General features: G+C 40.8%; 126 protein-coding genes, 2 tRNA genes and 1 riboswitch (1 of these 129 running past the window's edge). Of the genes, 51 read left to right on the top strand and 77 right to left on the bottom strand.

Translation table 11 applies throughout. From position 1 onward, the window contains the following. The 4 genes from QQK05_RS13425 to QQK05_RS13410 form a co-directional block, all read left to right on the top strand. Positions 1-226, top strand: the end of a protein-coding gene (locus QQK05_RS13425; protein WP_284299457.1) for a bifunctional 4-hydroxy-2-oxoglutarate aldolase/2-dehydro-3-deoxy-phosphogluconate aldolase. It extends 419 nt beyond the left edge of the window; the window shows 226 of its 645 coding nt (coding positions 420-645); the start codon falls outside the window, past its left edge; its stop codon occupies positions 224-226. Between the two features lie 128 nt (positions 227-354). Beyond that, positions 355-483 carry a hypothetical protein gene (locus tag QQK05_RS13420; protein WP_284299455.1) on the top strand — a complete coding sequence of 43 codons (129 nt, stop codon included), beginning with the start codon at positions 355-357 and terminating at the stop codon, positions 481-483. Positions 484-489: 6 nt separating this feature from the next. Beyond that, on the top strand, positions 490-1,197 hold the full coding sequence (locus tag QQK05_RS13415) for an HDOD domain-containing protein (protein WP_284299793.1): 708 nt from the start codon (positions 490-492) through the stop codon (positions 1,195-1,197). Positions 1,198-1,260: 63 nt separating this feature from the next. After that, the gene (locus QQK05_RS13410) at positions 1,261-1,938 is read left to right on the top strand and encodes an SOS response-associated peptidase family protein (protein ID WP_284299453.1); all 678 of its coding nucleotides are present in this window, start codon (positions 1,261-1,263) and stop codon (positions 1,936-1,938) included. 7 nt (positions 1,939-1,945) lie between these two features. On the opposite strand, the gene QQK05_RS13405 is transcribed toward QQK05_RS13410, so the two are convergent. From QQK05_RS13405 to QQK05_RS13395, 3 genes are all read right to left on the bottom strand, one after another. Beyond that, positions 1,946-2,022, bottom strand: a tRNA-Pro gene (locus QQK05_RS13405). Between the two features lie 77 nt (positions 2,023-2,099). After that, entirely contained in the window at positions 2,100-3,788 is a 1,689-nt protein-coding gene (locus QQK05_RS13400) for a DUF3413 domain-containing protein (protein WP_284299451.1), read from the bottom strand. Between the two features lie 12 nt (positions 3,789-3,800). Beyond that, complete coding sequence (locus QQK05_RS13395) at positions 3,801-4,016, bottom strand: YejL family protein (RefSeq protein WP_284299449.1); 216 nt, start codon at positions 4,014-4,016, stop codon at positions 3,801-3,803. 74 nt (positions 4,017-4,090) lie between these two features. Between QQK05_RS13395 and yejK the strand changes: the two genes are divergently transcribed. The 5 genes from yejK (at position 4,091) to QQK05_RS13370 (ending at position 9,701) form a co-directional block, all read left to right on the top strand. Continuing rightward, positions 4,091-5,143: a nucleoid-associated protein YejK gene (gene yejK / locus QQK05_RS13390; RefSeq protein WP_284299447.1), complete on the top strand. Its 1,053-nt coding sequence runs from the start codon at positions 4,091-4,093 to the stop codon at positions 5,141-5,143. 67 nt (positions 5,144-5,210) lie between these two features. Then, entirely contained in the window at positions 5,211-6,242 is a 1,032-nt protein-coding gene (pyrC, locus tag QQK05_RS13385) for a dihydroorotase (protein WP_284299444.1), read from the top strand. An 8-nt stretch (positions 6,243-6,250) separates the two neighbouring features. Then, positions 6,251-7,132 (top strand): 6-carboxytetrahydropterin synthase, encoded by an 882-nt coding sequence (locus QQK05_RS13380; RefSeq protein ID WP_284299442.1) that lies wholly within the window; start codon positions 6,251-6,253, stop codon positions 7,130-7,132. Then, positions 7,125-7,958 (top strand): M23 family metallopeptidase, encoded by an 834-nt coding sequence (locus QQK05_RS13375; protein ID WP_284299440.1) that lies wholly within the window; start codon positions 7,125-7,127, stop codon positions 7,956-7,958. The genes QQK05_RS13380 and QQK05_RS13375 overlap by 8 nt, the downstream gene beginning before the upstream one ends. Before the next feature lie 495 nt (positions 7,959-8,453). Beyond that, positions 8,454-9,701, top strand: a complete 1,248-nt coding sequence (locus QQK05_RS13370) for a tyrosine-type recombinase/integrase (RefSeq protein WP_284299438.1) — start codon at positions 8,454-8,456, stop codon at positions 9,699-9,701. A 24-nt stretch (positions 9,702-9,725) separates the two neighbouring features. On the opposite strand, the gene QQK05_RS13365 is transcribed toward QQK05_RS13370, so the two are convergent. From QQK05_RS13365 to QQK05_RS13280, 18 genes are all read right to left on the bottom strand, one after another. Continuing rightward, positions 9,726-12,443 (bottom strand): nitrate reductase, encoded by a 2,718-nt coding sequence (locus QQK05_RS13365; RefSeq protein WP_284299436.1) that lies wholly within the window; start codon positions 12,441-12,443, stop codon positions 9,726-9,728. Between the two features lie 8 nt (positions 12,444-12,451). Continuing rightward, positions 12,452-12,802 carry a nitrite reductase small subunit NirD gene (gene nirD / locus QQK05_RS13360; RefSeq protein ID WP_407704893.1) on the bottom strand — a complete coding sequence of 117 codons (351 nt, stop codon included), beginning with the start codon at positions 12,800-12,802 and terminating at the stop codon, positions 12,452-12,454. A gap of 7 nt (positions 12,803-12,809) precedes the next feature. Next, a complete protein-coding gene (gene nirB / locus QQK05_RS13355; protein WP_284299432.1) occupies positions 12,810-15,356 on the bottom strand; it encodes a nitrite reductase large subunit NirB in 2,547 nt (848 codons plus the stop codon). A 107-nt stretch (positions 15,357-15,463) separates the two neighbouring features. Beyond that, a complete protein-coding gene (locus QQK05_RS13350; protein WP_284299430.1) occupies positions 15,464-16,642 on the bottom strand; it encodes an alginate export family protein in 1,179 nt (392 codons plus the stop codon). Between the two features lie 93 nt (positions 16,643-16,735). After that, entirely contained in the window at positions 16,736-17,581 is an 846-nt protein-coding gene (locus tag QQK05_RS13345; protein ID WP_284299428.1) for an ABC transporter ATP-binding protein, read from the bottom strand. A gap of 16 nt (positions 17,582-17,597) precedes the next feature. Next, positions 17,598-18,515, bottom strand: a complete 918-nt coding sequence (locus QQK05_RS13340) for an ABC transporter permease (protein ID WP_284299791.1) — start codon at positions 18,513-18,515, stop codon at positions 17,598-17,600. Positions 18,516-18,612: 97 nt separating this feature from the next. Beyond that, positions 18,613-19,995 carry a CmpA/NrtA family ABC transporter substrate-binding protein gene (locus tag QQK05_RS13335; RefSeq protein ID WP_284299426.1) on the bottom strand — a complete coding sequence of 461 codons (1,383 nt, stop codon included), beginning with the start codon at positions 19,993-19,995 and terminating at the stop codon, positions 18,613-18,615. 338 nt (positions 19,996-20,333) lie between these two features. Next, positions 20,334-20,939, bottom strand: coding sequence for an ANTAR domain-containing response regulator (locus QQK05_RS13330; protein WP_284299424.1), 606 nt, complete (start codon positions 20,937-20,939; stop codon positions 20,334-20,336). Between the two features lie 158 nt (positions 20,940-21,097). Then, complete coding sequence (locus QQK05_RS13325; RefSeq protein WP_284299422.1) at positions 21,098-22,480, bottom strand: GAF domain-containing sensor histidine kinase; 1,383 nt, start codon at positions 22,478-22,480, stop codon at positions 21,098-21,100. 100 nt (positions 22,481-22,580) lie between these two features. Beyond that, positions 22,581-23,405, bottom strand: coding sequence for a LytR/AlgR family response regulator transcription factor (locus QQK05_RS13320; protein WP_284299420.1), 825 nt, complete (start codon positions 23,403-23,405; stop codon positions 22,581-22,583). 4 nt (positions 23,406-23,409) lie between these two features. Continuing rightward, positions 23,410-24,474 carry a sensor histidine kinase gene (locus QQK05_RS13315; RefSeq protein WP_284299419.1) on the bottom strand — a complete coding sequence of 355 codons (1,065 nt, stop codon included), beginning with the start codon at positions 24,472-24,474 and terminating at the stop codon, positions 23,410-23,412. 96 nt (positions 24,475-24,570) lie between these two features. Beyond that, entirely contained in the window at positions 24,571-25,431 is an 861-nt protein-coding gene (locus tag QQK05_RS13310) for an aminoglycoside phosphotransferase family protein (protein WP_284299417.1), read from the bottom strand. A gap of 21 nt (positions 25,432-25,452) precedes the next feature. Further along, complete coding sequence (gene pnuC, locus QQK05_RS13305; protein WP_284299415.1) at positions 25,453-26,085, bottom strand: nicotinamide riboside transporter PnuC; 633 nt, start codon at positions 26,083-26,085, stop codon at positions 25,453-25,455. A gap of 4 nt (positions 26,086-26,089) precedes the next feature. Then, entirely contained in the window at positions 26,090-26,374 is a 285-nt protein-coding gene (locus QQK05_RS13300) for a hypothetical protein (protein WP_284299413.1), read from the bottom strand. Between the two features lie 11 nt (positions 26,375-26,385). Further along, the gene (locus QQK05_RS13295; RefSeq protein ID WP_284299411.1) at positions 26,386-28,482 is read right to left on the bottom strand and encodes a TonB-dependent receptor; all 2,097 of its coding nucleotides are present in this window, start codon (positions 28,480-28,482) and stop codon (positions 26,386-26,388) included. A gap of 61 nt (positions 28,483-28,543) precedes the next feature. Continuing rightward, a riboswitch (TPP riboswitch) is annotated at positions 28,544-28,661 on the bottom strand. Between the two features lie 106 nt (positions 28,662-28,767). Then, positions 28,768-29,118, bottom strand: a complete 351-nt coding sequence (hinT, locus tag QQK05_RS13290; RefSeq protein ID WP_284299410.1) for a purine nucleoside phosphoramidase — start codon at positions 29,116-29,118, stop codon at positions 28,768-28,770. A gap of 38 nt (positions 29,119-29,156) precedes the next feature. Next, positions 29,157-30,332 carry a cystathionine beta-lyase gene (locus QQK05_RS13285; RefSeq protein WP_284299409.1) on the bottom strand — a complete coding sequence of 392 codons (1,176 nt, stop codon included), beginning with the start codon at positions 30,330-30,332 and terminating at the stop codon, positions 29,157-29,159. Between the two features lie 78 nt (positions 30,333-30,410). Next, positions 30,411-32,789 carry a DNA polymerase II gene (locus QQK05_RS13280; protein WP_284299408.1) on the bottom strand — a complete coding sequence of 793 codons (2,379 nt, stop codon included), beginning with the start codon at positions 32,787-32,789 and terminating at the stop codon, positions 30,411-30,413. A 71-nt stretch (positions 32,790-32,860) separates the two neighbouring features. On the opposite strand from QQK05_RS13280, the gene dinG reads away from it, so the two are divergent. Next, positions 32,861-34,939, top strand: a complete 2,079-nt coding sequence (gene dinG, locus QQK05_RS13275; RefSeq protein WP_284299407.1) for an ATP-dependent DNA helicase DinG — start codon at positions 32,861-32,863, stop codon at positions 34,937-34,939. An 11-nt stretch (positions 34,940-34,950) separates the two neighbouring features. On the opposite strand, the gene queE is transcribed toward dinG, so the two are convergent. Continuing rightward, on the bottom strand, positions 34,951-35,628 hold the full coding sequence (gene queE, locus QQK05_RS13270) for a 7-carboxy-7-deazaguanine synthase QueE (RefSeq protein WP_284299406.1): 678 nt from the start codon (positions 35,626-35,628) through the stop codon (positions 34,951-34,953). A 105-nt stretch (positions 35,629-35,733) separates the two neighbouring features. Here queE and queC point away from each other — a divergent pair, with 105 nt between their 5' ends. Next, complete coding sequence (gene queC, locus QQK05_RS13265; RefSeq protein WP_284299405.1) at positions 35,734-36,390, top strand: 7-cyano-7-deazaguanine synthase QueC; 657 nt, start codon at positions 35,734-35,736, stop codon at positions 36,388-36,390. 75 nt (positions 36,391-36,465) lie between these two features. Here queC and QQK05_RS13260 read toward each other — a convergent pair whose 3' ends face one another. Then, positions 36,466-38,700 (bottom strand): NADP-dependent isocitrate dehydrogenase, encoded by a 2,235-nt coding sequence (locus QQK05_RS13260; RefSeq protein ID WP_284299403.1) that lies wholly within the window; start codon positions 38,698-38,700, stop codon positions 36,466-36,468. A gap of 175 nt (positions 38,701-38,875) precedes the next feature. On the opposite strand from QQK05_RS13260, the gene QQK05_RS13255 reads away from it, so the two are divergent. From QQK05_RS13255 to QQK05_RS13220, 8 genes are all read left to right on the top strand, one after another. Beyond that, positions 38,876-39,517, top strand: a complete 642-nt coding sequence (locus QQK05_RS13255) for a pseudouridine synthase (RefSeq protein ID WP_407704891.1) — start codon at positions 38,876-38,878, stop codon at positions 39,515-39,517. 7 nt (positions 39,518-39,524) lie between these two features. Continuing rightward, entirely contained in the window at positions 39,525-40,001 is a 477-nt protein-coding gene (locus QQK05_RS13250) for an NUDIX hydrolase (protein ID WP_284299401.1), read from the top strand. A gap of 63 nt (positions 40,002-40,064) precedes the next feature. Continuing rightward, positions 40,065-41,204, top strand: a complete 1,140-nt coding sequence (mnmA, locus tag QQK05_RS13245) for a tRNA 2-thiouridine(34) synthase MnmA (RefSeq protein ID WP_284299399.1) — start codon at positions 40,065-40,067, stop codon at positions 41,202-41,204. A gap of 9 nt (positions 41,205-41,213) precedes the next feature. Next, on the top strand, positions 41,214-41,837 hold the full coding sequence (gene hflD, locus QQK05_RS13240) for a high frequency lysogenization protein HflD (protein WP_284299397.1): 624 nt from the start codon (positions 41,214-41,216) through the stop codon (positions 41,835-41,837). Between the two features lie 22 nt (positions 41,838-41,859). Further along, positions 41,860-43,230, top strand: coding sequence for an adenylosuccinate lyase (gene purB, locus QQK05_RS13235; protein ID WP_284299395.1), 1,371 nt, complete (start codon positions 41,860-41,862; stop codon positions 43,228-43,230). Between the two features lie 108 nt (positions 43,231-43,338). Beyond that, complete coding sequence (locus QQK05_RS13230; protein WP_284299393.1) at positions 43,339-44,499, top strand: cupin domain-containing protein; 1,161 nt, start codon at positions 43,339-43,341, stop codon at positions 44,497-44,499. Then, positions 44,489-44,950: a GNAT family N-acetyltransferase gene (locus QQK05_RS13225; RefSeq protein ID WP_284299391.1), complete on the top strand. Its 462-nt coding sequence runs from the start codon at positions 44,489-44,491 to the stop codon at positions 44,948-44,950. Before QQK05_RS13230 ends, QQK05_RS13225 begins: the two co-directional genes overlap by 11 nt. 203 nt (positions 44,951-45,153) lie before the next feature. Beyond that, on the top strand, positions 45,154-46,188 hold the full coding sequence (locus QQK05_RS13220) for a Leu/Phe/Val dehydrogenase (RefSeq protein ID WP_284299390.1): 1,035 nt from the start codon (positions 45,154-45,156) through the stop codon (positions 46,186-46,188). 54 nt (positions 46,189-46,242) lie between these two features. Here the strand turns inward: QQK05_RS13220 and QQK05_RS13215 are convergent, their stop codons facing one another. Continuing rightward, on the bottom strand, positions 46,243-47,082 hold the full coding sequence (locus QQK05_RS13215; protein WP_284299388.1) for a lectin-like domain-containing protein: 840 nt from the start codon (positions 47,080-47,082) through the stop codon (positions 46,243-46,245). Positions 47,083-47,346: 264 nt separating this feature from the next. On the opposite strand from QQK05_RS13215, the gene QQK05_RS13210 reads away from it, so the two are divergent. Continuing rightward, positions 47,347-47,547 (top strand): tautomerase family protein, encoded by a 201-nt coding sequence (locus tag QQK05_RS13210; protein WP_284299386.1) that lies wholly within the window; start codon positions 47,347-47,349, stop codon positions 47,545-47,547. A 2-nt stretch (positions 47,548-47,549) separates the two neighbouring features. On the opposite strand, the gene QQK05_RS13205 is transcribed toward QQK05_RS13210, so the two are convergent. From QQK05_RS13205 to QQK05_RS13000, 42 genes are all read right to left on the bottom strand, one after another. Further along, on the bottom strand, positions 47,550-48,143 hold the full coding sequence (locus tag QQK05_RS13205) for a hypothetical protein (RefSeq protein ID WP_284299385.1): 594 nt from the start codon (positions 48,141-48,143) through the stop codon (positions 47,550-47,552). Between the two features lie 244 nt (positions 48,144-48,387). Beyond that, complete coding sequence (locus QQK05_RS13200; protein WP_284299383.1) at positions 48,388-48,717, bottom strand: hypothetical protein; 330 nt, start codon at positions 48,715-48,717, stop codon at positions 48,388-48,390. 10 nt (positions 48,718-48,727) lie between these two features. Further along, on the bottom strand, positions 48,728-49,093 hold the full coding sequence (locus tag QQK05_RS13195; protein WP_284299382.1) for a hypothetical protein: 366 nt from the start codon (positions 49,091-49,093) through the stop codon (positions 48,728-48,730). Continuing rightward, on the bottom strand, positions 49,090-50,421 hold the full coding sequence (locus tag QQK05_RS13190; protein ID WP_284299381.1) for a hypothetical protein: 1,332 nt from the start codon (positions 50,419-50,421) through the stop codon (positions 49,090-49,092). The genes QQK05_RS13195 and QQK05_RS13190 overlap by 4 nt, the downstream gene beginning before the upstream one ends. After that, a complete protein-coding gene (locus QQK05_RS13185; protein WP_284299379.1) occupies positions 50,421-50,726 on the bottom strand; it encodes a hypothetical protein in 306 nt (101 codons plus the stop codon). The genes QQK05_RS13190 and QQK05_RS13185 overlap by 1 nt, the downstream gene beginning before the upstream one ends. Further along, on the bottom strand, positions 50,719-51,051 hold the full coding sequence (locus QQK05_RS13180; protein ID WP_284299377.1) for a hypothetical protein: 333 nt from the start codon (positions 51,049-51,051) through the stop codon (positions 50,719-50,721). Before QQK05_RS13180 ends, QQK05_RS13185 begins: the two co-directional genes overlap by 8 nt. 10 nt (positions 51,052-51,061) lie before the next feature. Then, complete coding sequence (locus QQK05_RS13175) at positions 51,062-51,454, bottom strand: hypothetical protein (protein ID WP_284299375.1); 393 nt, start codon at positions 51,452-51,454, stop codon at positions 51,062-51,064. Between the two features lie 13 nt (positions 51,455-51,467). Continuing rightward, a complete protein-coding gene (locus tag QQK05_RS13170; RefSeq protein ID WP_284299373.1) occupies positions 51,468-54,983 on the bottom strand; it encodes a phage tail protein in 3,516 nt (1,171 codons plus the stop codon). Then, positions 54,971-55,372, bottom strand: a complete 402-nt coding sequence (locus tag QQK05_RS13165) for a DUF6950 family protein (protein ID WP_284299371.1) — start codon at positions 55,370-55,372, stop codon at positions 54,971-54,973. Before QQK05_RS13165 ends, QQK05_RS13170 begins: the two co-directional genes overlap by 13 nt. Then, the gene (locus QQK05_RS13160) at positions 55,372-56,001 is read right to left on the bottom strand and encodes a hypothetical protein (protein WP_284299370.1); all 630 of its coding nucleotides are present in this window, start codon (positions 55,999-56,001) and stop codon (positions 55,372-55,374) included. The genes QQK05_RS13165 and QQK05_RS13160 overlap by 1 nt, the downstream gene beginning before the upstream one ends. Further along, on the bottom strand, positions 56,001-56,597 hold the full coding sequence (locus QQK05_RS13155; protein WP_284299369.1) for a hypothetical protein: 597 nt from the start codon (positions 56,595-56,597) through the stop codon (positions 56,001-56,003). The genes QQK05_RS13160 and QQK05_RS13155 overlap by 1 nt, the downstream gene beginning before the upstream one ends. Then, on the bottom strand, positions 56,597-59,470 hold the full coding sequence (locus QQK05_RS13150) for a tape measure protein (RefSeq protein WP_284299368.1): 2,874 nt from the start codon (positions 59,468-59,470) through the stop codon (positions 56,597-56,599). Before QQK05_RS13150 ends, QQK05_RS13155 begins: the two co-directional genes overlap by 1 nt. Then, positions 59,470-59,811: a hypothetical protein gene (locus QQK05_RS13145; protein WP_284299367.1), complete on the bottom strand. Its 342-nt coding sequence runs from the start codon at positions 59,809-59,811 to the stop codon at positions 59,470-59,472. The genes QQK05_RS13150 and QQK05_RS13145 overlap by 1 nt, the downstream gene beginning before the upstream one ends. Before the next feature lie 20 nt (positions 59,812-59,831). After that, positions 59,832-60,179, bottom strand: coding sequence for a hypothetical protein (locus tag QQK05_RS13140; RefSeq protein ID WP_284299365.1), 348 nt, complete (start codon positions 60,177-60,179; stop codon positions 59,832-59,834). A gap of 8 nt (positions 60,180-60,187) precedes the next feature. Next, positions 60,188-61,111 (bottom strand): phage tail tube protein, encoded by a 924-nt coding sequence (locus tag QQK05_RS13135; protein WP_284299364.1) that lies wholly within the window; start codon positions 61,109-61,111, stop codon positions 60,188-60,190. Beyond that, entirely contained in the window at positions 61,111-61,305 is a 195-nt protein-coding gene (locus tag QQK05_RS13130) for a hypothetical protein (protein ID WP_284299362.1), read from the bottom strand. Before QQK05_RS13130 ends, QQK05_RS13135 begins: the two co-directional genes overlap by 1 nt. Further along, positions 61,298-61,741, bottom strand: a complete 444-nt coding sequence (locus QQK05_RS13125; RefSeq protein ID WP_284299360.1) for a phage tail terminator protein — start codon at positions 61,739-61,741, stop codon at positions 61,298-61,300. The genes QQK05_RS13130 and QQK05_RS13125 overlap by 8 nt, the downstream gene beginning before the upstream one ends. Before the next feature lie 13 nt (positions 61,742-61,754). Beyond that, complete coding sequence (locus tag QQK05_RS13120; protein WP_284299358.1) at positions 61,755-62,177, bottom strand: gp436 family protein; 423 nt, start codon at positions 62,175-62,177, stop codon at positions 61,755-61,757. Then, complete coding sequence (locus QQK05_RS13115) at positions 62,177-62,638, bottom strand: HI1506-related protein (protein WP_284299356.1); 462 nt, start codon at positions 62,636-62,638, stop codon at positions 62,177-62,179. The genes QQK05_RS13120 and QQK05_RS13115 overlap by 1 nt, the downstream gene beginning before the upstream one ends. 68 nt (positions 62,639-62,706) lie before the next feature. Beyond that, on the bottom strand, positions 62,707-63,600 hold the full coding sequence (locus tag QQK05_RS13110) for a Mu-like prophage major head subunit gpT family protein (RefSeq protein WP_284299353.1): 894 nt from the start codon (positions 63,598-63,600) through the stop codon (positions 62,707-62,709). Between the two features lie 11 nt (positions 63,601-63,611). Next, the gene (locus QQK05_RS13105) at positions 63,612-64,010 is read right to left on the bottom strand and encodes a hypothetical protein (RefSeq protein ID WP_284299351.1); all 399 of its coding nucleotides are present in this window, start codon (positions 64,008-64,010) and stop codon (positions 63,612-63,614) included. Between the two features lie 2 nt (positions 64,011-64,012). Then, positions 64,013-65,188 (bottom strand): phage protease, encoded by a 1,176-nt coding sequence (locus QQK05_RS13100; protein WP_284299349.1) that lies wholly within the window; start codon positions 65,186-65,188, stop codon positions 64,013-64,015. Positions 65,189-65,403: 215 nt separating this feature from the next. Next, complete coding sequence (locus QQK05_RS13095; protein WP_284299347.1) at positions 65,404-65,865, bottom strand: phage virion morphogenesis protein; 462 nt, start codon at positions 65,863-65,865, stop codon at positions 65,404-65,406. Further along, positions 65,865-66,083, bottom strand: a complete 219-nt coding sequence (locus QQK05_RS13090) for a hypothetical protein (RefSeq protein WP_284299346.1) — start codon at positions 66,081-66,083, stop codon at positions 65,865-65,867. The genes QQK05_RS13095 and QQK05_RS13090 overlap by 1 nt, the downstream gene beginning before the upstream one ends. Continuing rightward, positions 66,076-67,500 carry a phage head morphogenesis protein gene (locus QQK05_RS13085; protein WP_284299344.1) on the bottom strand — a complete coding sequence of 475 codons (1,425 nt, stop codon included), beginning with the start codon at positions 67,498-67,500 and terminating at the stop codon, positions 66,076-66,078. The genes QQK05_RS13090 and QQK05_RS13085 overlap by 8 nt, the downstream gene beginning before the upstream one ends. Beyond that, on the bottom strand, positions 67,500-69,089 hold the full coding sequence (locus tag QQK05_RS13080; RefSeq protein ID WP_284299342.1) for a DUF935 domain-containing protein: 1,590 nt from the start codon (positions 69,087-69,089) through the stop codon (positions 67,500-67,502). The genes QQK05_RS13085 and QQK05_RS13080 overlap by 1 nt, the downstream gene beginning before the upstream one ends. After that, entirely contained in the window at positions 69,089-70,732 is a 1,644-nt protein-coding gene (locus QQK05_RS13075; RefSeq protein ID WP_284299340.1) for a hypothetical protein, read from the bottom strand. The genes QQK05_RS13080 and QQK05_RS13075 overlap by 1 nt, the downstream gene beginning before the upstream one ends. After that, positions 70,732-71,307 (bottom strand): DUF3486 family protein, encoded by a 576-nt coding sequence (locus QQK05_RS13070; protein ID WP_284299338.1) that lies wholly within the window; start codon positions 71,305-71,307, stop codon positions 70,732-70,734. The genes QQK05_RS13075 and QQK05_RS13070 overlap by 1 nt, the downstream gene beginning before the upstream one ends. After that, positions 71,300-71,560, bottom strand: coding sequence for a protein-tyrosine phosphatase family protein (locus QQK05_RS13065; protein WP_284299336.1), 261 nt, complete (start codon positions 71,558-71,560; stop codon positions 71,300-71,302). Before QQK05_RS13065 ends, QQK05_RS13070 begins: the two co-directional genes overlap by 8 nt. Positions 71,561-71,562: 2 nt before the next feature. Beyond that, the gene (locus tag QQK05_RS13060) at positions 71,563-71,850 is read right to left on the bottom strand and encodes a VpaChn25_0724 family phage protein (RefSeq protein WP_284299334.1); all 288 of its coding nucleotides are present in this window, start codon (positions 71,848-71,850) and stop codon (positions 71,563-71,565) included. 2 nt (positions 71,851-71,852) lie between these two features. Continuing rightward, positions 71,853-72,209: a DUF2730 family protein gene (locus QQK05_RS13055; protein WP_284299333.1), complete on the bottom strand. Its 357-nt coding sequence runs from the start codon at positions 72,207-72,209 to the stop codon at positions 71,853-71,855. Positions 72,210-72,211: 2 nt separating this feature from the next. Next, a complete protein-coding gene (locus QQK05_RS13050) occupies positions 72,212-72,439 on the bottom strand; it encodes a TraR/DksA C4-type zinc finger protein (protein WP_284299332.1) in 228 nt (75 codons plus the stop codon). Further along, positions 72,440-72,973 carry a hypothetical protein gene (locus QQK05_RS13045; protein WP_284299330.1) on the bottom strand — a complete coding sequence of 178 codons (534 nt, stop codon included), beginning with the start codon at positions 72,971-72,973 and terminating at the stop codon, positions 72,440-72,442. Beyond that, positions 72,970-73,182 carry a hypothetical protein gene (locus tag QQK05_RS13040; RefSeq protein WP_284299328.1) on the bottom strand — a complete coding sequence of 71 codons (213 nt, stop codon included), beginning with the start codon at positions 73,180-73,182 and terminating at the stop codon, positions 72,970-72,972. Before QQK05_RS13040 ends, QQK05_RS13045 begins: the two co-directional genes overlap by 4 nt. Beyond that, complete coding sequence (locus tag QQK05_RS13035) at positions 73,175-73,405, bottom strand: hypothetical protein (RefSeq protein ID WP_284299326.1); 231 nt, start codon at positions 73,403-73,405, stop codon at positions 73,175-73,177. The genes QQK05_RS13040 and QQK05_RS13035 overlap by 8 nt, the downstream gene beginning before the upstream one ends. Then, positions 73,402-73,854 carry a hypothetical protein gene (locus tag QQK05_RS13030; RefSeq protein WP_284299324.1) on the bottom strand — a complete coding sequence of 151 codons (453 nt, stop codon included), beginning with the start codon at positions 73,852-73,854 and terminating at the stop codon, positions 73,402-73,404. The genes QQK05_RS13035 and QQK05_RS13030 overlap by 4 nt, the downstream gene beginning before the upstream one ends. A gap of 78 nt (positions 73,855-73,932) precedes the next feature. Continuing rightward, positions 73,933-74,376, bottom strand: a complete 444-nt coding sequence (locus QQK05_RS13025; RefSeq protein ID WP_284299322.1) for a hypothetical protein — start codon at positions 74,374-74,376, stop codon at positions 73,933-73,935. Continuing rightward, entirely contained in the window at positions 74,373-75,218 is an 846-nt protein-coding gene (locus QQK05_RS13020) for a hypothetical protein (RefSeq protein WP_284299321.1), read from the bottom strand. The genes QQK05_RS13025 and QQK05_RS13020 overlap by 4 nt, the downstream gene beginning before the upstream one ends. 32 nt (positions 75,219-75,250) lie before the next feature. Next, a complete protein-coding gene (locus QQK05_RS13015; protein WP_284299319.1) occupies positions 75,251-75,676 on the bottom strand; it encodes a hypothetical protein in 426 nt (141 codons plus the stop codon). Positions 75,677-75,802: 126 nt separating this feature from the next. Beyond that, on the bottom strand, positions 75,803-76,126 hold the full coding sequence (locus QQK05_RS13010; protein ID WP_284299317.1) for a hypothetical protein: 324 nt from the start codon (positions 76,124-76,126) through the stop codon (positions 75,803-75,805). 27 nt (positions 76,127-76,153) lie between these two features. Then, positions 76,154-77,338: a hypothetical protein gene (locus tag QQK05_RS13005; protein WP_284299315.1), complete on the bottom strand. Its 1,185-nt coding sequence runs from the start codon at positions 77,336-77,338 to the stop codon at positions 76,154-76,156. A gap of 43 nt (positions 77,339-77,381) precedes the next feature. Beyond that, a complete protein-coding gene (locus QQK05_RS13000; protein WP_284299313.1) occupies positions 77,382-77,777 on the bottom strand; it encodes a helix-turn-helix domain-containing protein in 396 nt (131 codons plus the stop codon). Between the two features lie 126 nt (positions 77,778-77,903). Here QQK05_RS13000 and QQK05_RS12995 point away from each other — a divergent pair, with 126 nt between their 5' ends. The 20 genes from QQK05_RS12995 to QQK05_RS12900 all read left to right on the top strand — a co-directional run bounded on the left by QQK05_RS12995 (position 77,904) and on the right by QQK05_RS12900 (position 88,007). Further along, complete coding sequence (locus QQK05_RS12995; RefSeq protein WP_284299311.1) at positions 77,904-78,179, top strand: helix-turn-helix domain-containing protein; 276 nt, start codon at positions 77,904-77,906, stop codon at positions 78,177-78,179. Between the two features lie 49 nt (positions 78,180-78,228). After that, positions 78,229-78,486 (top strand): hypothetical protein, encoded by a 258-nt coding sequence (locus QQK05_RS12990; RefSeq protein ID WP_284299309.1) that lies wholly within the window; start codon positions 78,229-78,231, stop codon positions 78,484-78,486. After that, positions 78,479-78,973, top strand: coding sequence for a hypothetical protein (locus QQK05_RS12985; protein ID WP_284299307.1), 495 nt, complete (start codon positions 78,479-78,481; stop codon positions 78,971-78,973). The genes QQK05_RS12990 and QQK05_RS12985 overlap by 8 nt, the downstream gene beginning before the upstream one ends. A 102-nt stretch (positions 78,974-79,075) precedes the next feature. After that, the gene (locus QQK05_RS12980; protein WP_284299305.1) at positions 79,076-79,384 is read left to right on the top strand and encodes a MarR family transcriptional regulator; all 309 of its coding nucleotides are present in this window, start codon (positions 79,076-79,078) and stop codon (positions 79,382-79,384) included. 5 nt (positions 79,385-79,389) lie between these two features. After that, complete coding sequence (locus QQK05_RS12975; protein ID WP_284299303.1) at positions 79,390-79,593, top strand: hypothetical protein; 204 nt, start codon at positions 79,390-79,392, stop codon at positions 79,591-79,593. Between the two features lie 14 nt (positions 79,594-79,607). Then, on the top strand, positions 79,608-80,519 hold the full coding sequence (locus tag QQK05_RS12970) for a hypothetical protein (protein ID WP_284299301.1): 912 nt from the start codon (positions 79,608-79,610) through the stop codon (positions 80,517-80,519). Positions 80,520-80,541: 22 nt separating this feature from the next. After that, positions 80,542-82,311 carry a hypothetical protein gene (locus QQK05_RS12965; protein WP_284299299.1) on the top strand — a complete coding sequence of 590 codons (1,770 nt, stop codon included), beginning with the start codon at positions 80,542-80,544 and terminating at the stop codon, positions 82,309-82,311. A gap of 7 nt (positions 82,312-82,318) precedes the next feature. Then, the gene (locus QQK05_RS12960; RefSeq protein WP_284299297.1) at positions 82,319-83,803 is read left to right on the top strand and encodes an ExeA family protein; all 1,485 of its coding nucleotides are present in this window, start codon (positions 82,319-82,321) and stop codon (positions 83,801-83,803) included. Beyond that, positions 83,804-84,427 carry a DUF3164 family protein gene (locus tag QQK05_RS12955; protein ID WP_284299295.1) on the top strand — a complete coding sequence of 208 codons (624 nt, stop codon included), beginning with the start codon at positions 83,804-83,806 and terminating at the stop codon, positions 84,425-84,427. 9 nt (positions 84,428-84,436) lie between these two features. Further along, complete coding sequence (locus QQK05_RS12950) at positions 84,437-84,634, top strand: hypothetical protein (RefSeq protein WP_284299294.1); 198 nt, start codon at positions 84,437-84,439, stop codon at positions 84,632-84,634. After that, on the top strand, positions 84,634-85,074 hold the full coding sequence (locus QQK05_RS12945; protein ID WP_284299292.1) for a regulatory protein GemA: 441 nt from the start codon (positions 84,634-84,636) through the stop codon (positions 85,072-85,074). Before QQK05_RS12950 ends, QQK05_RS12945 begins: the two co-directional genes overlap by 1 nt. Positions 85,075-85,076: 2 nt before the next feature. Next, positions 85,077-85,436 carry a Mor transcription activator family protein gene (locus tag QQK05_RS12940; protein ID WP_284299290.1) on the top strand — a complete coding sequence of 120 codons (360 nt, stop codon included), beginning with the start codon at positions 85,077-85,079 and terminating at the stop codon, positions 85,434-85,436. Continuing rightward, positions 85,437-85,619 (top strand): hypothetical protein, encoded by a 183-nt coding sequence (locus QQK05_RS12935; protein WP_284299288.1) that lies wholly within the window; start codon positions 85,437-85,439, stop codon positions 85,617-85,619. Between the two features lie 179 nt (positions 85,620-85,798). After that, positions 85,799-86,182 carry a hypothetical protein gene (locus QQK05_RS12930; protein ID WP_284299286.1) on the top strand — a complete coding sequence of 128 codons (384 nt, stop codon included), beginning with the start codon at positions 85,799-85,801 and terminating at the stop codon, positions 86,180-86,182. 22 nt (positions 86,183-86,204) lie between these two features. Beyond that, entirely contained in the window at positions 86,205-86,408 is a 204-nt protein-coding gene (locus QQK05_RS12925; RefSeq protein WP_284299284.1) for a hypothetical protein, read from the top strand. A 12-nt stretch (positions 86,409-86,420) separates the two neighbouring features. After that, positions 86,421-86,612: a hypothetical protein gene (locus tag QQK05_RS12920; RefSeq protein WP_284299282.1), complete on the top strand. Its 192-nt coding sequence runs from the start codon at positions 86,421-86,423 to the stop codon at positions 86,610-86,612. Positions 86,613-86,626: 14 nt separating this feature from the next. After that, positions 86,627-86,911 (top strand): hypothetical protein, encoded by a 285-nt coding sequence (locus QQK05_RS12915; protein ID WP_284299279.1) that lies wholly within the window; start codon positions 86,627-86,629, stop codon positions 86,909-86,911. Between the two features lie 122 nt (positions 86,912-87,033). Next, positions 87,034-87,225: a hypothetical protein gene (locus QQK05_RS12910; protein WP_284299277.1), complete on the top strand. Its 192-nt coding sequence runs from the start codon at positions 87,034-87,036 to the stop codon at positions 87,223-87,225. 50 nt (positions 87,226-87,275) lie between these two features. Continuing rightward, the gene (locus tag QQK05_RS12905) at positions 87,276-87,485 is read left to right on the top strand and encodes a DUF551 domain-containing protein (protein WP_284299275.1); all 210 of its coding nucleotides are present in this window, start codon (positions 87,276-87,278) and stop codon (positions 87,483-87,485) included. Between the two features lie 27 nt (positions 87,486-87,512). Next, entirely contained in the window at positions 87,513-88,007 is a 495-nt protein-coding gene (locus QQK05_RS12900) for a hypothetical protein (protein ID WP_284299243.1), read from the top strand. A gap of 193 nt (positions 88,008-88,200) precedes the next feature. Here QQK05_RS12900 and ppsA read toward each other — a convergent pair whose 3' ends face one another. Next, on the bottom strand, positions 88,201-90,576 hold the full coding sequence (ppsA, locus tag QQK05_RS12895; protein WP_284299240.1) for a phosphoenolpyruvate synthase: 2,376 nt from the start codon (positions 90,574-90,576) through the stop codon (positions 88,201-88,203). Positions 90,577-90,780: 204 nt separating this feature from the next. Here ppsA and ppsR point away from each other — a divergent pair, with 204 nt between their 5' ends. The 3 genes from ppsR (at position 90,781) to QQK05_RS12880 (ending at position 95,565) form a co-directional block, all read left to right on the top strand. Further along, positions 90,781-91,590 carry a posphoenolpyruvate synthetase regulatory kinase/phosphorylase PpsR gene (gene ppsR, locus QQK05_RS12890; RefSeq protein ID WP_284299238.1) on the top strand — a complete coding sequence of 270 codons (810 nt, stop codon included), beginning with the start codon at positions 90,781-90,783 and terminating at the stop codon, positions 91,588-91,590. Between the two features lie 143 nt (positions 91,591-91,733). Then, positions 91,734-92,774, top strand: coding sequence for a 3-deoxy-7-phosphoheptulonate synthase (locus QQK05_RS12885; RefSeq protein ID WP_284299237.1), 1,041 nt, complete (start codon positions 91,734-91,736; stop codon positions 92,772-92,774). A 256-nt stretch (positions 92,775-93,030) separates the two neighbouring features. Then, on the top strand, positions 93,031-95,565 hold the full coding sequence (locus tag QQK05_RS12880) for an EAL domain-containing protein (protein ID WP_284299235.1): 2,535 nt from the start codon (positions 93,031-93,033) through the stop codon (positions 95,563-95,565). Positions 95,566-95,610: 45 nt separating this feature from the next. Here the strand turns inward: QQK05_RS12880 and aroG are convergent, their stop codons facing one another. After that, positions 95,611-96,666 carry a 3-deoxy-7-phosphoheptulonate synthase AroG gene (aroG, locus tag QQK05_RS12875; protein WP_284299233.1) on the bottom strand — a complete coding sequence of 352 codons (1,056 nt, stop codon included), beginning with the start codon at positions 96,664-96,666 and terminating at the stop codon, positions 95,611-95,613. 171 nt (positions 96,667-96,837) lie between these two features. On the opposite strand from aroG, the gene add reads away from it, so the two are divergent. From add to deoD, 3 genes are all read left to right on the top strand, one after another. Then, the gene (gene add / locus QQK05_RS12870) at positions 96,838-97,854 is read left to right on the top strand and encodes an adenosine deaminase (RefSeq protein WP_284299230.1); all 1,017 of its coding nucleotides are present in this window, start codon (positions 96,838-96,840) and stop codon (positions 97,852-97,854) included. A 21-nt stretch (positions 97,855-97,875) separates the two neighbouring features. Next, positions 97,876-98,046, top strand: a complete 171-nt coding sequence (locus tag QQK05_RS12865; RefSeq protein WP_284299228.1) for a XapX domain-containing protein — start codon at positions 97,876-97,878, stop codon at positions 98,044-98,046. Between the two features lie 111 nt (positions 98,047-98,157). Next, positions 98,158-98,862: a purine-nucleoside phosphorylase gene (gene deoD, locus QQK05_RS12860; RefSeq protein ID WP_284299226.1), complete on the top strand. Its 705-nt coding sequence runs from the start codon at positions 98,158-98,160 to the stop codon at positions 98,860-98,862. A 70-nt stretch (positions 98,863-98,932) separates the two neighbouring features. Here the strand turns inward: deoD and QQK05_RS12855 are convergent, their stop codons facing one another. From QQK05_RS12855 to QQK05_RS12845, 3 genes are all read right to left on the bottom strand, one after another. Further along, the gene (locus QQK05_RS12855; RefSeq protein WP_284299222.1) at positions 98,933-99,523 is read right to left on the bottom strand and encodes an outer membrane beta-barrel protein; all 591 of its coding nucleotides are present in this window, start codon (positions 99,521-99,523) and stop codon (positions 98,933-98,935) included. Positions 99,524-99,667: 144 nt separating this feature from the next. Further along, the gene (locus tag QQK05_RS12850) at positions 99,668-101,950 is read right to left on the bottom strand and encodes a TonB-dependent receptor (RefSeq protein ID WP_284299220.1); all 2,283 of its coding nucleotides are present in this window, start codon (positions 101,948-101,950) and stop codon (positions 99,668-99,670) included. A gap of 152 nt (positions 101,951-102,102) precedes the next feature. After that, positions 102,103-103,308, bottom strand: a complete 1,206-nt coding sequence (locus tag QQK05_RS12845) for a phosphopentomutase (RefSeq protein ID WP_284299218.1) — start codon at positions 103,306-103,308, stop codon at positions 102,103-102,105. A gap of 220 nt (positions 103,309-103,528) precedes the next feature. On the opposite strand from QQK05_RS12845, the gene udk reads away from it, so the two are divergent. The 4 genes from udk (at position 103,529) to QQK05_RS12825 (ending at position 106,957) form a co-directional block, all read left to right on the top strand. Beyond that, the gene (gene udk / locus QQK05_RS12840; RefSeq protein ID WP_284299216.1) at positions 103,529-104,170 is read left to right on the top strand and encodes a uridine kinase; all 642 of its coding nucleotides are present in this window, start codon (positions 103,529-103,531) and stop codon (positions 104,168-104,170) included. Positions 104,171-104,186: 16 nt separating this feature from the next. Beyond that, entirely contained in the window at positions 104,187-105,488 is a 1,302-nt protein-coding gene (locus QQK05_RS12835) for a NupC/NupG family nucleoside CNT transporter (protein WP_284299214.1), read from the top strand. Between the two features lie 9 nt (positions 105,489-105,497). Beyond that, positions 105,498-106,271 (top strand): deoxyribose-phosphate aldolase, encoded by a 774-nt coding sequence (gene deoC, locus QQK05_RS12830; RefSeq protein ID WP_284299211.1) that lies wholly within the window; start codon positions 105,498-105,500, stop codon positions 106,269-106,271. Between the two features lie 98 nt (positions 106,272-106,369). After that, complete coding sequence (locus QQK05_RS12825; protein WP_284299209.1) at positions 106,370-106,957, top strand: thymidine kinase; 588 nt, start codon at positions 106,370-106,372, stop codon at positions 106,955-106,957. Positions 106,958-107,026: 69 nt separating this feature from the next. Here QQK05_RS12825 and deoA read toward each other — a convergent pair whose 3' ends face one another. The 6 genes from deoA to rlmKL all read right to left on the bottom strand — a co-directional run bounded on the left by deoA (position 107,027) and on the right by rlmKL (position 115,030). Further along, the gene (deoA, locus tag QQK05_RS12820) at positions 107,027-108,343 is read right to left on the bottom strand and encodes a thymidine phosphorylase (RefSeq protein WP_284299206.1); all 1,317 of its coding nucleotides are present in this window, start codon (positions 108,341-108,343) and stop codon (positions 107,027-107,029) included. Between the two features lie 9 nt (positions 108,344-108,352). Next, the gene (locus tag QQK05_RS12815; protein ID WP_284299204.1) at positions 108,353-108,748 is read right to left on the bottom strand and encodes a cytidine deaminase; all 396 of its coding nucleotides are present in this window, start codon (positions 108,746-108,748) and stop codon (positions 108,353-108,355) included. Positions 108,749-108,973: 225 nt separating this feature from the next. Next, complete coding sequence (locus tag QQK05_RS12810; protein ID WP_284299202.1) at positions 108,974-110,707, bottom strand: DUF3466 family protein; 1,734 nt, start codon at positions 110,705-110,707, stop codon at positions 108,974-108,976. Between the two features lie 30 nt (positions 110,708-110,737). Further along, complete coding sequence (gene uup / locus QQK05_RS12805) at positions 110,738-112,639, bottom strand: ATP-binding cassette ATPase Uup (protein ID WP_284299200.1); 1,902 nt, start codon at positions 112,637-112,639, stop codon at positions 110,738-110,740. Continuing rightward, positions 112,639-112,899: a glutaredoxin family protein gene (locus QQK05_RS12800; RefSeq protein WP_284299198.1), complete on the bottom strand. Its 261-nt coding sequence runs from the start codon at positions 112,897-112,899 to the stop codon at positions 112,639-112,641. Before QQK05_RS12800 ends, uup begins: the two co-directional genes overlap by 1 nt. A 1-nt stretch (position 112,900) precedes the next feature. Beyond that, positions 112,901-115,030 carry a bifunctional 23S rRNA (guanine(2069)-N(7))-methyltransferase RlmK/23S rRNA (guanine(2445)-N(2))-methyltransferase RlmL gene (gene rlmKL / locus QQK05_RS12795; RefSeq protein WP_284299196.1) on the bottom strand — a complete coding sequence of 710 codons (2,130 nt, stop codon included), beginning with the start codon at positions 115,028-115,030 and terminating at the stop codon, positions 112,901-112,903. A gap of 156 nt (positions 115,031-115,186) precedes the next feature. On the opposite strand from rlmKL, the gene QQK05_RS12790 reads away from it, so the two are divergent. Continuing rightward, positions 115,187-115,263 (top strand) — tRNA-Met (locus QQK05_RS12790). Positions 115,264-115,343: the final 80 nt, after the last annotated feature.

The raw sequence follows: 115,343 nt of genomic DNA, 5'->3' as shown, positions 1-115,343 counted from the left end.
GTCTGGTGGTGTGAAGGCGATTCAAAGTATTGGTGGTCCATTTCCTGATATTAAATTCTGTCCAACAGGCGGTATTAACGTTAATAACGTAAAAAATTATCTTGCATTAAAAAACGTAGCTTGCTGCGGCGGTTCTTGGTTAGTGTCAGATGACATTGTAAAGAACAAAGATTGGGACAAGATTACTCAACTTGCCAAAGAGGCAATTGCGTTAGCACAAAGTTAAAGAGTACACCTACTTAATAAAGCCAGCATCCATGCTGGCTTTTTTGTTTGAAAACATCACCAAATGACAAATCGCTTCTATACTCATATGAGGAACCAAATCAATGGAGTGTTCTTCAGGAGCGAAGTATGATCAATTTAACCGAAGATAAAATCAATGAGATAACCTCAAGCTACCAAGTCCCAGTCAAACCCGATATCCTCACCGAAATTCAATCGCTTGCGGCTGAAGATGAACCAGACATAACGCAGATATAAAATTTAATTGCGAGTGATGTTGGTTTGAGTGCCACTATTCTCAAAATTATTAATTCGCCATTCTATGGAATGAGCCGACGTATTTCGGAAATAAAGCAAGCCGTCATGATGCTGGGGATCAACACGATTAATGCGTTGGTAACGTCGACACTATTAAAACAGTCTTATAAAGGGGCATACTGCATTTCAATGGAGCGATTTTGGGATGATGCACAAGACCTGGCAAATGCAATGACGTTCATTGGCAATAACATTAAAAATGAACTCCCAATTGATATGCTATATACAGTCGGACTGTTCGAAGATTGTGGTATTCCATTACTCGCAGGAAAGTATGACGACTACAAAAATTTGTTGATTAAAGCTAATGAAGAAAACACCAATTCAATAGCCCTTGAAGAGGCTGCTTATCGAACAAACCATGCAATTCTTGGGTATTTTATCGCTACCTCTTGGCACCTTCCTAAGGATATCTGTCAAATAATCCTTCAACATCATGATGTTAATGGTCTATACCATGCGGGCGACCACAAAACACAATTAGCGTTTGCTGCACTTAAGGCCGCGGAAAATATGGTAGAAGTTGCAAAACGGTATAAATTGTCTGCTGACTGGCCTACGTTTGAGGCGCCGGTTCTTGATGTACTGGGTCTGTCCGAAGATGATTACGGCGATATTTTGGATGAATACTCAGAAATGTATTCTTCAATATGAACATTGAATTTCATGCGTTAATATACAGCCATTCATATTTTCTTAGTTTCAAGTGTTAATGCTATGTGCGGTAGGTTAAATACATACGCTAGGTCGGTTTCAAAGGCATCTCAAGAGCTCAATGTGTTAAACCCACATGAGCAAATCTTTAAACGCTTTATCAAAGCAACAGACGACGTATCTATTATTGTTGAAGCAAATCAGCAGCGATATCTGGACAATGCGATATGGTGGTTACTGCTTGATAAGCAAGACCAAAAGATGGTGCCATCTAAATACACTTCTTTTAATACTCGCTACGACAAACTCAATGTGCCGCGCGCTGCGGGATACCAGGCATTTAGAAAAAACAGATGTTTAATCCCAGTAAAAGGGTTTGGTGAAACAGAGTTCGTTAATAAGAAACCAATTCATTATGTCGACTTCACAGTTGAGGAAGGGGAATACATTTGCCTAGGTGGTTTATATAAACAGTGGCAGTACGATGACAAACTCATCACATCTTGCTCAGTTATTACATTACCGCCACATCAAAAGCTGGCACATATTCACAGTAAAGCATCACCGTTGATTGTTCCGAAGCATCGATATAACGATTGGTTAAACCCCTCAAAGCAGGATGTTGATGAATTCTCTGATTTGTTAACACCAAACTTACCTACTAAATTATATGCTCAGAAAGTTGATAAGCCGTCAACATACAAGGCTGTTGGTGATATTGAGGTTATTCAAGCAGATTAAGATGAAGTGGTCGGGATAGCAGGACTTGAACCTGCGACCTCACGTCCCCCAGACGCACGCGCTACCAGACTGCGCTATATCCCGATAAATAAAATGCCAAACCATATTAACGGTTTGGCATTCAAAATCAATACAGATGCTTTATTTTAGGAATCAACTGGTTATTCGTTGTTCGATTGGCCAAATTGTTTGCTTTTGCTGACCGAAAATTGATTAATGTAATGTATGCCATCGATCAATAATGGAAAATCCTTATCATCCATAATCGGTTGACCAAGGCGCTGTGAAAACGTTTGGAAGTTTGAGTTTTGATCGACAAAAACTGATCTGTCTTTGTCAAACACCATAATTCCTTGTTCATTTGTATTAGCCAATACGCGATTGGTTTTTATCGATGGTAATGAATGACCAACGCTGTACTTGCTTTCCTCTAAGTCACACATTAGCCACTCATTCATCAACGTCGGCACAATATCCATATGATTGGTGCGCTGACTAACATCTGCACGTTTTATATTTGGTGTAATCAATAACGCAGGTTTCATTGAAAGACTATCTGACAACGAGTCGTTACCAATACGAGAGACATAAACTATATCATTTTGACGGTTTTGCTTTTGTGCCAGAAGTAGCGCGTCGACAAACACTTGATACTGATAGTTGTCTTCCTGATCGAAATAAATCACGTGAAGACCTTTTTCTACCTGTTTAAAGTGATTGGCAGATATAAATGGCGCTATATCCGAAATACTTTCAACTGAATCCGCAGATTGAACTAGCCAACTTGGTAACTCATTATTACCATCACCAACGTAAGTCAAACTCGTTTTCAGGCCATTGCTGCCAATGACTTGCAAGAGTATTGGTTTTACATTTTGTTCAAGAACATTTTGTTGATAAATCGTTGGCAAACTATAAAACAAATTGAACCATGCATCCTCTGTTTTCGCACTATCTGTATGGCGAAGTAATTTAGTGGTTTGCTGGTGAGTTCGTTGACTAAATTGGTTTATATTTTTCTGAGTTAAGGCATTTTTTGTTAGCAAAATAAATACACGGTCTGTCGTTGCAGGAGCCTCACACACACCAGAAAAATTAGGATATTGCTTGATTTCATTAGACAATTTTAGTGGGTCAGTGCGACGTTCTAAATACGCATTTTTATCAAACATACCATATTTGGTTAGCAATGTTTTAGCGGTTAAAGGGTAGGATAGCGGTAAGACATTATCTTGACGTAAAATATCGTATTCAAGATTCGCATCTGCCCAAATATGGGTGATGTGGCTGAAGAAAAACAACCCAACAAACGAGTGTACAAAATACTTCGCAAATTTAGTTTTTTGTAGCTGTTCTAAATGTTTCCATGCATAGTTGGAAATAACCAATTGAACACTGAGCGCTAAAAGACATAAGACTACAGCCGTAAACCAAAAGGCTCGACTATTTGCCTGAATTTGAGAATTAATAACGGCTAATATTTGGTCACTTGATGAGCTGTTAATGTGATAGCCAAGTTGACTGTATATATAGCCGTCAAGTACCAAGAGCATGATGTAAATTGTAAATACAATTGATGCACTGGCACGAATGAATCGAGTATATGGCAATAATAAGGTGATCGGGAATACAATGAGTACAAACGCTAAAAAGGTAATAAACGCCATATGGCTAAACCAATTAGCGAATAAGTACACTTGACCAAGCAAAGATTCAGGTAATGGCTCGCTTACGATATATATCACAGAGCACATAATTGCTATCGCAATATTAAAAAACGTGAACCAATGGCTCCAACTAATTAACTTTAATAGTTTTTTACTGTAGTCCTTTGATACAATTGTTGCCATAGATACTTCTTATTATGATTTAATTGATTGTTTAAGTGCATTCGCAAAGTTTTGAGTTATTTGAGCTCGTTGGCCTTCAGGCACTTGATTTAAAATAACTTCAGTCACAGCATTACCTAAACACATAAGTGCTAGATCAGCTGTAGCAGACTCGTCTGCCAACACTTTCATTAAATCATCGATAATTTTTTCTACACGTTCGTTAGAATACTTAGATACAATAGGCATAATTTGGTTTTAGATAAAAAGTTTAATAACCGATAGTTTAACAAAACAGATAACGATATAACACCAGACAATTTATGAGTTTACTAATAAAAAATATTGCTTTGCATTTTATTTCAAAGCTAGACGAAAGCTCAGAGGCGAATTTACAATTCGGTCCTGAAAACATCGAAGTTACTGAAAAACTTAACAGTTTTGTAGATGTTTTACACCATTTATATAACGGAAAAGGCTCTAAAGCCTATGCGAAGTTTAATTCGATGCCTGCAGAAGGCGATAAATTAGGCTTTGATGAGTTATTAGGTCGCTACTTAGATGACGAAGAAACCTTCAGCCAGTTTGCCGTAGACGCAGCAGAACGTTTAAAACAAGAACTAGATAAATATGAGTTAGTTGAGTCAGGCTATTTAGTTATCTGTCACTATGAATTTATGGGCGGGCGCTACCTATTCACTGCGATCATCCCTGTCACTGAGCATTATAGTGTCGATGGTGAACTAAATATTTCTGCAGATAAGCATTTAGATACTGCTAAGTTACAATTAGCCGCTCGGATCGATCTCTTTGATTATTTACAAAATGCACAAAATAAATCGTATATCTCTTTCATAAAAGGGCGGGCAGGTAGAAAAGTTGCAGACTTCTTTTTAGAGTACCTTCATTGTGAAGAAGGGGTGGACGCTAAAGAGCAAAGTTTAACACTTGTTCAAGCTGTCGAGGATTACGTTTCAACGAATCAACTCAATGCAGAAGAAAAACAAAATGCGCGTAAAGAGCTGCTAAGCTACTGTAAAGAGCAGAAAGAGTCGGGGCAGGAGGTTTCGATTAAAGCACTTGGTGAAGTGTTACCAAGTGAAAGTGAAGAGACTGACTTTTACAAATTCTGTCAAGACCAAGCTTACCCACTTGAAGAGAACTTTCCACATGATCAAGCCGTTATCAATAAAGTGACAAAGTATTCTGGTTACGGTAACGGAATCAGCGTTAGTTTTGAACGTAGCCACTTTGGTCAAGACGTTGTCTATAATAAAGCAGCAGACACATTAACCATTCATAAAGTGCCACCTAATCTTAAGGCGCAGTTGCTTGCACTTTTAGAGGAAAATACCGGTAGCGAAGATAGTTTTTAGTAACGCGTTACCAAGTAAAGTTTAATTTATTCAATAAGATACCAAGAATTACTTATAGGAAGACCAGATGACAACATTAACAATTACTAGACCTGACGATTGGCATATTCATTTACGCGATGGTGAAGTTTTAGTTGATACGGTGAAAGACGTTAGCCGTTATTTTGGTCGTGCAATTGTAATGCCTAACCTCGTACCACCAGTTGTGAATGCAGAAATGGCAAAAGGTTATTACGACCGTATACAGGCACAAAACCACAGTGAGAATTTTACACCATTAATGGTGCTATACCTTACTGACCAAACAACACCACAAGATATTATCGACGCGAAAGAGTCTGGTATCGTATACGCAGCGAAATTGTACCCAGCAGGTGCAACAACAAACTCGTCTTCAGGCGTAACGGATATCAATAATATTGACGCCGTCGTTGCACAAATGCAGGCTTGTGAAATGCCACTATTGATTCATGGTGAAGTCACAGATAATCATATTGATATCTTTGATCGCGAAAAGGTGTTTATTGATACCATTTTGTCACCACTCGTGGCTAAGTATCCAGAGTTGAAAGTTGTACTAGAGCACATCACAACTAAAGATGCCGTAGAGTTTGTAAAATCAGCGGGTAGCAATGTTGCGGCAACAATCACGGCACATCATCTACTATTCAATAGAAATCACATGTTGGTTGGTGGGATTCGTCCTCATTATTTCTGTTTACCAATATTAAAACGTAATATTCACCAACAAGCGCTTATTGAGGCGGCAACATCTGGAAGTGATAAATTCTTCCTGGGTACAGATTCTGCTCCTCATCCTAAACACGCGAAAGAATCTTCTTGTGGTTGTGCTGGTGCATATACCGCCCACGCGGCCATTGAGCTTTACGCAGAAGTGTTTGATGTTGAAGGGAAGTTAGAAAACCTTGAAGGCTTTGCAAGCCTTAATGGTCCTAAGTTCTACAATTTGCCAGTAAATACCGACACGATAACGTTGGAAAAGGGCGATTGGGATGTTCCAAATACTTTGAGTTTTGGTGGCGATGTTGTTGTACCTATTCGTGCAGGTGAACAAATTCAATGGCAAGTAAAAGCCTAAGGAAAGCTATGCAACTTTTTGTTAAAGACCTAACTGTCATCGATTTTTCATACTTATGTGAACAACGTGGAATTGTTGGCGAAAGCTGGATTGTTGATGTGTTATTAGATGGTGCGCTCAACGAAATGAGTATGGTCTTAGACTTCGGCATCGTTAAAAAGCAAATTAAAGCGATTATCGATGATGCTGTTGATCATAAATTGCTGTTACCGATGCAATCTTCAAAACTCTCAGTGTCTAACTCTACTTATCACCAGGCACATGAGTTTGTTGATTTTGAAAGTGATAATGGCAGTTATTATATTCAATCGCCTGAGCAAGCGTTTGCCAAAATAGACACGGCTACGATTGATATCGAATCTGTTACGTCCCATATAACGTCGATCATCAAACAAAGCTTGCCGGAAAATGTTGAAGGTTTGCATATTACGTTGCGCCCAGAAGATATTAAAGACGAGCTATATCATTATACGCACGGTTTAAAGAAGCATGACGGTAACTGTCAAAGAATTGCTCACGGGCATCGTTCGACGATCGAAATATACGAAAACGATGAACGTAGTACCGAATTAGAACAACTCTGGTGTGAACGCTGGAGAGACATTTACATTGCAAGTGAAGATGATGCTATTTCACATGAAAATGTCGAGTTGTCTGAACACGCTAAGTCTAAACTCAATGAAGAGTTTGATACATTTGCTTACGATGCGCCTCAAGGTCGATTTGATATAGCAGTAGAAAGGCAGCGTATCGATGTTGTAGATTGTGATTCAACTGTAGAGCTTTTAGCTGACTTTATTGCACGTCAATTGAAAAAGTTACGTCCTTATACGGACATCAAAGTTGTTGCGTTTGAAGGTGTTGGTAAAGGAGCTATTGCAAGTGCGTAATATTGCGAAATCTTTTGGAGTTTCATTATGCCTCAGTGCAGTCGCGTTTGTTAGCGTACCTGCATTTGCCCAACTTGAGCTAGTTGGTGAAGTTACTCAAGGTTCCTTAATCGTTGGGAAAACAAAGCCTGGCAGTACCGTCACGATTGATAAGAAAGTTATTCCATTATCAAAAAATGGTGATTTTGCATTTGGTTTTGGCCGAGATGACAAAGAACCCGTTGCCGTAAACGTAACCTATCCAAGCGGTGAAACCGTTAGTAAGACGCTAACACCATCGGTAAGAGAATATAAAATTCAACGGGTTGAAGGTATCGCTAAAAAGATAATGAACCCCAACCCCAAGAATGTTGAACGAGCACGTAAAGATAGTGCGCAAGTCAAGCAGGCAAGGGCAATTAGCTCCGAGTTAACGGCATTCGCAGGTGGTTTTATTGCACCAATTGACGGTATTGTTACTGGCGTGTATGGCAGTCAGCGTTTTTACAATGGCGTTCCCAAAACACCACATTACGGGATAGATTATGCGGGTAATACGGGTGATCCAGTAAAAGCACCTGCTGATGGTACGATAACCATGTGGGTACCAGATATGTTTTATTCTGGAGGAACGATGATTATCGATCATGGCCAAGGAATTTCATCAACATTTTTGCATCTAAGTGGAAGCCATGTAAACGTTGGTGACAAAGTGAAGCAAGGACAAGTTGTTGCAAAAGTTGGGTCAACGGGTCGCTCAACGGGTCCACATTTAGATTGGCGAATAAATTGGCACAATGTACGATTAGATCCTGCGTTGGCTTTAAAACTAACACCGATTAAATAAATATTAGGTCAATATCGAAAAAGGCAGTCATTAAACCATCGACTGCCTTTTTTGTTTCATTAAACAAATCATTGTTGTTTACTTTGAACGCAATTCATCTTCTGCCAATTGGTTATGGGAATTGCCTTTGCAAACACAATCCAAATAGATGGTAAAAAAATTAAGAACTCTGTTGTTTAATTTTATTCATAAGTATTTGAAAGCCTTATTTATAAAGGGATAAAGGTAGATTTTATGTTAAATTTGTCGTGCGCTACGTGAAATCTGAAAAGAATTGTGTGTGATTGGGCACTAGAATTTAAAAAATGAGGGTATTTTTTTGGTTGTTTTTCGAGATTTGGTTAATCAAAGACTATGAGATAAATTAGATGGCTTTAGGGGATATCACATATACCTTTTATTTCCGATATTTGTGAATATCGGAAATATTGAAATAGTCCGTTTTATCAAGTAATATCCTACTAAATCAATAATAATCCAAATTAGCTTGTTTTTATGTCTGCACAGATTCCTGCACCTAAACCGTTTATCGACAACCTTGAATATATTGGAAATCCATTTAAATCCATCGATGTTAAATTAAATGACCCGATCACAAAAATTAAAAATGTAGAAACGGATTTAGAATTCTGTTTGAAGTTTGTGTATAGCTACAATGGTTCTAAAGCAACGTTTAATAGTTATCGCCGTGAAATTGAACGTCTTATTCAATGGGCTTGGCTTGTTGAGCAACGTTCAATTACAACTTTTGTTCGTTCTGATATTGAAGCCTATATTGAGTTTTGCAAATCACCACCAAAACATTGGATCGGTACTAAGAATGTCGCAAGGTTTAAATCTAAAGCTGGCCTGCGCATTGTTAATACAGCTTGGCGCCCGTTTGTTGTTAGCGTCTCCAAGTCTGAGTTTAAAGCCGGTAAAGAAGCTGATGTTTCTGGATATGAACTTTCTCAAGCGGCCGTTAAAGCGATGTTTACCGCCTTGTCGTCGTTCTTTGAATTTCTCGTGCAAGAAGGAATTTGCGAACATAACCCAGTCGCGTTAATTCGCCAAAAAAGTAAGTTTATTCAAAAAGAATCTCGTGCAGAAATTCGTCGAATTAGTAATTTACAGTGGGAATATGTCATTGAAACTGCTGAAATTTTAGCTAATGAAAACCCTGATGAACACGAACGTACATTATTTATTATGAACTGTTTATATGCCATGTATTTGCGAGTTTCCGAGCTTGTTGCTGATGAACGTTCTATGCCTATGATGCAGGATTTCCGTAAAGATCATGATAACAATTGGTGGTTTCATGTATTGGGTAAAGGTAATAAAAACAGAATAATAACGGTCAGTGATGAAATGTTACTCGCCTTAAAGCGTTATCGAGCCTCACGTAAGCTCCCTGCTCTGCCAATTCCGGGTGAATATGAACCCTTGGTAACAAGTTTTAAAGGTAAAGGACCGATAAGATCAACGCGACAAATACGTAATGTCGTACAGTATTGCTTTAATCAAGCTTTTGAGCGAATGAAAAACCATGGATTAGCGGACGATGCTAATGAATTGCAAGCGGCGACTGTTCACTGGTTACGTCATACGGGAATCTCTGAAGACGTAAAACATCGCCCAAGAGAACATGTAAGGGATGATGCCGGCCATGCCTCAATGGCAACCACTGACCGTTACATAGATTCCGATTTACGTGAACGTCACCAATCCGGTAAACGTAAAAAGCTAAAGGATATTAGTTAGTTAATGACTTAGCCGATGCTAAATTTACGTAAGCTCTACAACATCTAGTAATGATTCAATTGGCTGTTCACGACTAGAAAATCTATTCACATATTGTTCTAACTCAGGTTTGCAGGAACCGCACTTGGTTCCGCAGCTGAGTTTTTCGCTTAGCTGATTAACACTGTTACAACCTTTATTAATTGCGTCAACGATCGTTTTTTCTCTCACATTAAAACAACTACAAACCGTTTTACCTTGTAAAAACTCATCACTTGGCTGACCAATAAGTAAAGATTGAATGTCAGAAAAATCAACCTTATCTAATGAGAACATATGATCTAACCACGCCATATTTAATGGTTGTGACTGACTGGTTTTAACGTAATAGCATGTTAATTTGTCATTTAATGTGCACAGGAATATTTCTTTATCATCACTTTTAAAACTATACCAAATGCCAACAATGGCTTGCTTTAAAACGTCAATTTGTCGGTTATCATCTTCAAAACAAGCGGCTTTATAACCAACAAATCCATTTCCTTGTACCTTATGCCAGTAATCGACCGGTGTATTAACTGAGGTTCTAGCATATACCTGCACATACTTTTCGAAGTTCAACTTTTCAATGTTTACCTGGGTTTGTTTTAGTTGAGGCTGACCTGAAACTGGGTCTATTATCGTTGGATATAACGAGGCTATGTTTGCGTTAGAAGCAAACTGTCGATTCCAGTGAATTGGAACAAACAACTCCCCTACTTTCTGATTGACATCGATCTTTACAGGCAAATGAACTTGGCCAAATTTGTTCGTTAGTTCGATTATTTGGTCGTTTTTAAGTCGATTTAGTTTTGCATCGGTAAGACTTACTGACACATACGGTTGGTCTTGGGTGGTAAATAACTTATGTGTTGCGCCTGTTCGTGTCATCGTGTGCCATTGGTCACGAATCCTGCCACTATTAAGCAGATATACGCTCTGATCCTGTTTAGGAAGCTCTGCCAGTTTTGGTGTTATCGGTATAAAATTCGCTTTTCTTGTTGGCGTAGAAAAGCAAAGGTCACTTAAGATGTTCTGGCAACCGTTAGGGTACTTGTCATTAATGGGCCATTGTATTGGCTGTAACGCGTCATATTGCTCTGTAGTAATGTTTGCTAACCCGGAAATATCAAACTTACGTTCACTTTGATTTGCCATACCCGATAACGCAGCAAATTCTGCAAAAATTTCACTTGGGTGTTGGTAATCAAAGCCATCAAACCCCATTTTTTTGGCAACATCACAAATTAATTGCCAGTCATGTTTTGCATCACCGTCTGGCTTTACTATGCCACGCTGACGTGAAATACGCCTTTCAGAGTTGGTCACCGTGCCATTTTTTTCGAGCCAGCCAGTCGCTGGTAGTTTTACGTTTGCATAGCTCAATGTATCAGTGTTTGCAGCACAGTCGGACACAACAACGAGTGGACATTGCGATAATGCCTGTTGAATTTGCTGATGATCAGGCAAACTTACTACTGGATTAGTCGCCATTATCCAAACAGCTTTAATTTTTCCAGTCTTCATTTCCTTGAAAAGGTCAGTGGCATTGAGGCCTGATTTTGTTGCGATCGTAGGAGATTGCCAAAATTCCTGCACTAAGCGTTGGTGCTGGGGATTGTCGATATCCAAATGTGATGCTAATTGGTTAGCTAGTCCTCCTACTTCACGGCCACCCATCGCATTTGGTTGGCCTGTGATTGAAAATGGACCTGCACCAAGTTTACCTATTTTACCAGTCGCTAAATGGCAATTGATGATGCTATTGCACTTGTCGACGCCAGTATTAGATTGATTAATACCCATGGAATAGAACGTAACGACTTTATCTGAAGTGGCAAACAACTGATATACCTGCTCTAATGTCGATTCAGGTACACCACAAAACGTGCTTACTTCTTTTACTGTCCACGGTTTTACGGCTTTTGCAGCTTCAATAAAATGATTCGTATGCTGCTCAATAAATGATTCATCCAAACTATCCGTCTCAACGAGGTACCTCAATAATCCGTTGAAAAAACCACCATCACTAGACGGAGTTATTGGAAGGTGAATATCAGCTAGCTCACTTGTGGCGGTTTTTCTAGGGTCTAAGCATATAACTTTTAGCTCAGGGTTAATTTCTCTCGCTCGTTCAAGTCTTTGGAATAGCACGGGGTGAGTCCAAGCCATGTTGGAGCCGGTAATTATCAACAAATCACAATGTTCAATGTCTTGATAACTACAAGGAACAATATCTTCACCAAAGGCTCTTTTATATGCAGCTACAGCACTACTCATACAGAGCCTTGAGTTTGTATCAATATTGCCGCTACCTATGTAACCTTTCATTAACTTGTTGGCGACGTAATAGTCTTCCGTAAGTAATTGACCAGAAACATAAAATGCAACGGCGTCAGGTCCATGTTCTTTAATAATCTTTTGGAACTGAGTTGCTACGTAATCGGTTGCTTCCTCTGTTGAAACAAGTGTTGAGTCAATCGAAGCTTGAGTTAATTTCTGGTTATTATCTAAGGTGTTGAGTAAGTTACTACCCTTTACGCATAAGCGGCCAAAATTTGCGGGATGCGATTGGCAACCATTAAGTTTATCAACGACTAAACCTTTGGTATTAGGTGTTATACCTATATCAACACCACAGCCCACACCACAGTATGCACAAGTTGTTGATACAGTTTTGGCATTTGGTCGCACTACTTGATTAACAGCAATCTCAACACTCATAACTAACCTTAGGCAAATAACTCAACAAAACCATCTTGCACGCGCACTTGATAAACCGGCACATTAATGGCTTCTTCTTGTAAACATTGACCACTAACCAGCGAAAAATGCTGCTTATATAGTGGAGATGAAACTACCGGTTGATCGCCAATCGAACCAACAATCCCTCTATAAAGTACATTTGCTTTGCCAATCGGGTCAAAGTTACCGATTGCGTAGATGTTTTCCTGCTCTTTTTTAACCTTAAAAATAGCGACTTGTTGTTCGGTATCATTTGCCGTCAATAAGGCACAAACACCTGCATTATCAAAAAGGTCTTGTGTCGCGCAAATACGTTGCCATTGCTGTTGACTCATAATTTTTCACCTAAATTGTTTCTATCGTTTTAACAGGGATTTTTTCTTCGTTACGTGCTGGTCGAATTTGCTCGCGCTCATTAACAAAAACAATGTTGTCGTCAGATTTATCTGAATTAACATAGTGTTTGAATCGTTTGAGTTTTTCCGGGTTCTCTATGGTCGTTTTCCATTCACATTGATACGTGCCAACAACGTGCGCCATTTGAGATTCGAGCTCTTGGTTAATACCTAAATGATCATCAATCACAACTTGTTTAAGATAATCTAAACCTCCTTCAAGGTTTTCTAACCAAACTGATGTGCGTTGTAATCGGTCAGCCGTTGCCACGTAGAACATCAAAATTCGATCAATGTATTTAATTAATGTGACGTCATCCAAGTCTGTTGCAAACAGGTCAGCGTGGCGAGGTTTCATGCCGCCATTACCGCATACATAAAGATTCCATCCTTTATCAGTGGCAATCACACCGATATCTTTACTCTGAGCTTCCGCACATTCGCGAGTACAGCCGGAAACCGCCATTTTAATTTTGTGAGGCGATCGTAACCCTTTGTATCGATTCTCAACCAATAGTGCCATTGACACACTATCTTGGACGCCATAACGACACCAAGTTGAACCAACACAAGATTTTACTGTGCGTAAAGACTTGCCGTAGGCGTGTCCAGTTTCTAATCCTGCATCGATAAGTTCCGCCCATATATCTGGTAATTGCTCTACACGGGCACCAAATAAGTCAATACGTTGGCCACCAGTAATCTTAGTGTAAAGATTATATTTCTTAGCAACTTCACCTATCGTAATTAACTTTTCTGGAGTGATCTCCCCTCCTGGAATTCTTGGAACCACTGAATACGTACCGTCTTTTTGCATATTAGCGAGGAACAAATCATTAGTATCTTGGAGCGGCAAGTGAGAATCTTCTAGAACATAATCATTCCAAACTGACGCTAAAATTGAACCTGCCGTTGGTTTACAAATTTCGCAGCCTAAACCTTTACCATGTCTGGCAAGTAGCTCATCAAACGTCTTAATTTTTTCTGCTTTAATAATGTGATAAAGCTCAGTTCTTGAATAAGCGAAATGCTCACAAAGATCGGTATTTACTTCAACGCCTCGAGCAGCAAGTTCATTGTCCGTTACGGTTTTGACAAGTGCGGCACAGCCGCCACAACCCGTGCTTGCTTTTGTGCATTGTTTGATTTGATTAACATCACAAGCACCTTGCTCTACGGCTGTTACAATGTCGCCTTTAGAAACATTGTGACAAGAACAAATAATAGCGCTATCTGGTAAAGCGTCAGCGCCCAGCGCAGGTTTTTCACCTGCAGAAGGTAGAATCAACGACTCCGGTGCTTCAGGCAGGTCAATGCCATTTAACATATATTGTAAAAGCGTGTCGTACTCTGAGGTATCCCCTACTAATACTGCGCCTAGTAGCTTAGTTTTGTCTTCACTGACAACTATTTTCTTATATACGCCTTCTGGTTGATTTTCAAAGGTGTAAGATTGTGACATCGGTGTTTTACCGTGTGCGTCACCAATCGAGCCTACATCAACTCCCATCAATTTCAACTTAGTGCTCATGTCTGCGCCTGTAAACGCTTCATCGCCACCAAGTAGGTGTGTTGCTGTGACTTTCGCCATTTGATAGCCTGGCGCAACTAACCCAAAGATAAAATTGTTCCACAGAGCACATTCGCCAATAGCATAAATATTTTCATCTGAGGTTAAGCACTGATTATTGATGACAATGCCGCCACGCTCACCCATTTCAAGGTCTGCAACCTTTGCTAGTTCATCATGTGGACGAATACCTGCGGAAAATAGAATAAGGTCTGTATCTAATTCGGTACCGTCACTGAAGTTCAGTTTATAACGAGCTTTATCTGATTTAGTAATTTCTGTGGTTGCTTTCTGGGTGTGGACTTTTACGCCGAGTTCTTCAATTTTATCTTTTAAAACGTTACCACCACCTTGGTCAACTTGAACAGCCATTAACTGTGGTGCGAACTCAACAACATGTGTTTCTAAGCCTAATTGTTTTAAGGCATTCGCTGCTTCTAGACCCAGCAAACCACCACCAATTACGACACCAGTTTTGCTAACGCTTGCGCTCGCTTGAATAGCTTCGAGATCTTCTATAGTTCGGTAAACCAAACAGTGTTCCTGGTCGTTTCCTTTGATAGGTGGAACAAATGGGTAAGAGCCTGTAGCTAAAACTAGTTTGTCATATGCGATAGTTTCACCTGACGCTAGCTCAACCGTTTGTTCAGATTTATTGATATCAACGACTCGAGCATTGGTCATAACATCAACAGACCAATCATCATATTGGGCTTGTGTGGTTAGCGCCAAATCATCTGCTGTTTTGCCTGAGAAATACTCAGATAAATGCACACGGTCATATGCTAAACGAGGTTCTGCAGACAAAACGGTAATTTTATAATCACTTGATTTTTCTGCATTTTCTTGTTGCTGAACAAGTTGTTCGACAAAGTGATGTCCTACCATGCCGTTACCAACGACAAGTATGTGCTTTAAAGAAGACATGTTTTACCCTTTATTTGACGATATTAATAATGCTGATCTGTTTTTAATTATTATTATGGTTTTTATTAAAATGGGCGCACTGGCATGCGCCCATTTAACTTTTTCATTTAGAACTTGGCTTGTAGCCACACCCAAAGTTTATCGGTATCAACTTTACCCGTATCGGCATCACCAGCTGAGTAGTTACCGTACTTGACACCACCAGTTACATATTTAGTAATTTTGCGCGTGTACTGAATATCAACTTCACTACCGTAATCATCTGCTTCTGCATTCGAGTCATCAGCTTGAAAATCATGGTACTGAACCATCCATTTACCACCCCATAATTTACCCGCTAATGTTACGTAAAAGTCTTGTAAACCAACGTCTGGCGTAGATAAAAACTGATCTGTCCAACCGTTAAACTTATGTAATGTTGCGAGTGGCGTTTGGAAACCTTTTTCACCACTATCTGAGCCTAATAATTCAAAGCCCGCTTTTGCAGTGACTTTGTCAAACTTATAACCACCTTCTAACAACATATACTCAGTTGAATATTCGGTAGTGTCATTTTCAAAATCTTGTAATGCAAACTCAGCTTGCATTAACACTTTGTCAAAATTACCAGCCCAGCGAACACCCCATGTATCTAATGCGTTGTTTATGTCGTTATCTTGTTCTAGTAAGTAACCGTAGCCAGTTAGCTTGCCGTATTGAGTTTTATAACTGGCATTAATTAGATGGTCGTTTGAATCAATGTCTTTTTCATCAGCAAAGATTCTGTTGCGTTGGTTGATATACGTGTAATCAAATTTCCACTTGCCTTCGTTTGCTGTAAAGCGAAAAGCATCAAAGGTTTGCTTATCCTGACGCCAACCTACATGGCCTACGAAGCGATGATTATCTAAAACAACCACTTGGCGACCAAGTTTCGCACTAAACCCTTCTTGTTTGTATTGCACGTACAATTGGTCTAATTCAGTTGTTTCAGGATCAGCAACGACTGAATATTGAGTGTTGTTTCCATTGGTGTCATTGTAGTCATCAATCAAAGCACGAGAGTCTTCAATTTCAATCATGCCAGAGAAGCCACTGTAATCCTTCGTTTTGAAGTTTAATAGTGTTCTTAATGTTAATGCGTCAGCATTCTTTTTACTGTTTGCTTGATCTACAGCTTCATAGCGCAGACGAAAATCTGCACCAAATTCGCCGAATTCATTCTCAGCATAAACCGTTGAAGTTGAAGCAATTAAACTACCAACTACGAGGGCTAGCTTGTGTTTTTTGAGAATTTGCTTTTTCATGGATATCCCTTAATTAAATATTATTATCGCGAATTGCACTTTTATTGTGCAATATCACACTTATATCATAGTCTCTATGTCGTTTTTTTGTTGTTACGCAACTTTTTCGCCAGTTTTATGACTCGATTTATTTGCGTCATTCGTGTTTATCGTTTCTACTTTTCTTTGTTTTTCATAAAGGAAACTTAACACTTGTGAACGATAGTCGTTATAGAGTGGATCCTGTGCCAATTCCACTCGATTACGTGGTCGCGGCAAGTCTACAAACAATATCTCTCCGATCGTCGCAGACGGACCGTTGGTCATCATCACGATACGGTCTGATAACAATACTGCTTCATCAACATCATGGGTGATCATAATGACTGTATTATTGAGTTCGTTTTGAATCTCCATTAATGAATCTTGCATATGCGCCCTTGTCAGCGCGTCAAGTGCACCAAATGGTTCATCCATCAGTAATACTTCAGGCTGCATTGCTAGTGCCCTTGCAATACCAACACGTTGTTTCATCCCGCCAGAGATTTCGTCTGGTTTTTTGTGCATCGCGTGACTCATATGCACTAGGTTCAAATTGTGCTCAATCCAATCATGCATCTCTGCTTTATTCATGGTTTTCGAAAAAACTTGCTTCACTGCGAGTTCTACATTTTGATATGCCGTTAACCATGGCAACAATGAATGGTTTTGAAAGACAACCGCACGCTCTGGACCCGGTGTATTTACTTCTTTGTTGTTGAGTAAAACACCACCACTGGTTGCTTGGTGTATGCCGGCAACAATATTTAATACCGTTGACTTGCCACAACCAGAGTGACCAATCAGAGAAATAAATTCACCTTTGGCAATTTGTAAGTCCACTTCCTTCAAAGCTGTGAAATCGCCTTTAGGAGTTGGGAAGACCATATCGATCTTACTGATATCTAAGATAATGCTCATGTGACTTTCCTTATTATTAGCGTTTCGCGCTATCTTTATCCCAAGACACAGCTCGTTGTAGCGATAACATTGAACGGTCAAGTAAAAAACCAATTAAACCAATCACCAGTACGGCAGCCATAATTCGGCTTAACGACTGTGAACTACCATTTTGAAATTCATCCCACACAAACTTACCTAGACCAGGGTTCTGTGCGAGCATTTCAGCGGCGATCAACACCATCCAAGCAATACCAATTGACATGCGCATACCAATAAAGATCGAAGGTACAGCAGCAGGTAACACAATCTTTCTAATATGAACCCATGAAGGTAAGCTCAATACTTTAGATACGTTTACCCAATCCTGGTTAATCGATGAGACACCTACAGATGTATTGATTACCATTGGCCATAAGCAACATAGAGTGACCGTAACCAGTGATACAATGAATGATTTTGCGAACATTGGATCAGCTGTTGTATAAACGGCACTTACAACCATGGTTACAAGCGGTAACCATGCTAATGGCGATACCGGTTTAAATATCTGTATTATCGGGTTTATCGCAGTGTTTAGTGATTTGCTTAACCCTATTGCGATACCAAGTGGTACGGCGACAAGAGCAGCTAGAGCAAAGCCACTTAATACCGTTTTTAAACTCGTCCCTATTTGGTCGATAAACGTTTCTTTACCTGTATAAGGACGAAGTTTTGGCTGATAGTTTGGATCTTTAGCTACACGATTTGCGTTGCGCTTTTCTTGGCGTTGATAAAACGATTCTGCCTTTTCACGCTCGGCAACATGTTCTTGATACAAATTACCAAATTGTTTAAATACATCTGTCGGGCCAGGAAACTGGCCCAGTGACGTGTGTATGTTGTTGGCAGCAATGGCCCACATAATTAAAAAGCACACAATACCGACTAAAGGTAACAACACATTTTTTATCATTTCATTTGGGACAATGAATGACTTCAAAGATACTGCTGTCGTGTTTGACGTTAACTTTTTGCTAATTGTTGTCATCGTTTTATCTTCCAAGTACTAATTAAAGTGTTTCGCCAGACTTCAAACCAATCGAAAACTTATTAATGTATTCGTTAGGCTTTGTGCCGTCGTAAACAATACCGTCAATGAAATGCGTTTGAGGGTTACGGTAGCCATCTTCAGAAAATACCTCAGAGAAATCCGTTTTGCTCATTAGCTTGTCATCAATTAATGACTGTGCAGCTTTTTTGTATATATCAGGGCGGTAAACTTGCTGTGCTACATCTTTGTACCAAGAATCCGGCTTATCTGAAGAGATTTGGCCCCAGCGTCTCATCTGAGTTAGATACCAAATAGCGTCTGAGTAATATGGGTACGTTGCGTTGTAACGGAAGAATACATTGAAATCTGGTACTTCACGTTTATCACCTTTCTCGTATTCAAAAGTCCCCGTCATTGAATTAGCAATTACGTCATAGTCAGCGCCAACATAATTAGATTGGGATAAAATCTTAACGGCTTCTGGGCGGTTAGCATTATTATTTTCATCTAACCACTTCGCCGCTCGAATCAATGCACGAGTTAAGCGAATAGTGGTATTGGGATACTTTTCAGCAAATGCTTTACTAATACCAAACACTTTTTCAGGGTTATCCTTCCAAATTTCGTAATCTGTAACGACAGGGACACCGATACCTTTAAATACCGCTTGCTGGTTCCATGGTTCACCCACACAGTAACCATAAATAGTCCCTGCTTCTAATGTTGCTGGCATTTGCGGTGGAGGCGTTACCGATAACAACACATCTGCGTCTAGTTGACCTGATGTATCACCTTTGTGCGGTGCGTAGTATCCTGGGTGAATTCCACCAGCTGCTAGCCAGTAGCGCAACTCATAGTTATGCGTCGAAACTGGGAATACCATCCCCATGTTGAATGGCTTACCTTGCTCGGCAAATTTATCGACTACAGGTTTTAACGCATCAGCCTTGATCGGATGCACTGGTTTACCGTCAGCACGCTTAGGGATGTTGGCTTTCATTTGTTTCCAAATATCATTTGAAACGGTAATTCCGTTACCATTTAGATCCATTGAAAATGGCGTAATGATTTCAGCAGATGTACCGTAACCAATGCTAGCAGCTATAGGTTGGCCAGCTAACATATGCGCACCATCTAAACGCCCGTCAATGACACCATCGAGCAAAACTTTCCAGTTCGCTTGCGCTTCGATAGTGACATATAGACCTTCATCTTCAAAAAAGCCCTTTTCATAGGCAATGGCAATTGGTGCCATATCGGTTAGCTTAATGAAGCCAAATTTTAATTCTTCTTTTTCTGGGTAGCCTAAAGCATTTGCAGTTAAAGATGTTATCGCACTACAACCGAGTGCAACTGCGCAACACAAAGACCTATTAAACTTTGATAATTTCTTAGTAAGCATTGTCATTCTCCAAATAAAAAAGCCCAACACCTCTCAGAAAAATTCCTGAAGTGATGGGCTACGATGCCAAACTAATTAACACTACGCCTTTGCAGTACCCTTAGTTATTTTATTGTTATGCGTGGGTTGCCCCACTAATGCTAGACGCTTTTGCCTAACTAGATAGATTACTCTATTTTCTTGTATATGATTAAAACAAGTTAAGTGCCAAGCTGTAAATTTCTAATTATAACAATGATTTAAATTAAAACTGTGTTTTACAAAAAGGCTTTGATGCTAAACGATGATGCAGAATTTCCAGTAAATGCTTCATCTTAGTGCAATTCTTTATCAACTTATTAGCCTGGGCCGCTGAGCACACTCTCCAAAGCCAAGATGTTCTTGGCAACGTCTTCTATCTTCTGGCTGTTATCCATTGCGGTTTTCCTAATCAACTGATATGCCTCGTTTTCACTCATTTGTTTAGCACGCATTAAACTTAATTTCGCTTGCTCAACAAGTTTCACTGAAGATAGTTTTTGTTTGGTTTTATCTAAATCTTTTTGGAGCTTGTTAAGCACTAAAAAACGCCCTAATGCACTTTCTAGAATGGAAGGAACTCTATTTACAGGTATTGGCCCTTCGACGTAGCCATTAACACCTATCCCTGCGAGTTCAGCTGGTTTGCAATCGCTTGGTTCGTTTACAAATACAGCAACAGCCAAATGTTTACCTAACGCTATTTGGCTTAGCCTATTCAAATGTTCATCGTTGATGGATTGGACCATGTAAACAAGCACCTTAGCATGATGGAAATTGGTATCTACACCAAATGCTTCAAGTGAGTATCGATATTCAATGTTAAACTGTGACGTGTCCAATGCGCTTTCGATTGCGCTTAGCATTTGTGCTTCCTGATAGACAACACAACAAGATATAGTAGAAGATGATGGTTTGATGTCCATAATGTCCTTTTAACAACCCTTAATTCATTATGCGCTGTTATTAGTAACAAAATCCATGCCATCAAAAAATATGCATATAAAACAATAGATTGAATAAAAAGCTAGAAGAACAATAGGTGCTGTTTGCACCAAAAGGCATCGTTTAAACTTATATCGGGCTAGCGTGGTAACTGAATTTTAAACCTAGTGCCTTTAGGAGCCTCCTCTACCGAGATACTTCCATTTAACTTTGTAACGAGGGCATTTTGTACAAGGCTTAATCCTAAACCAAGCATTTTTAAGTGTCGTTTGTTGGTATAAAATGGCTCAAAAATCCGGTCTGCTTCTTCTTGTCTCAACCCTACTCCGTCATCTTGAAGGTTAATCACAACAAGCTTATCGTCGGCATAAACATGAATATGGATACTGCCATTTTCAATGTTATTAAAACCATGTCCAATCGCGTTATCTAATAATTCATTAAAGACTTGCCACAGCGTTTCTTTTTGAGATTTAATTTTGATGTCTTCACAAGTAATCGTGACTTTATGTTGGCCCAATGATTGGCGTTTAGCTTCGATCACTTCGCTAAGAAAAGGCTTTAACTTAAATTCTACGTTATCGCTGGTCGTATCGTTAAAATTCAATGTTCTAAATTTACTGACTAAGTCATTGACTTTTAATAAGCTTTGATTGGAAATGTTAGTCAATTGCTCAATATGTTGTAGATACGACAATAATTGTTGCTTTGTAATTCGATTACCATCAAAGTCACGTCGAATATCAGCTGTTTTGTCATGAATAGAGTGAATAGAAACTTGAGCATTATTAATCGGGGTACTTATCTCATGTGAAAAGCCGGAAATCAGTCGGTTTGTTGTCTGAGATTTCTCTGATGAGACTTTGATGCTATGTTCTTGCTCTTGCTCGTAAATCAGTCTGTTTAACTCCTGGTTGGCGTTAAACAATTGCTGGGAACGCTCATCCAAGGACTGACTCAGAATCTTGTTTTGCTCTAGTATTTTTTGACGATTAAAGTGGTTGTCGTAGACAATCGTTGCTAGATAAGCATTTAACTCGATAAATTTTAGATCTTCCTCGCTAGGTCTTCGTGGCTCAGCATAGTAAATCGCGTAAGTACCGTAGAGTTTACCTTGCCCTCCGATGATTGGATGAGACCAACAGGATTGGACGCCGGCCATCAATGCCAGTTCTTTATATTGGTTCCAATAGGGATGGGTATTAATATCCTCGACAATCACTAATTCTTTGATAAACGCCGCGGTGCCACAAGAGCCGACGCCTGGGCCTATCTTTACGCCATCTAACGCTTGGCAATAAGCATCAGGTAAGCCAACGGCTGCTTTAGGATGGAGACTATTAGATATTTCATTATATTCTAGGATTGAACAAAGCATGTCAGGATTATAAATCCTCGCTTTTTTACACAACACATCAAGAATTTCATCTATTGGCTCGTTACGAGCCACCAACCGCAATACTTCATTACGACCCGCTTCTAATTGTTGTGCCTTTTTCCAATAATCTAATGAAGAACCCATAGCGCAAAATACTCTAACCTACTCTAATTTAAAGATTAGTCCGTTAGTAACAAATTGCCATTATTCACATAATTAAAAAGGCTGAAATTTGATCGAACAATTAGGATATTACAGCTTTTTTTACTTTGTCTTTGTAACTACGGCTTACTTTTAATTCTTTGTCGTTTTTCATGACCAAATAATACTCTCCGTTTACTTGAGAACAGAATTTAGCGATAAACTGTTTATTGACAATAATTGAACGGTGACAACGGATAAACTGACGAGGGTCGAGGCTCTCTTCTAGTTCCTTCATCGTTTTCCGTAAAATATGTGTTGCTTCCGTGGTGTGTACACACATGTAATCGCCGGCTGCATCAATCCACATAATTGATTTAACAGCAACTCGAGACACTTCACCTGCGTCTTTTATTGGCAATATATCGGAGTAATTCGACAAACTATTGATCTCGTCCTTTTCTAAGCCTTCGATCAGCTGCTCGTAGTTGTTTCCGGTAACATCGCTGACAAAATTCAATAATTGGTCTTTATGGTTTTTATCGATGTCTGATTGGATTGATTGTTGTACTTTTTCGATTGCTTGGTCAATACGACTTTCGTCGGCAGGCTTTAGCAAGTAATCCAGTGCATGTACTTCAAACGCCTTTAATGCATATTGATCAAAGGCCGTTACGAAAACAATGTTAGGTAATGGAATATTTTCTTCAATTAACTTTTCTAACACTTCAAATCCCGTCATACCTGGCATTTGAATATCAAGAAATAATAAATCTGGAGATAATGCTTTGACCGCATTAATTGCTTCGCGACCATTCGAACACTCAGCAACAATATTGATATCTTGACGCTGACTTAGTCGAACTCTTAAGCCTTTTCGGGCAAGTGGTTCATCATCAACTATGATAGTTGTTAACTCAGCTTGCATTTAACTACCTTTCTTGAAATGGGATACGAATATTAACCTTAACACCTGACGGGCTGTTGTTAGCAACGACTAGTGAATACTTATCACCATAGAGCGCATGTAATCGCTCTCTCGTGTTCGCAAGACCTACACCATTCTCTCTGTAAAGATTACCATCTTTAATCTGAGCGCCTGGGCCATTGTCGGCAAGTTCTAACAATAAATCGTCGCCAAACTTGCTTACCGTCACCGCTATAGTACCACCGCTTTCTTGCGTAGCAATAGCGTATTTTATTGAATTTTCAGCAATTGGCTGGAAAATCATGCTAGGTACAAGCGCATTTTGGCAGCTATCTTCAATATCGATGACAACTTTCAAGCGTTCTTCGAATCTGACCTTTTCAATATCTAGATAGAGGTCTAAGACCTTAATTTCACTTGATAAGGTAACCTTCTTCATCGGATCTTTATCTAGTGTGTACCTTAAAAATTCACTTAATTTAGTGACCATTTTGTTAGCGGTTTGATTTTCTTCTACCAAAATAAGTGTAGAAATCGCATTTAATGTATTAAACAAAAAGTGAGGGTTTAATTGGTAACGTAACATTTTCAATTGCGCTTGATGAGCAATTGTATTTGCCCTAAGCACGTTTTGTTTTTCTTTTTGGAGCATTTGATAGTACTTAATACCGAAGTACAAACCACTCCAGCTCAAAATGATATAGAACGACCATAAACTGTTACGCGTGTACATCAACCAAAATTCAGGCTCATATCCATGCTTATATATCGTCCAGTAAGTAAAGTTTTTAATAACCTGCCACAAAACACCAACGACATAAGAGCTGATCACAACAACAAGTGCTATTTTTAATGGCGTGAAGTTCCAGGCTCTACGATAGACATATCGTAGGGGGATTGTAATCATCCAGCCCGCGTAGGCATTTAGAAAAATAATGACAGCAAAAATATCACGAAGATCATGTAATAACGATCCAAGATAATGAACCAAGGCATAGCCCAGCCACCCTGCTGTGTGCAATACCCAGAAAAAACGATTACGATCTTCTATTAATGCTTTCCAATTCACGAAAAATACTCTAATGATGTTACAAGTTAATTATGATTGACCTGTTCATTAACTTCATTACGACTAATCGTAACTTATTCGCTTTTTGTCGCATTTTTAGTAATTATCAATGAGAAACGTCAATTGATCTAAAAAATGATTGGCTTTTTTGCCGAATTCTTGTGACTCAGATTCTTGATATTTGGCTAAGTACCATAAACCATTAATCCCCGTTGCTATCAGAAAGTATTGTTGAGCTTGGCTGTATTCATCTTTTGTTATTGGGTTGTGCTTGTTATTTTCAAAAAATGCCAATGCAATCGCTATATGGTCAACTGAAAATTGGTTGATACTTAGTAACATCATCAAGTCATATAGTCGCGGTGCAACTGTTAACGACTCAAAATCAATGATTTTATATCGTCCACTATCCGAAAAAACATTGAATTGATTAAAGTCACCATGGCACAGTGTGTTAATTGATGGGAGATTGTCTAGTTCGGTTGCTTGCCTTACTAATTGGTCGACAACCCGAGTTTGCTCTGCGTTTAAATGACAGCTGTTTGCTAAAGATCGAATTGTCTCGCTGAAGTCGAGGACTTCTATCCATTGACGTAATTGAACGATTTTTGATTCTCGGTGAAAATCATTAAACGCCAGTAAGAGCTGTTTGAGTAAATCCTCTTCAGTAAACGTTTTACGCCCTAGCATTGGACTATTGATATATTCCATAACAATGCAACAGTCCCTACATCCGATTAACTTCGGTGTAATTGGCAGCCCTATTTCTAAAAAATTACGCTCACGTTCAAAGTTTGGCACTTGAGAAAAGAATTTTGCGACGTAATTTTCATCATTAGTCGAGACTTTGAATACTTGCTGACTATCCCCTTCAGAAATAGCTGTCATTCCTAGGAAATGCTCGTTTAGGTTTTCCTCAAGGATTTGACTTACTAATGTTGCTATTTTTCCACTCAAACGGATGGCCTTTCTTTCTTATTAAGACAAACTTTCTGCTGGGCTGTGTTGTAGCTGTTGTCCTTTATACAATTTAAACCACTGCACAAAACCATAAATAGCGAACAGGGTATAAAATGCGAATAAAAAGGCAGTTGGTGCCAATCCTTTTTCGATGTAGATAAAGATAGACACAATATCGATCACCACCCAATATAGCCAATTCTCGACAACACGTTTAACGACGAGATATGTGGCAAATACGGCAAATACAGTGGTTGCTGCATCAATATATGGAAAATCAGTTGGTGTATAGTTATCCATTAAGAAACCGACAGCCAGGCTGATAATCACAAGTGAAGCAACGGCTACTCCATGAAATCTGATGCTCAAAAACGTAACGGGTAGTCCAAGCGTTTGCTGTTCCTTAGCTTTTTTCCAATTAATCCATCCCCAAATAGCCATACCAAAGTAGTAAACTTGTAATAAGCTATCCATCCACAAATAAACTTCGTAGAAAATTGCCGTATATAGCAATGTTGAAATCAACGCCATTGGCCAGCATAAAATATTTCCTTTAGCTGCCAAAATAACGTAGAGCAAAGCAGTTATAACTGCAATTGTCTCCAAGAATGGTAAATTCATGTAATAATTGATCGACTCGAGTATATCCATAGCACTATTTTTTGGGCTTGTTGCCCTGATGATTTATTAAATGAGAGCGATCACTGGCGATCATCTTTAGGATAAATACTGCACTGCCTACATTTTGGTGCACTGTGCGTATCTCTTTCATGACGTGTTCGGTTGTATAATCATATTCACCGAATACTTGTGTACTCATACCGTTCGTAATAACTTTAAGGCCATCGAGTCGATTTAGGCGTTCAATGAACGCCCAAATCTCATCTTTGTATTCGGCTTCTGCCAACGGATACAAGCTAATGTCAAACGACACTTGCATGTTTATTACTCCTAGAACTGATAATCAAAGGTAGCACCAAAGACCATTGGTTCTCCATATTGATAGTATGGTTTAGCAGTATACCCATCTCTTGGATCATTACCAAAGTAAAACCCACGCGTTTGATAGTCTTCATCTGTTAAGTTACGAGTCCATAATTTAACTAACCAATCTTCTGCTTGGTAGGTAACTGACGCGTTGATCAAGACAACAGAATCTGATTTTTGCTCGTGAGAGTCTGAAAAGTAAAATTCGTCTTTACCTTCAACTGATGCACTAAATGACCAAAATTGTGATAAGTAGTAATCAAAGCCTATGTGAAATTGATAACCAGGTGCATGTGCTTGGTCGCGACCTGATAGGTCTTCACCATTGGCATTTACAAAACCTTCAAACTCAGTTTCAAGTAACCCTAACATTGCGAATACGTGAAAATCTTCAGTAGCCTGCCACTGCGTTTCGACCTCTATCCCGTAGTTAGTACCTTCGGCGGCATTGCCAAGATAATCGACAAATTCTGAACTACCATCATCCCTTGTCACTGTTTGCGAGCTCTTTACTTGAACATCTTTACGATCCATATAAAAAGCGGTAGCCGCGACAAACGCGTCGCCATCTAACAGAGACGCTTTATAACCGATTTCGTAGTTCCACAAATATTCTGGGTCAAATGTGCGTAAATTATCAGGTAATGTACCATCTGTATTTGCGCCACCCGCTTTATAACCACGATGGATGCCACCAAAGACCATTTGGTTCTCATCTAAGTTGTGAGCTAACACAATTTTTCCACCCAATGCATCGTCAGATAAATCTTCATCAAAACCATCTGTATTTGAGTATGATGCATCACGTGTTTCGTAACGAAGACCCGTTGTTAACACTGTTTTACTAGATAATTCGGTATCAAATTGAGCAAACAACGCGATAGAGTCTGCTTCAAATGTTGACATAAAATCACTGCTTAAATACGTGTATTGACGTGTTAAGTCTTCATCGTCTGTTTTAAAGTAGATTCCACCAACCCATTGAGTCGTCCCATCAAATATTTCACTACCTGCTTGTGAACTAAAACGAAACTCAAGTGTGTTTGTCCCTTTGTCTCGATAATAGTAGTCAACCGAAGCATAATCGCCATATGGACAGTCTGTAGTGTCACACAAAGAAGGGTTTGACCAATCTTCGTCATAGCCATAAGCTAAGTCTGAATCGGCAACAGAAACTAACGTTTCAAATAGTACATTTTCAAAACCGCTATAGTTGAAGTTTGCAGATATCGCGCTAGTCTCTTGTTCGTCAGAGCCCGGCATATCCGATAGAGTGTTACGTGTGTTGTCTAAAGAAAACGCATCATATCCGTTATCAAAATCAAAATGCATAACGCTGACATTAATCGCTAAATCATCCGTTGCGTTAATGGCTAATTTACCACGCACACTTAATTCATCGCGATCGTTCGTATCGTCAGTATTCAAGTAATCATTTTCAATAAAGCCATCACTATTATATTGCTCCACAGCGATACGGTAATTGACGGAATCAGTTGCAGGACCAGACAAAGCAACGCCTGCACTGTAACTGCCATAGTTACCTGCCGTTATCTTTACGTTGCCTTCAAATTCATCAGTCGGTGCTTTAGTGACGATGTTAATCATACCTGCTAATGCATTCGCACCAAATCTTGTTCCTTGTGGTCCACGAAAGACTTCTGTTTGTGCTACGTCAAATAACGATGAAACAGACCCTATGCCATTGAACTCGACACCGTCTATAATCATACCTACTGAAGGGTTTATTGCTTCACTAAATTGACTGCGCTCACCAATACCACGGATTTGGTAATAACGAGCACGCTGAGAGCCACTCGAAAAGTTAACATTAGGCGCTAAGGAAATAACTTCTTCAAGATTCTGCGCACCACGTTCTAGTACGGCTTCATTGCCAAGGATTGAAACCGCGCTTGCACTGCGTTTTAGTTCTGATTGGCGAAAATCACCTTGAACAACGATGGTTTCTATATCTGCATTTTTATCATCTGCTAGAGCAATAGATGAAGTTAACGTTGCGGCTAGCGCGAGTGCGATTGGCTTTTTATTAAATTGTGTCATGTTGATCTCATTAAACAATGGGACCAGCAACTAGGAAGGTAGAATAGTTATTTTTAAATATCTGATAACGCTTAACCATCCCTACGCTGGCATAATCCAGTTCAGGTTCAAAGGGTTCTGTAAACAGTCTCAGCCCAATATCAAACGACTTTTGATATCAAGCACCCCTTGGCTTTGACGCGCATATTAACAACATCGTTAGAAAATAAAAGGAATTTTTAATATTTCTTGGATATAGAAAGGGCCAGATAAATATATCTAGCCCTTGTCTAAAAAACGTAGCGATTAAATTGCTAGCATTGGACCTAATGGCTCGCCACCAAGCAAATGCATGTGGATATGATAAACTTCTTGCCCACCATGCTTATTACAATTCATGATTAAACGGTAACCGTCTTCACTTATACCTGCGTCCGCCGCAAGTTTACGAGCAACTGTAAACAATCGGCCTAACGCAAGTTCATCATCTTGAGTTACATCATTAACGGTTGGTATTAATTTATTAGGAATAATTAGAATATGTGTTTTTGCTCTTGGCGAAATGTCCCTAAATGCAGTGACCAACTCATCTTGGTAAAGCAATTCTGTTGGAATTTCTTGACGGATAATCTTTGAAAAAATGGTTTCTTCAGCCATGCTAAATCCTTGGAAAAAAACGTAGTAACAATAATAGGTTAATTCAACGCTTGATGAAAGCGATCAAATGCTTTGTCCAAGTCTTCAATTAAGTCATCTACATCCTCTAATCCAATATGAAGGCGAACAAGCGGAGCATCGTAAGGCCATTTGGTCGCACTACGTAGATTTTGAACATTATTAACGCCAATAACTAAACTTTCAAACCCTCCCCATGAATAGCCCATTTTGAAATGTTCCATACCTTCTAAAAAGGCTTCAAGCGATTTAGCGTTACCAGATTTAAAAACAAATGAGAACAAGCCGTTTGAACCAAGGAAATCTCGCTTAAAATACTGATGGCCAGGACATGATTCAAATGCGGGGTGTAAAACAACGTCTACGTCATTGCGTTGGGCAACATAGTGGGCGACTTTTAAAGCGTTATGTTCATGTTGCTTTAAACGGACACCTAAGGTTCTGATGCCTCGCATCGCTAAATATAAATCATCAGGTGACGTGCACTGCCCCATCAAATAACTATTTTCTCTAAGTTGAGGCCAATGAGCTTTAGTTGCTGTTGCAGTGCCTAACATGACATCTGAATGCCCAACTACATATTTGGTAGCGGCTTGAATGGAAATATCAACGCCATGTTCAAATGGCTGAAAATTAATTGGAGAAGCCCAGGTGTTGTCCAGAATTACAACGCAACCATGTTCATGGGCTATTTTCGCTAACCTTGGTACATCCTGCACTTCCATAGTCAAAGAGCCCGGCGACTCGAGAAACAACACTTTTGTATTGTCTTTAATTAGCTCAGTAATATTATCACCGATTAGCGGATCATAATACGTCGTTTCAATACCTAACTTTGTTAGCACCTTGTCGCAAAAGTCTCGGGTTGGTTCGTAAGCGGTATCTACCATTAATATATGATCGCCAGTCTCTACAAAGGATAAGATCGCGTTAGTAATTGCAGCGGTGCCTGATGGATATAGCGCACAGCCCGCTCCGCCTTCTAACTCGGTCATAGCGTCACTAAAGGCAAACGACGTAGAGGTACCACGACGCCCATAAAACAACACTTGATTGCCTCGATTCGCTGTTGCATGTTTCATCTCTTTGATGGAATCAAACACAACCGTTGAAGCTCTTTCTACAGGAGGGTTCACGACATTACCTGTCCATTTTTTACTGCGACCGGCGTTTACAATTTTTGTTTGCTTCTTCAAGATGACGACCTTTTTGGGAACTTTAGCTATCTAGCCATCTAAAATAATAAACTAACCACTTAACTTCAAGCTGAAATATCAAAATAATGACATTTGATGATCGGTTATCTCATCGAAACTGGTATTTACAAAAGGTAATATTGCATCGGCGACGGATTTGAGCTGACGTTCAACATATAGATGATAATCAAGAGGCGCGGACAAGTGCTCAACGGCTTGGGGGCCTTGAGTAGTCAAATAATAAGCTATTTGACCGCGTCGTTGATATTTCAGTGGTTTTCCTTGAACCCTGTTCAATTCATCTGCAGCACGCGCTGCTTTTATGTGAGGAGGTACATTTTTGACATACTTATCAAGCTTTCGCCTTATTCTCTTGCGATAAACGAGTTTATTATCGAATTCCCCATCTAAGGTCCTTTGTACCATCTCATAGACATATTCTTTTACTGGCAAGTTATTAAATACTCGTTCGTACAGACCTTGCTGAAACTCTTTAGCTAAATCAGTCCAATCGGTTCGTACCGTTTCTAGACCTTTATAGACAATATGTTGAGTAACCGTATTTTCGTCACTTATTGTCTCTACCAAACCAGCGTAACGCTTTTTAGTGCCGACTTCTTGGCCACGAATTGTTGGCATAAAAAATTTAGAAAAGTGGGTTTCAAACTCGAGTTCTAAATAAGACGTAATGCTAAAGTTTGACTCTAGCCACTCACTGAGCTTTTTGTTGGTAAAATCTGCAAGTTCATCACCAATTTTCCTCGACTGAGTTATTGAATGTTGGTCGCCAATGTAGACAAAAATAGAATCGGTATCACCATAAATAACTTTGTAGCCGATCTCTTCAACCCACAGCTTTGTTAATTTTAATAACTCATGGCCACGCTTGGTAATTGAGCCGGATAGTCTCGGATCAAAAAATCGGCAACCAGTAGATCCTAGAACGCCATAAAAAGAGTTCATTATAATCTTGATGGCTTGAGACAAAGCGGCATTGCTTTCCTTTTTCGCAATGTCGCGCTCATCCCAAAGGTCTTTGATAATGTTGGGTAAAAAGTGTTCTGTTCGTGAAAACAACGCGCCATCATAGCCTTGAATAGCAGTGTCAGGACGCTCAATCCCTTTGACCATACCCATTGGGTCAATACAAAAGGTTCGAATAATACTTGGATAAAGGCTTTTGAAATCTAATACTAATACGTTTTTGTAAAGTCCTGGTATTGAATCCATTACATAACCACCAGGAGATATTAGCCCCTGAAGACCATCTCCCATATTAGGCGCAACATAACCAGCTCTGTGCAATTTAGGTAAATACAAGTTAGTAAACGCAGCGACAGAACCACCACTTCTGTCTATTTCGAGCCCAGTAAGTTCTGCCCTTAATTTCGCAAACGCGAGCAAATCTGTCTTTTCAAAGATTTGCCAAACCAATCGACAGTCTTCTAAGTTATATTCAGCAAGTGCAGGTTTATTATGAAGAAATTTTTCGGTGATTTCATATACTCGATTATCGACATCATCTATTTTCTTGCCTGTGCCTAGTAACTCGTGAGAGACATTTTCGAGTGAAAAACTGGCGAAGTTATAAGTTGCAGTTTTAAGTAAATCGATACCATCTAGCACTACTCTACCCGCGATATCAATATATTGTTGTTCACTACTTGGATGCTTGCGCCAATATGGTGCTGAACCGTCACGGCCTATGTGAAAAACAATGTTATGAAACTGACAGCGTTTATCCAGCAAATTTAAGTCAAAATTAACGACATTCCATCCAATGAGGATATCGGGATCTACCCTGCCTAACCATTCAATAAATGCAATGAGTAGCTCACGCTCGTCATTTACCCACTCGATATAGTCAAAAGACGTTTCCTGTGGAGGGCCTATCATAAAGACTTTCGAAACATCGTCACTATATGCACCGATCGAATAGAGCTCTCCCTTCATCGAACATTCAAGATCAATGGACAGCATCGAAAGGTTGATATCAATTTTTGACGGTCGGCATTTAGTATTACGAACAATACTTACACCACGTTGATTGGTTAATTGGCCAGTAAATTCAATACCTGCGGTAATGAATCGTTCATTCAAAAACCGTTCTTCTGGACGAAAATCATCTTCAAAACATACAATGCCCTCTTGCTTAAAAAGCGCACGTGCTCGATAAAATTCACTTAACTTATCAAAGTATACACCTGCAACGCTTGTTGATTTAAACGTCGAAAGGTTGAGTGGTTTAATAACACTGATGGAAATTGAATCACTTTCAAGCAGCACTTTTGCACGGTCTATGTCATTTTGCGCGATAAAGAACAGCGCTTGTTGTTTATCTACAACAAGTTTTAAAGGACCATTTGGTGTCTTAACCCAATAACATGTTTCAATGCCATTTTTGGTATCGCGACAATGACGCGTTAATAAAAACCCAATCTCTTGAATTTGATTCATTAATCTAAATTAAACTGGTATTATATACAGCAGTTTACTAGATGCCGCCTTTATAGGGAATAGCTCAACGAATGTTAAGCGATAAAATTAAAACAATCATTAGAAAGTCATACAAAGCAATTGGCGAAAGCTTAGAGAATTTTACCCCTAGGAAACAACAAACTTTATTAATAGCCGAAATAGCGAAAACACTAGCTGGAGAATACGCGAAAGATCGTAAAATCATTACGATTGAAGCCGGGACAGGAACCGGTAAATCGCTTGCTTATTCCCTCGGAGCGATTCCTTTAGCGCTAGCACGCAAGAAAAAGGTATGTATCTCTACGGCAACTGTCGCCTTGCAAGAGCAATTAGTAGACAAAGACCTGCCCTTTTTATCAAAGCACAGCAAATTAGATTTCCAGTTTACATTAGTCAAAGGTAGACAACGATACGTCTGCAGACAAAAATTAGCGTTAGCCTGTCATGAAGAGTCTGAGGCACAGGTTGGTTTTACTTTTGCCGAAAAGCCAAAAGAAGATGACTTAGCCGAATTAAAGGCGATGCATAAGGCATTGAATGATGGTAGTTGGCAAGGCGATATTGACTCATGGTCTACGCCCATCCCTCATTACATTTGGCAACAAATTCAATCGGATAAACACAGTTGTTTACGACATTTAGATGAACATAAAAATTGCCCTTTTCATGTTGCCAGAGAAGCCATGTTATTGGCCGATGTTCTCGTTATTAATCACAGTTTGCTACTCGCTGACTTAGAGCTTGGTGGTGGTAAAATTTTACCTGAACCAGAGGATTGTTTTTACGTGATTGATGAGGCTCATCACCTGCCAAAAGTAACGCGTGACCATTCTAGTGCTAGTATCGCGGTAAAAGGTTCAATCGATTGGCTCAGTAAAATCAGTGCCTGTGGCGATAATATCGCTAAGCTAGTTGATAAACGAAGTGCAATTGAACCGTCGATCAAGCTAGCCGATTATGTGACAGATATTTTGACGGATATGACGAAGGTTAACGAATTTTTACAAACTAACAGCGCCGTTTATTTTGCTCAAGAATCAGCATATCGTTTCGAACATGGTGTAATACCCAAAACGATGAAGCATTGGGCAGAAGATTTAACAAACGCTAGTCAAAAAGCATTGAGTGCATTGAACAAGTTGTACAATGCGTTAATGGAGTCGGTTAAAGATGGCGATACTAAAGCATACCTTGCAGAAGCGCTTTTGGCAGAATCGGGTTTCTTTATTCAGCGTCTCGAAAATTTCAACAACTTATGGTTTATGTTCCAAAAGACAGACAGCGAAAAGGCAGCGCCACTCGCTCGGTGGGTTGAGCAGTCAAAAGGAAAGAAAGCCGATATCATAGTTAGTGCATCCCCGATTGAAGTGGGTTTTACATTAGAAGACAACTTATGGTCTAAATGTGAAGGTGCCGTACTTTGTTCCGCAACGGTGCGCGCATTGAATAGCTTTGATCATTTTAAACGTCAAGCTGGCCTCGGTACTAATGATGGTAGCCAATATTTACATGTAGATTCACCATTCGATTATCAACAAAACGCGCTGTTACATGTCCCAACGATGAGTTACGAACCCAGTGCAGATAAATTCACAGATGAAATTGCCGAGAAGCTACCGAGCTTATTAAAAGATGAGAAAGCAAGTTTGGTACTGTTTTCTTCATACTGGCAAATGGAACAAGTTGCTAAGACACTTAGAAGAGAGCATAAAATGTCGATAAGTGTCCAAGGAGAACACTCTCGTCAGTTTATTATTGATTTGCACAAAAACCGAATTGAAAAAGGTCTTACAAGCATTATATTCGGTACACAAAGCTTTTCAGAAGGATTAGATTTACCCGGGAAATTACTGACAAACTTAATTATTACAAAGTTGCCTTTCGCTGTTCCAACATCACCAGTAGAAGAAGCTCACGCAGAATACATCACCGCTAAAGGTGGAAATCCATTTATGGCGCTATCTGTCCCAGAAACATCAAAGAAACTGATTCAGTCTTGTGGTCGTTTATTAAGAAATGAAAAAGATAGCGGTAAAATTACGTTGTTAGATAGACGCGTTGTTACAAAACGATATGGCAAAGACTTACTAGACTCTTTGCCACCGTTTAAACGCCAAATAGACTATTAATTCAATAGAGCTTATTCAATCCCCAAATATTTGTGAACTTGAACAGATAATCTCCAGTTATTTTTAATACAGGTATCAATTGCTAGTTTGGTAGCACGTTCTTTTTGACTGATGGGTTGCAAGTAAACTGGCGTTTGCTCGACTTGATGCTTTTTCAACAAGGCTTTTAAATCGTCAACATGTTGCTCTGTTGCAACCGGGTGCTTGATTTCATTCGCTCGTGACATGGCACTTTGTAGGATGGCATAGCCCCCCTTCATGTTTACTTTTGGCGAAACTGTAACCCAGCAGTCAGTAGACACTAAAATCTCAAAGGTCCCTGAAGTTTCTACTTGGCAGGAAAACCCTTCAGCCTCAAATGCTTCACACATTGGATTGAGGTCGACCATACATGGCTCACCACCCGTTATCACAATGTGTTTTGCTTTAAAACCGCGATCTTTGAAAACATGCAACATATCTTGTGGCGTTAAATTAGCCCAACGCTCATCTTCTTGACTCTTAGTCAGCATGTCATTGACAGGAATACGTAAACTATCATCAATTTCCCAGGTATGTTTTGTATCACACCAGCTACAACCAACTGGACAACCTTGTAGACGAATAAAAATCGACGGTTGCCCAGTAAAACTACCTTCACCCTGGATAGTTTCGAATAATTCATTGATTTTATAGTTGTGTTTTGACACTTAGCTTTTGCCTTCTTGAAAAGTTGCAGTAAAATTAGCAACATATTTTAAATCATGCCGAGTGATTAGACTCGACTGGCTAATTATACCCTAAGAGATCGTTAAATGACTGAAAAAGTTGTTGTAATTTATTCAGGTGGTATGGATTCGTTTACCGTACTTAACCGCGCCTTAAGAGATGGCAAAGAAGTTTATGCCCTTACCTTTGATTATGGGCAAAAACATGTAAAAGAAATTGATTATGCTCGTGCTGTTTGCCAAGAGCTCAACATTGAACACAAAGTAATAGATATTACGGCTATTAATCAATTATTAGCTGGTTCATCATTAACAGACGATATTGAAATTCCAGAAGGCCATTACGAAGAAGAAAGTATGAAATCAACGGTTGTGCCAAACCGTAACATGATTTTGTTATCACTCGCTGTTGGCTATGCCGTGTCTAAAGAGGCCAGCCAAGTATACTATGGCGCACATTCTGGTGACCATGCAATTTATCCTGATTGCCGCCCTGAATTTGTTCAGAAAATGAGTGATGTTTGCCAAATCGCTAATTATGAACCAGTTACAATTTACTGCCCTTATCTCGATAATGATAAGATTGAAATTTTAACCGACGGTTTAAAAATGGGCTTGGACTATGGTAAGTCTTGGACCTGTTACAACGGACGAGAGGAAGCATGCGGTAAATGTGGTGCCTGCCAAGAGCGACTTGAAGCGTTTGAAAAAAATAACGTGACAGATCCGCTTCCGTACGAGTAGCTGTAAATTTAAACTAAAATAGACATAAAAAAAGCTAGCCATTAGGCTAGCTTTTTTGTTTCGTGAACTAACGGATTAAAGTAAGTTAGCTAAAATCGTGTTAAATGTTTCACTCGGGCGCATTGCTTTTGATGCTTTATCAACTTCTGGGAAGTAGTAACCACCAATATCCATTGCGACACCTTGTGCATCATTTAATTCTGCAACGATTTTCTCTTCTTGGTTTGTTAAACCTTGAGCAACTGGCGCGAACTGCGCTTGTAGGTCTGCATCGTCAGTTTGTGCAGCTAACGCTTGAGCCCAGTACATTGCTAAATAGAAGTGTGAACCACGGTTATCTAACTCGTTAACTTTACGAGAAGGTGATTTATTTTCTTCTAAGAATTTCGCTGTTGCAGCGTCTAACGTATCTGCTAAAACTTTTGCTTTTGCGTTATCTGCGAATTGGCTAACGTGTTCTAAAGAAGCAGCTAATGCTAAGAACTCACCTAAAGAATCCCAACGTAAGTGGTTTTCTTTTTCGAATTGCTGAACATGCTTAGGCGCACTACCACCAGCACCTGTTTCAAATAAGCCACCACCGTTCATTAATGGAACGATTGATAACATTTTCGCAGAAGTACCTAGTTCTAAAATTGGGAATAAATCAGTGTTGTAGTCACGTAATACGTTACCTGTCACTGAGATAGTATCTTCACCACGACCACAACGCTCTAAAGAGTGTTTACATGCTTCTGTAGGTGCAAGAATACGTAAATCTAAACCTTCAGTATCGTGCTGTGGTAAGTATTCGTTAACTTTCTTGATAATTTGTGCGTCATGTGCACGATTTTCGTCTAACCAGAATACCGCTGGGGTATTTGATAAACGTGAACGCGTTACTGCTAATTTAACCCAGTCTTGAATTGGTGCATCTTTTGTTTGACACATACGGAAGATATCACCTTCAGACACTTCGTGCGACAACATTACGTCACCCGTTGCAGCGTTAACTGAACGAATTACACCTTCACCTGGAGCAGTGAATGTTTTGTCGTGTGAACCGTACTCTTCAGCTTTCTTAGCCATTAAACCAACGTTTGGTACTGTACCCATTGTTGTTGGGTTGAACGCACCATTTTCACGACAGTAATCAACAACTGCTTGGAAAACACCAGCGTAATTACGATCTGGGATAGTAAATTTAGTATCTTTTTGTTTACCGTCTGGGCCCCACATTTGACCAGAAGCACGTAATGCAGCAGGCATTGATGCATCGATAATAATGTCGCTTGGTACGTGTAAGTTTGTGATACCACGGTCTGAATCAACCATCGCCATTGGTGGGCGAGTTTCGTAAACCGCTTGAATGTCTGCTTCAATTTCAGCTTTCTTCTCTGCTGGTAAACGATCGATTTTAGCGTAAACATCGCCAATACCGTTGTTAGCATCAACACCTAATTGTTCAAAAGTTGCTGCGTGCTTAGCAAATACGTCTTTGTAGTACACTTTTACACAGTGACCGAAGATGATCGGGTCAGAAACCTTCATCATTGTCGCTTTCATGTGAAGCGAGAATAATACGTCTTCTTCTTTCGCTTTGTCGATTTCTTGCTCGAAGAATGCAACTAACGCTTTCTTGCTCATTACAGACGCATCGATAACTTCTTTATCTTCTAAAGCAACTTTTTCTTTTAATACAGAAACGTTACCAGCAGCGTCAACAAATTCGATACGCATGTCAGTAGCACCATCAACAGTCATTGATTTTTCACTACCGTAGAAATCACCTTCTGCCATATTTGCAACATGTGATTTAGAATCTTGTGCCCATGCACCCATTGAATGAGGGTTGTTACGTGCATATTGCTTAACTGAACCTGGTGCACGACGGTCAGAGTTACCTTCACGTAATACAGGGTTTACTGCTGAACCTAACACTTTAGCGTAAGTTAACTTGATTGATTGCTCAGCTTCGTTTTGTGGCTCTTCTGGGTAATCTGGCAAGTTGTAACCGCGTGCTTGTAATTCTTTGATTGTCGCTTGTAATTGAGGAATTGAAGCACTAATGTTTGGTAACTTGATGATGTTAGCTTCTGGCGTTTTAGCTAGTTCACCTAAAAGTGCTAATTCATCATTGATACGTTGTTCTTCAGTTAAGTACTTAGGGAAATTAGCAATGATACGGCCTGCTAATGAAATGTCTTTTGTTTCAACATTGATGTCAGCACTTGAAGTGAATGCTTGGATAATTGGTAATAACGATTGAGTCGCTAAAGCTGGTGCTTCATCCGTAATCGTATAAATGATGTTAGATTTATTCGTTGTCATTGATATTCCCGTTGAAAATAACAGCCTTAATTCTTTAAAATAAAGCCACGTTGGTAATTCATCTATTTTATCTTCTAGATGACCAAAATTAATTTTTGTGCGCGCATAGTATAGGAATTCAGCGCATATTAAAATAGCCCGACGAAAGTCGTAATAAATTTTTAGGCAATAATTAGTGACAAAATCGTATAGCAATCGCACAAAACCTAAAGGGTCTGGCCAATTTAAGCGAAAAACAACAGCTAATCATCGTACCAGTAGAGATATTGGTTTTAAGGGTGAACGTAAAATCGTCTTGTTCAACAAACCCTATGATGTATTGAGTCAGTTTACAGATGATGAAAAACGTAAAACATTAAAAGACTTTATCGATGTACCCCATGTTTATGCTGCAGGCCGGTTGGACAAAGACAGCGAAGGACTATTGTTGTTAACAAATGATGGAAAGCTTCAGCACCAATTAGCTAACCCAAAACAAAAAACCGAAAAAACCTACTGGGTCCAAGTTGAAGGCCACCCGCTTGAGTCAGATCTAGAAAAACTACGCAATGGTGTTGAGTTAAAAGATGGTCCAACACTACCAGCCAAAGTCAGCATAATGACTGAACCCTTGGTCTGGCCAAGAACACCGCCGATTAGAGAACGAGCGAACATCCCAACAACATGGCTAGAAATTAAAATTATAGAAGGCCGAAACCGTCAAGTTAGACGTATGACAGCTAATATCGGTTTTCCTACGCTGCGTTTAATTCGCTATGCGATTGGTAAATATAAATTAACCGGTATAGAAAACGGCGAATATCTAACAATTAAATAAGAATTTTATGAACGATCATCTAAACGACCAATTTAAACCCAACACTACAGTTGCTGCTGTCATCCGTTATGACGATAAATATTTACTCGTTGAAGAAATTGATAACGGCGTCACCGTATACAATCAACCCGCGGGACATGTTGAAGCGAATGAAAATCTCATTGATGCTGTCAAAAGAGAAGTTAAGGAGGAAACAGGCCTTGATGTAACCCCTGAATATGCTTCGGGTATCTACTATTTCCATCGACCATTTAACCACAGCAATATCGACCTATATTTTCTACGATTTTGCTTCGTGGTTGAGCTTCAAGAATTTCCCGATACTTGCCCATTAGATGATGATATTGTCGCTTGCCATTGGTTTACCGCTCAAGAAATAAAAGCAAAAGAAAGCCAGCTCAGAAGCCCTATGGTGCTTGAGTGCATTAACGACTACCTTGCTGGTAATAAAATAGAATTAAATACCCTAAAAAGTAATATCTAAGCTATTAAAATTAAAAGGCACTATGCTATAATGCGCGCCTTTTAAAATGCTGTGTGATTATTAATGACCGAATCTTCTTTATATCGTGCACCACAAACCCTAGATCATGAGCCAAGAGAAACTAAAGTTATCGTTGGTATGTCTGGTGGTGTTGACTCATCTGTCTCTGCTTACTTGCTAAAAGAACAAGGCTACCAAGTTGAAGGCCTTTTCATGAAAAACTGGGAAGAAGATGACACAGATGAATATTGTGCTGCTGCTGAAGATTTAAAAGACGCGCAAGAAGTGTGTGAAAAACTCGGTATTAAACTCCACACGATTAATTTTGCTACAGAATACTGGGATAACGTATTTGAATACTTCCTTGAAGAATACAAAGCGGGACGTACTCCTAACCCAGATATTATGTGCAATAAAGAAATTAAGTTTAAAGCATTTCTAGAATTTGCCTGTGAAGACCTTGGCGCAGACTATATTGCGACAGGCCACTATGTCCAACGCGAATTCAGAGATGGGCAGTGGGCGATGATTCGAGGTCTAGATAGCAACAAGGATCAGAGCTACTTTCTTTATACATTAAGTGATAAACAAGTTGGCCAAACATTATTCCCTGTAGGGCATATTGAAAAGCCAGAAGTTCGTGCTATTGCTGAAAAAGCCGATTTGATTACTCACGATAAAAAAGACTCTACTGGTATTTGTTTCATTGGCGAGCGCAAATTTAAAGACTTTTTAGCAAAATACTTACCTGCTCAACCGGGTAAAATTGAATCAGCTGAAGGTGATGTAATTGGTGAGCATGATGGACTTATGTACCATACCCTTGGCCAACGTAAAGGCCTTCGCATTGGTGGCTTAGCAAATGCAGGTGATGAGCCATGGTATGTTGTTGAAAAAGATCTTATCCGCAATGTCTTGGTTGTTGGACAAGGCCACAACCACCCTCGCCTATTTTCAAAAGGTTTAATAGCGAATCAACTTCACTGGGTTGACCGAAAAGACGTTGAAGCGCCATTTAAGTGCACCGTTAAAACACGTTATCGCCAACAAGATGTTGCTTGTACAGTTACTCCATTGTCGGATGGCGAATATGAAATTCTATTCGATGAGCAACAAAGTTCCGTTACGCCAGGTCAATCCGTCGTTTTTTATCGTGACGAAGTTTGTCTTGGTGGCGGTATCATCAATAGCTTAATTCGATAGCGAGGACGTATGGCATCACTTCAAGAACAAACGTTTACTTTTGCTGCCATTTGTCAAATATCAAATGCCGTACAACGCATCGCGCGTTTCGGCGTTATTGACGAGCAGCAGCTTCACATTTTATTGAATACTGTGATGGAAACGTCGCCGGAGAACACACTTGCTGTCTTCGGTGGTGACCTTGCTAATCTGCGTCCTGGATTAAATGTTTTAGTTGATCAGCTTGGTAATCAGAATAAACAAAAAGATGCTGAAGTAACGCGTTATTTAGTCAGCTTACTTGCATTGGAACGAAAGCTTGCGAAATCATCGTTATCTTTAAATCAGTTAGGTCAACATATCGACGATACCAAACGTCAATTACAACATTTTGAGTTAACCAGTGAGACAATTGTTAGTTCATTGGCTGGTACTTATGTCGATGTCATCAGCCCACTTGGTACCAAGATACAAATTGCTGGTGAACCTGAGATTCTAAAAAATCCTGTGAATCAAGCAAAGATACGCGCATTACTACTGGCTGGCATTCGTTGTGCTGTTTTATGGCGTCAAATCGGTGGTAAAAGAAGACACATTTTATTTGCACGTTCTAAGTACTTAGAATGCGCACAAGAATTAATTAACAAAATTTAATCATTTATATTGGGACCACATTATGGAACTTTCAGCATTAAGTGCTATTTCACCAGTAGATGGCCGTTACGGTAGTAAAACTAAAGCGTTACGCCCTATTTTCAGTGAATTTGGTTTAATCAAATACCGCGTTACAGTCGAAGTACGTTGGTTACAAAAATTAGCGACACAAGCTGATATCGCTGAAGTTCCAGCGTTCTCTGACCAAGCAAATGCAGTATTAGACGCAATTGTTGCGAACTTCAGTGAAGAAGATGCAATGCGCGTTAAAACAATTGAAGCGACAACTAACCATGATGTAAAAGCAGTTGAATACTTCTTAAAAGAGAAAATTGCTGACAATGCTGAATTAAACGCGGTTACTGAGTTTATTCACTTTGCCTGTACTTCGGAAGATATCAACAACTTATCTCATGGCTTAATGCTAACAGAAGCTCGTGATCAAGTTGTGCTGCCAATTATTGATGAAATTCTAGCTGACATTAAAAACTTAGCCGTTGAATACCAAACAATTCCTATGATGGCACGTACCCATGGCCAACCAGCATCACCTACTACAATGGGTAAAGAAATGGCGAACGTATATGTACGTTTAAAGCGTCAACGTGACCAAATTGCAGCGGTAGAAATGTTAGGTAAAATTAACGGCGCGGTTGGTAACTACAACGCTCACCTTTCTGCTTATCCAAATGTTGATTGGCACACTTTCTCAAATGAATTCGTTACAAGCCTAGGTTTAACATGGAACGCTTTTACTACTCAAATTGAGCCACACGATTACATTGCAGAGTTATTCGATGCCGTAGCACGTTTCAATACGATCTTAATCGATTTTGACCGTGACGTATGGGGTTATATCGCATTAGGTCACTTCAAGCAAAAAACAATTGCTGGTGAAATTGGCTCTTCAACAATGCCACATAAAGTTAACCCTATTGATTTCGAAAACTCTGAAGGTAACTTAGGTATTGCGAACGCATTATTTGCACATTTAGCACAAAAACTACCAGTTTCTCGCTGGCAGCGTGACTTAACTGACTCTACAGTTTTACGTAACTTAGGTGTTGGTTTTGGTCATTCATTAATTGCTTACGCTGCAACATTAAAAGGTATCAGTAAGTTACAAGTTAACGAGCAATCTTTATTAGATGAATTAGACAGCAACTGGGAATTACTTGCTGAACCAATTCAAACAGTAATGCGTCGTTACGGTATTGAAAAACCATACGAAAAATTAAAAGAATTAACGCGTGGTAAGCGTGTTAATGCTGAGATTATGGCTGAGTTTATCGATAACTTAGAATTACCAGCAGAAGCTAAAACAGAATTAAAAGCGATGACACCAGCATCATACATTGGTCGTGCAATCGCATTTATTGCTGAGCTAGACTAAATAATTCATTAGGTTTATTTTTAAACCTAATACCGCACGAATTTGTGTTAAAAAGGGATCTCAATTAAGAGGATCCCTTTTTTAATGGAAAAGATTAAGGAACACAAAATGAACCAATTAGATTGGGGTGATTTAACACCTGAGCGCTTTCTAAAAGAATACTGGCAGAAAAAACCACTATTAATAAAAGGTGGCTTTAAAAACTTTATCGATCCGGTTTCGCCTGAAGAGTTAGCCGGTTTTGCTATGGAAGAAGAAATTGAATCACGTATCGTTGCTAAAGGCGAAAATCACATGTGGTCAGTTGAACATGGTCCATTTGAAAGTTTTGAAGATTATGGCGACAAAGACTGGACGTTACTTGTTCAAGCTACCAATAATTGGTCTGAAGCAACCCATGCTTTATTAGAGCCATTTCGCTTTATGCCAAACTGGCGATTAGACGATGTTATGGTGTCGTTTTCTACGCCAAATGGTGGTGTCGGCCCTCACCTAGATCAATACGATGTCTTCATCATCCAAGGGTTTGGTAAACGCCACTGGAAAGTTGGTCTACCAGACGAATCATTGGAAACGCTTGTACCACATGAAGATCTAAAACAAGTCAGTGCATTTACCCCTGTTATCGATGTAATTACGGAGGCTGGCGATATTTTATACATTCCGCCTAATCACCCTCATGACGGTGTCGCAACTGAGAATGCACTGAATTATTCTGTTGGTTTCCAAGCACCGAGTTCACAAGAGTTAATTTCGACCTTTGCTGATCTAATGATTGATCGCGAGCTAGGTACCGCACGTTTTGGTGACCCAAAACGCAAGCCAACAAACGCGCCAGAAGAATTGACTCACAGTGATATTGCCAGTTTGCAAACCTTTATGGTGGAAGCAATAAAAGACAGAAAGCTTTTTAATAATTTTATTGGCGGTTATCTCACCCATAACCACCACACGTTAGAAATTATTGAGCCGGAAGAAGAAATATCACATCAAACATTTGAAGAGCTTGTAGCAAGTGGTGATTTAATTATAAAGCCAGTGTTAGGCATAAAAGCTCTATATAACTGTGATAACGCAAGTTTGTTTGTTAATGGCAATAAGTTCGTTTTGGGCGACGATGCAATTGAATTAGCGAAAATGATAGCTCGCGGTGCTCCTTTGACCGCTATGGAATTAGAAAGTTCCATCACTTCTTTGAATAATGTCAACTTATTAACTACGCTTATCAATATGGGTTACTGGTATATTGATCAAAGCGATGAGTTATAGTGTCTGCCGCGTAGATTGGCAACAAGCTAAACCATTATTAAAGAATGTGAGAGAGAAGGTATTCGTCTGTGAATGGCGAATACCTAAGCGCATTGAATTTGATCGCCACGATAAAACCGCCTTCCATATCCTTGTTTGTGACGATAAATCTCAAGAACCAATAGCAACGGGAAGAATTAAATCAACGGGTGAAATTAGCCGCATCGCTGTATTAATTAATTATCGACATTTAGATATCGATGCTGTCGTTATCCAAGGACTTATTCGAGTCGCTCAAGAATTAGAACTGCAAGAAGTTTTTATCAATGCACCATTGGACGATGTAAATAGATATCAAAAACGGAATTTTGTGCCTCAAGGTGGCGTATATATGGAAGCGGGTATGCCCTTTCAAAAAATGGCCTGTAAACTTACTCAGCTGAACGCCGCCGCGCAATTCTTAAGCCATTAGTATATTCTTTCGTCAAGGTTTCACAAATGTACTTATATGTGAACACTTTCAACCAAACTTTATCTTTACTTGCTATAGCACGACAAAATTTTCAGTGATATTGTGCGCACAATTATTACATCAGTTACTTAGTCACTAAGAATAGAGCCTCACATGAGGAATAATAATCAAGTCTAAGTAACACAATAATCGGAGAATATGCCGTGGCATTATTTGATTTAAAAGACTTTGATAACCACGAACAAGTGGTATTTTGTAGCGATGATGAGTCTGGTTTAAAAGCTATAATTGCAGTTCATTCAACTAAGCTTGGCCCAGCAGTTGGTGGTTGTCGTATGTGGGATTACGCTAGTGACGAAGAAGCGATAACAGATGTGTTGCGTTTATCTAAGGGTATGACATATAAAAACGCGATGGCCGGCCTTTCTATGGGTGGTGGTAAATCTGTGATCATTGGTGATGCCAAAAAGATTAAATCAGAGAAACTATTCAAAGCATTTGGTCGTGCATTAAATGGTTTAGCTGGTCGTTATGTAAGTGCTGAAGACGTTAACATCACGACAGGTGATATTGCGATCGTAAATACTGAAACAGATTTTGTTACGGGTACTGAAGGTAAAAGTGGTAATCCTGCACCATTTACCGCACTTGGTACCTTTTTAGGCATTAAAGCTGCGGTTAAACACAAACTGAATACTGATGACTTATCAGGATTGCGTGTTGCGATTCAAGGCTTAGGTAGTGTCGGTTTATATCTTTGTGAACACCTACACAATGCTGGCGCAAAACTAGTTGTTACTGATTTAAACCAAGAAGCTTTAGACAAAGTTGCAACACAATACGGTGCAGAAATCGTAGGTTTGAATGAAATCTATGACCAAGACGTAGACATTTATGCGCCTTGTGCATTAGGTGCAACAATCAATGACAGTACCATTGATCGCATCAAAGCTAAAATCGTTGCAGGTTGTGCGAATAACCAACTTGCTGAACCTCGTCATGATCAAGCACTTGTTGAACGCGGTATACTTTACGCACCAGATTACGTTATTAATGCGGGTGGTATCATCAACGTATCGTTTGAAGAAGATTACTGTGTTGATAAAGCAACACGTAAGGTCGAAGAGATTTATGACACCTTATTAGATGTATTCAGCAAAGCAGATACGTTAAACAAACCAACAGGCGAAGTTGCTGACGACATAGCTCGTCAAATCATTGCTAACGGTGGAAAATAAAGAACGTTTGATTCAAAAAGGCAGCTATTAGGCTGCCTTTTTATTTATATGACACTATGCCATTCGGTTAGGTAACCTACCAAATATAACGAACATCCCTATACTCAAAGCAAACAGAATCCTAGTATCTGGCTCGTCGACAGTTATCACTGTAACGGGGTTATAGTCATCATAGAATTGCAGGTTAACAATATCATGGTCACCTCCTGCAGCTCCTGTTCCTGAGGTAAAACCAACATAGGCGATGGACGTACCTAACGTTTCTTGAAGGTCAATGTTAGCACTTAACTTTGCTTGTTTAGGTCGGACATTGTTCTCCGCGACCCTAACCTCCATTATTTCGTTTAGGCCATCATAATCGACCCAAACTGACCATAACTCACCATTATTCATTCTGTTATCGATATCAGCTAGAACAACAGGCTGCATGTTTCCATCTTTATTGATAGCAACGTGGTTCCCGCTGTTACCATCAAACGCAGGATTTCGCCATGTATCGAGTTCAACGGCGACGCTATTTGTTAACCCTTGATACCCTATTCCCCCACCAAATTGGCCGACGCTATTCGGATTTGCCTGGACGATAAAAGTTATGCCATCAGCACCCTGCCCGTCATTATCATAGATGCCTTGTGGGTCAGTTATTTGAAATTGGAAGGCTGCGCTAAATGATGCGAGGTTATCGAGGGTAAGTGCCTGTGTAAACAACGCACTACTCGATTGCCATAAATCATCTGTTAAGCTAAGTGCACCATCATTATTAGGATTTAAGTCAAGTGCTCTGCCGTTAAGCGTTATGTTAGTAACATCAGAAAAGTCATAAAACTCAAGTTCTTCAGCTATTACATCAGCATTAACCAATAACGATATCAGTGCAACGTATAAGCGTTTCATTACAACACCACCCTTATCACCGTAATTCCTCACAGTAATAGAAGCGATAACTAGGCCAGCTTTATTCAACGTCAATATTAATATCGATAAGCCATTGTTTAGTTTAACTAATTGCCACCTGATAAAGGTCTAAGTTACTTTATTTCGTACATTGATTTGCAATTATCAATGCGAATTGCAATAGCAATGTGCAGATTGCTAGTTTACTTTAGATGATCGGGACTAAATAATAGCGTTAGAATAACGAGGAAAGGAAGATAATGGATGCCATACGTAAACGTACAAATCACTAAAGGAGCAACGCGTGATCAAAAGGCCGAGCTTGTAAAGGACATTACCCAATCACTTAATCGCGTACTTAATAAAAAGCCCGAATATACCCATATTGTCATTCAAGAAATTGACGAAGAGAATTGGGGGTATTCTGGGCTTTTAACTGATGATTGGAAAAAGCTGAATCAGTAAAACTAATTCAGCTTTTTGCGTAATTGATTTGTGATCAACATTAGCAAGATCGCTAAAAAGATTAAGTGAATCGTGTTTGGCTCACTAACAGTCACTGGGTTTGCCGTGTAGCTTAGTGCGTCAAAACCGTATGATGCAGAACTTGAACCTGAACCTACTAGTGAAAACGACGTAATCGCTGTATCACTCAATACGCCGAAAAAGGTGCTTTCATACCAAATATCGGTAACTTTAAGTGCATCAAGTATTTCATTGCCTGCGCTATCTACATAATTGAGGTTTGTTGCATTGAGTTCATTAACATCAAAACCGAAGGCAAACACATCATAATTGAAGTTCAGTGTTAGGGTATTTTTCTCCATGACTTTAATTGAGTAATCGCCCTCACTGATTTGGCTGCTCGACGACGAAAACCCTTTTTTACCAGATACAAAATCGAAATCAGGATTCGTTACGCCTTTTACATTAAAACCTTCAAAACTAAGCTGTTCCGCAACAGCTAATTCAAACGCGTCGCGATCATCGAACAAAATTAAGCCTGCGTGTGCATTGTTCATCGTAACAACAAGCAATATACAAGCTAATAGACCTTTCATATTTAACACTACCCCATACTCCAATCTTAAATAGAAAATATTTACCAATTGCGCGAAGGTTAGCATTCAAATGTGCAAACAAAATGGATCTGTCGTTTGTTATTTGTTCTGCAAACAAAAAAGTGATGCGGGGCGCGAAAACTTTTGAGTAAAACTGCGAAAACTGCGAAAACTGCGTTTTTGATTATTTGAAAGAGCGTTGCGGATAATAAAAAGCCTTTGGTGTTGAGCCAAAGGCTTTTGTTTACTCTGTAGTTAAAAGAGTGAGCTTACTTTTATGCATCATGGGATGTATTATTGTTTGTCCCTTTGGATGGGCAGGATCGAATACTTTTAGTTTAACTGGTAGTTTCTGCTTTACATCCAATCCTGGAACGTCGCCTAGCTTTAATACGACACGGCCGTCGTTGAAGTAGTTTAACCTACTTGTGTCACTGTTAACGATTATGTCGCCAAGGGTTAGTTCCATTCGAGTAGTGCCAGCTGAAATAAAATTGATTTTGTCACCGCCTTTTTGGCTGATGATCAACTCTATTTCATTGTCACTGCCAAGGTAGATGATTTCATTTAGCATGGCTCAATCCTTACGATGGGTCAGAAAACTCTATATCAGTCGCTGGTGCGTCGACGGTGTCGCCAACCGTTAGTGGCTTGCTTGCGCCAGCTTCACCAACATATAGCACTTTAGACGCATCGTCATCCACCACAGCGAAGTGATTAAATGTTCCATCGGCATCAACTGAAATTCCAGAGGAAGCTTGAATCGTGCCTTTGCGGCCAGATGTGTCACCATTGGCTTTGGTGATTGTTGGTATATATGAACCTATGGCATTTGTGGTGATAGTCGTATAGTCATTTGAAAAGGTGTCTATCCAAATAACTCTATCTGCTTCTGCTATGATTTTATCTATTGGAGCATCAAGTACTTCATCATGTATAAATTTTGTCATGCTTTAATTACCTCAAAGTGAGTTGTGTTATTAAGGAGTTGGTAGTGAAACGTGGCACTAAATAAAGTTAAATCATCGTCATCAAAATCAGGCATGGTTTCGTTTACTAAAACCACATTATCGATATTGCTAATAATGGTAGAGTCGATATAACTAAGCGATGTAAACCTAGTAATATCCAAATTTTCAATTTCAGAATTTAGGTTAGTCATCCCATAATCCAATAGGGTTTTTCGGCTGAGTGACTTTCTTTCAATCTTGCTTGCAATTGTCGCCTTTTGATAACTCAAGGTTATATTTGACGAAATGTTTTTATTATCTATTGATGAATGAATAACGCCATCAATGTAGTTAATAGCTGTTTTACGCATCAACTCAACAGTTTCAATTGCTGTTGCTACACGAGTGTTTGTGTATTCAAGTTGGATGTTGTTGGCTGTGCTAAGCACAATATTGTCAATTATCGTTGCACAATCACTATCTTCGTAGTCGAGTGTGGTATAGCGAGATACTTCATACCCTTTTATTAATGTTGATAGTTCAAGTCCTTTATAGGTTACGCTCGTCGTTCGACTCGCATCAACATTTGTTATGACACAGCTAATGTTTGAATTACCGTAGGCTAATATCGCTTTACGCTGCAAACTCAATGACTGAACAAAAGAAGAAATGCTCGCGTTCTTATATGCAATGCTAGTGCTAATATTTAGTGCCATTGATTCGATACTACAGGCGACCGACATATCAGCGTATTCGATTTGTTGGGCGCCACCAATGACAATCCATTGGCTACCATCTGTTGGAAAACCAATGCCTGTCGCATGCTCTCCAGCAATTGTATCGACTAACACCGTTGAACCAGGACCAAATGTTGATGATTTAGCATCCCAGTTTCTTTCTTCACCACTATTATTGGTGATCTTGATGTATTCAATATCGCCATCAAAAAAAGAGTTATAAAAGGCAGCAATAGTCGTGTGCAAAGGTGATGACACGTTTCCGGAAATATTCGCTGTATCTACTCCATCGACATTAAACTTATGACTGGTTGCACCAACATGAAGTTGCAGTATGTGCCACTGCCCATCAGTGATATCTATGCCACCTGGTACGGCAACTGTTGCGCCAGTAACACTACCTCGTGCTCGTAGCGTTGAGCCATTCCAGCGAACATATGCATTAGTAGCCGACTTTCCGGCAGAGATAAACGCGAAAGCTTGGTTGGATAGCATTCTAAATTTAGCTTCAAGAATACAACCTACATTTAATCCAAATTGCTTGGTAACAAGATGGTCGTTACCACCGTCAAGTCTGAGCGCATCAGCCATTATACGTCCTCACTCATGTCGACAAACCATTTTGACGTCGGATCAATTGTTAGAGCTCTAAACTGCGTTTTACTATATTCAATTGCCGTAGCAAGTAGTGTTTGCATTATTGCTTCGGGTTCGGAAGACCATTGCAGCCATGCGAGTAAAACAATACTCGGGTGTGTTAATTCGCCATTTTCGTTATACCCATCGATTAACATTAGAGTACCATCATTGCTAAAGCGGCCTTGCCAAAAGGTTGGCACATTATCTTTGGTGCTTTGTGGAATTAAGGCCATCTCCAAGGCAAGAAAGCTATGCATTGACAAGACCTTGTCGTTGCTCCCATAAATAGGCGCGATAACAGTGGTTTGGACCATCGCCAACAAGTTTGGCTAGAAAGTCGATAACGAGCGCTTGGTAGTAGTATCGTTTTTGCTTGTGCATACGTTCGCCTGTTAAGCCTGAAATTGTCCTTCGTAACGTGCCATGGGCAAGTGTAGCGATAAAAATATCGAGTGCTAACCAGCTGCGCTTGATATGTGTTGACCTGTTAAAGGCAATCAAACTCGGTAACATCAGCAAGCTCATGGGTAACCCAATAAGCACATAACCGAGCAATTGTTGAAACACTTTAAAAATTGGCATAAACCTCTCCTTAGGCTTGTGAAGGTAATTGAGCCCAGGCGTCAATTGCCGCGTGGTGATTCACAACGCGTTCAATGGCCTGGTTGGTTGCTGTGGTTAGTAAATCTGTAATGGTAAAACTCGTTTCTGCAATTAACGCTAAAGGAACGGTATTCGTAAAAGATGGGATCTCATACTTAACGCCGGTACTTGAGACTAAACAAGCGCCGTTATCGTCAATAAATTGCGCTCTGATCACAATTGCAATGTGATCAATTGTGCCGTTTTCGTCCTGGTCTATATCCTGACGTAAAATGCCAATTTTTACTTTTTTCCCAACATAAGTACCATCGATTATATCGAAAACTTTTTCACCTTCGGCCAGTTGGTTGAATGATGTATTTAATTGATAGACTAATGACATGAATAGTAAATCCTTATGGTTGTAATCCGCCGCCAGCACTTCCACCGCCGTTACCATTTGCGCCCGGTGTAAAAATTTTGCCCACATAGCGACGGCCAACATTTTTTGTTAAATCGATTTTGTTTTGTGTTGCAATATAAGAGACCCCACCACCCGCATAACTAGGATCATCACAATAGATATAAACGAGCTTATTTGCGCTTTGCCAAGCCGTTCCTGCGTTATAAGTTATTTCGGCATGGCCGAACCTTACGGTGTGGGCGCTGATGGTGATTTGTGACGCAATACCTTCCCAATCGGTTGTTGCGGTAATTGATAAGCCACTAATTGTAACGAGTGCTCCTGCTGAATTAACCATCGGGATCTGTGTTTGGTCGTAAAGATTGTCTTGATTCGCTAACGCGCCGGTGTTTTTAGTTGCACCACTTTCCGGAGTATCTTGCCAACCGGTAGCTGATTTAATATTCTCATTTGTCAATTCATCACGAATAGTTTCGCTTGACTTATTTTCTACCTTATCAAGACCAACCTGATTCTTATCTAAATGACGATACAATCTAAAGCCAGAATAATAGGCTTGGCCTGTGGTTTGGTAATTGAATAAAAGCCTAACGCGAACAAAGCAAACTTCTTGGCCGTCTGAACCGTTATATGGCGAGTGTGTTAAAGGTAAAGTTGTTGAGCCAGTATACTTCGTCCATGATTGCGCAATGAGCGTATTAGCAAGCCCAACATATACGCATCCCGAATTACTTGATATAGGCTTTTTGTTTCTGTCGTATCGCTCAATTCCCATATACGCGCGAGCAGTAGTGCCAAGTTGTTTAGCCCATATTTCTAAATGGAGTTGTTCACCGCGTCTAACAGGGATAAGGTCACTGGCTGAAGAATAATGGTATAAAGCAACCGATGTAGCAAAGCCTTTGGCAAATGGCGAGCCACTAGGCATAACGTGCGGTGCTAAACCTTCTATAGTATACAGCGTGACATTTTCGCCTTTTGTGTCGGCATACGCTTTCGCATTATTCAATGCGCTATTGGCTTTATCTTGAGCACCTGTAGGTGTTTCGCCACCTGCATTTAAGATATTATCTTGGCTTAATTCACCTCTAATTTGAGCACTCGATTTGTTTTCTACATTGGCCAAGCCTAAGCCTGCTTTGTTCACTAACCCTAGGTTAACCGGGTTGCCATTTTCATCCTCTGAGGCCAGTGTTCCATCAAGGTTCAATACTATACTCGCGTTCAATACTGGCTTTAAATTTGTCAGTTTGCCAAGCGATTTCACTGGTTTTGGAAAATAAGATCGGTTTCCCTTTGGCGCTTTCCATACATAACCTGTCCAACCGCTATCCTCGTGATACCATTTACCTTCGTCATAGTTAGCATCCTCATTTACCAATACGATACGGTCACCATGTATCGGAAGTGCTGTCGGATCTTCTAATGCTTCTCGTAAACCTGCTAAGGCTTCGCTATCTGACCAGGCTGTTAAATTGGTTTCAAAGTAATACATCGCGATCGGCGTTCGCTCTTTGGTAATATCAAAGCCAATTTTTCGCCAAACATAATCATCTGGATCATCACTTTCAATTGGTGATATTTGATGCTCGGCAATACCTTCATAAATCGCACCCGTTGGGTCGTCCGTCATGTATGGTTGCTCAAGACGCACTTTATATTTTCGCCAGGTAAAACGAGCAGGGTTCGTAATCGGCTCATTATTAATGACTAACGCGATGGTGGCCACTTTTTGGCGGCCACTTCTATTTTTGGCCACTAAGCGAATACGATAATTGCCGATTTGTAAGCCGTTGATAGAAATGGATCTATCCTGAGTCGCATATGACTTAACAGTTAAATACTGTGGTTCAAATTGGTATTCAGCATCATACAAGGGTGATTGCGGATTGAATCTGTCATCAGTGTGGGAAATAAAGGTAGGATTCAATACTTGAATTTGTACATCGTAACTCACTCCTTGTAATGGGTAATTCCACGATAAAACACCTTGCTCATTTCTATTTTCGTCGGAGCTAGCCGTATAAAGGATATCTTCAACTTGCCACGAAGGCATTGCAAAGGAATCACTGATAAAGTTATTACCGCTTCGTTTACGCTCATTAGGCTCAAAATCATCAGGGTATAATTCGCTACCATCTTTTTTAAAAATGGTATTAACGATTTTCTTTTTTGGATCCCATTGAACCTTCTCACAGCAAAACTCTACATTGCTTAACCCATCTTCGGGTAAATTAATGAAATAATTCGTGCCTGGTTGCAGTAAAAGGCCAGTTGCATCCAGTGGAAAGTTAATCGTAAAACCCTCTCGATTTTGTTCAAGGAATCCTTTTCCTAAGCGCTGACACATCGTTTCGCTATCCGTACAAAAAAGCCTTAATTCTTGCTCTAAGGTCATGCCATCTTGCGCACGATATGCGTCGTTGCTGGTTGGCGTTGCATCGGTGGCTTGGTAATAACGTTTGGGGTCAACAAATGACGTTCTAACGAGATTAACGCGGTCTTTAATTGGTGTGTGCGGTTGATATGAAATAATACCTGCTGCCATCGATTTATCGATCGTCATCGTCGGCGTGCCTTGGTAAACACCAGCTTTCAAATAGATTTTACCGCTATAGTTGTAGGGTTTACCCCCCATGCTTGACAGTAAACGTTTTAGGTTCTCACTCGGGCTTTGATCTTTGGCTAGCGTGCCATTACAGGTGAATCGCTTTTCTGTTCTGGCGATATTATTTTCATCCGTATAATTGACCAGTTCGTCGCATGCATTAGCTTGTGCTGAGATGTCTGAAATATCAAAACGCGACATAGGTTGCTCTTTATAGCCACCAAAACGAATGTAATCCATTGAGCACAGAATTGGGTTTTCGCTCCATTCCCAGGTCAATTCGTCATTTACACGATGACTACCTGAGCCTCCATTTAAACTATCTTTGCGTGGGTCGTAGACTGATTTCCCTTTGACTTTAAAGCGAATTGAATTAACACCATTAGCAAAGTAATCAGGATCAGCAATAATGTCAGCAGTTACATAGGTGATACCATTACCAATATGGTCTTGCGTCCAACCGTCGCAATAGCGTAAAGCAACGTCACAAGCCGTGGTTTGGTCACCTAGTTTGACGTGCAAGGCGACTTTTGTTTGCAAGATAGGATCTTCAGCCAGGACCTGGCCTTCAATGTCGTATACCGATACCGATTCACACGCATGGGCGGCAATAGGGATCACCATAACATGATGCAGGTTTTCATCATCATCCTCATAACTTCCATAGCCGACTATAGCTCCACCAACAAGCGTTTCGCCATATATATCTCTGCGCGGCTGCATTGTGCCGGTACCTAAATTTTGTGCCTGGTTGAGACTTTCTGATGCGCTACCAAGATCAGGTTTTAACGCTGAAGTTAACGCTACCGCAGCAACGCCTGCGGCGATACCAACAACAACAGAAGCGGCTGCAACACCTGCTGCAACCCCAGCTGCGACTGCTACGACTACTGGTGGCATGATTTAATACTCCATATTTTCAATGCTTGACTTAAGGGCTTTCGTACAAGGCCATTTTCACCAGGCGCATAAACGACACTTCTAAACACAATGCAGGCTTGCTGTTGTCCTCGTTCATTGAGCAACAATGCAATATCACCTGTTTTTGCCTGGTTTATTGGTTTTGGTTCACTTAGATAGCTATCGAGCAGTGTTTCAACGCTGCCACCATGTTTGGCGATTATCTTTAATGCGCCGACTTCACTGTCATAAGTACCACGAAATGCAGCGGCGGGATCTTGTCCGGTCATCGCGCTAACCAAGTCTGCTGCGATCAGACAACAATCGTTCTCCCCCCACTTAAAGGGTTTATGTAATTTTTGTTTGATGACTTGGTCTACTGCTTTCATTAGTGCAACCTTTTACGTCGGCCACCGTTTCCATCGCCGAAGCTACCAGCACCGGCACCACCAACCGATGTGCCTGGTAAACCCGCGTTAATCGGTCGCGAACTCAGCAATTCAACCTGATCAAAAAACTTATCTCCTGGGAATTTTTGCTGTTGAGCGGCATCGGTATATAAGGCGTTTTCGATTGGGCGATTCCAAATTTCTATCCAGTCAACTAATGATAAAGAAACCGTGGCAATTGCCCCTTTTGAAATGGATAAATCTCCGATAGCACCATCGAATAAAACATCCCCATCGATGATTCGTCTGTTGTCATCTAAAACAACAATGTGCATTCTTGCGTCTTTACCAATTGGATCGTCAGATTTAACATCAGAAATCAATGAAGGGTCAGTGAGATTTAAGCTGACCTGCAATCGTTTGGGAGAATAGCTCGCATCTTCCACAACACGTCCAATGTTGCCAAGCTCGCCAACGCCGATGTACTCATTGTCATCATAGCGCCTTGTACCTAAGCCTGTGTGAACTCTTACCCAGCCTCTAGCTCCCCAATCAAGTTCTAGAAAGTACAGAATACGCTGCGCATCTCCGTTAGTAATGGCGTCCTGAATGGTGGATGAATAACGCATTATCGTAGCGCCTCCTTGAGTCGAATGGACACGTTACGAAAGACCCGGGCGCTGCCAGAAAAAGTTGGAATATCGCTCGGATCTTCAATGAAAAACAAGCCGGCAATATTCGTTAACGATAGGATATCGCCATCGGCTTTGGGATTAATAATCTCAGGTGTAAATTTAAGCCAGCATTTGCCCGTGCCGTCAGCTGTGGCATCCTCTGTTAATTCGTGAATGCGTTCACCTAATTGAAATCGGTCACCAAGTCGTCCAAAAGTATGGTTAGCTGTCATGCCTCGAATATATAATGTTGTGCCGTATTGGTTGTTACCATTTACACGTGGAGAGCCACTCCAGGTACCACTATTTTTGTGAGCAAAATCTTTTACTCTTAGTAAATTAACCGAGCCGCGCAATGCATTAAGTGCAGCGCGTATCTGCCGACCTTCATCATGCTTAATGACCCTCCATTCAAGTGTGGCAACCCACCGGTCACCAGGCTCATCCCACACTTGCTCAACTTGGTTATATGGGTTGATATTAACCTGGCTTGCTGGTCGTATATTGAAGCCACATTTACTTGGAATAATATCGGGTAATTCGATAATCATTAGCTTGCTGCTCTCATATGTTGGGTAATAACACCGCCAGAGCTTAAATCTTCAATTAACTCTGCTCGCATGCGCTCTGTTGCCATTTCAACGGTTTGACGAATGCTGTTTTCATTTTCACTCCCGGATAAGTTGAAGTGATTTTCAATTTTCACAACGTTATTTATTCCTTGGCTTGGCTGTTTTTGCTTTGCAAAGTTCACCAAATACTCGAAGTTATCGCGTTGTTTTGGGTTGAGTACCATTTCATCTTTACGCAGTAAAAAAGTTCCTTCGTGGCTGGCCGGTACCCGATTTAATCCGTTGTGTGCTACCCCTTGCAATTGTGTACCTTTAATCGTGCTCAGTACGCTAGAGGTTGCTGAAATCACCTGACCAATTGCTGGTATATTGGTTGGGAATGGCAAGGCAGCTGCATTAGCAATACCTTGTTGAATTTTGATAATACTTTCTGCCACCGCGAATGCTTTACTTGCAGCAAACATCACTTTGAAAATGCCAGATTGCTCACCAGCAAAGCTGTAGGCAAGACCTGCTAACCCATCAAAGAGTTGCGATGCATTACCAAGAAGTGAGGCTTTCTTTTGCGCCTCAATACTTTCAAGTGCTTGCTTATGGCGTTCATGCTCTTGCTCGAGTAATGCATGAATGCGTTGACGTTGCGCCACTTCATCTTCAGGCGTTATTTGCAACGTATTTTCTAATATTGAAACACGGCTATCATGGGTTTGTTGCTCCCGACCTTCAGCCGTCGTTGGCGCAGTAATGGCTTTTGCGGTTTGTTCAAATTGGCGCATTAACTCGGCTTTTCGCTGCTGGGCATCAAGCTCCTTGGCTTGTAGCTCAAGCTTTTTACGCATTTCCTCATTAATGCCTTGTAAACTGCCGTGCTCTAGTTCATAGGCAAGACGCGCAACTTCTGACTTGTCGCCTAACAACACCGTTTGTTTGTGTAAGTTATTTAAGTACGTTTCGGCTTGCTGATTAAGCTTATCTGCAGTATTTGGTGGTGTCAGAGGCACTACCTTATTTGGTGTTTGCGTCGGTGATGGCTTACCGCCATTTTGCAAATGAATAATTTGCTTTTCCAACTTCACTTGCAGTGCAAGTTGCTCGTTAAGCACTTGGGTGGCTTTTTCTTGTTTTGCTTTGGCTTGTATGACTTTTTCTGTACCTTTTTCGGTTGAACCTGGCAACTCAATCCAACGCTTTAATTCTCTGTCATAATAGCCTTGTGATTCGACCTCGAGTACTTCAATACTTTGGCTTAGACGGGTCACTTCAGCGCGTTGATTTTCGATATTCTTACTTAGGTCAATATTTTGCGATTGTAGCTGCAGCAAGCTTAATGAGCGGTAGTTTTCAGACAGCGCCTTAATTTCATTTGAAAGTGCTAACGCTTCCTGCCTTGCTTGGTTACTATTTTGGGCAAATGAGTACATACCAAAAGCAGCAATCGTTAAAATGCCAGGTAATCCACCAAGTAAACTTGATAGCGTGCTTAATCCTCGACGCGCAATACTAAGTTTATTGGTCGCAAGGGTTAAGTTGTTCGTGGTTACTGTTAACGCTCGCTCACTTGCCGCAAGTTGACCATTGGCAATGGCTAAGTTTTTAATTGCAGCGGTGCGAGCGTAGGCTGATTTTGCATTCGCTAATTGACGTTTAGCTGCTGCTTGCTCTTGTACAGCGCGAGCTTGGCTGGCAACCGCAAGTTGTTGCTCAGACTTTGCAAGTTGAGCATTGGCAACTAACTGGCTTTGAGTGGAGGCAACATTGTTTACCTTAGCTGCAGTAAACGAGGTTAACGCACTAATACCATGCCCAAGCGCAATCACTAAACCACCTTGTACTAACGTGGTAATGGTTTGTGTATTATCAGTGAACAATTCCATTGAGGCATTAGCGATATCAAAGCCTTCACCAATTGCAAAGCTAATTGGTGCCTCATAGGCTTTCACCATTTCAAAATATTTATTTACTAATCGCTCTTGTCGAGCGCTAATATTTTCAAACGTACTTGCAGCAGCTCCTTCATATTCTTTAAGCGCCTTGATCAAAGTTTGCTTGAATAACTGGCTAGTAACTTTGCCTTCAACTACGAGTTTTTTAAAGCCGCCTGAGGCTAGATTAGCGGCTTTATCTAGTGCTTGTAATAAACTGGGTAACGGGTCTGTTACTTGACCAAGTTCTTGGGCTTGCAACGTACCAGCACTAAAGCCCTGTGCCATACCAAACAAGCTTTGCTCAAGTTGCGTACTATCCGCACCTAATGCGCTAGCAGCATCACTCATACCCTCTAATAGCTCGCGAGACTCCTTTCTCGTTACTAGATTTCCCTTTTCTAAGGCAAGTAACTTGCTATACGAATCACCTAAGCTGATGATGTTTTTCGAATGCTCTTGAGCAAGTTGTGCTAAGTATTTTTCATTGTCGGCATAATCTTGTGAGCTTTGTGAAAGATTTCTTAGCCTAACTTCCATGTCTTGTAACTCAGCTAATCTTGTTTTAAAACTCGTGGCAATATTTACTGTTTGAAACGCACCTACCAACCCTAATGCCATCGACGTCATTTGCTGCATCGATACTGATGTGATTTGTGATTGGCTTGAGAGTTGGCTAAGGTTTCTTTGTGTGCGTAGGCTTTGATTTGACAGCTGATTTAACTGTGAACTTGTATTGGTCACACGTGCGCCAAAACCGGCAACTTGCACGCTAGTGTTTTTCGAGGCTACGCCCAACTCACGGGATTTCCCCGATGCTTGTTTGGCTCGGCTACCAAAATGTTCAACCGCGTTAGCATTTTGATTTACATCACCTTTAAAGTTGCCTTTATCAACTTCAAATTTAACGCCAACCTTCATATCATTCATTAAACACGCTCTAATCGTTCATTCAGCTTGTGTGCCACCGCACTTGCCATGGCTCGTAAATGTTTATATTGGGTTGGGGTAACCTCGCGCTGGCTCATCTCACAATCGGCCTTAACCGCCAGTACGTCTAACCCTAAACACACACCATTTTGGTACTTAAGCAAATCATCCACCTGGGTAAACCACATAAAGGTGTCAAGATTCTCACTCAACAACTCGCAGGCTCTTGGTTGGTTAAATTGCTTTAGCTCCTTTGCAATAGTGTTTTCATCAATGCCAAATGCTTGTAATTCCTTATGCATTTGTTTGATGTCGTGATTCGTTCTAAGCGCAGGTGCCATCCATAGCAACGCTGCTTCAACTAGTTTTTTTCCTGTCCACCAAGCAAAAAGTCTTGGTAGGCTTCAAAAATACCTTTGCGATAAAACGGCAAGGCAAGCATCTCTTTAAAGGTGTTTTTATTGGCGGTGAGGTTGTCTTTATCATTACCCACGGCTTTTAACACCTTGTTTAATACCGCAACATCGCCCCCCTCAATAAACAGGGTTTGAAACTCTGCATCGGTGATCATCGCGAACTTGCCAACAAAATGATGCTCACGACTTTGACCAACAAACTGGCCGTCGTCATTTGCTTCACAATCAACAGGCACTTGCACGGTAATTGGCCAGAGCAAACTCTTTACGGTGTGTACTTTAAATTGCGACATAACAACTCCTAGCTTGTGGTGATCACAAAGTCATCAATAAATTTAAACGGTAGGCTATAGCACACCGTGCCGTTGATCTCTTCATGGCTTGGGCGTCCTAATTGAATATTGGGTGAGGCAATGTTGACCTGGTTACCTGCCGCGCTACCATGGGTCAGCGAAATCGGCATTAAGGCATGAGCCTCTGCTACATCAAACGGGTTAAAATCATCTGGATCTGGCGCTTCAATGGTAATCGTGCCGTCCGGATTAAAGTCGGTAATATCGACCTTTTCACCACCAACGTTATCGGCATATTCCACTTCGTTACCGTCGTTAAATTCAAAGCTTTTAAGCACGTAATTATTGCCATCCAAACTAAAGGTGGTGCTTGCGTTACCGATAGGCGCAGGCGTTTGAAAGGCCGCTACATTAGGTTTAACAAATGTGTTTGACGCAACGCCTTGATAAAGGCCGGTTACTTCAAAGGTGGTTTTAGCCAACTCACCCGTTTTACCTGCAATGGACATTTTGGCGCGACAACCCGTGACTTTGTGTACCGCACCATCAAGATAGAAATATATGGTGGCATCTTTTTCGCTACCATCAATAATGCGCGTGTGGGTCACATCGCTAGCACCAGCAACTTCATCACGGCCACAAATTTGTACTAATGGACTATAAGGAACGGGCAAGGTATTAGTACCACTGCCGGCAAGCTCTACTGGTATTGTCATGGTAACGTGCGTACCAACGAGTAATACTTTACTTGCGCCCGTGTTGCCATCGTCGAGCTCGCGGTCAATTTCTTCACCTTCAAAGGGCGATATTTCAGCACCTGTACTTAACATGGCAACAGGTGTATCACCCTGGACAATATAATCACTACCCACGGCAAATGCGCCGGTGGCTAAGGCAATGACGGCATATTTAAACTTGAACTTACGTGCCATTATTTCGCTCCTTTTTTGCTGTCTTCTTTACTGGTATTGCTCGTTGGCTCAACAACTAACACGGTTAGCTCGTCACAGCGCTCAATTTGTGCGCGTTGTGCGGCGCTTAGAGTCGTTTGCTTTGTAATACCTGGCTTAAAGATGATGCCGGCACGTTTAATGTCGGCTTTTGTGGTGTTATTTATTTCAAACATGAGTCGATACCTCATAATGCTCTGTAATAAAGCGCTCTAATTTCCAAAGCGCGTTGTCGCTAAAACCCACGGTGTTGGCATTGCCTAAAATCAGTGGTTCAGCGTTATCTGCAGGGGTAAAACCAAATAAGCAATTACGCAGGGCAACCAACACATCTTCGGTTTTTTTCACCGTTTTAGTGCCTTTCACATCGTTCACCCGGGCAACGCCTACTACCACGGCATAAGTGGTCGTAATACGCTGCATGGGTGGCGCACCGGCATCTCGTGAATTACCTGACGGTACACGGCTTTGCTCAAAAACATAGGCCACACGTTGGTGTTGTAATTTGCCTTTCATGATATTGGCTAAATCAACCGCTTCGTCTGCCACATCAAATAACGCTCTACCGTTTAACTCGGCGTTTTTTAGCTCCTTAACAATCACGCTTAACATGGCTCACCCTAACTTAGATATAGCCTTGGCTATTCTTACGACTAAACACGCTACCGCCACTTTGAATTTCCGGCAGCTCTTGGGTTGGTACCGGCGTGCCAGCTTCGGTGTTACCAATGGTAATTTCACCTTTATTCACCGATTTTAAGAACTTAATGGCGTCTTCATAGCGGCGCGTCACATGCTCCGTTGGCGCATTGTCGTATAAGTAGTAACGGGCAATATTGCACGCAATTGGTGAGAGTACTTGCGGTAAGTTATCAGCGGTAAAATTAAAGCGAGATAAGTACGCATCCATTTCAACACTGGCATCTTTAATCGCCCGGTTAAGCACATCATCGTTAATGTCGCCAAAGCTCTCGCGATCGGTGAGCTCAATAAGCTCACCTTCACCAAAGCGATCGATTAACCCTTGTTTGGTGCAATATTGCGTCATTAGCTATTACCTTGTTTGCTCACAACGTTTTCTTGGTACCAGGCAAAGGCAGCATCAGCGTCTTCTTTACTTGGCGTAATTGCCTCTAACTTACCGTCAACATCAACTTCCACGGCCAACTCTTTACAGCTTGGTCGTTTAGCCATTGAGCCACCTTCACCCGCTAGGGCGATAATCGAGGCAATAAATGGTGCTAAGTTCGCGGGTGCTTTTTCTAAATCCACCATCACAATGTCATCTGGGCTCAACCCCGAAGGGCCACCTCCTTGTGAATCGCGATTATCCTTAATGGCATCGTTATCCAATTTACTGACCGATAAATTCGGGTCGGCGTCTAGTTGTTCAAATTGCGCTTGTGTAACTTCAAGCTCATTCTTACCTTTTTTTAGATCAAAGCCTGCACGGCGATAGCCGTTATGCATGGCACTTAGCACACATATAAAAATTAAAATTTGTGTCATCTTGCTATTCTCCTAATGAATAAAAAGGGCTAGCCAGCAAACAGGAAACTGACTAGCCAAGGGAGTTATTAGTCGAGCCACGGCACCACTAAAATTTCTACCGCGTTATACAGTGGGTTAGATTTACCGTTATCGAGCTTTTCAGAATTAATTAGCTCTTCAGCAGCGCTCTGGTTGGCATTACCTACCACCAATAGGTTCGGGCGCACATTTAATTTGCGGCCTTCATCGGAGGTTTGCGACTGCATGGCTTGGCGAGCCGCTTTAAAGTTGGCAGCATCTAGCGTGGCTTTTGAGCCAAAGGCTAATTGCCATAAACCAAAACCTGCGTTTACGCGCGCATCAACACCGTAAAGGAACTCATCGCGCAAGAAGACATGGTCTGAGCCGTCATCAGTAATCGACTTAATGTCGTAATCGCGACGTTTTTGGAACATCAGTGGCTTTAATGGGCGGTTAGTATCAAGCAAGAACCAAGGCTCACTTGCACCTGCCTGCATGTTTGATACAGACTTAACGCCGTTATCTTCATTACCCACAGGGTGGTCGGTGTCAAAGAAATTTTGGCCGTCGTAACAAAGTGAATTAAAGCCGTTCGCTAATAAGGCAAATACGAGCTCGTCTGGATGTGTGGCGGCTGCATAGCCCATCTCAGCGTACAGCGGAGTAAATACGCCATACGTATCGTCTTCTAAATCGTCGCGTGGAATGCCAATGGTTGATTCAAACTTTTTGTTTTTAACTGCGTAATCATGTGCAGCTAAGTTTTTAATTTGTCTATCGCCTAACCACTCACGAAAACGAGGGAATTGGCCTAACCAAGCATATTTTTCTTCTGAGGTGGTTGACGGCACCATAGTGGCTACTTTCATGTAGTAACTGTTGGTATCGTTCAAACCTTGGTTAAACGACGTTTTAATCGCAACGAATAACGCGTTTAAGTTGGTACGGTTAATGATCATCTTGTTCTTCCTTATGCAATCTCAACCCAAACGCCTAAGGCATCTACGTCTTTAATTTCACCTAATGCTGAGCGGGTACTACCCCCGTTTGTCTCAGCTACTGTTTCGTCATCTACCACATAAGCAGTATCGCCAATATGTGCACGCGTTACTGAACCTGCATTGTTAAAACGAAATAAGCCTTTCATGCTTGGCACGCTCATCGCGCCATCTGCGCCGTTGACGTTGTCAATGTGGGCTTGTGCCACACCACGGGCAACTAAGTTGGTGGCGACCGCGCCTTTTACCGCGTTGCCCGACGCATTTAGCATGACAATGGCACCGGCATGAATTTCTTCACCAGCAGCTACTGGGTCGCTAAAGTCGACATTTGCGCGACGAGGCGTTGCTCTGTCTTTGGTTAAAGCCATGGTTATTCTCCTTGCTCGTCAAGCTGTTTTAAAAACTCAGCTTCAGAAATACCTGTCGCTTTACAAATCGCAATTTGCGCATCACTTAAGGTTTTCCCGCCGCCTTGAGGGGTGTTTGTTTGCGTTTGCTTGTTGGTTAAGCCTGCAATGGGGGTACGTGGCTCAAGCATGGCTTTAAGCGCTGCAGCACCTTGAGTTTTACCTACGCTTTCTAAATAAGCGCGGTCAGCTTGGCCGGTAATTTTGTCGGCGTTTTTCTCAAGCAGTTGCTCAACACTTTCTTCATCTTTGCCGGCTTTTAAAGCAGCAAGCTCAGTGTTTAAAGCGTTATAGTTGTCAATCGGGACAAACTTTGTTGCATCTGGCTCAGCTGACTGCGCTTTTAGTGCAGCCACCGTTTGGTTGGCTGTGTTCAAGTCTTTTTCTAACGTGCCAGCACGGTCCGCTTTCGTCGTTAACGCGGCTAATGCGGTAGTCACATCGTCTTCTACTTTTTTAAGCGCTGCAGCGTCGCTCATATTGAAGTCGTCGTTAACTTCAATACCTAGCTTGCCCAGCAATGTTTTTAGTAACTCAGGCATAGGGGATTCTCCCGTTGGGTTGTTGTGAGTGGTTAAATGTTTTTTTGCGCTCAAGGCTTCAACGGCTTTCATGCCATCAAGTGCGGGATCATTGGTAAGCGCTGCATGGAGGATTTGCAGCACTCGGCCCGTTTCTCTGTCGTAATGAAACACCGCTGACACAAAGCGATATTCTTTGTCCTTGATGTGCTGACCGGCTTTGGGTGTCCAGTCAACATTTATGGCAAACAAGCCTTCACCTGGGACATAATCAAATTCTTTAAACCAACCTGAAGCAGGTGCCGGTTGTCCGTTGTATTCGGCGTGCAGCGTTTGGTGCTCGTAGTCAAAGTGAAACGGGTTTTCACGTTTGGCGGCATCGTCTTTAATGAGCTCAAAGGCTAAGTTATCCATCAACCACTGGTTATTTGGAACTTCCCAAGGGCGACCATCTTTAGCTTTGAAGTGGCCATCAGGTAGTAATTGCACGCGGCTTGAGTTGGCTGGGTCGATTTCCCCCACGGTAAAGGTCAACGCAGCAATGGCGGTGTTTTCATCAACCGAAGGGCTAGCAGTTAATTGCGCTAAGGCAATTTTTAATGGCGTAAATGTTTTCATATGGCCAGTATTGCGAGCACGGCCATGAAAAAATAATAACTTGTATTAGTAATTTTTTAGGGGGAGTAATGGGCGGTTTTATTGTCAACGTGCACTATGCAATGTAAATAGCGTGACAACATGGTTTATAAATTGTTTACAAGCCTACAGTAAAGCGATAGCAAACTTTTTCATCACATTATCGCTTGAAGATGTAAAATGCGCTTAAAAGCCGTTTAAGGCGCTTTTAGATAGGATTGCAAAATATCGAGTATTTCGACTTTTTCATAGGGCGCTACACCCAAAAAGGCCCGTTCAGGAATTTCTTGTTCACCCATCATGCTATCGGATGAAGTGACACCACCAAATTGATGCATGGCGGCATATTCCATATTTGAGCCCAACACTAAGCCAGTAGCATTAAGTTGATAATTCAATGTATCAGCGAGTGTACCGCTTTCGGTTAAGATGCGATCGGTTCTGTTTTTACGGGCAAGCGTTGTTTCGCTTAATGGCTCCCATGGTGTCCCGTCGGGTGCTTGCATACTCACAAAGCGCTCTTGGGTATTATCGAGCAGGTATTCGCCAATTTCCATTAATGGCGCGTCAAGTACATCAACTTTACGGCTGATTTGATTAAGTCGTTTAACAATGGCTTTATCGCCACGTACTTGAACATCAACAAAGGTGCCTGCCATTACTTTTCACTCACAACAAAGCTCGACATCACATCGCTAATACAGCTTTGCTCGTAGCCGCTAGCTTCGCTATTTAACGTTTGCAGACGCTTGCGCTTTTCTTCATGTGTTAGGTCGTTGCGGTCTACCACCAAAAGCGCTTCGTCAAGCAACGGGGTTGCTTCTGCAATTTCTTTGTCGGCTGCCATTCTTGCCAACATCTGGCTCACACTAGTCATGTAATGTACTCTTAATTAAGTTATCAAAATACTCAGCCACTTCATTATTCCACTTGGCTAATGCTTTACGGTTAAGTGCCCAAGCTAAAAAATGCTCGGCAAACCATTCTACATCAAGCGAGCTGCCATAATGGGTCAAGCTGTTTGCTCTCTCAATTGGCGGTATCGGCTGACCCGCTTTAAAGTGTATTTGATGTCCTAGCTCATGCAGCCAGGTCATCATTGCACCGCCATTGTACCCTTTATCACTATAGCGACGCACGATGGAAGATAAGGTATAGGGTAGCTCGCTCTTACTCAGCTGTATGGCTAACTCAATGGCATTTTGCATGGCAACAATATCAACCTGATTAAAGTTGGCCTTGCTATCAAGCTTGATCACAATATGGTTAAACATTGGTGAGGTAAATCCGTTAGGCATACTTTCACCACGCTTTATTTGATAAGTATAGTTGTAAATACCAAAGCGTTTGGCGCTATCGTCTAAATAACTCAGTATATCTGCACTTAGCGCACGCGCTGCTTTATTGCTGGCATTCATCTCGCTTTGCTTTAGCAATAAGGTTTTGGTTTGGTGCTTGTTAAGAAACTGCTCAATAAGTGCGATTTGCTCGCTGGCATGGGTTTGTTTTAACGCATCCATCACCTTGTTCAAACCATGCACGTTGGCACGCTCTACCGTGCTAAAGGCAGTAGGTACCACACGTTTTGGTGCAACATATGGTTTAGCTTTTTGGCGAGCCAGCTGTTGTTGGTTGGCCAGTAACGTCGCTTTTTGTGGCGCGTAGTCAAAGCCTGGGTCGATACCTTTTGCTACCCAATGAACTTCACCTGTGACCTTGTCTGCCCATTCAACGAGGTCAATCACAGGCGACTCATCAAGTTGATAGCCATGACGCTCCATCCACGCTTTAGTGCGACCTCGTACTTTACATTTACAGCCCCAGCCATTTTGCGGGAAATGGGTTAACCAGAACTTATCGTCTTTTGCCAGGCGTAAACCATCCCACGATAAATGCAACTCTCGCGGGTGTTGGCTATCGCCATGTTGGTATTCCCATACATCAAAGTGCTGCAGCTGCTCATACCGACCTGCGTTATAACTTTGGCGCATGTTGGTATCAAAAATCACTTTTGAGCGCCATGCACTTGAGCCGCTATGTGCCCAGCCATGCTTTGCTCGTATGGCTTTAAACTCTTGTTGAAACCAGGTATAGGATTTACCTTCTGCAATGGCCCTATCAATCGCGCGACGAAAGTCATTAACTAAATCATCAGCCATGGCTCCCGCCACCATAAAGGCGCTATTATGACCATGTCGCCAAATATCATTCCAACGCTCAGTCGGTATGTTTTGCTTATTGCGAAAGAAGGTAATGGCCTCATTAAAGGGTAAGCTTCCGTAGCGAACGGGCATTATTCCTCTTCCTCAATCACATCTTGTGCACCAGCAAGCTCACTGGCCACTAAGCCAAGTTGCAATAGTTCGGTGGCCTGTTCGATATCTAACTCAAAGCGCTCAAGTTTATCCTGCAAATCATCAAACGAATCGACATCGTTAATGAGGCTATCAATGTCTTGGTTAAACTGCTCAATCACTGGGGCCATTTGCTTAGCCAATTGTTTGCTAAACTCGCTTGACGGATCAGCATCAAAACTAGCTTTAAGTGCAGCCATTTTTTTAATGTTTTTACGGGTTAACTGCTCAGGTGTCTCGCTCTCTTGCGGCGTAGGCGCTGGCTCAGAAGATGATTTTACAGCGCCCAGCACCTCTTCGTTTTCGTCCGCTATAGGGATTTGCAGTTTATCGTGCGCCCATTTAACCGGAATGCGCATGCCTTGCCCAACCAGCTTAGGCATGCTGTCTGAAAAGAGCTTTATGCTTTCTGGCTCGGTGGTGTCAAACTCAACGCGTGGTGTGCGATTAGGCGAGGTAAAACTTTTTCCGTTTAACTGATACATTGGCAGCAGCAGCTGCTTGGTTAACGTGGCCGCAATTTGTTTTACATCGCTATCTCGTAGCTCTTGTCGCACTTCATTATGTACATTACCTAAGGCATTGGTAGAGCTTTTGCCGTCAGCTTGACTGGTTAGCGTGCCGCCTAAAATGGCTTTTGACTGGGTGCGCTCCATATGTTGGATCATGGAATCAAACGGGGCATGATTACCTTTTGCTGCTTCTTTAAAATCGATTTCCATGCCTTTAGGGATAATACCACCAGCGTTATGGCCGATTTGCATGACAGCACGAAGCAAGGTGTTTTTCTCTGTTTTAGTTGCCCCCGTAGGGTATTTGCCCAAGCGAAGTGGTAAGCCGTAAATTTCATTAAACTCGGCAAAATCACTAATTGAAAAGGTTTTAAAGATGTACGGCCAGGCTAATACACGGGCTAAGCCATTACGGCTTAAATAGCCTGATTTCGTTTTATGAATATGGGTTATCCAACCAAACGGGTTTAAGCGCTCACCGTCTTGTGAGTTATCACGCAAGCGAAGCTCGTTACGGTTGTCTTTTGCCACCATAAACCAACTCGGATCACGAAACTCAACACTTTGTGGTAACCACAGCTTTTCTTCAAAGCGCCAGGTTATTTCATTATTTGAAAAGCCTTTTGAAATAGCGTCCGTCATATCAAAGATAAGATCGGGTAAAAACTCCATGTCTTCAAACTGCTCTTGGAGCATGTCAGTGTCGCGCAACTCACTGTCGGTGGCGTTACGTGGTGGTTTAATTTGCCAAGGGACCGACTGAATACACAAGCGTCGCTTTTGCAGCTCACTAAAAATATGGCCGTCTTTTTCTTCCATGTCTTCAGCCAACTCACACTGGGCAATAATGTCGCCTTGTTCAGCCAATTGCAGTATTTTGGCAAGCTTTCGTGGTGTGAGCCCTTTACTCGGGTGCTGGGCAAAGTGATTGTGCAAATGGCTAAGCTTGGCATCGTCGGTTTGCTGCTCGGTTAAATCGTCTATGGATAAAGGCGCGCCAAATTGATCAACTAACATTAGTAGGCTCCTTCTCGTTCAAAGTAGTAATCGTCATCTTCATACTCGTCTTCATCTAAATCTCGGCGTTTACCTGGCAATTCAGTAAATTCAATCACGCCACCTTCCATCCAGCTGGCACGAACGGCCATGGCAAACGCAACGGCAGTATCACCATGGCGCTGTCTGCCATCGGTGCCTTTGGTGGAGCCTTTGTCTATTTTTGGCACACCATTCACAACTTTAATTTGGCTAATGTCGTCAATAATGTCTTGGTGGCGAGGAATGGTTAGATTAAAGTCCTCAAACTCGGCTTTAAGCTTTGGCATCCACTCGATGTACCAGCGATCGTTAAGCATGACTTGCTCAACCATTTCGGTGCCGTATCGCTCAGCAGCTGCTTCTGCCAAATAACCACCATTACCCGTTGCATCAAAGGCTAAGCCCTGTAAGCGTGGTAAGTTGTCGCAAATATAAAACATCAGCGCTTTTTGCGTGTCGTAGGTTAAGTGGCTCATTTCTAAAATGAACGGAAAGCGCTTGGTTAAGTCTTTATTGATTTGCAGTGGCGCAAATACTGATAAGTCACCTTTGCGGGCAAAATCTTCACCAAAGGCGTGGTTTAACTCTTTGTTTAAGTCATCAAGGTAGGGCTTGAGAATCAGCTTCCATTCTTTTATTTGAATAGCTTTATGCTCGGGCGACCACTCTAAAAAGTCTTTTGGCGCGCTAAAGCGTAGTATATCAATGCCTTTAGCCATGGCTCGCTCGACCAAGGTGCGCTTAATGTAGATACCGCTACCTTGCTTGGGCACACAAAAGTACTCTTCTTTGGCGTCATCTTCACTGGCAGTATCGTTAAGTAAGCCTTCAATCCATTGGCTTTCGGCCATGGTTGTCCACTTTTTATCTTTCACCTGACATATACGCTGATAAAGTCCTTCAGCACATGCATCTTCAATGGTAATACGGTGAACGGAGTAACGCTTTTTACCGGCGCGAGAATCGTTAATGAGTTGGTTAAATAGATTGTCTACGCCATTGTGAGTGCTGATAAGCCTAACTTTTGCGCCCCACATGGTTAAGGCAAGTGCGGCTTTAAGTACTTCGGCTAAGCGTTCGTGGAAAGCGGCTTCGTCAATGGTGACATTACCTTGCATACCACGTAGGTTACTTGGGTTAGAAGATAACGCCTGAATTTTAAAGCCCGAGGCAAAGTAAATGGCAAAGGTCAAAATCTCTTTACCGTCTTGGCCGTCGTCAATAAAGATTTCTTCTTGGATTTCACCTGCAGCTTTATCAAAGGCTTTGGCCCACATAGCTGCCGCATCGATGAATTCACGCGCCATTTCTTTGTTAGAGCCCACATAAAAGTGGTTGGTACCATGAGCGGCTTTTGACTTACTGGCCTCGAGTACCGCATCAGCAGCTTCTGCCCAAGTAATACCGGTACGACGAGACTTCTCAGCAATCTTTAACGGCGACTTATCGGCTATCCAACGTTTTTGATAGCCAAGCAGTACTTCGTTTTCGTCATAGGGAATAAACACCGGCAAGCCAAAGCGCTTTTCGATTTTATCGGCTTGTTCGATGGCTTGTTGATACGCACTGGGTTTGAGCGATGGCTCTTTTACTGGCGCTTTTTCGGTGTCACGAAGTTTCATTAGGCTATCCCTAAAATTTGTGCCTTGATAGTTTGTGCCGCTTCGCTAGTTAAGCCTGCAGCAATGGCCGCTTCTTCAGCTTCAGTTGCGGCTTCTTCAGCAAAACCTTTACGAATTTCTTTTTCATGCTTAAGGCTAAGCATTGAGGCACTTTCTAAACGATTAAGCGCTAGCGCTAAAGTGTTTATGGTTTTTGGATCAAGCACTATGTCGGGGTCTGCATTAGCTTGCATCAATAGTTTAAAGTGCTGGGTGCGGAGCATTTCAAGCAGAAGCTTTGAAGTTTCACCTGTTGGCTTATCACCAAATTGCGCTATCCACATTTCGGTAGACTCGCGCATAGCGCGAATCTCTTGACCAACCGTTTCCATTTCTACCGAGTAGCGACTTAAGCCTGACTTACTGATTTTGTCGTTGTCAGGTAAACCGGCATCACTAATACGCTGGTTAATGGCTTCCAGTATTTGGGCTTGGCTGTATTGTTTGTTGCGCAATAAGCTGTCGAGCTCTTTTTTAAGTGGCTCGGGTAACAAATCTATTTTTGACGCTTTACCGCGTTTTTTCTTATCAGTCATTATGTACCTTTAACCCTTGAGCTAACTCTTGGTGATATTTTTGGGTGGCGCGCTTTAATGCATTCCATGCTCGTTTAGCTTCAGGATCTTGTTTGAAATAACTTTCCATGTAAGAGCCTGCCTTAAACGGCTTGTCGGAATGTTTTTCAAACGACGGCTTGATGCAATTTGTTTCAATGTCTTGTTGCACCAATACTCGTGCTAAGGCTGATAACAAACGCTTTTGGGCGGCAGTATATGGTTTAGTTGTCATGGTTATGCGCTCGGACGTTTAACACCATCGTTAAAGCTACGGCCATTGGCAACATCTTGGCCTTGAGTGGTTAAGGTCGCGTTTAAAATATCGCCCACTTGCTCTAGGCTGACGAGGTTTTGCTCTTGTAACCAACGTAAATTTGAGCGCACCTGGTCGCGACTCATTACGTTATGAAAAGCCGCGCAAGCATCTTGGATCATAGAGTCATTACTTTTGTAACCTAAGGCTTCAAGCGCACGTAAAATCGATAAGCGATAGTGTTGGTTTTGAATGTTTTGCAAGGCCATGACTAATTTCCTTTTATTTCGTTTTCAACCAGCATGTTGACGTGGTTATTAATGTTAGAAAGCAGCGTGTTAATGCCGTCGATTTTGCCGTTAAGCTCGCCTATATCGCGCTCGAGCTGATTGATATCGTCTTTATCGGGCAGTTCATTAAATTGCGCTTCTAGGGTATTAACTTGCTGGGCCAGCTTTGTGTGGTCACTTTTGGTTGAGTAGGTGTCTTGTATGGTTTGCACTTGGGCTTTTAGCTCAACATGCTCTTTACGTTTTACAAACATCAAACACAACACAAAGATTGCCGTACCAAACAGCCCCGACAATAACCACTGAATAATGCGAAAGTTCTCGTTGATCCATTCCATGGTTAGCGTCCTCTTTTTTGTTGGTGTTCATGTACTTCTTGGCAATCAATACAGCGCACGGCATTCGGTGCAGCAAGTAATCGCTTGGTGGTTATTTCAATATCACAATCCAAACAATAGCGATGGCCATCAAACTCATTAGGCGTTTCCACGCTCACCTGGTGTGATGCCAACGCATGCTCAAGTGCTTGTTGCTCTAATAGCTTGGCTTTGTCTGCCACGTCTGCCATTTACTGCTCCTTCATATCCTTTTGTTTACTACCCATGCTTGAGCCAAAGAAAAAGCCGGTCACTTCTTTGCGCTCATCAAATAACGATTTAATGGCCATACCAATGACATTGCCCACCGCCAGTAACAAGGCGCTGTGCTCTTTTAAGAAATATGCCGCGAGGGCGTTAGCGATAAGCAGCAAGAAAATATAAGGTAAGTTCCATTTCATAATGCGCTCGGCAATGACATCGGCTTGTTGGTTATGTACCTGGTACATTTGCCGTGCATCTTTTCTATCTTCAAACGCCAATCGCTTTAGCTCGTGCTCATTATTGACAAGCGTGGCGCTGAGCTGCATTTGCAACTGGTTATCTTGTTTTAGCTTTTCTAACATAGCGTCGGTTGATTGGGGCTCGCCTGTAACGTTTGAGGCAAACTCAATCACTTTACTGGCCACTTTCGCGGCCCCTGAGTCTGATTTTTTAAGTTTTTTTAATAACCAGTCATCGACACCAATAAGGTCGGCAAGTGCTAAGGCTGCTGAAATACTCATAGCACCTCCCACATAGCCAGTTCACAAAGCAATACCCACACGGCAAAGGTGGCTGCGCTACCGGCGTAAAGCACACGATAAACTTTGTACTGCAGGTGCGTTTTTTCGTTTTTAGGCATACTTGAATTTGAAATACCTAGTACCGCATAGGCGATCACAAAGAGTAAAAAGCTGGCAAAACCAATAGCCACAATTAAGTAGTTAAGCATGGGCTTCTCCTTGGGCTTGTTGAGACTGGTTAATAGCGTGCGCAATATCAACGTCAGTAACGCTGAACCAACCCCGTTTAAATTGATTGGCTTGCTCAGGGCGACGGTATATACAGCCACTGCGGTTAAACTGTGGCTTAGGTAAACCTCTCTTATGGCAACTGACTTCACGTTGTAGGCGCAGTTTGCGCCCCTCTTCAAAACGGCTTTGGCTACGGTTCATGACGACCTCAAATCAAATACAATGATGGTTAGAAGCTCACTAAGGCGCGTGTCAAAATGCAGCCAAGTTTTGGTGTGCTCGGCATTTTCCATCGCAGTGATGAATGGGAATTGTTTTGGGTTAGCAAGAATGTAGTCCTGCATGGCGATAGCCGTGTGGGCTTTTGACTTTGCATCAAAACCACGGCCAAACTTGTGTTGGCTATACTTAGCGCCTACCGTGCAGTTAGGTGGGCGATAACCGCTGTATTTATAGTTACCCCCCCAATACCAGTCGTTAATGGTAATAGGGCCAAATTGCTCGCGTAGGGCAATAAGCGATAACAACGCACAAGGGCAGATAAACCACCAGGCTTTTTCATTAAACTGAGCATAAGTAACCGGATCTACTAACTCGTAAATCTGGAAATATTGCTTAGCTTGTTCAATGATTTGGGCTACAGGCAACATTTTCTAACGCCAAAAACAAAACATGCTGTCAGTGTGACAGCATGTATTAAACGTTAGTAATAACCTGTATTAGTAAAATTAGCCGTGGGCTAACGAATCGTTAATTTCTTTACTGTAAGATTCAAATACTGACTTAGTTGCATTGTATTTTTCGGGGTTTCTTGTTTTATGCTCTTGTTCGCGAATGAAGTTATCAATAGCAAAACTCATATGCTCTGGATGCAACGTTAAGTCACATGAATTACTTGGGAGTTCAATTAGAGAGAAATCAAGCTTTACTTTATAAATACGACCAGTTTTCCTACCGACCTCAAATATAAAGCCTGCCTTAATTTCATCTTCAAACCGTTCTTCTTTAATCGTAATGTATCGAAATTCAATAACGACATTTCTACCAATACGCTCAATTCTTATTGCATCAGGAACGTCATACGGGGACAGCATTATTTTAACGCGTGAATTATTTGGCGTATCAAATTGATCGGCCAATTTTAGTGTATCTAATTTAATCCATTCACTCATTTTACTTGCTCCAATAATAAACCTAATGGCTCTGTAATGGCACGTATTGCATTTTCAGCTGCTAGCATATTAATACTATTATGCTCTTGGCTGTCAATCACGAGTACGCCCCACGGTTTTCCGGAACCTGTAGTTATATAATAGGCTAAAATTGATATAGATAAAGGCTTTTTTTCATCCAGGTACTTCTGCACAAGCCACAGCGGCATACCGGTATCGTTAGCATACTTTTGCTTATTTCTTGCGCTAGAAGATGACACTATTTTAACCAATTGCAACGCAGGGACTGTCGCAGCAGATGCCCAACACTTACCCGCAATACCCTCTGCTTTCATGCCGTTATCAGGTGCGCTAAATACCGTATTGGTTTGTTTACTCGTTTTACCAGAGCGCAATACAGGTTTTAGCCAACCTGACCATATCCACAGCCTTTCACTCCAACAACCTGAAAGTACTTTGCGATTCAAAGTATATCGCTTAAAACTCCATTTTGAGTACTTAAAAAGTGTTACTCGATGTTTATCTTTTATTTCATCTTGATGATCCGGAAAAACATCTTTTTGCATTTGGTCTAAATACGTCTGCATTAACTCCCAAGAAGTATCATCACCACGCCACGCCAATAGTGCACCAATAAATACTAGTAAAATGTAAATACCGAACAGCCATATTCCGTTTTCTTTAGCGAATAACGCGTATTTAGCAATAGTCGGGTGCTCTGCCGCATTTAATTTCCCTGCCGCTTCAATCGCCAAACCTATAATTGGTAGCAAAAAATATCCGGTATTTTTTATGCGATTACCCCACCTATAGCGGCGTTTGATACTTTCAATTACTATCAAAAAAGTTCCTTATTATTTTTTTTATTAGAGTGTTAAGCAGTTTTATTTTCTAAACGTTCAATCACACATTTAGATAATTTATTAATGATTTTTAGCTCCATACGGTAACTTTTGTTAATCTCGTTATCGTAGGAATTATCTTCAAAATCCATTTCATTGTGATCAAAAAGTAAAGTGCACATAGGATCATTGGTTATATGCTCATAATAAAAATCAATACGTCCTTTAGCTTCATAATTGCCAGCGCTGTTGGGGGAGATAGTAAAATCGACAGTCACTTTTTTACCAAACAAATAAATGATATGTGCGGTTGGAGAAACATCCTCTGCTGTTTCTATTTGATATTTAAACTCGGTAGTGTCCTTTAAATATTGGTCAAGCTTATTAATGATATTACGGTATTCAGGTAAATAGAAATTGTAAACACTATGCAAACGTTTTATGGTCGCTCCATTCATTGACATCTCCTTTTTCTAGTTAAAAATTTTAAATTATATTGACGCTGATTCAATAAAAATAGTGCCTATTGAGCCAATGAAGATATAAATAATATTCATGGTTAGTCCGTTAGTTTTTGTTTTTTCTTAGTAGTTAATATTTTCAACAATACTATCGTAAATTGAATCTCTAAAGTTTTGGTATTTTAGCCAGCGATCAACGCTGTTTTTGTCAAATAACTCACCAGTCGAAAACTCTTCGCTAAACCTTTTTCCATCTCTTCTAAGTCTGAGGCAAATTTCACTTTGACTATCAACGTTTTCTTTCTCCATAATTCTAAATATTATCTGAGTCATAAAGTTTTCATCTGCACCAATCGATACACCAAGATACTCACAATATTCGTATTTTTCTGAAGCAAAACTAGTTGTGGAAAATGCCAATAAAATTAGCAGTATTGTTGCTTTCATCTCTCACTCTCTTCCATAAATTAAAGGTTAAATATCTACTTGATTATGAGGGTCGTTCCAACCAAATTCATCAAAAACGTATGTACCACCAACTTTTTGAATAGGCTTAAATAACTCAACACTCACTTGCCTAAATAGTTCGGCTATTAACTCAGTTGCATGAGAGCCAAACAAAACAAAACTAACATTTAACTCACTTTTGCCTGTTTTAACATTTTCCTTTGACGCTGCAGTTATAGAAATCAAATCGTCACTTTCAAACTTGAAGTCTAGAAAAGTTGTCGTCATCTCATCATCGTCGCCGTGCTTATCAATCGCAGCTTCGTGCTTTGAGTCTCTATACTGATTGATAACACTTACAGTACTGCAAGACAATCTAGCAGCTCTAGACTTTGGTTCACTGCGCCTTAAATACAAAAGCTCATTTACTGCCTTGTCATGTTCATCTTGCAAGCGTTCAAACATTTGCTCTAACTTTCTATACTCATTAGCATAGCCCTCAAGTTCCTTGCGATAACGTTTAATTATCTCATTTGACTCATTTAGCTTTTGAGTTGTTTCATGGAGCTTACATTCAGCTTTATAAGCTTTACCTTCGTAATGTATTCCTTGCTGTTCAAAACTCTCACTGTCTTTTGATAATTCCTCATTTTTCTCAAGTAAAGAATCGATTAAGCTCGATTCACATTGATGAATATATTTTAGTAAGTAATTCTCTACCTGTAAGTACTTTTCTTGGCGAATCAGTTGAATACGGTTTATACCATCGTGAATAGCTGGTGGTGTTTCAGCTAATGAGTGAATATCAGCCCACACGTCTTCAATTTGTTTTTTACTTTCACTGTTGATGAGTAATACGGATAAACGATCACTTAGTTTGATCAGGTTTGCAGCATGAGAGTTATCAATGATGGCGTAAGGCTGTGCTGCTGGACTAGGCGGATAATAGCCACCCATATTTATGTTATTATTTATTTGATTAACAGGTTGGGGCTGAGTAACGACATTACCAACATCCACGGTCATATCGTTACCTTGTTTAGGTATAGACTGTTCACCATTTTGCGAGTCACGGTTACCTAGGTTTGCTAACATATCACCAAAGTCTTGCTGCTTATTTTGTTTATGAATTGCGAGCTTTTGCTTAAACAAATTAAGTAACTTTGCCTCCTGAACATCTTTGTTCGTTTTTTTGTTATTGTAGTTATCCATGCCACTCCTTACTACGGCCAACTATTTCGCAAAAAATAGTAACTTACACTTTTGTTAATACCTCTTTCATTAGGTTACCAACTAAAACATCTTGCTCTTCAGTTGTTTGCGCAACATCATCGTTTTTAAAATAGTTATAGGTTTGGCAAATTAACTCCGCCTTATCGTCTGCAGACATATCGTCCCAAACGTCACCTAATACTCCTGTAACAACACGAATGGCTCGTGTCATATCACTTACTTCTGGCTTGGCAAATTCACCCGTCACTACAAAGTGAATATCAAAACCTATGCTTGCAAGCTCACCTAATTTATCTGATGGGATAGGCGCACCAGCCTCCCAACGAGTGTAAGTCGTTCGACTTGCGGAAATTTTTTTTATCACGTCAACCGCCGTCAGGCCTAGCCTGTGGCGATCTTGCTGTAAAAAACTACCCATATAAGGATACAAACCTCTTGACATGCCCATATATGGGCACTAAATTAAAAACATGTTCTAAATATGTTCACTGTTAATGATTCCTACACCCTAACAATGAACAGTCATTAAAAAAGGTAACTTACAATGAATGGTACTGAAATAAAAGCAGAAATTCGTCAAAAGGGTTACACCTTGGCGTTGATAGCTGAAACTCTAAAAACAAACCCGCCCGCCGTATCTGGTGTTATTAACCGTCATACAACCTCAAAGCGCATTGCCAGCGCAATTTGCAAAATTCTCGACAAGCCTCTGTCGGAAGTTTTCCCAGACGTACCAACATATGTAGACCCTGCAAATGAGAGAAACAAGGCCAACAAAGAAGCCAAACGCCAAGAGCTAGAAACGCTTTTAGCGTCTTAATAGTTGCTCTACTCACGATCAAAAAAATAAGAACGTAAGAAGAATAAAAATGAATCAACCAATAATTAACCTTAGCCAAGTAATAGCACCAAATGTACTTGTGCCACATAACCAAGATTGGAGCTCTCAAGACATGAAAGCCACTAATCAACTTAATGTGTTTCGTATGCGTTTGGTCATGCATGACGCATGTCTCCTATTCGTTGCATCAACTAATCCAAGCCTAGTAGCTAACTCTCAGTTGCGTAAAGCAACACAAGAAGTCTTTTTTTGGAAGCGTACAGCCCAGGAGGTTTCCAATGCCTAAAACAAATTGGAAACGCGAGGTACCTCAAAACCTTGCCAAGGCACTACAGCTAACCAAAGAGCATGGTATTCGCGAAAAAGGGATGAGTGTTGAGCGTATTGGCGATCACTTGGGTACCACAGGTGATTTGATTTACAAGTGGATTGGCACCAACAAAATGCCAATAAACAAAATCATCCCATTTGAGCAAGTATGTGGCATTAACTTTATTACTCAATATCTAGCGCACTCGCAGGGTTACTTATTAGTTAAAGCGCCGAGTGGCCACAGGGCTGAACACAAAGAGCTTAACGAACTTCAGCTATTTATGACGAAGGTGAGCGGTTACTTAATACAAGCCACAGAAGGAAGCTGCGACCCACAAGTAGCCATTGATGCTATCAAAGTGCTAATGCAAGACCTTGCTTATCAGCAAAAAAACGTAGCTGAACACACCCAACCACAAACCGCTTTTGAGCTGTCGGAGAACTGCAATGAAAACGCTTAAAGCCTGTTTAATTTGGCTCGCAAACATAGCCCTAGCTTTACTCGCTGTATTGATACTTGGTGGCGCAATTAGCCTTGAGCAATATGTAATAGGGGCTTGGTCATGAGTTGCAAATACTTTAGCACTTCGCAAAACCGCTTACTTAAAGTGATGAAAGCGCTAGTTGGCCATGAAGCAAATGGTATTAGCCATAGCGACTTGGCAAAGGCTACGCAGTGTAGCGCCTCAGAAATTACGCGCACACTCGATAACTTAGAGTTTGAAGGTTTCGTTGAAAAACACCCGCAGTCGCCTAACAAGTATCGCTTAACAGCCCGTTTTAGCGCGATAGCCAATACCGTATCACTGAACTTGCGCAATGCTACCCAACAGCTTGAGCAAGACTCACTTAACTACGCAAAATTATGGTGAACACTATGTTTAATTATCACTACGCAGCACAAATTACTAAACATAGCCGAGCAGCCAATATTGACGGCGTTTTATCTATTTCTCAGCCAATCAAAAACACCGCTGATTTACATCATTTGCGTATGCGCATCGCCGTTAAATGCAATGTAGAACCGTCAAACGTGGTGGTTACATCACTTAACTATTTGCCTCTAGTAAATCAACAATAACAGTAGGAATTTCCATGTCTGAACAATTAACCACAGAGCACCAAGCAGCCATTATTGAAGCTAAAGAAGTACTCGCCTCTAAGCAAGATGTATTAATGGCTATCGGTCAAATGCAAGCATTAAACAACATCAAGAAATATACGACGGTCGGAGAATTGTTGATATTCAAAAAAATCAAAGAATCCAACCAGTATAAGGGCTTGGTCTATACCAGTGACGATGGCAAAAGTACGACGGTCGGAGATATTAAAGAATTATGCGAAGTGTTTTTTGGTCGTTCATACACGTCAATGGCTGAAAGCCTGCAAAACCTTGAGGCTTTTGGTCAAGAGTTTCTAGAGTCTTCTCAAAACATGGGCTTAGGCAACAGAGAACTTCGCAAGCTTCGCAAATTACCTGAAGCGCAGCAGCTGGCGGTCATCAACTCTGAAGAAGTAGATCTAGGCGATAAAACCGCAGTGAAAGACTTGATTGAAGATATCGTACTGCAGCATAACAACGAAACGAGCGAGCTAAAGAAAGAACTTAAAGAAGCTACCGACACGGTACGTGCTGTGCGTGCAAATGCTGACGATAAACAACAAACGCTAGACGAGTTAAAAGAAAAAGAAGCACAACGCCAATTTAGCCAAACCCCGTGGAAACACCAAACTGCCGACATTTGTAAGGGCTTACTTGAAGCGCGTGCGCTCGTTGAGCAAGGCGTAAAACAAATGGAAGACGCCTTTAATCACGTTAACGATGTAAATGCACCACTTAGCCAGGAAGCTGTTGACTACTGCGCACGCACACTACTGAGTGAAGCCACCAACCTACACGATGTTGTTAGTCACTACGTGAATAACGTAACCGGCATGTTTGGCGCAATTTATAAGCCTGACAGTAATGCAGCTGAAACCTTATTGGCTGTTAACGAGCCGGAATAATTAGCAAGTTAGGGGGCTGGCAATGATTGCAAGCAATACACAACAACAATTAATTGAGTTTGGTAACCGCTTAAAAGACGCCAAGCACGGTACCAAGGCCGATATATTAAAAGAAGCGATGGATTTTTTCGGCTGGAGCCGCGACACCTTTTATCGCAACTTAGAAAAACTCGGGTTTGATAGTGGCCGAAAGCGTAGAAAAGATGCGGGTAAAACCGAGCAAAACGAAGAAGCTTTACATGCACTTGCTGCCATGACCAAAGCCAGCGCCCGTGCGAATGGCAAAACCCTGATGGAAACTGAGAACGCCATTAGCGTACTTAGCCAAAACGGGTATGAGTTTAAAAGTGTCAGCACCGTGAACCGCTTATTGCGCCAACGTAATTTAACCGCCAAGCAGTTAAAGCAAGATAGTACCCATGGCCACTTTAAAACCGAACATGCTAACCAAGTACACATGGTTGACCCGTCGTTATGTGTGCTTTATTACCCGCCAAACCGCAAGGGCGTAAAAATTCAAAGCTACACCACCTTTGAAGAGCACTATAAAAACAAACCTGAGCAGTTAGAGAAAATTAAACACTTGCGCGTGTGGCGCTATGTAATGATAGATCACTACAGCGGTTTAATTGCAGTGCGCTACTACGAATGTGCCGGTGAAAGCCAAGATATTTTATACGACTTTTTATTATGGGCATGGGGTAAGTTGTCAGGCTCACCGTTTCACGGTATGCCACATACGCTTTATTGGGATAAAGGCAGTGCCAATACCTCTAAGGCCATTAAACATGCATTAGGTTGTTTAACGGTTGAAGCGGTTGCTCACACCACACACTTAGCCCGTGCAAAAGGTGCTGTTGAAAAAGCCAACGACATTGTTGAACGTTCGCTTGAAGGCCGTTTATTGTTTGAACCAGTAGACAGTGTTGAGCATTTGAACCAAGTGGCGGTGAAATGGCAAAACGCTTTTAATGCCAACAAAATCCCTAACTATAATGCGCTACATTCTCGCCATGGTCTACCACGAACAGATGCTTGGTTAACCATTATGCGCCCTGAAAACATTCACCATTTACGTGAATTACCAAGCGTTGATTACTGCCGTTACATTTTTACCCATGAACCAGTTGCGCGCACGGTAAAAGGCGATTTAGAAATTAGCTTTGTGCATCCGATGTTGAAAAAGTCTTTGCGTTATAGCCTGGCAAATTTACACGGTGTGCATGCTAAACAAAAAGTGCTGGTAAGCCCCATTGTGATAGGTGATGAAGCGAAAGTACTTGTGCGTATTGCCCAACCCTTAGGTGACGACATTATTCATGAAGTAGCCCCGCAGGCGTTTGACGAGATGGGCTTTCGTGTGGACTCACCTGTGTTTGGCCAAGGCTTTGATACTAAGCAAGATACGGTGCTTGATGCCAATCAAAAAGCAATGGACCGCGTGGCTTATCCTGACATGAGCGATGAAGAGATAGAAAAGGCGAAGAAGAAAAAGCTCACACCATTTAATGGTGAAATAGACGCCATTAGCCACATTGCCAACTTAGACTTACCTGCAGCCATTACGCCTAGAGGCGCAAACATGGATCTGCCAAACGAGTTTCAACCTGAAGAGGCCAAGCCATTATCGCGCATTGCCGCTAAGCGCTTGGTAACCAACAAACTTGGCCGTGATTTAGACGCACACGAAAGCGAGCTTATCAGCAATTACGGTGACATTTTTGAGTCTGATATTACCAACATTGTTGAGCTTATTTTAAACCCTCGCCAAGCATTAAAGCTGGTGAAATAAGGAGGACATGATGAGTGCTGCACCGCAAATACAAACAACCCTTGCCCCGTTAACGTTAAGCGACGTGATGAAAAACCAAGGCGTAAAACAAAAAGCCTGGATTGAACAATGCGAGAAAGACGGCGTGAAGTTACACCGTAGTGCGGCACGCGCCTTAATGCTATTTGGCATTTGGCCTACAACGTTAGACTGCAACGCCGTGATGGCGTCGTTACAAAAACTGTTTACTCAACCATTAAATAAAGAGGAACAAGCGCTAATGCTACAACCAGAACAAGAAACTGCGCCAAAAGCATATTTGGCAAAGCAGATCTTAGAGCATTACGGCATTGCTCAAACCACTGCCTTACATGCGATAACCGCGAACGGCGTAAAGTGCAGCAGAACCACGCTTAATATGTTTTTAAATAATGGCTACTGCCCAAAAGGGTTAACGCCATTGCAGTTAAAAGAGCCTATTGAGCAATTGCTAATGCCACTTGCCAACCAAGAAGAAATTGACACTCTTTGGCACTTAACCGATCACAAGCCTGCCATTAGAGGCATAAAAGACAAGGTCAAGCGTGCAACGCCTGAACAAAACAACAATAAAACTACCGTTATCTTTGACCAATTGGAGCCTGAAATGCTTTATCGAAAAACCATGAATCATTTTCATTTGTGTGCACATCCGTTTGAAAATGAAATTCAACAAGTCGACGACTTATTTATGTCGCAAAACCACATGCGTGTGCGTGAAGCCATGGTGCAAACAGCAACCCGTGGCGGCATTTTAGCGGTGATTGGTGAGTGTGGTGCAGGTAAGTCTGAAGTACGTAAAGGCTTTTACGACTATGTAAACAATAACCACCCAGAGCTTGTGATTATTGAGCCAATGGTGATTGATAAGCGCCGTTTAACTGCGTCAATGATTTTTGATGCACTTGCAGACGAGCTAAACATTAAAAACATGCCTCGTAGCTTAGAGGACAGAGCACGTGCCGTTGAGCGCCAGCTAAAGCGAAGCTCTAAAGGCAATAACCGCCATGTACTGGTGATTGAAGAAGCGCACGACTTAACTAACGATGCCTTTAAACATTTAAAACGTATTTGCGAATTAACCGACGGCTTTAACCGTTTAGTAAGCGTTATCTTGGTTGGCCAGCCTGAGCTAGAAGCCAAGCTTGCTTATACCAACTACGACATTCGTGAATTCTCATATCGCTGTAATGTAATGATGCTGCCACCACTAGGTTTAGAGTTGCATAACTACATTGCCCACAAGTTTAACCGTATCAATGTTAACTACAAAAACGTGGTTACCGACGACGGTGTTGAAGCTATTCGCAACCGTCTAACGGGCCAAGTGAAATTTGGCATTGCCAAAAAGTCACAAGACAAAGATATGACCTACCCATTAATGGTGAACACGATTTTGGTGAAAGCCATGAACCTAGCGGCAAGCCTGAGCGAGCCACATGTAACCCCTGACGTTATCGCGGAGATCAAATAGATGAGCGAACAAAAACAAGAAGAACGCATCTTCATTAACCCTCAAGGCTATAAGGTGCCTGAATCAGACATGCAACCACAAGTGGTGCTGTGCGACGAGCTTGTTAACGAGTGTATTGCTAAAGCACTAGAGCTAAGCATGTTAGTTGACCAGTTTAAGCGTGATACATACCGCAAGGTGCACGACTACATTGCCTTAGTCGCAGCTGAATATAACTGCGAGATCAACACAGAAAAAGGCAACATGACCTTTACCAGCTTTGATGGCAAAAAAAGCATTGTTATTGGCATTAGCGACAACATTAGCTTTGGCGTTGAAATAGATGTGGCTAAGCAGTTGATCAACGAACTCGTTAAAGAGGAGCTAGGCGAGTCGTCAAGCGAGCTGTTACGACAAGTGGTCGTTGATGCCTTTCAGGCCGACAAGCAAGGTAACTACAACAAAAACTCTATATTGGCCTTACGTAAATTTCGCCATGCCAGCAAAAACCCTAAGTGGAAAGAGGCAATGCGCGCGATTGATGACGGCATTATCTCGGGTACATCGAAAACCTATGTACGTTTCTATCAAAAAAATGAGTGGGGTAAGAAAGTACAAATCCCACTTACTAGTACGAGCTTGTAGGAGCATACCGTGCCAGGCGAAACGTATCACGTTTATGTAGGAGAGGAGCTTGTTGCTTGTAAAAAGCAACAAGCCGACGCCACCAATATTTACTGGCAGGAATGCAGTCGCCAACATCTGCGCCCCGTTATGTTAGTGAAAACCGAAGTACTAGCATGCAACGAATTGGCGCAATCAGCACTTAAAAAGACAACAGGACAACAATAATGAATAAAGCAAAATGCATTCAGTTAATTCACATTGCTGCAAATCAGTTCAAGCAAGACGACCTAGAGCGCCGCATGATAATGCTTGAGTTAACCGGTAAAAATAGCACCAAAAAAATGTCGCTTGATGAGTTAAACGAAGTACTCGCGTACTACAAAGATATGGGTTTTAAGGTAGTTGCAAGCAATAAACGTAAATTAAAACCACGCCTGGCAAAACTCTTTAGCCTTTGGCAAGAAATGGCAGACGCCGGCCTGATTAAAAACCGCAGCTTTAAAGCGCTTGAGACGTGGGCAGTAAAAAACTGTAAAGGTGCCAACTTCGACCGTGCAATAGATAAGCTCGATTGGTTTAACGACAAAATGTTAAACGCAGCTATTGAGCAACTCAAAGCCTGGCGTAATCGCCTTGAGCAACCACAAAGCCAAGTGAGTGCATAACCATGACTGACAAGCAAGAACGTAACGGGCAGTTTCTTTTCGATTTACTTGAATTGAACGTTTCCTTATTAACACAAGCGGGTTTAGATCAAGACGAAGCTTTTACTAGAGCACTTGATACCTGCCAAACGTTAGTAAGCCAGTATGCGGGCTTGCAGTTTTATTTCCCAAAAGGAAAAAAACTCATGTCACTCGTTAACCAGGCAAAAATATTTCAAGAGTTTAACGGCAGAAATGTTGACGACTTAGCCATTAAGTATGGCCATAGCGCTCAACATGTCTACCGTATGATCAATGAGGAATACAAACGCCGACAAGGCGACATGTTCGACGAACAACAACCAAGCTTATTGGAGCGATAAATGAGTAAATCTCACTTTCAACAAGTGCTTGATCAAACATCAACTAAAAAAATTGCAGAAGATATTGAGTTAATGGTAGTGCACAAACCGATGCTAGTAGTTAATGCGCTGACCGAACAAGTCAAACAAGCGCATAGCAGCAAGCCTGTTTGCGAGCACTTCAACGAACAAGATTGGTGGTAGCAATGGCGACAGTATCAGATGAAGCCCACCTAGAAAGCAACCAAATACCTGTATCTCCACCAGGTACAGGCCCTTAAATATCAAGAGTTAAAAATAACGAATAAACCAAAGTTTTATAGAGAGTTTAGCTAGTTAAACTCTCTATAAATTCAAATGTGTACTTAAATGGAGAAATTGAAATGCTTAAACATCTTTTGTCGAAGTCAAAATTTGGCAGACGCTATGTAAAAGTGTTACCAGTGAAAACATATAGCGAAACTGGCGAACAATACACGGAAAACTGGTGGCTCGACGAATACCGTAGGCGGTTGCGTGACAATAGCATTTTACAAAGAGCAAGGCGCAAGATACGAAAAGGGCTTATTCCTGCACTCAATGAAGCGTTAGAGGATAACTCATGGGACTTTAGCGTTGTCACCAAGCCAGTTGGCGAGTATCAAGATGGCTATGGCTATTTCGTTGATCAGTATTGTAATGGTGGCTATTCGGGCGATGAATTTAGCGGGTGGATTTGCTTTCCAATGAAAAATGGCAAGTTCTTAAAATTCCATTACTCATGTTAATTACACAAAAGCAGGGTCAGGTATGGTTAATGAACATGGCTTAGATACGCATTATTTCAAGAAGAAGTTATCGCTAATCGTTAGAGATATTGATTGTTATACGCCATCTGAAATGTGCGAAGAATTGAAGCGATTATCATTAGTCGCTAAAGAGCAAGATGAAAAGTCTTGGATTTGGAAATTAAGCGGTCACTCTGATGTTCAATCACCAGATGACTCTATTTAAGTAGAGGCAGAAATGGCTAATTATTTTGATATGAGTAAAGTTAAAACTTTTGACTTGGCTGATTTATCAGGAAGAACTTTAAAGGTTGAAAAGTTCTTAGGTAATGATTGCGAATTAACAGTGGCTTTCGACACAAAAACACATGAAACATTCATTTTAAGTTTTAAAGCTGTCGATGCACCTAACGTAGTTCCGCAAGAGTAGACAGAGGAATAATTATGAGTATGCACAAAACCCCGTTAACTGATATTGAGAAATCAGGTATAGAGGCTTTTAACTTACCAATTGGAAGCCCTAGCCAACTTTCAGATAGTTTTCGCTCTGGTGTTATTTGGGCTTTGAAAAATATTGAATTGGGCAGTGATGCTGCAACGCATGTATTGAGTAACCTTTGCGATGGCAGTTACAGCCAAGAAGATCACGATTTAATGGTTAATGAGCTAAAGCACGTTGAAACATTCATCCAAAACAAAGTGGCGCACTTAGATGCTCCACAAAAGTAGGATTTGATTATGAATGAAGCAATGACATTAGGTTATTTGGTTGGGTTTGTGCTTGGATGCCTTGTTGGTGTTTGGGTTGGCAAACAAATTTACTCACCACAAAAGTAGACAAGGAAATAACTATGGACGAAACAAAGGTTTCACTTGCCGACATGCAAAAACTATTTCTAACTGCATCAGGTGGCTTAATGTACCCGCATATTATGGGTGTTTTTAGTGTGCTTGAAAAAAGAATAGCTGATGGTCAACCACCAATAACAGATGAAGAACTAGCACATGGCGCTGAAATATTGGCAGAACTTACACAGAAGTAGGCTTATCTCAAAAAAGCCAAAAATTGAAATAGAGTACTTTAGGAGAAATTATGAAGTGGATTGACGTAGAAAAAGAATACCCCAGCCAAGCTGGTAGGTATCTAGTCGTTCTTAGAGTTGGCTCAATGACTCCAAAGTCTGAGGTAACTATGCGTAGATTATCTAAGTCCGATGTTGCGAGAAAGAACACTAATCTAGGCGATTGGCAGAAAATGACTCACTGGATGCAAATCCCAGAGCTACCAAGCACACAGAAGTAGGCTTTAACATAAGAGAATAATAATAAAATGCACTTAACGAATTGCCCCGTTTGCCATAGCGCTATCGACTTACTCTCAATTGTCGAAGATGAAGGTGGCCGAGAACTATTAACAGAAGTAACAAAACTAGAGTCTTGGTTGGCGCCAATGGTTCTTCTATATATAGGCTTATTTAAACCAGCTAAAAGCAAACTTAACAATGCTCGAGCTGCAAAACTATTAAAGGAAACACTAGCCTTGACCAGCAACCACCGCCTGCTAGCCAATGCTTGTGAAAAAACGGTTGTCACTATTCGTGAAAACCGCAAAACACACCAGGCTAAAATGTTTAAAGATCACACCTATTTAAAAGCTGTTATTGAAAGCATGAGCGAGACTGAACAAGCAATCACAGACGAGCAACCTAAAAGCCGAGCTGTCATTAAAAAGCAAGGTGTCGAATTGAGCAACGAAGAAGCTCAAGCTCAATTCGACGAGATGATGGCAAAGTACAAAACTACACCAACAAAAAAGGCTCGATAATGAGCCTTTTCCACTTCAATAATAAAAGCCGCCTCGTTTCAATATTTGAAACACCATTTCAATAATCGTCCCAGATTATCCCAAGCCTTCCCACATCGTCCCGCAATTTTTCGCAATTTTATTATTATCTTTTCTTACTCTGTATCAAAAAAGCCAGCGGTTAGGCTGGCTTTTTGAAAGGTAATTTGTAGAGCTACTTGTTATATTGCTCTGCAAGGTATAACCAAGTTGGCAATACAGTGTCAGGGTTTAAAGAAACACTCTCAATTCCCTGCTCTACTAACCAGTGAGCAAAATCAGGGTGATCAGAAGGGCCTTGACCACAAATACCAACATACTTGCCACGTTCTTTACACGCCTTAATTGCCATTGAAAGTAATACTTTGATGGCTGGATTGCGCTCATCGAATAAGTGTGCGATCAAACCAGAATCACGGTCTAAACCAAGCGTCAGCTGCGTAAGGTCGTTTGAACCAATTGAGAAGCCATCGAAATGATCTAAGAATTGATCAGCTAATAACGCGTTAGATGGTAATTCACACATCATGATAATGCGTAGGCCATTTTCACCACGTTTTAAGCCATTTTCGGCCAAAATCTCAATGACTTGTTCAGCTTCTTCTAAAGTGCGAACAAATGGGATCATAATTTCAACATTAGTAAGACCCATCTCATTACGCACGCGTTTGATTGCTTCACACTCTAGCGCAAAACACTCACGGAAATCTTCTGAGATGTAGCGAGAAGCACCTCGGTAACCAATCATAGGGTTCTCTTCGTCAGGCTCAAATACATCACCACCTACAAGATTCGCATATTCGTTCGACTTAAAGTCAGACATACGAACAATGACTTTTTCCGGCGCATACGCACAAGCAAGTGTCGAAATACCCTCAGTCAATTTTGCAATGTAGAACTCAACTGGACTCTCATAGCCCGCGATGATGTCATTAATTTCTTCTTTTAAACTGTCTTCCTGTGCATCAAAGTTAAGAAGCGCTTTAGGGTGAATACCGATCATTTTATTAATAATGAATTCTAATCGCGCAAGACCAACACCAGCATGCGGTAATTTAGCAAATGCAAATGCTCTGTCTGGGTTACCGACATTCATCATTATTTTTAATGGTAGATCAGGCATATGATCTACTTCAGAGGTGGTTACACTGAACTCTAATTTACCTGCGTAAATAAAGCCTGTATCGCCTTCTGCACAAGAAACAGTTACCTCATCGCCATTGGCAATTCGAGACGTTGCATCACCACAGCCAACAACAGCAGGAATACCCATTTCACGAGCAATAATGGCAGCGTGACATGTACGGCCACCGCGGTTTGTTACAATAGCAGAAGCGCGCTTCATGATCGGCTCCCAATCTGGGTCCGTCATATCTGTAACCAGCACATCGCCTGGTTGAATCTTATCCATTTCATCCAACGATGAAAGGACTTTTGCAGTACCAGCACCGATCTTGTGACCAATTGAGCGTCCTTCACAAATCACATCTGCACTGCCTTGTAACTGGAACTGTTCCATTACATTGGCGTTTTCACGGCTGCGAACTGTTTCAGGGCGCGCTTGAACAATATATAACTTGCCATCCAAGCCGTCTTTCGCCCATTCGATATCCATTGGACGCTTGTAATGATTTTCAATGATAACAGCTTGTTTTGCTAGTTCTTGAACTTCTGCATCTGTTAAAGAAAATTGGTTAGATTGTGCTTCGTCAATATCAACGATTTCAACTTGTTTGCCGTGCTCTTGCGTGTTCGCGTAAACCATTTTAATTGCTTTAGAGCCTAAGTTACGGCGAACAACTGCTGGATTATCATTAGCAAGTGTTGGTTTGTGAACGTAGAACTCATCAGGGTTAACAGCACCTTGTACTACCATTTCACCTAGACCGTAGCTAGATGTTACAAATACAACGTCTTCAAAGCCCGATTCAGTATCAATGGAGAACATTACACCTGATGACGCAATATCAGAGCGAACCATGCGCTGAATACCAGCTGATAATGAAACTCCGCGGTGATCATAACCTTGGTGAACACGGTAAGAAATCGCACGGTCGTTAAACAAAGACGCGAATACATGCTTAATAGCTGTCATTACAGCATCTAAGCCGCGAACATTCAGAAACGTTTCTTGCTGACCAGCAAATGACGCATCGGGCATATCTTCTGCTGTAGCCGATGAACGTACAGCGAACGACGCATCTTCAGAAAAGTTACCAGCAAGTTTTGCATAAGCTTGTTCTATATCAGCTTGCATTTGTGGTAGGAAAGGAGTGTCAATGATCCATTGACGAATTGTGCTGCCACATTCGTGTAATGCGTTAACATCACTTACGTCCAATGTATCAAGTAGTTGATAAATTTTATCGTTTAATCCACTTTGCTCTAAAAATTCATCAAAAGCAAAGGCCGTTGTAGCAAAGCCACCAGGTACTTGTACGCCTACATTTGCTAGGTTCGAAATCATTTCACCTAATGATGCGTTTTTACCACCTACGCGGTCCACATCATTCATACCTAACTCTTCATACCAAAGTACGTTTTCTTGCACAGCAATCTCTCCATAAGGAATTGAATTTAAATTTATTCGAATAACTTTCGTTAACCTAATTCAAACCAGAGTGAAGGCTCAAAGTTATTCGAATAAATTCAAAAACTGCGCTTTATTTCGAATCGCCAACATTCTACACTGCAAACTACATAAACTAAAAGAATATTTGTAAGTTTTCACTCCTGATTACAAAAAGGAACATTCATGCGCACTGCATTTTATATTTCCGACGGCACAGCGATCACTTCCGAAGTTTTCGGTCACGCGTTGTTATCGCTATTTCCAATGGAGTTTGAGCATCAAACAATTTCATTCATTGAAAATGTTGATAAAGCTGAAGATGCCAAACGTAAAATAAACGACGTTTTCAAGAAAACAGGTGAAAAGCCATTGGTTTTTCATACCTTTGTTAACCCTGAAATAAGAGAAATTATCGATAGCTGTGATGGTATTATCTATAATTTCCTTGAACATTTTGTTTCTCCATTAGAAAAGCAGTTAGGTGTTGAAGCAAAACCTAAAGCCCATCGCACCCACAGTATTCATCAAAATAGTTACGAGCACCGAATTGATGCCGTTAATTATGCATTAGCAAATGATGACGGCTCAAATGTAAGTAATTATGCGCATGCAGACATAATCTTAGTTGGTGTTTCTCGTTCTGGCAAAACGCCAACTTCACTTTATCTCGCCTTGCAATACGGTATTAAAGCAGCGAATTACCCTTTCACCGATGATGATATGGACGAATTGCGCCTCCCTGACTTTTTAAAACCACACAAAAAGAAAATATTTGGCTTAACGATTGACGCAGAAAGACTTATGGATATTCGAGACAATCGTCGAGCAAATTCGAAATATGCGTCAGCTCGTCAATGCAGAATGGAGCTACGTGAAGTTGAAAAGTTATATAAAAAAGAAAAAATACCTTATATCAATAGTACGAAATTCAGTGTTGAAGAAATTTCTGCCAAGATTCTGTCAATCACTGGATTACAGCGCCATAAATACTAATTTCGCCTAATGGACAATAAAGCAGGTTTTACCCTGCTTTTTTTATGGCTTATATCATATATTTACTAGCATTATGACGGTAAATTCGCTATGTTATCGACCATATTTTCTTGTATACACTAGCCTCCAGGGCTATTTTCTTCATGACCATCAAAACAGACGAATTAAGAACCAGTTTGATTGAAAACTTGGTTTCTCCAGCGCAATTAGCGCAAGATATTCCACTTGATCAAAAAACAGCAGATTTTATTCTTGAAAGTCGCGCGACTGTTGAAAGAATTATTAAAGGTGAGGACGAGCGTTTACTCGTTGTTGTTGGCCCGTGCTCAATTCATGATACCGAAGCGGCAATTGATTACGCCAATCGCATCAAAGTATTGAGTGAAAAATACAAAGACTCATTATACGTAGTAATGCGTGTATATTTCGAAAAACCTAGAACAACTGTTGGCTGGAAAGGTTTAATTAGTGATCCTGATTTAGATAAGTCTTTTAATGTGGCTAAAGGCTTGAGATTAGCGCGTAACCTATTAATGGATATAAATAAGATGGGGTTACCTGCAGGCACTGAGTTTCTTGACATGGTAACGGGTCAATATATTTCAGACCTTATAAGCTGGGGAGCAATCGGCGCCAGAACAACCGAAAGCCAAGTCCACCGAGAACTTGCTTCAGCATTGAGTTGCCCTGTTGGTTTTAAAAATGGAACTGACGGCAACGTAAAAATCGCAATGGATGCAATTAAGGCTTCGAGCGTACCTCATGTCCTTTATTCGCCAAACAAAACGGGGCAAATGTGTATTTATCGAACACATGGTAACCCGTTTGCACATGTTATTCTGCGTGGTGGTAAATCACCAAACTACCACCAATCCGACATCAACGATGCTCATGATAAGTTAAAAAGTGCTCAACTCAATGATAAGTTGATGGTGGATTGCAGCCACGGTAATAGTGATAAAGACCACACTAAACAAATTGAAGTCGCAAAAGACTTAGCTAATCAATTAGCAAATGGCGCCAATAATATCTTCGGCGTTATGATTGAAAGCTTTATTGAGTCAGGCAACCAGTCGGTTACACCAGGTGAGCCGCTTATTTACGGCAAAAGCATCACAGATGCCTGTGTTGATATCGCTGAAACCGATAAAATACTTGAAATCTTGGCTAGCGCTAAAGGCTAACCACTCATTCAGGGCGGGCACGGTTCCCGCCTTAACCTGATGCGCTATTTTTCGGGTAAACGCACATGCGCTTATCGTATATACCCGAGGCGCTATTTTGAGTTCTTCCTTTTAAGAAACACACGAAGTTGCATCACTCTTAATCAACTTTGTTTTGATAAGATGCGAAATATCGATAATTGTGTTATTTTTAAAACAAGGAGATCAATAAGTTACTTTGCCAAGTAAAACTACGCCGAAAGGATGTCTGGGCAATATGATATATAATCCGCGATTGTCAAAATACAGCAAAGCTCTCTTTGTTATATTCTTCTTATCAATTACTTACTTTGTACTCCAAAGTGCAATTCAGTATCTGCACAAATACACGCAACAAACCATAGCAATTCAAGACAACATCACCGTTAATTACCGATACTTTATCGATAAAAAACAGACTGTTAATGCTGAAACCGTACTGGATTTTCAGCAACAGTTTATCCCTGAAAGCGCAAATAAAATTCCCTATCAACTCGCTGATCAAACCTATTGGGTTATTGCTGCATTATTAAATAATAGCAACCGAAGCGACGACTTAATTTTGCATATTGACAATGCAATGTTAGATATCTTAGAAATCTATGAGATTGACCAATTCATGAACATTTCGAAAGTCTTTGACTTGTCGGGAGTGACTAACGATGAACAATTACAAACTTTTCCACATTATTCATTTCAATTAAATGCGTACCAAGACAAAACGTTATTGTTAAAACTGAAAACCTATGGCCCACCGGAAATCCCATTAAATTTATATAAGACACCAGAATTTAATTCAAATGTAAGTTCAAGTATTGGCTTATATGGCGCGTTTGTTGGCTGCATAATTTTAATGGCACTATACAACCTTGTGCTCTTTTTATCGATTAAAGACAAGGTTTACCTCGCATACTTAGCGTATTTATTCAGCACATTTTTGACAGTTACCAGCTTGAATGGTTTTGGTTATTTACTATTTACCTACGAAACTCAGCAGTGGATTCAAAGCCATATTATTCAAATAAATATGGTGATTATCGTCAGTCTACTGATGTTTACGTGCTATTTTTTGCAGTATGATATTGAAGAATCATGGGTTTACAAAACAAGTAAAATATTATGCTTTACGCTGATATCAGTCGGATTTGGTCTCTCGTTTACGGGCATGATCTTCCAAGCTAAGATTTTCTTTACGATCCAGCCGTTTTTCTATTTGTATGCAATTATTATCATCTTCAAAAAGTTAACGACCACATTTACGTGGGCAAGATTTTACTTTGTTTCTTGGTTACCTTTGTTAACGGGCGCAGCGATTCAGCCTCTCGCATTGCTAAATATCATTGATTCTACATTTTGGACAAACCATGCTTTTCTTTTAGGTGTCATGTTTGAAACAGTATTCATGGCATTTGCTCTTGGTGAAAGAATGAGAATGAGCGAGCAACAAAAGATCGCCACTCTGACTTATCACGAAGATACAAAAATCCTAAAAAGCTTAAATTTGGAAAATAAAATTAAGCAACTAAAAGCTCAAGGACATAATAAATTCACCGTACTTGCCATTGAGCCGGAACAAATTAGTACGGTTTCACTTTATATAGAAAACTATGAAGTGAATGATTTATACAAATCAATACAGCAAGGTCTTAATTCACTGTTCTTATACAATGACAAAGTAGAAAACCTGATCAGCGATAACCAAAAACTGTGTGTTGATGAAACAGGAACCATCTATTTATTATTTACCGAGCAACAGGAAGACGAACTCGTCGTCTTCATTGAGTCAATTTTACGCAAATTTAAAGAAATATATCGGGTTAAAAATGTAAACTTCCCGTTAGGTGCTTCAATTGGCGTAGCCATTAACAATGATTTAGAAATTAAAACTGAAAACTTAATGCAGCATGCAAAACTTGCCATAGAGCAAGCCAAGCGTGCTCAATTGCCATGGATGCTTTACCAGCCTGAAAGTCACAAGAAAGACGCTTACTTGCTCGACTTAGCTGCAGAAATGATTACCGCGTTTAATAACAATGAATTTGAGCTGCTTCATCAGCCACAAGTGGACTTAAAAACCTTGAAAGTGTGTGGTAGTGAGGTCTTTATTCGTTGGACAAAACCCGATGGAACCATTGTGCCAAATAGCGTGTTGATTCCCCTCGCCTGTGATATTGGATTAATGAAGTCGATTAGCCAATGGGTGTTTAAACAAGCGCTTAAACAACAAATTGAAATTATTGAAACGGGTTACCATAGCCACTTAATTAGTATCAATATGACCAAACAAGACTTGGCTGATCCTGAGTTCTATCATTTTGTTTCAGATTATATCAGTCAGACAGATGTTCCACCTGAAAATATTGCACTTGAGCTCACGAACCCAAGTGAGTTAATAGCAAACCGTCAAATTGTGACAAATATGAAAAACCTAAACGCCTTGGGGATGGTTCTAAGTGTCGATGATTTTGGTGAAGGCGATTCTAACATCTCACATATTAGCCGTCTGCCATGTCAGGAGTTAAAACTAGATAACCACTTGATTGAAAGCTTGTTGAATTTGCCAAAACAGCGACAAATAATTAAAGGCACGATACAAATAGCGAAATCGCTAGGTATAGAAGTTGTTGCTGAAGGCATTAAAAATCAAGAAGAAGAAATGCAACTTAGAGAGTTAGGTTGTGATATTGGACAAGGTTACTTTTATGCTCCGGCGATGGTTCTATCACAATACTTACAGTGGCTAGAAGAAAATAGACTGGGATTAAATCGATAACAAAAAAAGAGCCAAATAGGCTCTTTTTTATTTGAGAAACAAGCACTAGCTTTGCTTGCGTTGAGCGACTGCGTCGTTTAATTGAGCAAGAAGTGTTTCAGTATCCTGCCAACCTATACACGCATCAGTAATACTCTGACCGTATGTTAATGGTTCACCTTCAACCAAATCCTGACGCCCCTCTACTAAGTGACTTTCTACCATTACGCCAAAAATATCTTGATTACCTTTGGCAATCTGACCCGCAACATCCTCACACACAAGCATTTGATTTTGGAACTTCTTTTGACTATTTGCATGAGAAAAGTCGATCATTACTTTTGTATTCAAACCTGCGCCATCAAGCTGATTAGTAACTTGAGCAACACTATCAGCATCAAAGTTAGGCAATTTACCACCGCGAAGAATAATATGACAATCTGGATTACCGGTTGTTTCGACTATCGCTGAATGACCAAACTTAGTTACCGAAAGGAAATGGTGAGAGGCACTCGCAGCGCCAATCGCGTCAATGGCTATTTTAATTGTACCGTCAGTACCATTTTTAAAGCCAACTGGGCATGACAATCCAGAAGCAAGCTCTCGGTGCACCTGAGATTCAGTGGTTCTTGCACCTATCGCGCCCCAACACATAAAGTCCGCCATATACTGCGGTGTAATCATATCCAGGAATTCACCAGCTGTTGGCATTCCTAAATCATTTAAATCAGCTAATAATTTTCGTCCTAGTTTCAAACCGTCATTTAATTTAAAGCTGTTATCTAAATAAGGATCATTTATCAAGCCTTTCCAACCAACGGTTGTACGTGGTTTTTCAAAATAAACTCTCATTACAACTTCAAGGTTATCAGCATACTTTTCTCTTAGCGATGTAAGCTTTTTACCGTATTCTAATGCGGCTTCCGGATCATGGATTGAACATGGACCAATAACAACGAGCAATCGTTCATCATTTCCATTCAAAATGTTCTGGATCGCTTTTCGACCTTGGAATACAACTTCGCTTGCTCTTTCTGAAGCAGGAAATTTTTCCAATAAAGCGACAGGAGGTAATAGTTCTTTGATTTTACTGATATGAACATCATCAGTTTGGTAATACATTGCGAGCTCTCTTTTTCTTTCTTACATTCTTATACGTCTAGACACCTAAAATATCTGTCCCAGTGACAATCTAACAATCAATTGGTAATAAAGCCAACAAATTCATAAAAAATTGGTATAATTGTCTGATCACCTAAATTTTCTTCATTTCTCATTGTATTTAGGAGTTACATGTACAATAAAGACTTACCTTTAATCGATTTACATCGCCACTTGGATGGCAACATCCGTCCAAAGACAATATGGCAACTTGCCCAAGACCAGCAATTTAAATTGCCTGGCCAGAATTATGATGAGTTCTTGACTCATGCAACAATCCAAGACAAAGCAGATAACCTTGTAGAATTCCTGACGAAATTAGACTATGGCGTTTCCGTTTTAAAAACCCTAGATGATGTAAAACGCATCGCATATGAAAATGTCGAAGACTTAGTCTCTGCTCAAATAGACTACGCAGAACTGCGCTTTTCTCCTTTTTACATGGCGATGGAGCACAAGCTACCTGTTGAAGCGGTGGTTGAAGCCGTCATAGATGGTATAAATCAAGGTCGCAAGCAGTTTGCTGGGAAAACTCAAGTAAATCTTATTGGTATTTTAAGCCGCAGTTACGGCCAAGAAAATTGTACAACAGAATTAGACGCCCTACTTCGCTTCAAAGATCATCTTGTTGGTATGGACTTAGCAGGTGACGAAAAAGGCTTTGCAGGCCAGTTGTTTGAGGAGCATTTTAAGAAAATCCATAAAGCGAACTTACCTGTAACCGTTCACGCAGGCGAAGCTTGTGGCGCAGAGAGTGTATGGCATGCGATAAACTCTCTTGGTGCGCAACGTATTGGTCATGGCGTTAATAGTATTCAAGATCCAAAACTCGTCGAGCATTTGGCGCAAAATGATATTGCTATTGAATCTTGTCTAACGTCCAATTATCAAACAGGAACCGTTGCCAACCTAGCTGAGCATCCTATCACTGAATTTTTAAACCAAGGTGTACAAGTGTGTCTCAACACTGATGATCCTGCTGTTGAGCAAACAGAATTAATTGATGAATTTAGCATTGCTAAAAATATAGTAGGTTTAACAACCGTTCAAATTCGTCAATTGCAACTTAATGCGATCGACGCTTGCTTTCTATCTGATAGTGAAAAGCAACATCTTAGAACATTAAAATCAAACGAAAAATCACAATAACCCTCTCAAGAAGGAGACTCTATGACAGAAATTTTACTCGCGTTAGTTACAGGTATTGTCGTTGGTATAGTTTTTACCGCGCTAAAATTACCAATCCCCGCGCCACCTGTGTTGTCAGGCATCGTAGGTATTTTTGGTGTATACTTGGGCAACGTTGGATATAACTGGATTGTTGAACGCTTTTTCAGTTAAAATCCGCATCCACTTCAGTAAAACATCCTTGATAGCAGTTTAATCTGGCTTGAAACTTACTGGCTTTTATTATTTACAACATTTGTTTTAATTAACTTATAGGTACATTTAATGGCTACTCCTCACATTTCAGCGCAACAAAATGATTTTGCAAAAACAGTACTAATGCCGGGCGATCCGCTTCGCGCAAAATTCATCGCTGAGAACTTCTTAGAAAATGTTAAAGAAGTGACTTCTGTGCGTAACATGTTCGGTTACACTGGTACATACAAGGGTAAAGAAATTTCTGTGATGGGCTCAGGTATGGGTATCCCATCTATCTCAATCTATGCTACTGAGTTATACACACAATATGGCGTTGAAAGCATCATCCGTATCGGCTCGTGTGGCGCAATTCGTGATGACATCAAAGTACGTGACATCATTGTAGGAATGTCTGCTAGCACTGATTCAAACGTAAACCGTCAACGTTTAAACGGTTATGATTTCGCACCATGTGCTGATTTTGGCTTACTACGAAAAGTTGCCGACACAGCCGATAACATGGGTATCAACATCAAAGTTGGTAATATCTTCACTGCAGACCTTTTCTATACGCCACAGCCTGAAATGTTCGCGCAAATGGAAAAGAACAGCATTCTTGCAGTAGAAATGGAAGCTGCTGGTTTATATGGTGTTGCCGCTGAATATGGTAAAAAAGCGTTAACTGTTTTAACAGTGAGTGATCATATCAAGACGGGTGAACAAACAACCGCGGAAGAGCGTCAAAATACATTTAAAGAAATGATGGAACTAACACTAGAAAGTGTACTTTAAGTCATCATAACGAGCTCAATAAAAAGGCCGCTACAATGCGGCCTTTTTTAATGTATCAAAGACAAATCAATTAGAAGCTGTAACGCGCACTAACAGCGTATTGCTTCACGTCATCCATGTAATCGAAACCTAACGTCGCTGAGAATTGCTCAGTGATTTGGTAGTTAGCAGATAAACCTGCAACATAGTCTGACTCATCGCCTAATTGTAATAAACCAAATGACGCGCCAAGCTCAAGGTTTTCGCCAAACATTGAACGTAAGCCAAAATCAACGGCAAAACCATCGTCATCTACGCCTTCGTCAGCAATAGAGATATCAGCAACTTCATAAGAAACTGTTGCGAAGAAATCTGTTGTTGCGTTAACTTCGTTACGGAAACCTAATCCGAAGTTTAGTTGATCTAATTCAACTTCTAAATCAGATGCTAAACCAACATTCACGTCATCTTGAGTGCGGCTAAAAGATGTAAAAACAAATACATTTTCAGTGATAAGCTTAGAAACGTTTACTGCGTAACCGTCTAAAGTTAAGTCGTCTACCTTAACTTTTTTATAACCTACTTCAGCGAAATCCCAAACAACCGGCGTATTGCTTTCTGCAAACACCTGAGAAGAAAATGATAATGCTAATGCGCTCGCGATAACTGATAACTTTTTCATAATTCTAAAATTCCTTTAAAAAACAAATGAATCTTTCCATTCGCGCGCAACTATACACGGTTAACACATTATTAACAACTCAAAAAACAAAAAAGGCTAGAATATACTAGCCTTTTGAATTGATTGAGTTTTTAAACTTAAAGTTTAGTAGAAAGACACTTTAAACTCAGCACCCCAGAATGCTTCTTCATTAACAATTGCCGTATTGTTAGAGAAGTCTACAGCACCGATTGCTTGTTGACGATCTGTGATGTTACGACCGAATACAGAAACTTCGTAAGAGTTATCACCTGCATCCCACATGTAACCAGCACTTATACCACCTTCAAGTAATGCTTTACCTTTAAACTCTTCCGCTTCGTATAAGAAGAAGTTGATTTCACTACGGTAAGACCAATCAGTGTATACGTACATTTCACCGTCACCTAACTCCATAGTGTAACGTGCTGTTACAACACCAATCCACTCTGGTGCATGAGGTAAGGAGTTACCATCGATGATCGCACGACCATCAACTACAGGGTCTGTTACTGTACATAACGCACAAACTGGTACTGAAATATTTGCATCATTTAATTCAGTGTTGTTGTAGCTAACATTAGCTGTTACCGCTAAGTTATCAGTTACCATGAATTCTGAATCAATTTCAAAGCCATAGCCTTTCGTTTCATCAGCATTCAATAAACGTGCAGTATTGCTGTCACCACCAACAGAAGTTAACTGTTGATCATCCATTGTAAAGTAGAAAACAGAAGCATTAATACGACCAGCGCCATCTAAAACGTCTGACTTGATACCTGTTTCAAATGAAAGAATTGTTTCAGAGTCTGCAACAGAAATACCATCATCCCATGCAAATAATGAACGACCTTGGATAGATGGAGCACGGAATGAATCAGCAACACGAGCATACACGTTAACGTCGGCATCCACTTTATGAGTAACACTTAAATCCCATGATACGTGAGTGTCGCTTGGGTTAACTTCACCGAATGCTTCATTAGGTTGACCACAACAGCCGTTTAATGGCGCTTGAGTACGTTGCGTTGAGTAATCTTTGTCATCATCAGAGTAACGTAAGCCTAATGTTACTTGTGTAGCATCAGAAATATCATAGTCAAATGAACCGAATGCAGCCCATGCAGTTGTATCTTGTTTCTGAACAACATAACCCGTTTGAGGGCCACCAGCACCAAACAATGCATCGTAAGCAAAACTTTCGATTGTTAGGTCTTCTGAGAAGTAGAATAAGCCTACTTGGTAGTTAAAATCACCCGTAAAGTTCGATGTTAAACGAAATTCTTGCGTAATTTGATCGTGATCTGGAATCGCATCAGCCGTTTCTGAGCTAATCGTAATCACACCAGGACCTTGGATTGGGGCGAATGGTGCACCGTAACCGCCATCAACATCCGCGCGAGAGAAAATTTCAGCACTTTCCCAACCCGTGATTGACGTGAACGTGTAGTCACCTAGATCAAAATCTAATGTTAAGCTTGCACCCTGTGTTTCAACCTGTTGCGTTGCACGGTCGGCTGAATCGTGAGTCACTACATCACGCTCGAAATCGTCACGTAAGTCGTTTGTACCTGGTTTGAATGCGTTCGCGTAGAAAGTTACTGGCTTACCGTCTAAGTCACGTGCATGGTAGTTAAACAATGCATTGAAATCGTCACCTTCATATAAAAACTGTACACGTAATGCTTGATCAGTGTAGCCACCTAAAACGTCTTTACGTTGGAAGTCATCACCAAAGATATCTGGCGCTTCGTTGTCAATGTAATCGTCACGGTCTTGACGTAAGTATGAGATACGAGCAGAAAGGTTATCAGTTAATCCGCCGCCCATTGCCGTACGAAAATCAGTCGTTTGTTTCGAGCCGTATGATAATGAAGCGAAACCTTCAAATTCTTGAGAAGGTTTTACAGAATCAAACTTAACAAGGCCTGCTGGTGTGTTACGACCAAACAAAGTACCTTGAGGACCACGTAAAACTTCAATGCGTTCTACGTCAAATACAGGGAAACCCTTCAAAATAGGGTTTTCTTGTACTACGTTATCAACAACTAAAGAAACTGGTTGTGATGCATTCAAATCGAAATCTGAGTTACCTAAACCACGCATGTAGAAACGTGGGAAAGTACGACCGAATGAAGATTCTACAGATAAGCTTGGTACACGTGCGTTCATGAAACGAATGTCCATCGCAGCAGAGCTATATGCATCTAGGTTATCGCCCTGTAAAGCTGATACGGCAACTGGAACTTCTTGTACGTTCTCTACACGCTTACGCGCAGTAACTTCAATGACTTCCAGTTTACCTGTGCTAGCTTCTTCAGCTAAAACAGGCATCGCCATACCAACAGATGTCGATAAAATGGCAGCGTTGATACTCAAAGCAAGAGACGATTGCTTTAGTAAACCCATGTTATATTCTCCCAGGATAGTGCGTGAAGTACACTGTACTTCACATTAAGTTTTTAACTTTTATATAAAATTGGGGCATTTAATTATGTTTTTTTTGCCCCAACAAATCCTGACCAATTATACTAGTTTAATTACAGTTTGTGCCAATTTTTTTACAAATTGTTGTAAAATGATGTCCCATAGCGCATTTCTTCAAGGCTGAACATTTCTGCCAATGTTTGTCCTAAATCTGCAAATGTTGACCGTTCGCCCAAGTCTACAGACTCAATGCCATTGTTATATGCGATTACTGGCACATATTCTCGCGTATGGTCACTACCCTGCCATGTTGGATCACATCCATGATCGGCAATCAAAAATAATGTGTCATCGTCTTTAAGTTGGCCAAGCACATCATTTAATTGCTCATCAAACGCTTCTAATGCTAGACCAAAGCCAACTGGGTCTCGTCGATGACCAAAATCCTGATCGAAGTTGACTAAATTAGTAAAAATTAAGCTCTTAGTTGGCGCACTTGCCATGTGTGCTAAGGTCGCTTCAACAAGCGCGTCTATGCCTGTTGCTTTGGTTTTTTGCGTAATACCCTGCTGCGCAAAAATATCAGCAATCTTTCCTACGCTGATTACTTCACCACCGGCTTCTTTAAGTTTATCTAATACTGTTGCTTCCGGCGGTAAAATAGAATAATCACGGCGATTACCAGTGCGGGCAAAATCGTCTGCGTTAGTGCCAACAAATGGGCGGGCAATTACGCGTCCAATATTCTTTGGACCAACGATTGCTTGCACTGCCTCACAATACTTGTAAAGGTTTTCTAGGCCAAAATGCTCTTCATGTGCTGCGACCTGAAAAACGCTATCCGCCGATGTATAGCAAATAGGCAGTCCAGTTTTGATGTGCTCTTCACCAAGCTCTGCGATAATTGTAGTACCAGATGCGTGACAATTACCCAATAAGCCATCAATACCGGTAGCGTTGAAAATTTCTTGTTGTAACGCCTCTGGAAAACTGTTCTGTTTATCTGTGAAATAACCCCAGTCAAACAATACTGGAACACCTGCCATTTCCCAATGGCCACTTGGCGTATCTTTACCTGTGCTAATTTCAGCACAGTAACCGTATGCCCCTTTAGTTGGCGGTACATCTTCTACACAAATATCTGCATTACTTGCCGCTTTACAAGCAGCCACAAGCCCTAACTTGGAAAGGTTAGGTAGGGAAAGTTTTCGTGATTGTGCTTTTTCAAATGCTTTTGATAAATTGGCAAAGGTATTTGCACCAATATCACCAAACTTTTCTGCATCCGGTGCATGGCCGATTCCAAAACCATCTATTACCATCACTATTGCACGAGTCATAACAACCACCTTGAATTAAAAATATAACAAAAAACATGACCATTGGGTCAAGATGTGTTAGCTTAGCATTATAACAATTATGAAAAAAGTAATTAACGAAGCTTTGTACTAAATGTCGATACCTTAATGTTAATACCTTTAGTTATTTTTTGTTAATTTATACCCTTTTTATTGCAATCAGCTAAAATATCACTTTTTCAAGGCCTTCAATTTAGCTCTTATGACTCAAGAAAATCAAAATAAGCCAACAATTATCGCTGTGGTTGGCGCCTCTGCATCAGGTAAAACCTTATTTGCTCAAACCATTCATGATGAACTAATGGACGAATTAGGACCTGAAAACATTACGATCATAAAAGAAGACTCTTACTACCGTTGCCAAAATCATTTGCCAATGGAAGAGCGTGTGAAAACGAATTATGATCACCCTCAAGCATTTGAGCATGATTTGCTATTAGCACACCTCAACAGCTTGTTATTAGGTGAATCGATTGATACACCTGTTTATTGTTATAACACGCATACTAGGACGTCGAACACGGTCAAAGTCGCATCAACTAAAATCATTCTGGTTGAAGGGATTTTGTTATTATCTGAGCCTAGCTTAAGAGAAATTTTTGATATTAAAGTTTACATGGATACGCCGTTAGATATTTGTCTTATTCGACGTATCAAGCGAGATATGGTGGAACGAGAGCGCAGTTTAACATCGATTACGGATCAATATGTTGAAACTGTTCGCCCTATGTACCATCAATTTGTTGAACCATCAAAAGCGTTTGCTGACATTGTTGTCACGCGCGGTGGTAAAAATAGAATGGCAATCGAAGTGCTTAAAGCACAGCTTCGACAGCTAACATAATAATAATGAGGTTTAAATGGAACTAGGTTTTATTAGAGGTCTTATTGGTATCGCAGCGCTTTTTGCATTTGCTTTATTAATAAGTAGCAATAAAAAGGCAATTAACTGGCGAACAGTTGGGTTTGCATTTGGTTTACAAATTTTACTTGGTGCATTTGTCTTGTACGTTCCTCAAGGCAGAGACATGCTTGAAGGTTTTTCAAGTGGTGTTCAACAAGTAATTGATAGTGCAAAAGCAGGTATTGACTTTTTATTCGGTGGCCTAGGCACAGATGCGATGTTTGGTAACGGCGTTGGCTTCGTTTTCGCTGTTCGCGTTTTACCTGTCATTATTTTCTTTTCATCACTTATTGCCGTGCTTTATTACACTGGAATCATGCAATGGGTGATCAATATTATTGGCGGTGGACTACATCGACTGCTTGGAACAAGCAAGCCAGAATCACTATCAGCGACCGCAAATATCTTCGTCGGTCAAACTGAAGCTCCACTTGTTGTTAAGCCTTATATTGCAGGAATGACGCGTTCTGAGTTATTTGCGGTTATGGTTGGTGGTTTAGCATCTGTCGCAGGCTCAGTACTAGCAGGATATGCAGGCCTAGGTGTTGAATTAAAATACTTAGTTGCTGCGTCTTTTATGGCTGCACCAGGTGGTTTATTGATGGCTAAGATTTTGATGCCAGAAGTAGACGACGAAAAAGTAAAAGAGCAAGATGAAAAAGAAGTTGTTTTTGGTGAAGAAGACAATAAACCGACAAATGTTATCGATGCCGCCGCACAAGGTGCTTCATCAGGTTTAATGTTGGCTGCAAACGTTGGTGCAATGTTACTTGCATTTATCGCTCTTGTTGCACTACTCAATACAATTATTGTCGGTATGACAACATTTGAGATTGGCGGAGTAAGCTTAACGGCGATTGCAAATTCAGTGTTCGAGTCTAACTTAACTGAAATTTCACTTAAGGAAATTTTCGGCTTACTATTCGCGCCAGTCGCATACATTATTGGTGTTCCATATGAGGAAATGATGGTCGCTGGTAATTTTATTGGTCAAAAAATTGTTGTTAACGAATTTTTTGCGTATGCAAATTTCGTTGAAATTCGCGAGACCTTAACTCCTACCACTCAAGCAATTATTACGTTTGCCTTATGTGGCTTCGCCAACCTTTCTTCAATAGGTATTTTACTTGGCGGTATTGGCGCTATGGCACCAAGTCGTCGTAAAGACATTGCGCAAATGGGTATGAAAGCCGTACTTGCTGCAACATTAGCTAACTTAATGAGTGCAGCTATTGCTGGCACGTTCTTATCACTTTAAGGGAAAACTATGTCTGATATAACAGTTTACGCACAACAAGCTTTATCAATGATGGATCTTACAACTTTAACTGATGAAGAAACTGCGCAAGACATTATTACACTTTGCCAACAAGCAAAATCAGCTAAGGGGAATACGGCTGCAATTTGTATCTATCCTCGCTTCATTCCTGTCGCTAAAAAGCAGTTAGCGGCGCAAGGGACACCTGAGGTTAAAGTTGCAACAGTTACGAACTTCCCACACGGTGATGACGACATTGCAATCGCTGTAGCTGAGACAAAAGCGGCAGTTGCATATGGTGCTGATGAAGTAGACGTAGTATTTCCATATCAAGCACTTATCAATGGCGAAGAAAAAGTTGGCTTTGAGCTAGTAAAAGCTTGTAAGGAAGCCTGTGGTGACACTGTCCAGTTAAAAGTGATAATTGAAACGGGTGAGCTTAAGTCTGATACCTTAATCAAACGTGCAAGTGAAATTTCGATTGATGCGGGTGCTGATTTTATCAAGACATCAACGGGTAAAGTTTCAGTTAACGCTACACCTGAAGCAGCAAAAATCATGATGCAAGTTATCAAAGATAAAAATCCAGCGGTTGGTTTTAAACCAGCTGGTGGAGTGAGAACTGCAGAAGACGCAAAAGTCTATTTAGATATGGCAACGGATATACTAGGCGAAAAGTGGTTAACCCCTGCTCGCTTTAGGTTCGGTGCTAGTAGCTTATTAAATAATTTGCTTATTACATTAGGCGGCGAAGCTGACAGCACCAATAACAGTAGTTACTAGTTTATTACTACAAATGAAACAACGAAAAGTAGCTATCATCTAGCTACTTTTTTTTAAACTTATTAAACTGTCTTAATCATCAAAAAATATAAAACAACATGTCGAAACTCTATTTCTATTACTCGTCAATGAATGCGGGTAAATCAACTCATTTATTACAATCTTCATACAATTACAAAGAACGCGGAATGAACACGATTGTCTATACCGCAAAAATTGATGATCGGTTTTCAGAAGGAAAAGTGTCGTCACGACTTGGTATTCATGCCGATGCTAAATTGTTTGACGAAAACACGAATATATTTGATGAAATAGCAGATATTATTTCAACTGACACATGCGATTGCGTTTTAATAGACGAGTCACAATTTTTAACTAAAGTTCAAGTAAAACAGTTAACAGACATTGTCGATACACTTGGTATTCCTGTTTTAGCTTATGGAATTCGTACAGACTTTTTAGGTGAAACGTTCAGTGGCAGTGCTGCTCTGCTTGCTTGGGCCGATAAGTTAGTTGAACTTAAGACAATCTGCCATTGTGGCAAAAAAGCAGGCTTTGTCACAAGAATAGACGAGCAAGGCAACGCGGCAATAGATGGAGAGCAAATCGAAATTGGTGGCAATGAGCGATATGAAGCGCTCTGTAGAAAGCACTTTAAAGAGCTAGTTTGGGATCGACAAACTTAATACGCCAAAAGTAAAAAGGCCAAAGTGTAAACTTTGGCCTTTTTGTTCGGTTTGCATGCGCGTAAACCTTTAGTCATCAATGACCTGATAAACAACAGGCTTAGATTCGGTGTGGCTTTCGCCCACAGTCAGTGCACTAAGGTATTGTGCGATAGCTTTAGCTGCAGAATCTTCATCTTTAGCATGTACTTGGGCAATAACATCCCCTTTGTCTACCTTAGTTCCAACAGGTGCGATATGGTCAAACCCGACGCTGTGATCAACATTGTCTGTATTAGACAGTCTTCCCCCGCCTAACTCAACAACCGATAAGCCGATGTCTCTTGTCGCCATGTTCGTAATAAAACCTGACTGCTCAGCTTTAATGTCTTTGATAACTTTCGCTTTTGGCATGTGCGCCCAAGGATCATCCATGTAATTCGTTGGACCGTTTAACGCTGCAATCATTTTGTCAAATTGTTCAGCGGCTTTACCGTTGGCCAACACAGATTCAATACGTTGTAATGCATCATCTTGACTACTCGCAATTTTTGTATTGATTAGCATTGATTGCGCTAAACGTGTGACGACCTCATGCAAGCGTGGCTCGCGATATTCCCCAGTAAGATACTGAACCGTTTCAAACATTTCGATAGCGTTACCCGCACTTCTACCTAGCACTTGATTCATATCAGTAATCAATGTTTGAGTGACAACCCCTGCTTGATTACTCACCCTATTGATACTTTTCGCTAACGCAATTGCATCATCGAGGTTATTCATCATAGCGCCATTACCAACTTTTACATCCATCACGAGTGCGTCTAGGCCAGCGGATAGTTTTTTAGATAAAATTGAGGCGGTGATTAAAGGAATCGATTCAACGCATGCCGTCACATCTCTGATGCCATATAAACGTTTGTCTGCTGGTGCCAAGTCAGATGTTTGGGAAATAATCGCTAAACGATCGCGTTTAACAATATCTTTAAACTCTTTAATTGAAGGCGCTACATTAAAGCCCGCAATACTCTCAAGTTTATCGGCCGTGCCACCTGTGTGGCCCAACCCTCGGCCTGAAATCATTGGCACATATGCACCACACGCGGCAACAATCGCTGCGAGCATAAAGCTCACCTTGTCACCAACCCCACCCGTTGAATGCTTATCAACGATCGGGCCATCAATTTCAGGCCACTGTAATACTTGTCCTGAATTCATCATTGCCAACGTTAACGCTGTAATTTCATCAGTGCTCATGCCCTGTTGAAAAATAGCCATCGCCATTGCACCAGCTTGGGCATCATTGAAGCTATGATCGACTAAGCCGTCGACAAACTGCTGAATTTGCCCATTTGACAATGCATTGCCATTTCTTTTTATACGAATAATCTCTTGTGGTAATAACATGCTAAATTCCTATTTTTGCAAGTTTTCTGGCGTGAACGCATCAGGTAAAAGTTCTTTAACAGACCACTCTTTTACCTTGCCTAAATGGTTAACTGCATAAACTTTGGCGCTTTGAACCATGAATTCAACAATTACCTGGCGACATGCACCACAAGGCGGTGTCAGCATTTCTTCTTCGGTATACACTACAAGTTCACTGAATCGTCGCTGTCCATTTATCACGCCTTGTGCAATACAATTTCTTTCTGCACATACAGTAAGGCCATATGACGCATTTTCCACATTACAACCACTGACAATTTCGCCATCTATGGTAAGCGCTGACGCGCCAACATGAAAATTACTATACGGCGCATATGCTTTTAAATAAGCGGCACGAGCTGCTTCTACAAGTTGTTCAAACACAACCGACTCCTCACATCCTGACCAAACGGTTAAGTTTGGACACATTAAGCGATTAAAATACCAATTGCAATAATTTTATAACCAATTGGTTAAAAATATAATGATGAAAATATCCAGCAGTCTTAACCATAATTAAGTGTTTAAAAACAATTATCGATGAACTGCACAAAAAAAAAGCACCAACTCAATTGAGTTGGTGCTTTTAGTCAAAAACTAACGTATCAGTTACTTACGACGACGGAATAGTACTAAACCAAGTAACATAGATAACAGCCCAGCAGAGCCAAAAGCAGCGCCTTGGCGTTCCACTTTACCCTCTTCTTCTGGCGTACACTCATCAATTTCACCGTCAACTGGATCTAATCGAACATGACGAACTACATCCTCAAATAATGTTTCGCCATTTTCATCAACGACTAACTCACCTTTCGCATCTTTACGCGGTACCTTGATGACCGCTGAAGCCATAATTTGGTTTGCTTCGTTAATGTGACGAGCCTCAAGAATGTCGTAAGGGCTGTCACAAGCCGTTAAAACATTAACATCTGTGAATGTCTCTGCCGCAATATCATAAATAAACGCGTGATTTCGACGTGGCTGAGATGAATTGTCATTTCTGTTTTCATATTCAGCGTAACCAACGATTAAACCATTTTCGTTAATAGAACGTGCTGAACTCGCCGATCCGGTGAAGAATCCCATAGGCTTGACCATTGCAGGTGTCTCTTCGTTGGTATCGATATAATAAAACTGTTCACGCTGAACACCTTCGATAAACTCGTTCACATGCCCTACTGCAATACCCGCATCATTAATGTCGAATGCACGTGATTCAAATTCAATCCCATGATCATCAGTAAAGTCATATACTTCACCGTCTTTATAAATCACAGCGTAGAATGAACGCGACTCATTAGTACTCGGGTTTGTCTCATTTTCGTCGACCCAACCATGAGAATAACCAACAGCGACACCAGAAGAGTTAACTGCCTGTACAAACGCAGAGAAAACACGACCATCTTCAGCATTTGGCGTCACGAGCAAATCAAGTTGATTAGTTTCAACAACATCACCGTTGTCATCTAACGTCCAAATAAATGGGCGAATGTCATACATATTCGGACGTAAGTTTTGAACACAAGCTTCCTTTGGCTGGTTATCAAGAATATCTGGATCACTACAACCGCCATCAGTTTCACGTTCAATAATTTCCAAAATGTCAGGATCAATGCCAACACTTGCAAAACCTACTGCATAATTACCATTGATATCTAAAATACCAGATTCGCCACCATATCTAGCTTCTGGCGGCGTAATGGTTTTAATTGTTGTGCCATAGTCAGTCGAAAGAAAGGCTTGACGGTTTGACTCGTTCAAATAAAACGTTAACTCATCGCCGTCGGCTTGCGTAAACGCAAGTGGTAAAAATGGCTTAGTCGCTACACCGTACACCCAGCCATTGTCAGTAATGCCCGCAACAATGTCATTTGTTGAACGAGATAACGTATCTGTACCTTCAAACGGCTGATCAAAAATTACGAGTTCTTCTGGGCCTGCACCACGATCTATATAACTGACAGTATCAACAACTTTTTGATAACTATTATTGTTGATGGCAGCTAAATAGCGAATTGTCCATTCAAGATCATTCGCGGTTGGTGTACCAGCGCGTAAAGCAGCAGAATCTTCGATGTCATTTAAACCAAATGCTAACTCAAATTCACGTTCGGCTTTTAGTTCAATCGCGTCAAAATCGTTATCACTTAAATTTTCGAACAATACTGGAAAGTTATAGGAACCATTGCCCGTCGATACTTGTTCATTAACTGCATTACGTGCGATGCCATAACTAAATTCTTGCGCGGGTAATTCACCCAAATCCACCACAACATATTTTGCTGCCTGTGCGCCACTAACTGCTAAAACGCTACCAACTGAGGCGGCTAAAATTGATTTCACAAATTTGTTCATTTAACTACTGTGCTCTTCTTATAATTCATCGAGTTCTTGCCACCTTTCGAAGGCGACTTCCAGCTCAGACTCTAATTCTTGCAGCTGGTTCAATATTTTCTGTGTAACTTCTACTTCTTGTGAAAAGAAGTTACTGTCATTAACTTGTTCTTGTAACCCAGAAATTTGTTGTTCGAGATTATCTATGCGTTCAGGTAAAGCTTCAAGCTCTCTTGCATCTTTATAGGATAATTTCTTTTTTCCAGCGGCAGGCTTTTCTTTAGCTGCCTGTTTCTGCTTTACTTCCTTATCTACAGCCTTTGCTTGGGCTGTTTTACTCGCTTTGTACGCTAAATAATCCTGTAAATCATCATAACCACCTACAACCTGTTCGATTTGACCTGAGCCATCAAAATATAGGCAACTATTCACACAATTATTAACGAAATCGCGATCATGGCTTACTAAGATAACGGTACCTGCGTAATTTGCAACGACAACTTCTAATAATTCTAAAGTTTCTATATCTAGATCATTAGTTGGTTCATCGAGAATGAGTAAATTTGATGGGCGTAAAAACAGCCGAGCGAGTAATAAGCGATTTTTCTCGCCACCAGATAATGCCCGAACAGGTGTACGCGCACGTTTTGGGCTAAATAAGAACTCTTGCAAATAACCAAGTACATGGCGCGTTCGTCCATTAACCGTAATTTCCTGTTTACCATCGGCCACAGAATCTTGAACGGTTTGATTAACGTCTAGTTGCTCGCGGTGCTGGTCAAAATACGCAGTATCTAAATTCACACCAAGCTGCACTTTTCCGCTATTCGCTTGGAGTTTACCCATGATAACTTTAATTAAAGTCGACTTACCCGTACCGTTAGCACCAATAAAAGCAATTCTGTCTTGGCGCGAAATAAGTAAATCAAGATCGTTAATTATCTTTTTCTCATCAAAGCTTACATGTAAGTTGTGACATTCAAAAACTCGTTTACCTGAGCGCTCACCTTGACTGATGTTGATATCGCCTTGGTGTTTTAGTTCACGGCGAGCTTTACGCTCTAAGCGCAGTTTTTCTAGGCTTCGAACACGTCCTTCATTACGTGTTCTTCGAGCCTTGATGCCTTGCCTTATCCAGGCTTCTTCTTCCGCGAGCTTTTTATCAAATAACGCATTTTGGGTTGCTTCAACCTCTAAGTCGTGCGCTTTTTTCTCAAGGTACTGATCATAGTCACCTGGATATGACGTTAGCTTTCCTCTATCTAGGTCAATAATACGCGTTGCCATACTGCGAATGAACGCCCTATCATGAGAAATGAAAACAATAGTACCGGTAAATGACTTTAAAAAGTTTTCAAGCCATAAAACGCTCTCAATATCTAAGTGGTTAGTCGGTTCATCAAGTAGTAGTACATCTGGATTGGTCACCAATGCTTTAGCCAGAGCGAGCTTACGTAACCAACCGCCAGACAAATTAGAGATGTTCTGGTCAGCATTTAAATGAAGCTTTGATAACACTTGCTCGATACGCTGTTCATCTTGCCACGCATCAGCTTGATCGAGTTGTTGTTGGATATCGGCAAGTTTCGCCATATTGGCTTCTGTTGGTTCACTTTCTATCAGTAACAATTGTTGGTGATAGGTTTTTAACAGTTTGGCGTTAGCCGCTATTCCCTGAGCAACGTAATCGAAAACACTTAAATCACAACTTTGCGGTGGATCTTGTTCCAGCATCGCAATACGTACATTGTTAGAGATAACCAGTTGACCATCATCAAGTGCCTGTCTACCGGCTAATATTTTTAATAGAGATGACTTGCCTGCTCCATTACGACCAACCAAACAGACGCGTTCCCCTTTGCTTACACGGAAATCTGTTTGATACAAAATATGTGCTTCGCCGTAGGCAAGCTCAGCATCGGTAATTCTAATTAATTCCATTACGATAAAAACTCTTGTAATGATAGCCCGTCAAATGGCCAGTAAAGTTCTGTTTTGTTGTCACTACGCATAAGAACAGGAATAGCTAAGCCATATTTTGAATACAGCGAGCCCGATTCTTCCGGGTCCTTATCATCGTCATCCAAAATATCGACGACACGTAATGAGTCAGTTGGTATTTGTTCCAAACATATGGCATATGCCTGCTCACATAGGTGACACCCCACAGAGCTGAAAAGTAAATACTGCGCGTGTTGCATATTATTTTCGCTTGATTGACCAGCTGTTATGAATGTGAATATTTCGTTTAAAGTCCATATCACGTGTTTGTTCAGTTGTGTTCTTTGCGATTAAACCAAGGCTTTCAATCTGCTCGACGTCGATTTTGAAGTTACGTTTATTATTAGTAAAAATAATTTCTCCACCTTCATTTAAACAAGCTAACGCATCCTTAATGATGTCAATATGATCACGTTGCACGTCGAACGTATTGTCCATACGTTTTGAGTTTGAAAATGTTGGCGGATCGATAAAGATCACATCAAACTTTTCGGTATTTTGCTTTAACCATTGTAAACAGTCTGCTTGAACAAATTGATATTGACTGCCAGTTAGTTTGTTTTCAGCAAAATTTTCTTGTGCCCATTGCAAATACGTATTTGACATATCGACAGTTGTTACAGCACTTGCACCATGCAGTGCAGCTTGCACTGAAACAGAGCCCGTATAAGAGAAAAGATTTAGCAGTTTTCTGCCTTTTGCTTTCTCAGCAACAATCTGCCTTGTTTTACGATGGTCTAAAAACAGGCCTGTATCCAAATAATCCCAAATATTAACGATTAATTTCGCGCCATGCTCGTTTACAACCATGGTGCGCTTTTCTTGCGCTACACGCTGGTATTGATTCGCGCCCTTTTGTTTTCGGCGCATTTTTAATGACACTTTATTAGTATCAACCTCAAGCACCTTAGGTGCCCAATAAATCACTTCTTGAATACGTTTGGCAACTTTATCTTCGGGAATACTTCCAGGTGCTGCGTATTCTTGGATCACAATATGATCACCGTAGACATCAATCGCTGCATTATATTCTGGAATATCAGCATCATAAACACGATAACAGTCAATATCTTGTTTTTTAAGCCATTTACGCAGTTGCTTAAGGTTCTTTGCTAATCGATTGGCAAATGCAGAATCTTGCTGTGCAAAAACACTTTCTTCCTGAGTTGCGCCTTTAGCAAGTTGCTTTTCGTCTAAGTTATAAAGCGCTAGCTGACAGTCTAATGGTCCATTTTTTAGCTTATAACGCTTGAATGAAGCGAGTTTTAGCATTGATAACAACTCAACGTTTGCTGTAAAAATACCGACACGCCAATCAGCAAACTGTTGCTTAAACAATTGCCCAAGACTAGCAAATGCATCAACTAACTCAGGTAAATCACCAATACGCTCGCCATAAGGCGGATTAAATAAAATAGTACCAGCTGTTGTGTGTTTATTGGTCATTTTTGCTGCGTCAGTACACTGAAAATCAATAAAGTGAGCAAAATTAGCTAGACGAGAATTTTGTTGGGCTGTCTTTAAAACACGAGAATCTAAATCCAAACCAAATACCTTGATTTCATGCTCAGGTTTGAATTGTGCAGAAGCTTGCTTTGCTTCATTCAAAGCAACTTGATATTCAGCTTGTTCGTGTCCAAGCCAGTGAGCAAAACCCCAAGTTTGCCTTTGAATTGAAGGTGCTTGCTTCAATGCCATCGACACGGCTTCAATCAACAAAGTGCCTGATCCACACATTGGATCAATTAATGGTTTAGACGTATCATCAAGCCAACCTGAGCGTTTAATCAATGCAGCCGCTAAGTTTTCTTTCAAAGGTGCAGCACCAGAGTCTTTTCGATAGCCTCTTCTAAATAGCGAACGACCCGAGAAATCTAAATAAAAGCTAACTTGGCCCTTTAATAAACGAGCTTGAAATGTGATTTCCGTCTCAACTTTGTCAACCGTAGGTCTTGAAAGACCTTTATCACGGAAATGATCGACTATCGCATCCTTAACCGTTAAGCCACCAAATTGGCTATTACGGATTTCACGGCTTTTACCAACAAAATCAATCGCAAATGTGCTAGTACTTTCAAAATGATCAGACCATGGAATATCCATAGCACTTCTATAAAGTTCATCTTTATTGCCACATGGGCCCTCACCCAACTTCAATAAGACACGACTTGCTAAACGACTCCAAAGACAAACGTGGTATCCTAGGGAAAGATCGCCCTGAAAATAAACACCTTCGGGCTTTTGTGTAATGAGAGTTGCACCTAAATCGGAAAGTTCATCGGCAAGCAAAGATTCAATGCCCACAGACGTTAGGGCTAAAAATTGGTACATGGCTATATTCCAAGCGAAAAGTTGGCGCTGATTATAAACAAACTGTGCTAATTTGTCTCAATGTAAAATTTTTTTATAAAACGGCTTGCAAATTATCGAATGTATCACTAACATACGCATCCGTTTTCAGGGACAAGTTCTTGGGAAATATGTGATTGCGGGATGGAGCAGTCTGGTAGCTCGTCGGGCTCATAACCCGAAGGTCGTTGGTTCAAATCCGGCTCCCGCATCCAATTCTTTTTAAGTTTAAGAATTAAAATAAACAACTTAATGGATAAACGGCATAATGTCGTTGGTTCGCTCTTCATTAATC

This window comes from Thalassotalea loyana (assembly GCF_030161435.1).
Lineage (GTDB): Bacteria > Pseudomonadota > Gammaproteobacteria > Enterobacterales > Alteromonadaceae > Thalassotalea_G > Thalassotalea_G loyana.
The sequence above is the reverse complement of the archived record's forward strand: the minus strand, read 5'-3'. Positions and strand labels throughout refer to the sequence as shown.

What these genes read in the sequence shown, in the direction of transcription:
- QQK05_RS12845 (WP_284299218.1), bottom strand. Translation starts at nt 103,308, where the DNA reads ATGACTCGTGCAATAGTGATGGTAATAGATGGTTTTGGAATCGGCCAT.
- QQK05_RS13190 (WP_284299381.1), bottom strand. Translation starts at nt 50,421, where the DNA reads ATGGCTGATGCGCTCAGACTTGACGGTGGTAACGACCATCTTGTTACC.
- QQK05_RS13330 (WP_284299424.1), bottom strand. Translation starts at nt 20,939, where the DNA reads ATGGACATCAAACCATCATCTTCTACTATATCTTGTTGTGTTGTCTAT.
- QQK05_RS12955 (WP_284299295.1), top strand. Translation starts at nt 83,804, where the DNA reads ATGAGCGAACAAAAACAAGAAGAACGCATCTTCATTAACCCTCAAGGC.
- QQK05_RS13395 (WP_284299449.1), bottom strand. Translation starts at nt 4,016, where the DNA reads ATGCCTATTGTATCTAAGTATTCTAACGAACGTGTAGAAAAAATTATC.
- deoC (WP_284299211.1), top strand. Translation starts at nt 105,498, where the DNA reads ATGTCTGATATAACAGTTTACGCACAACAAGCTTTATCAATGATGGAT.
- QQK05_RS13045 (WP_284299330.1), bottom strand. Translation starts at nt 72,973, where the DNA reads ATGAGTATTTCAGCAGCCTTAGCACTTGCCGACCTTATTGGTGTCGAT.
- QQK05_RS13160 (WP_284299370.1), bottom strand. Translation starts at nt 56,001, where the DNA reads ATGCGTTATTCATCCACCATTCAGGACGCCATTACTAACGGAGATGCG.
- QQK05_RS13215 (WP_284299388.1), bottom strand. Translation starts at nt 47,082, where the DNA reads ATGAAACGCTTATACGTTGCACTGATATCGTTATTGGTTAATGCTGAT.
- ppsR (WP_284299238.1), top strand. Translation starts at nt 90,781, where the DNA reads ATGCGCACTGCATTTTATATTTCCGACGGCACAGCGATCACTTCCGAA.
- QQK05_RS13010 (WP_284299317.1), bottom strand. Translation starts at nt 76,126, where the DNA reads ATGAAAGCAACAATACTGCTAATTTTATTGGCATTTTCCACAACTAGT.
- QQK05_RS12800 (WP_284299198.1), bottom strand. Translation starts at nt 112,899, where the DNA reads ATGCAACACGCGCAGTATTTACTTTTCAGCTCTGTGGGGTGTCACCTA.
- QQK05_RS13400 (WP_284299451.1), bottom strand. Translation starts at nt 3,788, where the DNA reads ATGGCAACAATTGTATCAAAGGACTACAGTAAAAAACTATTAAAGTTA.
- hinT (WP_284299410.1), bottom strand. Translation starts at nt 29,118, where the DNA reads ATGGCTGAAGAAACCATTTTTTCAAAGATTATCCGTCAAGAAATTCCA.
- aroG (WP_284299233.1), bottom strand. Translation starts at nt 96,666, where the DNA reads ATGTATTACCAAACTGATGATGTTCATATCAGTAAAATCAAAGAACTA.
- QQK05_RS13345 (WP_284299428.1), bottom strand. Translation starts at nt 17,581, where the DNA reads ATGAGCATTATCTTAGATATCAGTAAGATCGATATGGTCTTCCCAACT.
- pnuC (WP_284299415.1), bottom strand. Translation starts at nt 26,085, where the DNA reads ATGGATATACTCGAGTCGATCAATTATTACATGAATTTACCATTCTTG.
- QQK05_RS13150 (WP_284299368.1), bottom strand. Translation starts at nt 59,470, where the DNA reads ATGAATGATATGAAGGTTGGCGTTAAATTTGAAGTTGATAAAGGCAAC.
- QQK05_RS12990 (WP_284299309.1), top strand. Translation starts at nt 78,229, where the DNA reads ATGAATCAACCAATAATTAACCTTAGCCAAGTAATAGCACCAAATGTA.
- QQK05_RS13165 (WP_284299371.1), bottom strand. Translation starts at nt 55,372, where the DNA reads ATGAAAGCAGTAGACCAAGTCATCAAACAAAAATTACATAAACCCTTT.
- QQK05_RS13105 (WP_284299351.1), bottom strand. Translation starts at nt 64,010, where the DNA reads ATGGCTTTAACCAAAGACAGAGCAACGCCTCGTCGCGCAAATGTCGAC.
- QQK05_RS12905 (WP_284299275.1), top strand. Translation starts at nt 87,276, where the DNA reads ATGAAGTGGATTGACGTAGAAAAAGAATACCCCAGCCAAGCTGGTAGG.
- QQK05_RS13125 (WP_284299360.1), bottom strand. Translation starts at nt 61,741, where the DNA reads ATGTTAAGCGTGATTGTTAAGGAGCTAAAAAACGCCGAGTTAAACGGT.
- dinG (WP_284299407.1), top strand. Translation starts at nt 32,861, where the DNA reads ATGTTAAGCGATAAAATTAAAACAATCATTAGAAAGTCATACAAAGCA.
- QQK05_RS13225 (WP_284299391.1), top strand. Translation starts at nt 44,489, where the DNA reads ATGAGTTATAGTGTCTGCCGCGTAGATTGGCAACAAGCTAAACCATTA.
- QQK05_RS13195 (WP_284299382.1), bottom strand. Translation starts at nt 49,093, where the DNA reads ATGACAAAATTTATACATGATGAAGTACTTGATGCTCCAATAGATAAA.
- QQK05_RS13145 (WP_284299367.1), bottom strand. Translation starts at nt 59,811, where the DNA reads ATGGCACCTGCGCTTAGAACGAATCACGACATCAAACAAATGCATAAG.
- QQK05_RS13135 (WP_284299364.1), bottom strand. Translation starts at nt 61,111, where the DNA reads ATGGCACGTAAGTTCAAGTTTAAATATGCCGTCATTGCCTTAGCCACC.
- QQK05_RS13230 (WP_284299393.1), top strand. Translation starts at nt 43,339, where the DNA reads ATGAACCAATTAGATTGGGGTGATTTAACACCTGAGCGCTTTCTAAAA.
- QQK05_RS12975 (WP_284299303.1), top strand. Translation starts at nt 79,390, where the DNA reads ATGTTTAATTATCACTACGCAGCACAAATTACTAAACATAGCCGAGCA.
- QQK05_RS12985 (WP_284299307.1), top strand. Translation starts at nt 78,479, where the DNA reads ATGCCTAAAACAAATTGGAAACGCGAGGTACCTCAAAACCTTGCCAAG.
- QQK05_RS13205 (WP_284299385.1), bottom strand. Translation starts at nt 48,143, where the DNA reads ATGAAAGGTCTATTAGCTTGTATATTGCTTGTTGTTACGATGAACAAT.
- QQK05_RS13155 (WP_284299369.1), bottom strand. Translation starts at nt 56,597, where the DNA reads ATGATTATCGAATTACCCGATATTATTCCAAGTAAATGTGGCTTCAAT.
- QQK05_RS13025 (WP_284299322.1), bottom strand. Translation starts at nt 74,376, where the DNA reads ATGAGTGAATGGATTAAATTAGATACACTAAAATTGGCCGATCAATTT.
- QQK05_RS13060 (WP_284299334.1), bottom strand. Translation starts at nt 71,850, where the DNA reads ATGGCCTTGCAAAACATTCAAAACCAACACTATCGCTTATCGATTTTA.
- QQK05_RS13080 (WP_284299342.1), bottom strand. Translation starts at nt 69,089, where the DNA reads ATGTTAGTTGATCAATTTGGCGCGCCTTTATCCATAGACGATTTAACC.
- QQK05_RS13040 (WP_284299328.1), bottom strand. Translation starts at nt 73,182, where the DNA reads ATGCTTAACTACTTAATTGTGGCTATTGGTTTTGCCAGCTTTTTACTC.
- uup (WP_284299200.1), bottom strand. Translation starts at nt 112,639, where the DNA reads ATGGAATTAATTAGAATTACCGATGCTGAGCTTGCCTACGGCGAAGCA.
- QQK05_RS13280 (WP_284299408.1), bottom strand. Translation starts at nt 32,789, where the DNA reads ATGAATCAAATTCAAGAGATTGGGTTTTTATTAACGCGTCATTGTCGC.
- QQK05_RS13260 (WP_284299403.1), bottom strand. Translation starts at nt 38,700, where the DNA reads ATGACAACGAATAAATCTAACATCATTTATACGATTACGGATGAAGCA.
- QQK05_RS13370 (WP_284299438.1), top strand. Translation starts at nt 8,454, where the DNA reads ATGTCTGCACAGATTCCTGCACCTAAACCGTTTATCGACAACCTTGAA.
- QQK05_RS13350 (WP_284299430.1), bottom strand. Translation starts at nt 16,642, where the DNA reads ATGAAAAAGCAAATTCTCAAAAAACACAAGCTAGCCCTCGTAGTTGGT.
- queC (WP_284299405.1), top strand. Translation starts at nt 35,734, where the DNA reads ATGACTGAAAAAGTTGTTGTAATTTATTCAGGTGGTATGGATTCGTTT.
- QQK05_RS12910 (WP_284299277.1), top strand. Translation starts at nt 87,034, where the DNA reads ATGGACGAAACAAAGGTTTCACTTGCCGACATGCAAAAACTATTTCTA.
- QQK05_RS13065 (WP_284299336.1), bottom strand. Translation starts at nt 71,560, where the DNA reads ATGACAACTAAACCATATACTGCCGCCCAAAAGCGTTTGTTATCAGCC.
- mnmA (WP_284299399.1), top strand. Translation starts at nt 40,065, where the DNA reads ATGACCGAATCTTCTTTATATCGTGCACCACAAACCCTAGATCATGAG.
- QQK05_RS12925 (WP_284299284.1), top strand. Translation starts at nt 86,205, where the DNA reads ATGGTTAATGAACATGGCTTAGATACGCATTATTTCAAGAAGAAGTTA.
- QQK05_RS13410 (WP_284299453.1), top strand. Translation starts at nt 1,261, where the DNA reads ATGTGCGGTAGGTTAAATACATACGCTAGGTCGGTTTCAAAGGCATCT.
- QQK05_RS12825 (WP_284299209.1), top strand. Translation starts at nt 106,370, where the DNA reads ATGTCGAAACTCTATTTCTATTACTCGTCAATGAATGCGGGTAAATCA.
- QQK05_RS13340 (WP_284299791.1), bottom strand. Translation starts at nt 18,515, where the DNA reads ATGATAAAAAATGTGTTGTTACCTTTAGTCGGTATTGTGTGCTTTTTA.
- QQK05_RS13090 (WP_284299346.1), bottom strand. Translation starts at nt 66,083, where the DNA reads ATGACTAGTGTGAGCCAGATGTTGGCAAGAATGGCAGCCGACAAAGAA.
- QQK05_RS13250 (WP_284299401.1), top strand. Translation starts at nt 39,525, where the DNA reads ATGAACGATCATCTAAACGACCAATTTAAACCCAACACTACAGTTGCT.
- QQK05_RS12980 (WP_284299305.1), top strand. Translation starts at nt 79,076, where the DNA reads ATGAGTTGCAAATACTTTAGCACTTCGCAAAACCGCTTACTTAAAGTG.
- rlmKL (WP_284299196.1), bottom strand. Translation starts at nt 115,030, where the DNA reads ATGTACCAATTTTTAGCCCTAACGTCTGTGGGCATTGAATCTTTGCTT.
- QQK05_RS13175 (WP_284299375.1), bottom strand. Translation starts at nt 51,454, where the DNA reads ATGTCATTAGTCTATCAATTAAATACATCATTCAACCAACTGGCCGAA.
- QQK05_RS13050 (WP_284299332.1), bottom strand. Translation starts at nt 72,439, where the DNA reads ATGGCAGACGTGGCAGACAAAGCCAAGCTATTAGAGCAACAAGCACTT.
- QQK05_RS13070 (WP_284299338.1), bottom strand. Translation starts at nt 71,307, where the DNA reads ATGACTGATAAGAAAAAACGCGGTAAAGCGTCAAAAATAGATTTGTTA.
- QQK05_RS13085 (WP_284299344.1), bottom strand. Translation starts at nt 67,500, where the DNA reads ATGCCCGTTCGCTACGGAAGCTTACCCTTTAATGAGGCCATTACCTTC.
- QQK05_RS13095 (WP_284299347.1), bottom strand. Translation starts at nt 65,865, where the DNA reads ATGGCAGGCACCTTTGTTGATGTTCAAGTACGTGGCGATAAAGCCATT.
- QQK05_RS12900 (WP_284299243.1), top strand. Translation starts at nt 87,513, where the DNA reads ATGCACTTAACGAATTGCCCCGTTTGCCATAGCGCTATCGACTTACTC.
- hflD (WP_284299397.1), top strand. Translation starts at nt 41,214, where the DNA reads ATGGCATCACTTCAAGAACAAACGTTTACTTTTGCTGCCATTTGTCAA.
- QQK05_RS13015 (WP_284299319.1), bottom strand. Translation starts at nt 75,676, where the DNA reads ATGAATGGAGCGACCATAAAACGTTTGCATAGTGTTTACAATTTCTAT.
- QQK05_RS12995 (WP_284299311.1), top strand. Translation starts at nt 77,904, where the DNA reads ATGAATGGTACTGAAATAAAAGCAGAAATTCGTCAAAAGGGTTACACC.
- QQK05_RS12865 (WP_284299228.1), top strand. Translation starts at nt 97,876, where the DNA reads ATGACAGAAATTTTACTCGCGTTAGTTACAGGTATTGTCGTTGGTATA.
- QQK05_RS12835 (WP_284299214.1), top strand. Translation starts at nt 104,187, where the DNA reads ATGGAACTAGGTTTTATTAGAGGTCTTATTGGTATCGCAGCGCTTTTT.
- QQK05_RS13035 (WP_284299326.1), bottom strand. Translation starts at nt 73,405, where the DNA reads ATGAACCGTAGCCAAAGCCGTTTTGAAGAGGGGCGCAAACTGCGCCTA.
- QQK05_RS13110 (WP_284299353.1), bottom strand. Translation starts at nt 63,600, where the DNA reads ATGATCATTAACCGTACCAACTTAAACGCGTTATTCGTTGCGATTAAA.
- QQK05_RS13180 (WP_284299377.1), bottom strand. Translation starts at nt 51,051, where the DNA reads ATGCCAATTTTTAAAGTGTTTCAACAATTGCTCGGTTATGTGCTTATT.
- QQK05_RS12885 (WP_284299237.1), top strand. Translation starts at nt 91,734, where the DNA reads ATGACCATCAAAACAGACGAATTAAGAACCAGTTTGATTGAAAACTTG.
- QQK05_RS12970 (WP_284299301.1), top strand. Translation starts at nt 79,608, where the DNA reads ATGTCTGAACAATTAACCACAGAGCACCAAGCAGCCATTATTGAAGCT.
- QQK05_RS13115 (WP_284299356.1), bottom strand. Translation starts at nt 62,638, where the DNA reads ATGACACAAATTTTAATTTTTATATGTGTGCTAAGTGCCATGCATAAC.
- QQK05_RS13100 (WP_284299349.1), bottom strand. Translation starts at nt 65,188, where the DNA reads ATGAAAACATTTACGCCATTAAAAATTGCCTTAGCGCAATTAACTGCT.
- QQK05_RS13420 (WP_284299455.1), top strand. Translation starts at nt 355, where the DNA reads ATGATCAATTTAACCGAAGATAAAATCAATGAGATAACCTCAAGCTAC.
- QQK05_RS12920 (WP_284299282.1), top strand. Translation starts at nt 86,421, where the DNA reads ATGGCTAATTATTTTGATATGAGTAAAGTTAAAACTTTTGACTTGGCT.
- QQK05_RS12965 (WP_284299299.1), top strand. Translation starts at nt 80,542, where the DNA reads ATGATTGCAAGCAATACACAACAACAATTAATTGAGTTTGGTAACCGC.
- QQK05_RS12855 (WP_284299222.1), bottom strand. Translation starts at nt 99,523, where the DNA reads ATGAAAAAGTTATCAGTTATCGCGAGCGCATTAGCATTATCATTTTCT.
- QQK05_RS13200 (WP_284299383.1), bottom strand. Translation starts at nt 48,717, where the DNA reads ATGCTAAATGAAATCATCTACCTTGGCAGTGACAATGAAATAGAGTTG.
- QQK05_RS13295 (WP_284299411.1), bottom strand. Translation starts at nt 28,482, where the DNA reads ATGACACAATTTAATAAAAAGCCAATCGCACTCGCGCTAGCCGCAACG.
- QQK05_RS13130 (WP_284299362.1), bottom strand. Translation starts at nt 61,305, where the DNA reads ATGTTTGAAATAAATAACACCACAAAAGCCGACATTAAACGTGCCGGC.
- QQK05_RS12940 (WP_284299290.1), top strand. Translation starts at nt 85,077, where the DNA reads ATGACTGACAAGCAAGAACGTAACGGGCAGTTTCTTTTCGATTTACTT.
- QQK05_RS13325 (WP_284299422.1), bottom strand. Translation starts at nt 22,480, where the DNA reads ATGGGTTCTTCATTAGATTATTGGAAAAAGGCACAACAATTAGAAGCG.
- QQK05_RS12915 (WP_284299279.1), top strand. Translation starts at nt 86,627, where the DNA reads ATGAGTATGCACAAAACCCCGTTAACTGATATTGAGAAATCAGGTATA.
- QQK05_RS13005 (WP_284299315.1), bottom strand. Translation starts at nt 77,338, where the DNA reads ATGGATAACTACAATAACAAAAAAACGAACAAAGATGTTCAGGAGGCA.
- pyrC (WP_284299444.1), top strand. Translation starts at nt 5,211, where the DNA reads ATGACAACATTAACAATTACTAGACCTGACGATTGGCATATTCATTTA.
- QQK05_RS12850 (WP_284299220.1), bottom strand. Translation starts at nt 101,950, where the DNA reads ATGGGTTTACTAAAGCAATCGTCTCTTGCTTTGAGTATCAACGCTGCC.
- QQK05_RS12935 (WP_284299288.1), top strand. Translation starts at nt 85,437, where the DNA reads ATGAGTAAATCTCACTTTCAACAAGTGCTTGATCAAACATCAACTAAA.
- QQK05_RS13210 (WP_284299386.1), top strand. Translation starts at nt 47,347, where the DNA reads ATGCCATACGTAAACGTACAAATCACTAAAGGAGCAACGCGTGATCAA.
- add (WP_284299230.1), top strand. Translation starts at nt 96,838, where the DNA reads ATGTACAATAAAGACTTACCTTTAATCGATTTACATCGCCACTTGGAT.
- QQK05_RS13055 (WP_284299333.1), bottom strand. Translation starts at nt 72,209, where the DNA reads ATGGAATGGATCAACGAGAACTTTCGCATTATTCAGTGGTTATTGTCG.
- QQK05_RS13000 (WP_284299313.1), bottom strand. Translation starts at nt 77,777, where the DNA reads ATGGGTAGTTTTTTACAGCAAGATCGCCACAGGCTAGGCCTGACGGCG.
- deoA (WP_284299206.1), bottom strand. Translation starts at nt 108,343, where the DNA reads ATGTTATTACCACAAGAGATTATTCGTATAAAAAGAAATGGCAATGCA.
- deoD (WP_284299226.1), top strand. Translation starts at nt 98,158, where the DNA reads ATGGCTACTCCTCACATTTCAGCGCAACAAAATGATTTTGCAAAAACA.
- QQK05_RS13075 (WP_284299340.1), bottom strand. Translation starts at nt 70,732, where the DNA reads ATGAAACTTCGTGACACCGAAAAAGCGCCAGTAAAAGAGCCATCGCTC.
- QQK05_RS13140 (WP_284299365.1), bottom strand. Translation starts at nt 60,179, where the DNA reads ATGTCGCAATTTAAAGTACACACCGTAAAGAGTTTGCTCTGGCCAATT.
- nirB (WP_284299432.1), bottom strand. Translation starts at nt 15,356, where the DNA reads ATGTCTTCTTTAAAGCACATACTTGTCGTTGGTAACGGCATGGTAGGA.
- QQK05_RS12945 (WP_284299292.1), top strand. Translation starts at nt 84,634, where the DNA reads ATGAATAAAGCAAAATGCATTCAGTTAATTCACATTGCTGCAAATCAG.
- QQK05_RS13320 (WP_284299420.1), bottom strand. Translation starts at nt 23,405, where the DNA reads ATGCAAGCTGAGTTAACAACTATCATAGTTGATGATGAACCACTTGCC.
- QQK05_RS13335 (WP_284299426.1), bottom strand. Translation starts at nt 19,995, where the DNA reads ATGCTTACTAAGAAATTATCAAAGTTTAATAGGTCTTTGTGTTGCGCA.
- yejK (WP_284299447.1), top strand. Translation starts at nt 4,091, where the DNA reads ATGAGTTTACTAATAAAAAATATTGCTTTGCATTTTATTTCAAAGCTA.
- purB (WP_284299395.1), top strand. Translation starts at nt 41,860, where the DNA reads ATGGAACTTTCAGCATTAAGTGCTATTTCACCAGTAGATGGCCGTTAC.
- udk (WP_284299216.1), top strand. Translation starts at nt 103,529, where the DNA reads ATGACTCAAGAAAATCAAAATAAGCCAACAATTATCGCTGTGGTTGGC.
- QQK05_RS12880 (WP_284299235.1), top strand. Translation starts at nt 93,031, where the DNA reads ATGATATATAATCCGCGATTGTCAAAATACAGCAAAGCTCTCTTTGTT.
- QQK05_RS13380 (WP_284299442.1), top strand. Translation starts at nt 6,251, where the DNA reads ATGCAACTTTTTGTTAAAGACCTAACTGTCATCGATTTTTCATACTTA.
- QQK05_RS13300 (WP_284299413.1), bottom strand. Translation starts at nt 26,374, where the DNA reads ATGCAAGTGTCGTTTGACATTAGCTTGTATCCGTTGGCAGAAGCCGAA.
- QQK05_RS13170 (WP_284299373.1), bottom strand. Translation starts at nt 54,983, where the DNA reads ATGCCACCAGTAGTCGTAGCAGTCGCAGCTGGGGTTGCAGCAGGTGTT.
- QQK05_RS12960 (WP_284299297.1), top strand. Translation starts at nt 82,319, where the DNA reads ATGATGAGTGCTGCACCGCAAATACAAACAACCCTTGCCCCGTTAACG.
- QQK05_RS13120 (WP_284299358.1), bottom strand. Translation starts at nt 62,177, where the DNA reads ATGACGCAATATTGCACCAAACAAGGGTTAATCGATCGCTTTGGTGAA.
- QQK05_RS13365 (WP_284299436.1), bottom strand. Translation starts at nt 12,443, where the DNA reads ATGAGTGTTGAGATTGCTGTTAATCAAGTAGTGCGACCAAATGCCAAA.
- QQK05_RS12930 (WP_284299286.1), top strand. Translation starts at nt 85,799, where the DNA reads ATGCTTAAACATCTTTTGTCGAAGTCAAAATTTGGCAGACGCTATGTA.
- QQK05_RS13030 (WP_284299324.1), bottom strand. Translation starts at nt 73,854, where the DNA reads ATGTTGCCTGTAGCCCAAATCATTGAACAAGCTAAGCAATATTTCCAG.
- QQK05_RS13185 (WP_284299379.1), bottom strand. Translation starts at nt 50,726, where the DNA reads ATGCATAGCTTTCTTGCCTTGGAGATGGCCTTAATTCCACAAAGCACC.